Below are 115343 nucleotides of genomic sequence, written 5' to 3'. Positions count from 1 at the left end.
AGACTTCTGAGAAGTTGTAGCTAAGCTTTCTTTCATTCAACCACTGATAAATGGAAAAACAAAGGACATACTAAGATTATCTTTTTTAGTGGGAGGATATTAAGATGAGTACAAATGAGAATATCTTATCTATCTTCGCCTTAGGTGGCTTGAATGAAATCGGAAAAAACATGTATGCAATCGAATATGCAGATGATATTGTGATTATCGATTGTGGCAATAAGTTTCCCGATGAGAGTTTATTAGGAATTGATTTGATCATTCCTGATCTGTCTTACTTAATCGAAAATAAAGATAGGGTAAAGGCGTTACTTGTTACACATGGTCATGAAGATCATATCGGAGGAATCCCGTTCTTCTTGAAAAAATTAAATGTACCTGTTTATGCAACACGCTTCACACTAGGATTAATTGAACTCAAATTAAAAGAACATAAAATTTTAAGAGAAAGCAAACTGGTAGAAATCAACGCAAGCTCGAAATTGGAATTTGGGAACATAAGTGTGGAATTTTTCAAAGTGACTCATAGTATTCCTGATTGCTTAGGCATCGTCTTTCACACACCAGAGGGGAATATTGTACATACCGGTGACTTTAAGTTTGATTTAACTCCTGAGAAAAGTGATGAGCGTTCAGATATTCATAGGATTGCTGAAATCGGTAATGAGGGAGTCCTGCTCCTATTGTCCGAGAGTACAAATGCCGAACGTCCCGGCTTAACCCCATCTGAACAAATGGTCGCGGATCATGTGGAGGCAGCTTTCATAAAAGCGGAACGAAAGATTATTATTTCTACCTTTGCTTCCAATGTTAGTCGTGTTCAACAGGTTATAAATGCCGCCTATAAAACCAATCGAAAACTTGCGTTGCTCGGGAGAAGTATGGTGAATGTAGTAGATATTGCGATGAAACGAGGGTACTTAACCGTTCCGGATGGAATGTTAATCGACCAAAATGAAATAAATGAACTGCCTCCTGAAAAGGTCGCTATTTTATGCACGGGAAGCCAAGGGGAACCACTGGCTGCACTTGCCCGTTTGTCGACAGGAAATTTTCGCGGTGTCGAAGTATTGCCAAAAGATACGGTGATTCTTGCAGCCGGCCCAATCCCTGGGAATGAAAAAGGGATAACAAGTATTGTAGATAATTTTTATGCAATAGGAGCTAGGGTGATTTATGGATCAGGAAGTACATCTGGTATGCATGTTTCCGGTCATGGGTATCAAGAAGATTTAAAATTAATGCTGACATTGATGAAACCAAAATACTTTATCCCGATTCATGGTGAACTTAGAATGCTGCACCATCACCGTTTATTAGCTGAATCCGTTGGCGTCGAACAAGGAAACACATTTATTATTAATAATGGCGATGTTGTTGATATTGAAAATGGTGTACCGCGCCAAACCCGCCAAATACCTGTTGGCAACACATATGTTGACGGTGGAGATGTTGGGAATGTAGGAGATTTTGTGCTGCGAGACCGTAAACAGTTTGCAGAGGACGGCATGCTCATCGTCGTTTTAACGATAAGCAAAGCAGACGGAAAACTGCTTTCCGAACCAGAAACAATTTCTCGTGGATTTATGGACGGTGGTTTCTCAGAACTCCGAAAAAAAGTGAATCAACTTACTACCAAAACGGTGAATGAGCTACAAGCAGAAAACCGCAACGAACGAAAAGTAATGAAAAGAGAGCTGAAAAAATCCATTCAGCAACATGTATTCAACCAATTGAAGAAAAAACCAATGGTTGTTCCAATTATTATTGAAATATAAGGGGATAGTTACCGGGGGTGGAGCCACGGTGGGATTCGGGTAACCAAAGAGTTGGAAAGGTAACCGAGGGAGGAACCGTGACGAGGTTCGGGTAACAAAAACTTCGGAAAGGTTACCGAGAAGGGATCGAGGAAGAGAAACGGGTAACCAAAACCCTAGAATAGTTACCGTTTTAGGATTCTCGACGCGATCAGGGTAACCAAAACCCCGGAAAGGTTACCGAAGGAGGAACTGTGACGCGATTCGGGTAATCAAAGCTCCGGAAAGGTTACCGAGAAGGGCTCCGGGAAGAGAAACGGGTAACCAAAGCCCTGGAAAGGTTACCGAGAAGGGAATCGCGACTGGATCCGGGTAACTAAAGCCCTGGAATAGTTACCGAGAGAGGATTCGTGACGAGAATCGGGTAACCAAAACCCTAGAAAGGTTACCGAGAAGGGCTCCGCGCCGAGATCCGGGTAACCAAAGTCCAGGAATAGTTACCGAAGTAGGATCTGTGACGAGATCCGGGTAACTAAAGCCCCTGAAAGGTTACCGAGAGAGGATTCGTGACGAGAATCGGGTAACCAAAACCCTAGAAAGGTTACCGAGAAGGGCTCTGCGCCGAGATCCGGGTAACCAAAGTCCAGGAATAGTTACCGAAGTAGGATCTGTGACGCGATCCGGGTAACTAAAGCCCCTGAAAGGTTACTGAAAGAGGATTCGTGACGAGAATCGGGTAACCAAAACCCTAGAAAGGTTACCGAGAAGGGCTCCGCGCCGAGATTCGGGTAACCAAAGCCAAGGAATAGTTACCGAAGTAGGATCTGTGACGAGATTTGGGTAATCAAAGTCCAGGAATAGTTACCGAAGTAGGCTCTGTGATGAGATCCGGGTAACCAAAGCCCGGGATAGGTTACCCAAATAGGGTCCCTAGCCCCAACCCGGTAATCATTGCTCCCGAATAGTTCCCCCAAAAAACCAAAAAGGGTAACAAAACTCTTATTGCGTGTTTTTGTTTTTTCTAACATAATGGGCCGATCTACCGTAACCTTGGAGAGTATAGTTTTCAGAAAGGATTCTGCGAATCATTTTTTTTGAGTGGATGATTTCACACCATTCGTGAATGCCAGTAGTGGTAATTTTACGATTGGGAAACAGCAATTGGAATTCGTCAATGCTACGTAAGATTGCCGTTTCAGTGTCCTCTTTTATTCCACATTTTTCACAAGCTAACGATTGAAGGCTTAGAGCTTTCATAAAAGACGTACACTTAGTACACGTTATGCCCTTTTTCAACTGTTCAAATGTGTATTCGGGAATATGATGAAAGGTAGTTTCCTCTATATGAAGGGATAGGAGCTTTTTTGCAATGTTTTCATGTCTATCGCTTACTTTCAATGATTTTGCCTTAAGATCATCAATAAAATGTTTAAGCTGTGGGTGGAAAATAATAGGTGCTTTCATAGGAGCTTGATATAGAAAGAAATGGGGGTTAACAAAAACGAGATATGCTTTGATAGGAAGTTGAAAACCGAGAGATTGCAATAGTCGTCGAAGCAGAGATTCACTTCTTTTTAATTGGAGAAGTGGATTTTTAATTTCCTTACCTGATAGTAAGTACCAATTATCGTCTTTAAAATAATGATCTCTCTCATTGTTTTTTATTTCAAATAAATAAATTTCCTCTTTTGCAATCACTAGTGAGTCGATTTGAAAAGTAGTATTTTGATATTCAAAAAGTAGATCTGGAATGATGATGAGGCAATCAGAAGAATTTCCTATCATCGCATCAAATTTTTTCTCCCCTTCAAATCCTTTTTCAAGATAATGATAATTATTCTTGTCCTTTGCTGATAAAGAAGTTCTCGAGTTTAACAGTTTTAACATCTTAAATTCAGTCGGTTCTTTACGGATTTTAATGATATTTCCCTCCATCCTCTTAATCATTTAATATAATCATATGGAATATTCCCTTTATTCACAATAGAAAATAGTATTTAAATTTTATAAAACTAACCTTTGCATGTCAGAAAATGATGATACGATTTGTATTATAAGTAAATCCGCTTTAAACGATTGGGGGGATGAAACTTTGCATGAGAAGGATATGTTAGAGGGACTAAGGAATAAAGAGATCAACGCCTTACATTTTTTGATTGAAAAATATAGTCGTTTAATTTATAAGGTAATCCATTCCGTTCTACACAATCAACATGATAAGCATGTAATTGATGAAGTAGTAAATGACGTATTTATGATGGTTTGGGAGAATGCGGATCGTTTTGATGAAAGTCGAGGGCATTTTCAATCAGGGTTAATAGCGATTGCGAAGTATAAAGCGATTGATTATAAACGGAAAAATAAGGGGTCCTGTCAGCATTTTAAAAAAATCGTACGCTTTACCTGATCTTATAAAAAAGTCGATTTCCTTTACGTTCAGGATCAATCGACTTTTATTGGGGCGACGGAACAACATCCTGGTCAGATGGTATGAGAATGCAGCTGGGTGTTTCGTCACTTCATGCAGATTGAAACCCACATTATGGAACTGGAAAAGGAGAAACCGAGGCAAATAGCCCCATATTGACTTACTAGTATCCCAAACAGTGCTAAATCACTAACTGCATCGATATCAATTGGAAAAATAAAAAAAATTTCATGTAAACATTGGAATCTGACCCGGTAAAAAAATCAAAAAGTGAACCGCTTCTCGGTGTTCAACTTTATTTAAAGTGGATATAAAGAGAGGAAGGGTTAGATGAAGGATACTAGCTATAAAGAATTGCTTAAATATCATAATTATTTATTTGTATTGGTTCTAAACATGTTGTCGGGATTTGGTTTCGTTATATTTCAAGTTGTACTTTATTGGCTAGCATATAAAATGTCAGATTCGACTTTACAAGCTGCCATTGTCGTTCAAAGTAGTGCGGTTCCGTATTTATTGTTTGGTCTCATTGGGGGTGTGTATGCGGATAACTGGAACAAGAAAAAAATCATTATTTGGAATCAAGTTGGCACTGGATTCATTTTGTTTACCATTCTTATTTCTTATATGCTTCATATTGAATCTATTTGGTATATAGCAGTAGCATCGTTTCTAATCGTTACGTTTCGCTGCTTCTACAGCCCTGCGATCAGAAGTCTTGTATCAATCACACTGCCAGAGTCGTTATGGCTAAAAGGGAATTCTATTTTTCAATTAATTCTTCAGTTATCAAGGTCGCTAGCCCCTGTTATTGGGGGTATTTTAATAGCATTTTTTTCAATGGAATGGATATTCTTTTTCATTTGCATTTTATCTCTCATCCCACTCGTATTTGTGATATCTTTGAAAGTAGAGCGGGAGAAAAACTCTAAAAAAATTCGTGTTTTAAAGGAATTGCAAGAGATGTTCACGTTATTACAGATAAAAAGAATGATGTTTCTGTCTATTGTCTCATTTGGCGTTGTATTGCTATTTTTTACTGGTATGGAACGTCTCGGACTCCCTATTATTTCCGACCAACAGTGGCAAATGGGAGCGAAAGGATTTTCGTTGATTCTGACACTTTTTGCGGCTGGAAATGCAACTGGAGCTATTCTATTAGGAAAATTGGAAATAAAATCGAATTATCCGCAATTTATCATGGTTGGTTGCATCCTTTGGGGATTTGGCTTAATGGGTGTCGGACTTTCACCAACCATTTTGATTGCAGCAATTATCGCATTATTCACTGGAGTAGCGGAAGCCTTTATAGACCTTCCCATGGTGTTAATGATTCAGAAATATACACCCGAAGAACAGCTGGGAAAAGTGTTTAGTGCATTATCAACGATCGCTTTTATTGGCGAAGCGGGAGCTAGCTTATTGGCAGCGTTTATGATTGATTGGACGGGAATTCATTTTAGTTTTGTGATCATGGCTATTTCGATATTGCTCATATGCAGCCTTTCTCTATTTTTTATGCTCATTTTTCGAAAGGAGAAAGTAGGAGAAAAACATGAATGAGTTGTTGATAACTATAAATCGTAATTCTCCAGAGCCTTTATACGTTCAAATTTACAAAGGCATCAAAAAAGAAATTATAGAAGGAAACATACTAACGAATACGTCACTGCCTTCTATTAGAAAAATGTCAGAGCAATTGCAGGTCAATAAGACCACACTTGAAGCAGCGTATGACCAGCTTATTATAGAAGGGTTAATTGAAAGCAAGCCACGAAGCGGACATTACGTCAAAGAGATAGATATAGGGTATTTTAATACACATGAAGGCAATGAAGTCTTAACAGTAGAAAAAAAGGTTGAGACTAATTATAAATATGATTTTAATATAGATCATATCGATGTAGAAAATTTTCCAATATCAACGTGGAGAAGACTAACAAATGAAGTCTTGAGTTATGGAACGAATCATATTTTTAATACAGGAAATTCACAAGGTGAGCTTGGGTTAAGAAGGGAAATTGCATCGTATGTCAGGAATTCAAGAGGGGTTCGTTGTTCTGAGGAGCAAATTATTATTGGGTCACATTCGCAAATTTTACTTTGGATGATTTGCAATCTTATTGGTCTTCGCGGAAAGACAGTTGCAGTTGGCGAGCCAGGATATCCTCACGCTACCAATATCTTTGAAAGCTTTGAATGCAACATTGCACCAACTGTCATTGAAGGTGATGGGATGAATGAAGAAGATTTGAAAAGGTCAGGAGCAAGTCTTGTATACACTTCGCCTTCTTTTCAATTCCCGTTTGGCAACATTATGAAAATTCAAAAGCGGATTCATTTACTTAAATGGGCAGTTCAGCACAACGCTTATATCGTTGAAGACGATTACTTGTCAGAGTATCGGTACTCAGGCGAGTTAATCCCTTCTTTGCAAAATTTGGATCAACACGAACGTGTCATTTATATGGGCACCTTCCATGGCACAATACTCCCAGCCATAAATATAGGTTATATCGTTTTGCCAAAGCATTTACTTGCAAAATACCATCATAGTCAATTTGAATTACAGCAAACAACATCGAGAATCGCACAAAAAACACTTGAATTATTCATGAGGGACGGGCACTGGGAACAACATCGATTCCGGATGAAAGAAATATATAAGAAAAAATACAAGGTTACCTTAAAAACGATTAAAAAGTGTTTCAAAGAAAAAGCGATCGTGCTAAAAGGCCAAACGGGTCTACATATTGTGATGCAGGTAATCATCAATCAAAGTGAGCAAGTTTTACTTCAAAAGGCAAGGGATGCGAACATTCATCTATATAGTTTAAGTGATTATTGGTACAGAAAAGAGAACAACCCATTTAAGCATCCCGTCTTTTTAATTGGTTTTGGAGGAATGTCGATTGATCAAATCGAAAAGGGGATCTCGGTCCTTTACAACACTTGGTTCAATTAGAAAGGGTGCCTGTCACATAGCTTGAGTTGCACCAGAAGTAATCACAATTTGATCTGGATGACAGTCAACACCTCTCGTTTTCAGTAAATAATGTGATAAAACATGTCTTAATTCCGGACGACCCTCAGGAAAATCATATCCAAACGCTGAAGGAGATGTCTCGCTCCATGTAGTATAGGATAACTTTGCCCATGTCTTACGTGGGAACAAATCCAATGCTGGTATTCCTGAACGAGACTTTAATGAAATTTCTTCAGAAACAAGATCGGAAATATTTGATTTTTTATTACTTACTCTTTATTTGGTTAGCTTATATAGTATTGAAAGAACTGATGGGGTTTTAATCATAATTATAAATGGACGCTTTTTCACAAAAGGAAAGCGTCTATTGTTTTTAAACATGTAAAATATATTAACATTGATTGAGTACTATTCAATCATTATCAAGGTCACGGTCAAGAAATGAACTCTTTTTATGTTCCTTTATCCCTAATTTCTCTTTTATTTCAGCTAATTCTCTGACAATAATTTGAGTATTTAACCAGGCTGCAATGGAAGCAAAAACAGCCACAATAATAGCAATAATAAATATAGTATTCATGATCAAATTTCAGTCACCTCACCTACTATCTCTGTCTACCAATCTTACCATGGGTTCCCACTTAAAATCCTCTCACTTTGTTAAAGTTCATAAAGGTAATTCTCTCGTGTGCGAAGAAGAACTAGTTTGATAAAACATCTGTATAAAAAATTCTTGTAACTTGATAGATATAGAATACTTTGTAAAATGTAATAAGATCCGAGAGAGGTAACCCGGTAACTATAAATCTCGAGAAGGAAGCAGTAATGCAACCCCGGTAATCAAAGATCCGGAAAGGTAACCGAGAGAGGATTCGGTGCCAGATCCGGTTAATCAAAACCCAGTAAAGGTAACCGAAAGAGGCTCCAAGTGGCGATCCAGGTAATCAAAGTCGTGTAATAGTAACCGAAAGAGGCCCCAATTCGTGATCCAGGTAACTAAAACCCTATAAAGGTTACCGAAGAGGAGGCACTGACGAGAGTAGGGTAACCAAAACCCAGTAAAGGTAACCGAGAAAGGCTCCACGCCGCGATTCGGGTAACCAAAGCCTAGTAAAGGTAACCGAAAGAGGCGCCAATTCGTGATTCGGGTAACCAAAGGTGTGTAAAGGTTACCGAGGGAGGGATCAATTCGTGATCCGGGTAACCAAAGCCGTATAATAGTTACCGAGAAGGAAGCCCTGACGAGAGTAGGGTAACCAAAACCCAGTAAAGGTAACCGAGAAAGGCTTCACGCCGCGATCCAGGTAACCAAAGCCGTATAATAGTTACCGAGAAGGAAGCCCTGACGAGAGTGGGGTAACCGAAACCCAGTAAAGGTTACCGAATGAGGCTCCACGCCACGATCCAGGTAACCAAACCCTGTAATGATTGCCGAGAACACAACCTAAACACAACCCCGCTAATCATAGATCCAATATAGTTACACCAATCATCCCCACCGCGAGCAGCAATTCACTTTTTACGTTCCGTCAGCAAATGAATAAAGTTTTCAGCGGCACTTGAAAGATAGTGATTTTTCAACCAGATGAGGCCGGTGGAGGTGTTGAAATTGTCGTCCACAATTTTAGTCGCTTGGATATGGTTGTTTTTATTTAGCTTAATGACGGTTTCCGTAACAATCGATGCACCGAAATCAGCAGCGACTTGGTCTAATAAAAGCGAGATGTCTGAGCATTCGGAGACAATCTGCGGATGGAGCTGATTTCTGGAGAAGGCCTCCAAAATCAAATAATGTACACCCAATCCTTCTGTACTAGGTAAAATGAGTGGGAAATTTACCACTTCTTCAAGTGTCACTTCCTGCTTGAATGTCTTCTGATTTGTTGATGTAATCAAGTAAAAGGGCTCTGTATTAAGATGAAAAACGGTGAAGTCATCTAACTCAAGCGGTAATCGGATGATTGCCAATTCGACTGACCGATCCCTTACTAACTTACACAGATGAGAGGATTCATTCTGTTGAATTTTATAGGTCACCTTTGGATATAGTTGTTGGAAATCTTGCAGAATAGTAGATAAACCAACATAGGAAAAGGTGTTAATTCCTAGGGTTAGTCTTCCATTTACACCATTTCCCACTTCTTTTACTTCCATTTTTGCCTCTTCCATTAATTGAGTGACCTGTAAGGCATACTTATATAAGGCTTTGCCAGCCTCAGTGACTTCTAAATATTTTCCGCTGCGTTCCACTAATTTAGATCCGAGCTCTTCCTCCATAGCTTTTAAATGTTGACTTAAAGGAGGTTGGGAAATATGGAGTCTTACTGCAGCAGCTGAAATTTTCCTTTCCTCTACAATCGCAATAAAATAACGCAGCTGTCTAATATCCACTTCATAAAACACTCCTTCTATTATATGAAAAACTTAAGTAAAATTAATTTTTTTTATATTTTTAATATAGTTATTCCCATGTTAGCATATTTGTATAGGAGGAAAAAGGATAATGAGAGATTATCGATTCTTAGTTCTTTTAATGGTAGTTTTACTTGCAGCCTGTCAGTCGATACCCGATTCCCCACAAAGTCAACCGAAAAAAACGGTGTTGAAAAAGGAGGAGATTACATTGAATCAGCAACTCATTGCTTCAGCTGAGAAGGGGGAAACAGAAAAAGTTCTTAGTTTGCTAGAAGACGGTGCAGAGATTAATGCAACCGATGAGCGTGGGCGTACCCCTGTAGTGGCAGCAACTTATAACAATCACATTGAAACGGTTAAGGCACTGATTCAAAAGAAGGCGGATATCAATATTCGTGACAATCAGTTAAATAATGTGCTTCTTTATGCTGGAGCAGAAGGCATGCTTGACATTGTAAAGCTGGCATTAGAGGCTGGAGCGGATACAAAACTGACGAATCGATATGGCGGGACGGCTCTTATCCCTGCTTCTGAACGGGGGCATGTTGATGTGGTGGAGGAGCTACTGACTCACTCGGATATTGATGTTAACCATATCAACAATTTGCATTGGACAGCATTATTGGAAGCAGTCATTTTAGGGGATGGCGGCGAAAAACATCAAAAAATTGTACAGCTATTAGTTAAACATGGGGCAGATGTGACGATTGGTGATCGCGAGGGAATAACAGCTTTGGAACATGCTCAAAATAGAGGGTTTCATAAAATAGCAAAGTTATTGCAGGACGTGGAAGCATAGTAAACGAAGTATTCTTAATTTATAGAAAAATATTCATCTAGATAAAAACAGAAAGCTAATTTTGAGGTGATAAAAATGAATTTTGTTAAACATACAATTGATTTAGCACGGAAAAATGTAGAAGAGGGTGGGAGACCATTCGCCACAGTCATCGTACGAGATGGGGAAATAATTGCAGAAAGTCCCAACTTAGTTGCTCAAACACATGATCCGACGGCACACGCTGAAATACTAGCGATTAGAGAAGCATGTAGGAAATTAGAAACTGAGCATCTAGTTGATTGTGATATCTATATTCTAGCAAGCCCATGTCCGATGTGCTTAGGTTCTCTTTACTACTGTAGTCCTAAACAAGTCATCTATATAACAACACGTGAAGATTATGCTCCTTATTATAAGGATGATCGTAAATATTTTGAATTAGAAACCTTCTATGATGAGTACGCCAAACCAATCGAAGAACGTAGATTACCAATGATTCAACAAAAAGATGATGAGAGTATTAAAGTGTATCAACGGTGGAGCGAATTAAATAATAAATAATTGGTCATTGTGATTGGACCGAATAGCGAAGGGGGAAAGAGAATGGCAGCCGTAGAGTTTTGGTTAACAAATGTGAAATTAGAAACAGGTTACTATTTTGAAAATGAAACAGTGACAGGAACAGAAACAGCAGATTTCCATATAAAAGTTGAAGACGGAAAAATAAAGGAAATGATGTTAGCCGAAAAACCATTGGTAACTAATTTACCAATATATGATGCGAATCATTATTTAATGCTTCCATCTTTTAGGGACATGCATATCCATATTGATAAGACATACTATGGTGGTCCATGGAAAGCGCCAAGTATTCCAACAAAGGGGATTATAACTAGACTGGAGGAAGAGCGGGAATTACTTCCTCGTTTATTGCCTGTTGCAAAGGAAAGGGCAGAAAAGCTACTGGATTTACTTTTGCATTCTGGTTCAACCTATGTCCGTACTCATTGTAATATTGATCCTGTCATTGGGTTGAAAAACTTAGAAGCAACCTTACAAGCGGTGGAAACGTTTAAAGGTAAGGCTGATGTTGAAATTGTGGCATTTCCACAGCATGGATTATTGCGAAGCAAGTCTGTATCGCTAGTAAGAGAAGCATTGCGGAACGGGGCCTCCTTAGTTGGTGGGGTAGATCCTGCATCGATTGACGAGAATATTGAAAAATCATTACATACGGTAATGGATCTTGCTGTAGAGGCAAATGCCAATATTGATCTTCATATCCATGATCCGGGACATCTTGGTATTTTTACGTTTAAACGATTGGCCGCTTTGACAGAGGAAGCAGGTTGGCAAGGAAGAGTGACCATTAGTCATGCATTAGCAATCGCCGATATTTCCACTAAAGAAGCAACTGAAATGGCGGAAATCCTCGCACACCAAGGAATTTCAATTACATCGTCTGTTCCAATTGGTAGAACGATTCCAATCCCGCTTTTGCATGAAAAGGGTGTAGATATTTCTCTTGGTGATGATAGTATTACCGATCATTGGTCCCCTTTTGGAAAAGGAGATAGTTTAGAAAAGGCTGGAACCTTTGCTCAGCGTTTTGGTTTAAGTGACGAACGGTCACTTGGACAAACTCTTACTTATATTACAGGGGGCAAAACTCCTTTAAATAAAAGTGGAGAACGGATTTGGCCAAATATTGGTGATGAAGCTGATCTTGTGTTCGTTGATGCAAGCTGTTCAGCTGAGGCAGTTGCTAGGAGAGCGAAGAGAATCGCCGTTTTAAATAAAGGTAATCTCGTTGCTGGTGAACTTTCAACTTTGAAATAGAAAGGAATGATGATGAATGAGTTCGACTTTTTGGCTAACCAATGTCCGATTAGAAAGCGGGTACGATGTCGACCAAGGTATCATAACAGGGACAAAAACAGAATGTAATCATCTATTAATCAAAGAAGGGAAAATTGCAAAAATCCTTCCTTCAACTGAAGCGATAACAGACAATTTGCCGAAAAAAGATGTGAAGCAGCAATTGGTATTGCCTTCATTTATCGAAAAGCATTGTCACCTAGATAAAACATTGCTTAGTGATCGTTGGCGAGCAGTCACACCAGTAAAAAATATTTTTGAACGATTAGAAATTGAAAAAACTACACTTCCAAACTTGGAAACGACTACTCAAGAACGTGCAGAATCCTTATTGAATATCTACCAGCAGTCTGGAGTAACGCATGTGCGCACACATGTAGATATATATCCTGAGGTGGGGTTGAAAAATTTAGAAGAGGTTCAGAAGGCCTTGCAATCGTTTGAAGGCAAGCTCAGCTATGAAATTGTTGCATTTCCACAGCATGGTCTGCTGCGAACAAAGGCAAAAGACTTAGTTCGGGAAGCGGTTCGACAAGGAGCAAGCTTAGTCGGTGGTGTAGATCCCGCGACGGTTGATGGTGATATTGAAGCCTCTTTACAAGAAATGGTGGAGATCGCTGTTGAAGGCAATGCGGGAATCGACTTGCATTTGCACGATGCGGATCATTTAGGTATCTTTACGATGAAAAGATTGGCCCAATTAACGAAAGAGGCTGGATTACAAGGGAAAGTATCGATAAGTCATGCATTTGGACTTGGGGATATTTCAGCCGCTCAGGCAGAAGCGATGGCCGACATCTTAGCTGATGCAGGGATCACGATTATTACGAGTGTCCCACTCGGGAGAAAGTTTCCTCCTGTTCAATTATTGCATAGGAAAGGGGTAGAGGTTGCTGTCGGATGTGATAATATATTCGATGTCTGGTCCCCATTTGGAAATGGAGATATTTTAGAACGAGCAAGCCGTCTAGCTAAAATCTCAGGATGGGTAAATGAACAATCCTTAGCCCAAACACTTTCTTTTATCACTGGTGGAAAAACACCGCTTAATGATCAAGGAGAACAAATTTGGCCGAAAGTAGGAGACGATGCCGATCTAGTCGTCGTTGATGCTACATGTTCCGCTGAAACCATTGCGAGACGATCGAAGCGAGTAGCAACGATATTCCAAGGAGAAATCGTATCCGGAACTTTGTGATAAAGGAAGATTAACGATTTGAGTGAAAATCTGAAGATGATATCATCTTCAGTTTTTTTTAGGATGGCACAACAAAGACTTTATGCAGGACAAAAACTAAATATGAGGATATTGTTAAAGAAGAGGTGGAAATACCATTGTTCGTATATGGGCTGTTAGGAAATACCATTAATGACGTGGTATAATAATTGTACAGCTATACGGCAGGGTGGCAGTGGCAATCCCCAATGAAAGGGGGTGCTGCTGTTGATTACTATAAAAGACGCACTAGAGCTTATGATTGCATTCGCTTCTTTAATCGTCGCAGTGATCATGGTTACACAAAAAAAGTAACCCACCCTCGCCTGGCAAAGTGAGATAGTGAGTTACTTTTATTTCTTACATTCTTACACGATGCCACTGCACTTCTTGCAGTATGCTGTGCGAAAGGTACTGGTTGCAGCCAGTGCCTTTTTTATTATTTTTATTTATACTTATATTATACCTATTTTTAAAAAGATTAACAATAATGACTACGAACCTTCATGGTTTTTAAATGAAATCGTATCCGGAACTTTGTGATAAAGGAAGATTAACCATTCGGATAAAAAGCTGAAGATGGAAAATTATAAAGGGAAATATAAGAATCTTTCATTTTTTTTTCAAACTCTTCTATAAATCTTGTAATAAAATACGTTATATACCACAGGTGTTTCGTGATAATAAAGTTGTTTAAAATTAAAATGTATTAGTTATGCTACAAACGGGCCATTTTGTTGCAAGGGATAGGGCTGAGACATAGTAAAATAAAACCAAAAACCAATTGTAAACACACTATCGATTTTTGGTTTTATTGTGTTTAAAGACTCATAGGCCAAGATTTAATACTCGTGGAAAGAATTATATAAGCATGACCTCCTTAGCAAGCATTTTACATGTAATTTACATAAACCTATTTCACCTTACAGATACTCGAGAAGTGTTGGAATTGGATATTTGGGATATAAGGGTTTTAAATGAAAAATATAACATTGAATATAATAAATCCAAAACAGTGTATACACTCGATTTTACCGCAATTAAAAACAAAAGTATCAGTGAGCAAGTCAAAAAGTATTTCAAGCAAGGTTATTAAGTATGGGGTACTGCAACAAACTATCTTTAGATAAATATTGTTAATCAATATTCCAATCAAAATCTCCTTAAAAATAATATTCTGATTATAAAAAATAATTAGTTAACCACTTGACATTGGAGTCAACTCAAATGTTATTCTGGATTCATGGAAAAACTTTATTCTATACAAGAGGTTTCGCAGATACTTGGGATGTCCAAAGATACACTTCGGTATTATGACCGGATTGGGATCGTCTCGCCGTTTCGGAAAGATAATCGGTACCGCAGGTATTCGAGGGATGACCTGATAGACTTGATGAATATTCAGATCATGCAGTATGCGGACTTTACTCTTGATGAAATCAAGGGGAAATTGGGTTTCCGCAAGATGGACATTATTGATTCCGCTTACTGCGAAGAGGTTGCTTCATTCCTTGAAGCTAAGAATGCAGAAATGCGCAAGAAGATTAATCATCTGGAAAAGGTCAGTGAGCTGCTCAATTTAGCAGCTGAAACGTTAAGGAATTTTAATAACGAAAGCGATCAAGGCTTGGCAGAATTCGTACGCGAACTTTACAAGGATATCCGGGGGAATGAACCGGGAATTTCTAAGGAGGGTTGTGATTATCATCAAGATTAGGAATTTTTATTTTCTAATTACAGGCGTTCTTGCAATGCTATCTGCCGTTACGCATGCATGGAACGGACATTCCTCTGTGCTACCGGCGCTCGACATGAGGGCGATGTCTATGGATACCCAGACAGTATTCACGTATGTTTGGCACATTATAACGGCGGAAAATCTGGTCTTCGGCATCGCATTTATTTGCATGTCATTCCAAAGAGGGCAATCGAAGATCCGTTTTGCCGCATGGATGATTGCGGCGATCCTGATCGTCCGACTGATGGTCATTCTTGGTGTAACGGCATTACTTGACAAATCCGCTCTTACGGATACGTTTATAGATTCGATTGCCATCGTAATCTTTGTTGCCTTGATCATACTAGGCACAACAATGAAGAAAAAACATGCCGCTGGTTATCACTAAAGTAAAAGAGATGTCCGAAAGTGGCTTTAATATGAAGTCACGATGTTGTAAAAAAGATGCGATACTTTACCCCTTTGGATAACTCATGCCTAAAGGGTGTTTTTTGTTTTGATTTCAAAAATAATAAAATGAGGAATGAACCTTGAGCGATGAAAGGAGAATACAAAAAGGAACATAAATTCCTTAAGTGAGAATAACGATGCAGGTTTGATTGAAGAAGGAGATAAGGAATAAGTATTGAAATATATTTATATAGAATGGTTATAGGGGGGAAATAATTGATTACATTTGCACCAATAATGATTTTGCTTATATATCTTTTGATTTTTGGTTTTATAGCCTATTTTTTAATCAACGTATTGCAATTCATGAGAAGGAAGAACCACAATGATGGATTACTTCTTCAAAAGATTGATGAACTCTCCAAAAAAATAGACGAACTGAAAAAGAATGAATAATTTAATAACACTTTACAGCAATCAGGCGCTTTTCTTTAACAAGAAGGCGTTTAATTGCGTGTATGACAGATTTAAGCTTTTGCTTTACATGTAAAGCTCTATCAAAGCTAAAATAATATATTGGGTACAACTTTAATGTTTTCACCTTGGGTAAACCCCCTTAATTCCATTAAAAAGAATCGCTCGTATGATATGATCAAACCAAAAATATCTGGCTAACCATATAATCGAACGGGGCAGTAGCCCAATAAGAAATAGAATAAAAGAATTTAAAAATTCCTACCCTCACTTTTTCTAATAAAGAGTGAGGAATTTTCTTTTCAAAATACTCTTCAACACCCTGAAAATAAGTTCTGAACACTACAAAAATGGCAACCTACAGAAGATTTAGCTTATTCTATACCTCACTATGAAATCATCCATTTCAATTTTTTTTACCGTTCCTCTAAACAGTATCATTTTTTGACATGATTAGAAGTTATTCTATAACCATCAAGTGATGGAGAAAAGTCATTTGAAAAATTTAAAAAAGAGGATGGTTTTGAAGATGACAAATTATACGCTAGAAGAAAAAGAAAGCTTTACCGTTACGGGTTTTGGAACAGAGCTTAAGAGCGATTATACAGACTTTGCTGGTATTAATAAGGAAAAATCAGACTTTTGGCAGACTGTCAGTCAAGATGGAACGCTTGACACTTTAAAAGCAGTAGCCACCAATGATTACATTTTTGCGGTGAACGAAGCAGTGAACAATAAGATGATGTATTATGCTGGCGTCATGACAGAGGATTCGGTTCCAGAAGCTTCAAGAGTGATCCAATTTCCTAAGGGGGAATACCTAGTTGTAAAAGGGGAGGGAAGGACAGCTGAAGAATTGAATAATATGCTTGTTGGCATTGCCTTTGGTCAGGTCTTGCCGGAAGCAAAGAACTTTGCCTATGTTGGTGGGCCAAATGCAACGGTTGAGATGGGGCAGCAAAACGGTTTAGTTATTGGAGAAATGTGGATTCCTGTTGTTAGGAAATAAAAGATAAAAGGAGAGATGGAAATGTCTTATACCGTTGATTTTAAAAATGTGTCTACCGTTGGTTTAGAGTCTTCACCTGTCGCAGAAACGCTTGCTGGTTTACGTGCGAATGAAGCCCGTTACTTTATGAACAAATATAAGCATGAATTTACGGTTGTACCAGGAAGTGAAAGCCAGGAGACCCTTGATTATGTGAACCGAATTTTGAAAGAAGAACGTGATATTGAGTTTGCGGCTAAACCATTAGAAACATCGCGTTTTCAAGTAGAAAATATCCAATTTACTTACGTCATTTATGAGGATGGTCTTGTCCTAAATATCATGTACACGGTAAATGATCCTAAGAAGCGGGCCGTTGGTTTTAAGCTTTCTGAGGGGATGGAGGTACCAAAGGAGTTAGAAGGGAAATTTAAGTTTGCTAGGCAGAAGTCTAAATTAGCTGGAACAATTCGAGGTTCGTTTTTTGTGATCAAAGGAGAATATTAAGGAAGGCATCAGTCGAGTAGGAAGAATCTAGAATTTTTGTATTAAATCATCCAATATCATCATTGAACTTAGTGAAAGCTATTTTCTCTATAGGTAAAAAATTGCTTTCACTAGCTTGCAAACCCAAGGGATGCGGCTATTTTCCTTAGTTACTTCTACTCTGCTAATGGGGGGTATCCCCTTTTCTACACTATCTGAAGAGTGAATGATAACTATAGATTGATCATGTCAAATTGAAGAATAGCTTTGCAAAATAGGAAAAGACGGGTAAGAACAAATGGTATTTCATTTTAAAATCAATGATTAAAGGAAGGGATCAAAGGATGAAAACAAAAGGAAAAATGATTGCTTATTGGACAGTTACTTCACTACTTGTATTTGCTATTATGTTAAGTGGTATTGGGCAACTCATGCAATTTGGGGGGAACATCGAGTTAGTGACGAATCTTGGTTACCCATTATACATTTTGACCATTCTCGGGATATGGAAAGTACTCGGAGCCATCGCTCTCCTCATGCCTGGTTTTCCTCGGCTGAAAGAATGGGCTCACGCTGGTATCTTTTTTTTAATGACAGGTGCGGCTCTATCACATGTGTTAGCTAATGATTATGGTGATTACGGTTTTAATATTATTCTTCCTCTTTCATATGCTGCACTCAACATCGCTTCATGGCTACTGAGACCACAAAATCGAATGTTAGGAAGTTTGCCTGGAAATACTGAGAAACGTGCAAAAATGCAAGGTTTAGCATTCAAAAAAATTAATGCATAGAGAGTATTATCGATTTAAAATTGAGTGAATACGCCACTGCATGATTTGGCATCTTAAACATTGAAGGATAAATCAATATAACAGCTTGGTACTCCTATATCTCATTTCATATCGAAGTAAAGGAAATATTCATGTTAGTATAAACGGTGAAAAAATAATTTTGTGAAGATTTTCACTAAAAAATGGTGGCGTTAATTAATATGGATTAACGCCTTTTTATTGAGGGTAATAAGCGAAAGGGAAGAGCCCCAAAATAGTTGGTCTGTTGATACTTTTTGAACCGGGAACTATTAATCAGTAGAAAACTATTTTGCCATTTTTGTAGACAAGACCGGAAACTTCAATTAGCGATGTTAGCTACTCCCTCTCATCTTGTGTGGTTTTTAACAATTCAATTCTTCATTCCACTAAGCAATGAAATATTTCATCTACTTCATTCGAAGATTCCACCAAGAATCTCAAAGGCCCCTTGTACAAAAACAGCCTCCCTAAAATTCGCTTGACACTTCTTGTGTATGAACCATATAATACATACAGCGAGTGTATTAACTATATAATACACATATGAATGAACCAATACTACATCCAGAGAAGATCATTTAATAAACTTAATCAGTTTATGATTAGGTAGGACGTTCCATCGTTTTGTAAGATGTAAATCCATATATATAATCAAAGGAGAACAACAAAAATGATGAGTGCTAAATTAAGAAAACTTATCTTTGCAGGAACCATTCTATATACCATTCTAATTCTATATTTTCTTTTTCTGGCTTTTAATAGATTAGAACATGCAACCAATTATGGATATGAATTCTTGTTAATTCCTGAATATCCACCACTTACCTTTCCAAGACTATCTTTTGGATGGATATACGATTTTGGAAATATTGCTGCTTTTATTCCTTTCGGAGTTTCCATTCCCCTCTTATATCGTGTAAGTTTTAAGAAGTTCATATCTATATTTATCTTGGTTATTCTCGTCCTGGAAACTCTACAGTCCTTAACTTTTCTTGGTACCTTTGATGTAGATGATGTAATTTCTAATACATTAGGTGCAGCGATAGGGTTTTGTGCCTATAAAGTAGGATTTTCTTCAAAAGTTACTTTAAAAAAACTCATGCTTTCAATTTTATCTATAGGTGTATTTCTCATTGGAATAATGGTCATCTCTGAAACGATCAACTTTGCTTTAAAGAAAAGAGAAAGCCCCATTCAAGCATTAAATGATGTGAAAGAAATGACAGGAAATCTACCTATGATTGAAAATCTTCAAAGTTTCACTGTTGCAGGAAAAATAATCGAGCCTAAAATGAACGTGTATACCAGTAAAGGTAAAAATAGCACCAAATATATCTATATGTTGGGAAACAAAAAGGATGTAACATTGTATTCCTATTTCGGATTTTCAGATAATGACGATCACAAAGGAGAAGTGACTATAATCGCGGACGGAAACGTGAGAGCTCAATATGATGGGGAAAATTTCAAAACAGAAGTTACGCTAATCATACCATTTGAAAAGGTAAATAAGATTACGATTATCGTTTCCGGAAACGCTAAACTGTGGGATGTAGGTTTCAGTGAAATGAAGCATTGGTGGGAATAAAGGGGAAATCTACTAAAAATTATATTTTGTAATATTTTCAAACAACTATAATTGTAGAGCAATACAGATAAATATAATTAAACGGATTTAAATCATATACTCGGTTAGTCTGACGGTTTTTCTTTTATGCCTTAGCTAATAGTAATAAACTTTGTTCAGATATAAACTCTGTTTTTCAAACCAAGCCATCTAGAATTTTCAATTAGTATAGGAGCTGGAATGGGTTCTTTATTTGTAGCTATTGCTATAATACGAAAGAAAAATTTCAAAAGGAGCAAATGTATAACAGAACAATAATAGAAGCATGCTGTATTTTCAGCATGCTTCTATTTAGTCGAATTATAAATAGCATTTGATCAGGAATAATCACACGAATAGAAATAGCTCTGTTTAATAGAATTAAGGCAAACTCTTAAACTTGTTAACCACATAAAAAATCCTCCATTCACCATTTTTATAAACAACTCTTTTATCCTCTTTGAGTTTTATTGATTAATATACAGAATACTAGAACCCACTAGAGTAAAGTTGAAACAATAAATTGTTTGGTAAGAAACCCCTTTTGTTTTTTTCTTTTTTTACCCATCTTAAATGGCTAAAATTGTTTAATAAAAATGAATTATTGGATTAAATAGATTATTTATTTAATATTGAATATAAAAAAATGTTTGACATACTAAAAAATTTTTTTTAGTATGTATAATATAAATTTAGTTTTTAGATAGGAGTAGTTTTGCTTGGAGAATATAAAAGATGAACTACCTTTTTTGACATCACTAGTTAAAGGGATTTCAAATCAATTTGGGGAGTCTTGTGAGGTTGTCCTCCTTGATCTTACACAATATGAAGAATATGGAAGTGGTTTAATTGTTTATATTGAGAATGGGCATGTAACCGGAAGAAAGGTTGGGGACACAGGTACAAATTTAGGGCTGGAGGTGCTTCGAGGAACTGAAATTGACGGAGATAAACATAATTATTTAACAAAAACTAAAGATGGTAGGATGCTAAAATCAACGACGATGTACATACGAAATAATGAAAACGTTCCTATAGGTTGTATTTGTATTAACTTTGATATTTCAGACCTAATGATGTCGGAAGCTGCCATTAAAAAATTTATTAATTTGGATGGTCTAAAAACGGATGTTAATGAAGTTTTTGTTAATAACGTAAATGATGTATTAGAAGTGTTAATTCAAGAAGCACAAGATTATGTGGGAAAACCTGTTGCACATATGAGTAAAGAAGACAAAATGAAAGGCATTGAGTACTTAGACAAGAAAGGTGCATTTCTTATAAAGAAGTCAGGTGATAAGGTTTGTGAACACTATGCCATTTCCAAATATACACTCTATAACTATTTAGATACTATTCGAGGAATTGTTCAAAAGTAAATGATCACAAAAAAACAGAGGGGATGTTTATTATGAAACAAGTAATTAAAACAGATTTAGCACCGATTCCAGGGGGGCATTTTTCACAAGGTATAAAAGTGAATAACAGAGTATATGTAGCAGGACAAACACCTATTAATGCTGAGACAGGGGAAATGCCTGCTACCATTGAAGAACAGACTAGGCAAGCATTAATGAATATAAAACATGTATTAGCTGCTGCTGGAGCAAAACTAGAAGATGTAATTAAGATTAATACTTACTTAACAGATTTAAATGATTTTGATAAATACAATGAGGTTTACAAAGAGTTTTTTAAGGATCCACTACCAGTGAGGACAACTTGTGGTGTTAATTTAAAAGGTATCCCTATTGAAATAGACGCGATTGCGGAAATAGATGAATAACCAATTAATCTATTAATAATTAACAGATTAGGTCGGTAATATTCTTTCATGCGAATATAAGGGAATATTACCTCCTTAGCTTATATTTTGAAATTAGATATTCCTTTACAAAATATTAAAACCTAGATAGGGGTGGAATAGTAATATGCGATTAGAGGGGAAAGTAGCTGTAATAACTGGGGCAGGTCCAGGAAATGGTATAGGTAGGGCGATTGCACTTGCGTTCTCAAAAGAAGGAGCAAAACTCTCTCTTAATTATCTTGAGGGAAATAATAATGATAAAGCAACGTTCTATGCAGAATTAAAAGATTATGAAACTAGCGTGTGTGTTGTTGAAGGTGATATTTCTAAAGAGGATACAGCTAAAGAATTGATAGAAACAACATTAGAGAAATATGGAAGAATTGATATTCTAGTAAATAATGCAGGGATATCTACTCCAGCATTACTAAAAGATATGACTGTATCTAACTGGGACCGCATGATAGAGGTGAATTTAAGAAGTGTCTTTCTTACAACTAGATTTGCGCTGCCTTCCATGATCTCACAAAGATTTGGGAGAATAATTAATATTTCCTCCCAAGTAGCTCAAAAGGGAAGTATAGAGCATTGTCATTATGCGGCTGCAAAGGCAGGAATAATTGGCTTCACTAAATCTCTTGCAATGGAAGTTGGGGAATATGGAATTACTGCCAATTGTATTGCACCGGGTCCAATAATGACCCAATTAATGAATGAAGTTAGTGATAACTGGAGAAGTAAAAAAATGAAGGAATTGGTTATACCAAGGTTTGGTAACCCCGATGAGGTAGCCCCTACAGCAGTATTCTTAGCTTCAAGTCCTGATGGTAATCTTTATACAGGACAAACATTAGGTCCGAATTGTGGTGACGTAATGCTTTAATCGTTGAAATTCAAAAAAGTATCCTGTTTTTCTATTTTCTAATTGCTATTTTTTTTATTTATCATAGTCAGTTAATTCCTAATATTAAGTCACCTGTACTTAGCTTTTTATATATCTTTCACTTTTGAAGGGAGAAAAAGTTAATGAGGACAAATAAGAATGGTGTTTTAAAGATTAAACCAGATCCCTCTCTATATAATTCTGATTTAGCTCCATTGTCGGGTGCAAATAAAAATTGGACTTGGTGGTCATACAGTGCAATCTGGATGGGCATTGTACATAATCTAGTTGCTTGGCAAGTGTCTGCGCATTTAATGGCGGTTGGTTTGAGTTTTTGGCAAGCGTTTACATGTGTTTTATTAGCCTACGGAATAGCATTTATAGCAATCCTATTTAACAGTTATTCAGGATCAAAGTATGGGGTACCCTTTCCAGTTTTAATTAGAGCTGCTTTTGGTACAAAAGGAGCCCATCTTCCAGTATTTATTCGAGCAATCCTGGGTGTATTCTGGTTTGGTGTTCATATGTATTTGGGGAGTATGGCGGTAAATGCAATTTTGGGTGCTTCCTTCTCTTTTTGGGAAGGCTTGGGTGAGTACAGGATATTAGGAATGGGCTTGAATAATTTTATTGCCTATGTAATTACCTGGTTACTCCATGCCTATATTATTACTCATGATATTGAAAGGGTAAGAAAATTTGAGAATTGGGCTGGACCTCTAGTAATGATTGTTGGTTTAGGATTGGTTTGGTGGGCAATCGATAAAGGAAATGGTCTTGGAAACTTAGTTTCAATTCCAAGTACTGTCTCAGGAACAGAGTTTTGGATTACCTTCTTTTTAGGAATGTCTGCATTACTCGGAACAGTTGCAACTCTTATATTAAATATATCAGATTTAACAAGATTCTCGAGAAGTCAAAAAGATCATATGATCGGTCAAGGTATAGGGATGCCCTTAATGTTTATCATTTTTTCCTGTATGGCATTATTGACCACTGCAGGTACAATGATTGCTTTTGATAAACCAATTACAAATCCAATAGATGTATTAACGCAGTTCAATCATCCTTTTGTTGTAATTCTTGGAGCAGTTTCTATACTAATGTCCACACTTTCAGTTAATGTCGGAACAAACGGAGTTGCGGTTGGTTATGATTTGACTAGTTTAATGCCGAAAAAACTTAATTTCAGTAGATCAGCACTAATTGCAATTATCATTGGTGCCTTATCAGCTCCTTGGTTATGGTATGAAGAAGGAGGAGGCTTTGACCTTGTAATGGGGGCAGTTGGGGCTACGATGGGACCTGTTCTCGGAGTAATGCTTGTCGACTTCTTCTTCATTCGAGGTAAGACCTATGATTTGGATAGTTTATTTACACACAATGGTAAATATGGTGGCTGGAATAAACATGCAGTAATATCATTTGCCATTGGTGTTGTTGCAGCTTTTATCGGGTTAATTATTCCATCACTTAGTGTTTTATATAGTTTTAATTGGTTTATAGGTGTAGGAATCGCTGGAATCTCTTATCTATTACTAATGTGGTCAAAGCGCGGTTCAGATTCTAATACTGATACTAATATGGTAGAGGAGCAAATTGTAAATGATAAATAAACAAAGATTACATGAACGAATTGAGTCTCTTGCAGAAATAGGAAAAACAGCTGATGGGGGAGTTACACGTATAGCATTTACAGATGAATACAAAAAGGGATTGGATTTAATAACAGCCTGGATGCAGCAAGCTGGAATGCGAGTAAGGATGGATCAGGCAGGAAATCTGATTGGCATATTGGAAGCTCCTTCTTCAGAGCTTCCAGCAGTAGCAATCGGTTCTCATATAGACTCGGTAGGAAATGGAGGTAAATATGATGGAACAGTTGGAGTGATTGCTGGTATTGAGGTAGCGCAACATATCTATGAAGAAAATATTTCTATTAAACGTCCACTAGAAGTGATTGCCTTCTGTGAAGAAGAGGGATCCCGTTTTCAGTCTGGAGGAGTTTATGGAAGTAGAGCAATGGCTGGTAAAATAACTTCCGATGATTTAGCTGTTAAAGATAAAGAGGGGGTAACCCGATACGAAGTTATGAAGCAATTTGGTTTGGATCCAGAAAGAATTCAAGAAGCTGAAAGAGATAGCAGTGAAATTTCACTTTACTTAGAAATGCATATAGAACAGGGACCTATTTTAGCTAAAAAAGATATTCCCGTTGGAATCATTACTGGTATAACAGGGTTGTCACTTACTGAAATCGTATTTGAAGGTGAATCAAACCATGTGGGTGCAACTCCTATGGATATGCGCAATGATGCCTTATTGGGTGCTTGTGAAGCTGCGCTAGCTGTTGAGAAAATAGTTAACAAATACGGTGGAACAGCTGTAGGCACCGCAGCAACCATGGACGTTTTGCCAAGTCAGGTTAACATTATTCCAGGAATCGTATCGACTGTCGTAGATGTTCGAGATGTTGATCTTATTAGGAGAGAAAATATTTTAAAGGACTTAGAGAAAAAAGTAAAAGAAATATGTGAGAATAGAGGATTAAACTATCAATTTATTACTAAATTAAAAGCTAATCCAGCGATGTCTGCAGACCATGTATTAGAGAGAATGAGAATCGAGAGTAAACAATTAGGGATTAAGACTTTTGAAATGCCAAGTGGAGGCGGACATGATGCACAACTAATAGCAGAATTTACTGATATGGGAATGATTTTTGTTCGATCTGAAAATGGTAGTCATAATCCAAAGGAATATGCTTCTCCTGAAGATATAACAAGCGGAACTGAATTACTAGCAAACGTTGCGTTACATTATCTGAAATGTTAGTGGAGATGATTTAATGAGTACAATAGTAAAAAACGGATTTATAGTGTCACCTACGGATACTTTTAAGGCGGACATAGAAATAGAAAATGGTACTATTGTTAAAATATCTAGTAATATTATTCCTTCTGATCAAGATCATGTGATCAATGCTGAGGATCAATACGTGCTTCCAGGTGGCATTGATCCCCATTCACATTTAGCAATTTCAGGAACAGTCGATGACTTTGCAAGTGGGACAAAGGCAGCTGCATCTGGTGGTATCACTTCTATAATTAATTTTACGGACCCAAAACCCGACCAAATCTCATTTTTGGAAGATTTAAATGAATGGAAGAAAAAAGCTGAGAATTCAATCATCGATTATGGTTTTCATTCTATTATTAATAGATGTGATAATGCGGTATTAGACGAGATTTCTAGATTACCAGAAAACGGAGTAACCTCTATTAAACTGTTTATGGCGTATAGAGGGACTAACATGGTCGATGACATGCAAATGTATCACCTAATGAAAAGAGCTGCTGAAGTCGGGATGATTACAAATGTCCATGCTGAAAATGGAGATATTATTGATTTACTTATAGAAGAAGAACTAAGAAAAGGAAATACAGATCCAATCTATCATGCTTATACTCGCCCATCACAACTAGAAGCCGAAGCAACAAATAGAGCATTGTCCATTGCAGAAATTTTAAACGCTCCTATTTATATTGTCCATGTTTCAAGTAAAGAAGCATTAGAAGAGGTACACAGGGCAAAAGAGCGTGGTGTTAAAGTTTATGGGGAAACATGCCCACATTATTTAGTCCTTGATGAAGAATATTTAAAATTGAACAAGCAAGATGCAGTAAAATACATTTGTTCTCCACCTCTACGTTCTAAAAATGATCAACAAGCTTTATGGGGAGGAATCCAATCAAGCGATATATCCGTTGTCGGTTCTGATCATGCCTCCCACCCATATAAAAATGGGAAAATTCTTGGTATGGAAGACTTCACCAAGGCTCCGAATGGATTACCGGGTATAGAAGATATGTATCGGTTACTCTATCATTTTGGAGTACATGAAAAAAGAATTTCTCTTCAAAAGTTTGTTGAAGTTTCTAGTTTTAATGCAGCAAAGATATTTGGTTTATATCCTAAAAAAGGAATCATTCAAGTAGGAAGCGATGCCGATATAGTAATACTGGATCCGAACAGAACTAGTGTAATATCTAAGCAAACTCAATTTCAAAGCACCGAGTACAATGTTTATGAAGGATTTGAAATTAGAGGGAAAATTACACATGTGTTATCAAGAGGAGAAGTAATTGTAAAAGAGAATGTCGTTTTGGGGAAACCAGGGCGTGGAAAATTTCTACATCGAAATAAACATATAGGAATGTAATTGAACATCTTAAACAACTAAGGGTGGTTAAAATTGAATGTCCTAATTACTGGAAGCTCTGGATTAATCGGTAAACATTTAATCTCTCTTTTTATAGAAAAAAATATAAATGTTATTGGATATGACAGGAGTCCTTCAAATTCAAATGCATATGGATATATATTCGAACAAGGAGAATTAGAAGACTTTCCTCGTTTAGCAGCAGTGTTAAAAAAGCATAAAGTTGATTCAATCATTCATAGCGGGGGAATATCTCATCCAATCGTGGGGAGTCATTCACCGAATAAAGTCATTCAAACGAATATAGTTGGAACGAATAATGTGTATGAAGCAGCTAGACTATTTGGAATTAAAAAGATTATATATTTAAGTTCCGGTGCTGTTTATGGCAAAAATAAATCTATTTCATTACAAGAAGAAGAAAAACCCACACCTACATCTATTTATGGAGTAACTAAGATAACTGGTGAATACCTTGCCCAAACGTTCACAAAACAATTTGGATTAGAGATCACAATTTTAAGACTCCCATTTGTTTATGGACCGGGACGCAGTATGCCCGATCCTATCAATTATCTTGTTCAAAAGGCTAAGAATGGTGAAGAGATAGCCATGGAAGGAATAGAACAACAACTGGAGTTTATATATGTTAAAGATGCGGTAAGAGCTATTTGGTTAGCATTAAACTCTGAAAATATTGGAGGGGAGATTTTTAACATAGGGAGTGGGCAGTTAACCTCTATAAGAGAAATAATTACAATTGTTCAAGAGATATTTCCTCATGTGACGATTGAACAAATAGATGCACAAATGGAATATGATGAGATGGGGCCACTTGATTGCTCTAAAGCAAAGAGATTGCTAGGTTTTGAACCCATTTATACTTTAAAAAATGGCATACTCGAATATGCAAATTGGGATGATGCGTAAATCATAGTCATAATCATTACTTCACTTAGGGGCTCTTTCAACTTTAGTTGGGAGTCCTTCATTTTTCCTCGTGGTTGTATTCGTTAACAATGATTGAAAGGAGTCTATGAAATGGATGTTATAACAATAGGTGAAAGTATGGTTTTATTTACACCTAAAGAAGAAGGTCCCCTTCGTTATGTGAGTGAATTTAAAAAGACAATGGGTGGAGCAGAGTCTAATGTTGCTATAGCATTAGCTAGACTTGGTCATTCAGTTGGTTGGGTCAGCAAATTAGGTGATGATGAATTTGGATTATTTATTAGAAATTTTATCCGTGGGGAAGGGGTAGACACTTCCCAGGTTATATTTGATGATCACTTGCCTACGGCGGTTTTTTTTAAAGAAAAGAGGTCTCAGTTAGATCCAAATATTTATTACTATCGGAAAGGATCAGCTTTTAGTTCTATTCAATTTGAAGATTTGGACACAGGTTATTTATCACAGGCAAAGTTTATACATCTGACTGGGATTACTCCAGCTTTAAGTCATTCATCGAAAGAAACATTGTTAAGAGTTGTGGAATTTGCACACTCAAATGAACAAACACTAGTTTTTGACCCTAATATACGTTTAAAGCTTTGGACTTCTAATGAAGCAAAAGAAACGTTATTGGAAATTTCGAAAAACTGCCATATTGTTATGCCGGGTATAGAGGAAGGAGTATTAATGACTGGTGAAACATCACCAGAAAATATCGCTAAATCCTTACTTAATAATAAAACAAAAGTAGTTATTGTAAAACTGGGCGAAAAGGGGGCATATTTTGCTACTCAAGAAGAAAATGCCTATGTCCCTGCATATAGGGTAGATCATATTGTTGATACTGCTGGTGCAGGAGATGGATTTGCAGCGGGGGTTTTATCAGGTCTGATAAGAGGTTGGGATTATTATCAGTCGGTAAGATTTGGGAATAAAATCGGCAGTTTTGCTTTAGGTGTTCTGGGTGATATGGAAGGTTATCCTTATTGGAATCAAGTGAGTTCTGAGAATAAAAAAAGTCAAATATTACGTTAAAAGGAGTTGCTTAAACATGTTACCTAAAGTGAAGCTGTTAGCTCAACTAGTTGAAAGTGGTGTTGTTGCAGTAATTCGAAAAGTTCCAGAGGACAAAATTGAATCGTTAGTTAGCAGTTTAATAAATGGTGGAATTAACGCTTTAGAAATTACCGTAGATTCACCTAATGGATTTACTATCATTAAAAATCTTACCTCTAAATTTAATCATCAAGCAATAATTGGAGCGGGTACTGTCTTGGATAGTTCTTCCGCCAAATTGGCTATTAATAATGGAGCAGATTTTATAGTGAGTCCCTGTTTAAATATCGAGGTAATAAGAACCACATTGAGATATGGAAAAATCTCAATTCCCGGAATAATGACGCCAACAGAGGCATTAACAGCAATAGAAAATGGAGCAGATATAGTTAAAGTATTTCCAGCCGATTCTGTAGGTCTAGGATTTATTAAAAATTTAAAAGGTCCTTTATCACAGATACCTATAATGACCACAGGTGGAATTGATTTGAATAATGTCTCCAATTATATAGAAGAGGGAGCAGTGGCTGTAGGAATAGGTGGAAATTTAATAAATAAACAACTAATATCAAATGGAGATTTTCAAGAGATTGAAGAGATTGCAAGAAAGTATGTAAATGTCGTAGCACTAGCGCGTGGGGGAAAATAATCTATTAGAGAGGGATATAGGGAGTTTGTTTACAATAGGAAGTAAAAGAAAAGTCCTCCGAAATGAGGGTTTTTCTTATTGGAAATTAGAAAAGAATAGATTATTGATTAATCAATTTAATACACCTCACCGTTTTGCCATTTGCTTGATAAGAGCTATAATGTGTTCCCTAATAATGAATTTCCCAATGGGACATGGTGGGACACTGTACCTGACCCCGTGTCCCACCTGTGTGAAACCTAAAGCATCTGTTAAACGTATTATCAATAATACATAGTTCTATGTGGATTCAATCATAGATGTTTTGCTAGTTTCCTTGAAACACAGTAAAGAGTAGAAAGTAGGGGGATCAATGATCATTAATAAGGCAGTAAATAATCAATTTTATTCGGTTATTTCACATGTGAAAAATACTTCTACGATGTTAGATTGTTCAGGTTCAAGTGTGATGATCATTCATCAGGATCAGATTGTGGCGGAGGAATATTGGGGGAGTCATTCTACAACACGTCATGCACGTCCGATTCAAGAGGATTCACAATTTCATGTGGCATCTGTGCGGAAAAGTTATATTGGTTTTGCTGTAGCCTATGCTGTCCAGAATGGGTATATTAAATCGATTGATGATGCGGTAACTACCTATTTAAAAGACATCAATCATGAACTTTTAGGAGAAACAACAATTCGACATTTACTCACCCACACACATGGTTTGACGACGAATGATGGGAAAATCCTAAGAGAATTTGCTCCGGGACAAAGCTGGGCCTATCGCGATATTAATATTGATTTTCTAACACAAATTGTAAAAATTACATCGGGGAAAACGGTCGCTCAGATCTTAGATGAGCAGGTATTTACCCCATTAGGCTTTAAGGAAACGGGATGGTATGACGAACCGAAGGAGCAGTTAGTGGAGGTCATGAGACAAGCAAATGATAAATTTTGGTCGACAAGTAAGGGAACGGATGGAGATCAAAAGAATATGTATGTCTCCACGAGAGAGCTTGCTTATTGGGGATATGTACATTTGAAACAAGGGTTCATTAATGGAAAACAAGTCGTACCAGCGGATATTCTAAAGCTTGCTACTACGCTCCAAAGTCCAATATTACTCGATAAGGATCTTCCTCAAAACGGATTTTTATGGTTTGTGAAGGATTTGCCTGCTGCGAAAACAGAAATTGGCCTTCTTGTACCAAAGGACTCTTATCAAATATTAGGTTATACGAATGTAGCATTATTAGTCATTCCAGAACATGATGTAGTGGCCGTTCGAATGTTTAATCGTTTCGGTTCAACACCGACCTATGATTATTTATCTGACATTCGAGCATTTGGCGATACGGTGATGGGCTGTTTATAGAAGCTTCAAATAATATGAGATTACAAGTGAGGTACGGTTAATACGATGAATACATATGAATATAAAACGATTAAAATTGAGAGTAAAGGATTTTTCAAAACGACCATGGAAAATGATCAATTATTGAATGAATATGGTGCAGAAGGATGGAAAATCGTTTCATCGTTTGCGGAGCAAATTAATGGTATTACCAGTGCTGTCTATTATACATTCATGAGAGAAAAAGAGGCCAATTAAGTCGGGTTCTTTTTTGCGGTATAAAAAAATCATATAAAAGGAGAGTTATTCACGTAAAATAACTCTCCTTTTTGTATATCCTAATCAAAATAAAACAAATCCTCGAATTTCTTATCCAGTGCAATACATAGGATTAATGCCAACTTTGCTGTAGGACTGAATTGACCAGTTTCGATGGCACTAATCGTTTGCCGAGAAACACCGACCAGTTTAGCTAAATCTCCTTGGGATAGGCTTTTTTCTGCTCTGGCAACTTTTAATCTATTCTTTAATATTAACTTTTCATCCATTCGTTTAAATCACACCAATCACATAGGCTGTGGCGAATCCAATTGTTGCGACTGCTCCCACAATCGCATTAATAAGGAAGAATTTTTTATTTGGTATTCTTTTATATTTATAAAATGATATGACTGTAAGATTGGCTGTCAAAATAGAAAGCATATCTGTTATGGGTTGATTCATAAACATTTTGAAGAAGAGATAGATAAATACTACTACAAGTATCCCTATCATTCCTTGATAAGCAGAATCATCATCTATTTTCCGTTCTCTCTCGTCCATATTTTCATTTTCAAGTCGGCTTTTCATTAAAATTTCCTCTTTTTTCAATTATAGCAACTCCTTTCCTTATATAAGGAGAATATCATATACATTTCCATATGTAAAGAAAACTTGTCATTTTATATATAAAACTTTACACGATTTCTATAAAACTTGTCGATTATAATAAGAAAAACCGAATGTAAAAGAATTACATTCGGTTTTTATCTGTTATCTATTATTAAATGCGTAATAATTCTATTTCCGCATTTTCAAACGAACCATCTCTACGACAATCGATCTTCCTATTTTGCTGAAGTGTTTGTTTTCCCTTATGAAGGCAAATCTGTATTCATTTCCTGCAGTTGTTGTTTTTGATTCAATTTCCGATAAATAAGCGCAAGCATCATTGCTGGAACGGTACAAACAATCATCCCGATAAAGGCGTATCTTGGCTCGATTTCATATAAATAGCCACCGAAGATCGTAAATACGGCAGTACTCCAGCTTAGAGCAAGAGCGGAATAAATCCCTTGTGCCTTCGGAATCTGTTCATGTGGAATATTCTTGATTAAGTATTTCATAAATGCATAATGACCCATCGCAAATGAGCAGGCATGCAATGTTTGCGCAAGACAGAAGACAATCACATTTGGAAAGGCAAATAGTAATATCCAGCGGATGGTTGAACCGAGTGCAGCCAAGGCCAGTAAGGAGCCCACTGAAAACTTATGAAAAGCTTTATCTGCTCTTGAAAAGAAAATAATTTCTGCGATAACCGCGATATTAATAATGACACCAATTAAATATTTTGGTGCATGAAGTTCCTGTAAATAAATATAGCCATAATTATAATAAGATGCATGGGCAGCTTGTAATAAAATAACGACTAAAAGTACTAAAGCAAAATGTTTAATCGTAAATAATTTCAGCATGCCACCTTGTTTCGTTTTGTCCACTTTTGGTTTTTCTGTTAGCACGTCAGGTGCACGCAATAAGCTGAGATATACTAACACCATTGTTCCAAGTAACATCATCCATAAAATCACTTGATCCCCAAGTGCCCCAGTAAAGACAGTTAAAATCAAGCCTGCTATGACAAAACCAATCGATCCCCAAGAACGACTCTTTCCATAATGTTTCAATTGATTATGTTGAACAAGAATCCCTGCTGCACTATCTAATGCAGGCATCAGTGCAGGGTAACAAAAATGGAAGAGTAGGGTGATCACTAGTAAACTTGTAAAGGAATTGGCTGGTATATAACATAGAATTGAAATCAATGTTGCAATCCCCATTCCATTTAATAAGGTTTTACTACTAAATTTCCCTGATAAATAAGGAAATGCTAGTAGAGTAGAAAGGCCTCTTGCTAACAGTCCCAGGCTCATAATCAAGCTGGCTTGTGATACTGTCATCCCTTTGGCATTAATCAACCAACCTGTCCAGTAAGGTAGAAAAATCCCCCATGTCATAAAGAAAGTAAAAAACTGTCGACTCATCCAGCGTTGTATATTCATTCTCTTTCCCTCCGTTGATTGCATGATATCATGAAGAACCGTACAATAATGTGAGAAATCTCATATTTTAGAGGTGGATCATGGAAATTTATAAACAGGAAAAAAGACAGCATTATATTGAAACCTATTCGATTGCCCATCTATTTTCTTTTCCCATTGCTGAATATATACAAGTCCATGAATATAAGCGTGGCGAATGGATTATTAAAGAAGGAACACGTCCTGATTATTTATTTTATGTCATTGAGGGAAAAGCAAAAATTTATGTAACCCATCAAAATGGCAAGACTTCCTTACTTAATTTTATCAATGTCCATGATTTTATTGGGGAAATGGAGCTTTTAAATGAGGTGTACTATTCAAAAGGAATTCAAACCTCTACAACTACCATTTGCTTTGCCATTCCTTTTCAAAGCTGTCGCACAAAGCTATTAGAAGATGTGACTTTTCTTCGCGAACTTTCTATGTTTTTAAGTGCAAAGGCAACCCGAATCGCGGCAAAGTATTCACATAGCCTCGCTTTTCCATTGGAAAATCGGCTGGCAGATTTCATTTTGCAAACGGCAGATCATGATGTATATAAGGAAAAGCATGTGACTGTATGTGATTTTTTAGGCGTATCCTATCGCCATTTATTGTATGTTTTTGCACAATTTTGTGAGAAAGGATTTTTAAAAAAGGAAGGAACGAGCTACCGGATAAAACGGCAGGATGAACTAAGTAGACTTGCTGAAATGCTAAAAAATGAGTAGAAATAGGATAAAAAATAGCCTAGGTCACATGAATAGGACATAGGCGAAAGTGAAGAGGGATTAAATAATCGTATAATATGGTTCATAGCGCGGGTTTGTATAATAAGGTGGTCTATTGCCAATCATCGGCAGTAACCATGAGTGATCCATATAGTGCATTGTGACTTTCTCATTCGATTGATTGATTAAAAGATCCTTTACTTGCATATGAAATTCAAATTGCAATGGTTTCGCCTCCTTTTTTTATACGTATGATTTTTAGAATGGTTTTGAGCAAGTCTTTTCTCGAGGTACTAGACATGCACATGTATATTAGCCTATTCATACTGTATCGAAGAAGAAATTCATGTAGGAGGTTGTCAATTTGAATCAGGAAGAAAAGCCAAATGAGGAGAGAAATCAACAGGAAATTGATGGAAAACTCGCAGAAATGAGAGCATTACAGCAATGGTTTAAAGAGAATCAAATTACTCATCCATACCCCTTGTATCCGAATTATGGGAAAATCACTCGCTATGAAGAGGTACCATTGAGTAATCCTGAACAACGTCAGCTTCGTCAGCCTGGTCTCGAGGATCTTATGGTGCCAAAACCAATTATTGAGAATCCTAATTACAAAGGCAGCGGTAAATTGAAGGGGAAGGTAGCTCTAATTACTGGAGGGGATAGTGGAATCGGAGCGGCAGCAGCCATCGCCTTTGCAAAAGAAGGGGCAAACGTCGCTATTGCATACTTAGAAGAACATGAGGATGCGAATCGAACACGAGCAAGAATTGAACAATTAGGTCAGCAATGTTTACTTTTACCAGGAGATGTGAAAGAAAAAGCGCATTGTGTAGAAATCGTCGAGAAAACAGTTCAGACCTTTGGCGGGCTCGATATTCTTTGTAATAATGTTGGGATTCAATTTCAACAAAATCATTTATTGGATATTACAGATGAACAGTTTGATGAGACCTTTAAAGTAAATTTCTACTCGCATTTTTATACAACTAAAGCTGCTCTGCCACATCTTAAGCCTGGAAGTTCAATTATTGGTACAACTTCTGTCGTCACTTATGCTGGCGAACCACTTTTAATCGATTATTCCGCGACAAAAGGAGCAATTGTCGGCTGGACACGATCCCTTGCGAAAAGTCTTGCTGATCAAGGAATACGGGTCAACGCGGTTGCGCCGGGGAGAATTTGGACACCTCTAATTCCTGCAAGCTTCTCATCGGATATGAACGCTTTACACGGGAATAATCTGTTCAAACGGATCGGTCAGCCATTCGAATTAGCTCCAACCTATGTATATCTTGCCTCAGATGACTCACGTTTGGTGACGGGGCAGGTGCTGCATGTTGATGGTGGGGAATCGACTCATTCATAAATAGGATGTTAAAATTATTGGAATTTTGTTATAATTAATTGGAAAAGAACTGTAGAAAAAGTCCTTTTTGAAGGGCTTATTTTTTTAACTAGAATGGGAGGAGGAATAAAATTGGATTGGAAAAAATATGCTATTATTGTTCCACCGGCTGTTCTTCTAACAATTATTTTAGCCTTTAGTTTACCTCTTGGTTTGAAGCCGTACACACTTGCTATCCCTTTGATCTCTTGGGGAATTTATTATACTTGGATTCACATGGAGAAGCAGAGAAAAAGTGAGGATACTGGAGGTAAATAAAATAGATAATATATTTTTTTAAAAGCATATCATGTACTTTTTTAAGTCTCATTCTTTATTCACTCGAGACTTATTTTTATGTGTTTTTGTTTACAGAATTTCCATCACCTTTGTCCTAATTTCTTTTTATAATGGAAGAACGCTGATCCAAAAGTAGATGGAATCAGCGTTTTTAGCTCCTATTCTAAAGGTATCTTGATCTCTTGTTCTTTTAATACTTTTAGTTTAGGAGGGATACGTGTTACTATGGTCAATGGTTCATTTTTATCTATTGCATTAAACTCTTGTACATACTTATTTTGCTTGATTCGTTCTGGGTATCCTTTCTTTTCACTTGTTAAGTTAGTCCCTGCTTTATCTTCCAACCATAAACCGTTGTTTTGGAAATGGCCGTCATACGGAAAATCACTTACTACTTCGAAGAATAATAATGTTTTATCATCAGAGTATTTTACATCTGTAATTATAATTTTGCCCATTTCACCCTGATCCAGTGTTATTGGTAAATGATCTAGATGTAAGGATTCTTTAATCCATTCCGGTTCTTTATTTGTAATTGGAAAAAGATAGGGACTAATCGTTAGATATTTCGAACGCTCCTCTAAAGGTGAAAAGCGATATTCCATATGCATCACGAATTTTCCATCCTTATCATTACCTGAACCAGACGCGCTCAATTGGGTAAGTGATTCCCCTTTATCATTTAATAAATTAAATTGTAGGAGACTATTATCAATCATTTGTGGATCTTCTCCTGTGGGTATCGTCCGATCAATTGATACTTTTATTCCTGCAGGGCCAAGTTTAATCGTTTTCACCGTTATTTTTGTATATTTATATTCTTTCGTTTGATTTGATTTAATTGTTTTTACTTTTTCTTTAGATTTGGTTACTGGTATTTCAAAATTCCAATTGCCTTTTACCTCGCCAATATTGTGCAACCTCATTCCTAAATTAAATGAATCTGGTAGATCATCCATTCCTTCAATATTAATGACCCCTGCGTATTGATTACTTGATATAAATTCCCCACTTCGATTATCTGCAAAATTGACCTTTTCTCCGTTAACCTTTAATTCAAATTCTCCAAGCTCATCTCTTTTCTCAGGGAATTCTTGTATATAGCTTATTGACAAGCGTGTGCCATCAAAAAAGATATCTTTTAAGGTTATACTTATATTTTGATCTGTAACTGTCTTTTCGATTTTCTCAGATAAGCCTTTTTTGCTTGCAATGTTAAGTCCTTTATCACCTATAAATTCAAATACAGAATTTAATACAGGAATAGATGAGAGTACCTTCGCCATAGCTGGTGAGACAAAAGCAGAACTAATAAGTAAACAAATGGAAAATACAGCAATTCCAATGAAAGGGTATATTTTTTTAATTTTCTTTTTTTGCTTCTGTTGTGCTTTTTTTATAGCAGCATCAATTGTTAGATTAAGCTTATCATGAGGGACGTTAATTTCATCAATCGAGTCTTTTATATTTGGAATATGATTATTCATTAATGCATTCCTCCTTTAGCAGGACCTTCAATTGGTTGATTGCTCGATGAATATTGGTTTTCACCGTTCCTTCAGGGCATTCCAGAAATTCAGAAATTTGTTTAACTGATAGATCTTTATAGTATCTAAGAATAAGAACGGTCTTATATTTTTCATTCATCTGATGAATAGCGTGGAGTAAATCTAATTTATCAGAGGAATCTAATTTCTGAGTGGATTCAATTTTCTCTAGTGTGTCCTGCTCAATTGGGATGATTTTATTTTTATACTTGATGTAATCTAAAGCTGTATTGATTAAAATTCTTGTAATCCATGTTGGGAAATAGGAAGGTTCTTTTACTTTATTAATTGAAATATAAGCTTTATAAATTGTTTCTTGAACAATGTCCAAGGCATCATTTTCATTTTTTACATAAGTGAAAGCTATTCGATACAGTTTTTCTTTTTCTTTATGAATAAGATTTAAAAATGCTTGTTCATCGCCTTTTTGTGCCTTTTTTACTAAATTGAACTGAAACATATTCACACTCCTTTCCTTCATTCATTAGTTAGACTGACCGCTCTGTCATTTCGTTTCAAAGAAAACCGCAAAAATAAGTTATTGCCTTTGCTTTTATACTTTGCTTCTATTTATGAATGAAAAAAATATATAATTTAACAAAGGAACATAAAAAAGTTTTTGATAACTAATGAAATTTTTGCAAACGAATTATAAATGTTTTGTGAACATCATACCTTTCCATTAATTAGGTATTTACAACAGCATTTTAGAGGTGTTATGTTATTGCTTGTCGACCGAAAGTAAAACTGAAATAAGGTGGGATTTTCTAATGGCACTCCTTGAAGAAATGAGTACGTTAACCACAACAAATACTGAATTCATTTGGAAGAAAAATAAAATAGTAATTGAGAATGGTTATTTAACAACAAGTGGTGTGATAAATAATATCCGTGTTCCAATGAACGCGATTGAGACCGTTGTATGGTCTATAAATCCTGCGAAGCCGACGCTTTCCCCTTGTTTAAAAATTATTGGTAAAGGGATTGTACTTGCTGAAATTCAAATTGGAATTGATATTATCAATGATGTTCAAGATTGGATTTTAACAAAAAGTAACGGTTAAGGAAATGACATTCGTGTACTTCACGAATAGCAAGAGGCTGTCTCAATTGAACGTGTTAGTCACTTTCGAGACAGCCTCTGATGGAAGCATGAGGTTATTTATTCTTCCTTATGATTTATTTTCTTTTTTACTCGTCGCCATATAATATAACTAATGCCTCCTATAAGTGCTAAGATGGCAAGAATTGGAATATTCCCAATGATCAGGATAAATAAGCCTGAAAAGAAAGCAGCGATATAATTAATACTGTTCATAAATTGCTTTTTCGTTTGATCCCATGTATTTTGTTTATCATTATCAAATCCTGGAACGACGACTGTTTTCTCGAATAAATTAATCGTAACAGTAGATAAGCTTGTTTGATTTTCTAAATACTTCATTTGACCTTGTATCGTTTCGATTTCCTCTTGAACTTTAGCTAATTCATTTGAGATTTCCAATAATGTTTTGGTATCCTTCGCCTCATTCATAAATGCGGTCAAACGTTTTTCCACTAATTGCTTTGCTTTTAATCGTGATGTTAAATCTACATATTCCTCGGTTACATCCTGGCCAGAAATGTTTTGATTCTCTGTTTTTACTCCGAGCTTTTTTACATTATTTAAAAAGGAATGAAATTGTTCCTGGGGGATTCTAATGGTTAAAGAGCTATCTTTTCGTTCCTCGGTGTTTTGACTCATATTTTGTTCAACAATATACCCACCCAATTGTTTCACCATTTGCGTAATTTGTTCCTGTACTTGAGTTATTTTTTTTACTTCCATATCAAGATTGGCGTTATAAATGACCATCCGTGATTGTGAACTGGCATTAGCTTGCTTATCTTCCGTCGTTTCTTCAATTTTGCCCTCCTCTGTAGAATGATTGAGGGCCATTTTTTCAGAGGACTCATATTTTGCTGAGTCACTACTCTTGGATGATTCACTATTACTACTACATGCAGCTAAAAAAATCATTGCTAAGAAAAGTAGAACCATTCCCTTCCATAGCCGTTTCATCTTATCACATCCTTATAAAATACTGATTCGTTAATTGATTTGACGTATAGATGACAAATAAGTTACATATATGAAATCCCAAAAATTTGGAGTGATAAGTTTCATTTCATTCCCTGCTTTGCTATTCTGTTAATAATAAATATGGGAAGGAATGGATAAATGAACAAAAAACTCATTACTTTCATTTCAATCGTATCAGTCATTTCAGCGTTTATTTGTCTATTAGGAATTGGTTGGGTATTGCAGGATCAATGGTCTGAAGCGAAAAACATCGACACGGCCAATCAACTCCCAACGAAAAGCGTTCCGGAAGCAAAAGATAATCAGCATCTAAATATCACCGCATTAGGAGATTCCTTAACAAGGGGAACAGGGGATCCAGAAGGCAAAGGATATATTGGGTATATGATTGATGAATTGAAGGAGAAAACCAAGCAAAAAATTCTTCTTACTAATAGTGCGATCAAAGGCCAAACTTCCTCACAACTCCTGAACCAACTTGGGCAAACTGAAATTCAACGTCAAATTAAGAATGCAGATCTTATCCTATTGACTATAGGTGGAAATGACCTTTTTCAAGGGGGAGAGGTATTATTAGAATTAAATGGCGAAATGGATGTGCAATCGGAAAAGCCCTATCTCAAAAATCTAAAACAACTCTATACTAAGCTACGTTCATTAAATAAACATGCGACGATTTTTCATATAGGTCTATATAATCCATTTATTGAGATGGAGGAATCAAAGCAAACTTCTGAGTATGTCCGACAGTGGAATTTTGCTAGTGCGGAATTGGCGGCCAATTATCAAAAAATTGTGTATGTACCAACATTTGATCTTTTTGAATTGAATGTCAATGATTATTTATTTAGCGATAAATTTCATCCCAATGCAGCGGGCTATCAATTAATAGGTGAACGAGTTGCCAGCTTGATTAACTTTAGTGAGGGGAAATCAAAATGAAACAGGTTCCTGCCCTTCAAGTGAAGGATTTACGTAAAACGATAGGAAAGAAAGCGATTATTAAAGGTTTAAGCTTTGATGTATGGCCTGGCGAGGTGTTTGGTTTCCTCGGTCCAAATGGAGCAGGTAAGACAACGACTATTCGTATGTTAGTCGGTTTAATTAAGCCTACTTCCGGATCGATCTATATTTCTGGAAGGAATGTTCAATCAGATTTTAAGCATGCGATGAAAAACTTAGGCTGCATTGTTGAAAATCCTGAATTGTATCCCTATTTATCTGGTTGGGAAAACCTCGAATATTTTGCAAGAATGGACCCTTCGATTCCAATCGAACGTTTACATAAGGTAACAGAGATGGTGGGGTTAACCAATCGAATTCATGATAGGGTGAAAACCTATTCCCTTGGAATGCGCCAACGATTAGGGATTGCTCAAGCTTTACTTGGAAATCCTAAATTATTAATTTTGGACGAGCCAACGAATGGGCTAGATCCAGCTGGGATTAGGGAGATGAGAGAATTCATTCGCTTTCTTGCCGAAGAAGAGGGACTAAGTGTCCTCGTATCCTCCCATTTATTGAGTGAAATTCAATTATTATGTGATCGGGTAGCAATTATTACAAGTGGAGAAATTATCCGAATTGATACCGTAGAAGCACTGCTTTCGGAAAAGGAACGGGTCATTTGGAAGGTAGAACCACGTGAGAGAGCTAAAATGCTACTAGAGGAAGAGACAACCGTGAAGGAAGGAAGCGAGGATCAATTAGTTACTCCCCTGAACGAAGAGAAAATTGCTGATTGGAATCGAAAGCTGGTCGAGGCAGGGGTTCAAGTAATGGAAATGAAAACAGTCCTTCCTGCTTTGGAGGATCTATTCCTAGAATTGACGGGAGGAAATTCGATTGATTAATTTAATTTTCAATGAGCAATTAAAGCTTTTTCGTAAAAAACGTCTCTTCGTGATTATTTTAATTGTTGCGTGTCTCGTCCCGATTTTTACCTATGCACAATATAAAGATGTAAAAACGACACAAAAAAAGATGGGTACCAGCGATTGGCGGGTTCAACTGCAGCAAGAAATCGTGGATATCCAAAATCGTCTTACTTCAAGTAGACTTCCAGAGGATTATGAAAAGTATTTTAAAATTAGACTGGCTCAGCAACAATATTATCTGGATCACAATATAAATCCCAATGCACCAGGGGCACCATCCTTTATGCGTGTTTTTGTAGATAATGCGATTGGTCTTCTGCTTCCATTATTAGTTATGGTTATTGCTGCTGATTTAGTTTCTTCTGAAGCAAGCGGGGGGACGATTAAATTACTGCTGACACGGCCAGTGAAACGATGGCAAATCTTATTGAGTAAATATATTGCGTTAATTTATTCTATCTCCTTTATCATTCTTTGTGTGGCACTCCTTACCTATCTTATGTCAGGAGTGGTCTTTGGCTATAGTGGCTGGAACATGCCGATGTTAACAGGATTTTCTACAAACGGTTCCGAGTTGATGACCACAAATGTCCATACCATCCCGCAATGGAAATATATCATTATGGAATTTGGTTTAGCATGGTTTGTCAGTATTGTTGTTGGCAGCTTAACCTTTATGTTATCCGTTCTTTTACGGAGCACAGCGGCCGTAATGGGGATTATGTTATCTGCACTTATTGCCGGGGCAATCTTAGTTAATATGGTTTCATCATGGGAAAGTGCGAAATATTTATTTATGGTTAATCTTCAATTAACGAATTATGTAAATGGTTCAAGTCCACCAATCGAGGGGATGACATTAGGGTTTTCCATGGTTGTTTTATTAGTATGGTTGATCCTATCATTAATTACTTCATTTGTTGTTTTTACGAAAAGAGATGTATATTAGTATAGTGAAAAAACATAATGTAGATTGGATGAAAAAATGAAAAAAGAACTGACTATTAAAGTGAAATCGAAATTTGTGAATAAATACAAAAGTGGCTATCCCTTAATTATGAAGGACGCCTTAATCAATCAAAATGGATTGGATGAAGAAGGAACGATCATTAAGCTTGTGGACGAAAAGAACAGGTTTATTGCCAAAGGGTATTATGGTAGACAAAATAAAGGGTATGGTTGGATTCTGAGTCAAAAAGAAAATGCCCAGTTTGATCAGCGCTTTTTCGAAAACAAGCTGAAAATGGCCATTCAGAGAAGAGAGGCGTATTATAACAGCTCCGACACAACCGCTTTCCGAGTATTTAATGGGGAAGGGGATGGCATAGGCGGAATAACGATTGAAAATTTTGATGGGTATTATTTAATCAATTGGTATAGCAAAGGGATCTACCAATTTCGTGAAGAAATCATCCAATCACTAACGAATTTAGTTGACTATAAAGGAATTTATCAAAAGAAAAGATTCGATACGAAGGGAAAATATATTGAAGAGGATGATTTTGTAACCGGTGAACGAGGACAATTTCCAATTCTCGTTAAGGAAAATGGTGTTCAATTTGCCATCTATTTAAATGAGAGCGCCATGGTCGGTGTCTTTTTAGATCAAAGAGAGGTAAGGAAAACCATTCGAGATAAGTATGCTAAAGGGAAAAAAGTATTAAATACCTTCTCCTATACAGGTGCTTTTTCGGTCTTTGCTGCATTAGGTGGAGCCACAAAGACGACAAGTGTCGACTTAGCCAATCGCAGCTTAAATAAAACCATCGAACAATTTAGTATTAATGAAATTGATTATGAGGCACAAGATATCATTGTAGAAGATGTCTTTAACTATTTTAAATACGCCGTAAGAAAGCAGCTCTCATTTGATATGGTCATCCTTGATCCACCAAGCTTTGCTCGATCAAAGAAATATGTATTTAGTGCGGAAAAAGATTATAAGAACCTGTTAAAAGAGGCGATTGCGATCACAGAAGATCATGGAATTATTGTTGCTTCTACCAATTGCAGCACCTTCGGAATGGGCAAATTTAAAGGATTTATTGACACAGCCTTTAAAGAATCAGGAAAGAAATATAAATTGATGGAGGAATTCTCCCTTCCTGATGATTTCCGAACAATCAAGGAATTCCCAGAAGGAGATTATCTTAAAGTGGTATTTATTAAAAAGCTTCCTTAATTAGGCTTAAAGAAGAAAGGCGGTTTATTAGGTGGGAAATCACTTAGTAGACCGCCTTCTTTCTATGTGAACTTCAGTTATTAGTACATATTTATTGTCTACAGTATCTTGAAAGAAAATCACCATTTTCAGTTTCCTCACGTTGGCCATGCTCCACCAATAAAAGAAACAATTTTCTATGTAAATCCTTATATGAACTTTTTTCTTTCACATGAAAATACACAATAGAGCATTGGTATGCAAATTGTTTCTTTTTAGGAGGTATAGAAGCTTTGTTTTAAAAAACAAAAAAATGAAATTAAATGAAAAAAATATTGTAAAAATGATAATAAAAGTATTAATATGAAAATAAATAATATTAAATTATAAAAATATTAAAAGAATTAATACATAGAAGGGATGCGGGATTGATGAATTTTAAAGGATACGATAAAAACTTTAGCCTGGTCGACAAAGTAGCGATAGTTACGGGTGGTGCAAATGGAATTGGAAAAGCTGTTTCGGAATTATATTTAGAAAAAGGGGCAAAAGTTGCTGTTTTTGATTTGAATCCCAATGTGGAGAAAATTGCAAGGGAAATGAGTACACAACATGCAATTGGTGTGCAATGTGATGTTACGGAAAATGAAAGTATGGAAAGTGCGATTCAGAAGGTAAAAGATCATTTTAAAAAGATTGATATTTTAGTTAACTGTGCAGGTATCGCATTACTAGATGATGCGGAAAACATATCTGATGAATACTGGCAAAAAACAATCGATCTTAATTTAACAGGTTCATTTAAAATGTGTCAAAAAGTTGGTAGGGTAATGATCGAGCAAGATAGTGGAGGAAAGATTATCAATCTAGCATCTCAAGCAGCTCTTATTGCATTAGACAATCATGTCGCATATGCAGCAAGTAAGGCGGGAATTATAGGGATGACTAAAGTTCTCGCTTATGAATGGGCACAATATAACATTAATGTTAATGCGATTTCACCAACTGTAATATTAACTGAATTAGGGAAAAAAGCCTGGGCTGGTGAGAAAGGAGAAAAAGCAAAAAAAGAAATCCCTCTCGGACGTTTCGGATATCCTGAGGAAGTTGCTGCCATTGCCTTATTTTTGGCAAGTGATGCAACAAATTTAATTACAGGAGAAAATATTGTTATAGACGGAGGTAATACGATTAAATAGTATGAGTTAGTAAAATGGCTGCTAGCTAGACTAGCAGTCATTTTTTTTAAAAGGTTTACAAGTTTAAACATTAAAATTAAAAGATATTACTTAAAGATTGTAATGAAATTTAATCTGCAACAACGATTTCTATATTGTATGCTTCTAATTTTTTTGAAAAATCTTCACTGACTGGTTTATCAGTTATTAATTTATCAATTTGATTTAATTTAGCTAATACAGCACTTGAAGATTTCTCAATTTTGGATGAATCAACAATAGCAATTACTTTTGCTGCACGTTTCACTATTTCTTTTTTTAGTTCTACTTCATACAAATTAAAATCTTCTAATCCTTTTTCTGCAGTAAATCCATTTGCAGAGGTAAACATAATATCGATATTAATATTATCTAAAATATTGATACCTAATGTTCCTTCAATGGAAGTGGATTTTGCTGTTACTACGCCACCGATAACAATTACCGTTATATCCGGGTTATCCTTAAGCTCTAGTGCTGCTTGAAGCCCAGTAGTGACAATAGTTAAGCGAATGGGTTTATGTTTAATAAAACGCGCTAATTCTAATGCTGTCGAGCTTGCATCAAGCAAAATACATTGCTTTTCTTCTATTAATTCAAACGCTTTTTCTGCGATTTTTATTTTTTCTTGTTTATTTTTCTTTTCACGTACCGAAAAACTAGTTTCATTCTCTATTTCTTCATTAAGGACAGCACCGCCATGCGTTCTAGCTAATAGCCCGTCTTTCTCCATCTTACTAAGATCTGTTCGTAAGGTTGCCTCAGAAACCCCTATGTCATTGGCTAATTCCTTTACTGATATTCTTTTTTTATCACGTAGAATTTCAATGATTTTGCTTCTTCTTTCATAAGCAAACATTTTCATAACCATGCTTTTTCTCCTTACTATATAGTACTATTATTAATCTTATTTCATTTATAATTTTTTAGCAATAATTATTCTATTTCTTTCATTTGTTGTCGTTTTTCGTGCGATAAACACATATAAATAATTAAAAATGAAAAATATTGATAATCTTATTGACAAAACACAAGAAAACGATAAAATAATAATAAATATTGAAAACGATTTCAAAAAAGGGGTACATCTTTAAGGAAATTAATATACAAGTAATCGTTTTTAAGTAGATTTGTTAATTTTATAGATACAAAAGTATGAAGAAAATAGAAAAGGAGAATTGAAAAATGACTAAAACAGTTGAAATGGATCATGTACAATCACAAGCTGTTCCTGAAACAATGAAGGCGGTAGTTGCATATGCACCAGAAGATTATAGATTTGAAGTAGTTCAAACTCCTGTACTAGAAAATGATAAGGAAATAATTATTAAAGTTGAAGCATGTGGAATTTGTGCGGGAGATGTGAAAGCTTATTATGGAGCTCCGAGTTTTTGGGGAGATGATAAGCAACCAGCTTATATCAAAGCCCCTATGATTCCTGGTCACGAATTTATTGGAAGAATTGTTCAAAAGGGTGATGCTGTAACCGATTTTGAAATTGGTGATCGTGTTATCTCGGAGCAAATAGTTCCTTGTTGGGAATGCCGTTTCTGCAAGAGAGGTCAATATTGGATGTGTGAAAAACATGATCTTTATGGCTTCCAAAATAATGTCAATGGTGGAATGGCTGAATATATGAAATTTACAAAAGAAGCAATTAATTTTAAAGTCCCTGAGGAGTTACCGATTGAAAAAGCTATATTAATAGAGCCTTATGCATGTAGCCTTCATGCTGTTCAACGTGCGCAAGTCCAACTAGGGGATGTCGTCGTATTGTCGGGTGCTGGAACATTAGGATTAGGTATGATTGGCGCACTGAAAAAATCTGGACCTGCCAAGTTAGTGGTATTGGATTTAAAAGAAGATCGTTTAGAGCTTGCAAAACAGTTTGGAGCGGATATTGTTCTGAACCCAAGTAAGGTAGATGTTGTAAAAGAAATTAAAGAAATGACGGATGGATACGGCTGTGATATCTATATTGAAGCAACAGGTCATCCTAAATCAGTAGAGCAAGGGCTTCATGCAATCAGAAAGCTTGGTCGATTTATTGAATTTAGCGTCTTTGGTGAACCAGTCACAGTTGATTGGAGCATTATTAGTGATCGCAAGGAGTTAGATTTACTAGGCTCCCATTTAGGACCTTACTGCTATCCTTTAGTTATAGAAGGAATTTCAAACGGAGATTTTCCAACAGAAGGTGTAGTTACTCACCAATTAAGCCTAGAAGAATATCAAAAAGGATTTGAACTGATGAAAAAAGGTGATAAATCCTTAAAAATCATATTAAAACCGTAATCCTCGAAAACAAAGGGAAGGGATGGGAGTATATGTCGGATTTAACTAAAGGGAATAGTTTTTTGGATAAGGTAGGAATGCCTTCACATTTAATTTGGGGCTATGTTGGTGTTCTTATCTTTATGATGGGAGATGGCTTAGAGTTAGCATGGATTAGTCCTTATCTCGTTGACCAAGGTATGACCGTTCAGCAAACGGCATTACTTACAACTGCTTATGGTGTAACGATTGCAATCGCCGCATGGTTTTCAGGGGTCTTGGTTGAGGCGATTGGACCGAGAAGAACAATGCTGATAGGGACAGTTCTATATATTATCGGTCAAATTCTATTTGTCGGAATTGCTATACCACAGCTTCATTATGGATTGATGATTCCTACCTATGCATTAAGAGGGTTTGGTTATCCTTTATTTGCTTATTCATTTCTAGTTTGGATTACATATCGAACACCTCAACATCAATTAGGGAAAGCCGTTGGATGGTTCTGGTTTGTTTTTACTGGTGGATTAAGTGTACTTGGATCCTATTTCTCAAGTTGGTCCATAAAAGCAGTTGGCTATATTCCAACACTATGGTTTGCTATTGTTTGGGTAGCTTTAGGGGCATTTTTGGCGATTGTTGTGAATCGCGATAAAATAAGCATAGAAGAAAAGATCAATCAAACCTCAAAGGGTTCTAAATACAAAGAATTATTAAATGGAATTACCATTGTTAAAAGAGAACCTAAAGTTGGGATTGCAGGGATTGTGCGTGTAATCAATCAAGCATCACAATACGCATTTCCATTATTTTTACCACTTTATTTACAAGATCAAGGTATTAGTATTACCGTGTGGTTAAATATTTGGGGAACGATTTTTATTTCAAATATTGCTTTTAATCTCATCTTTGGTTTTGTTGGTGACAAGTTTGGCTGGAGAAATACAGTTACTTGGTTTGGTGCAGTAGGATGTGGTGTTTTCACCTTAATGTTATTTTACACCCCACAACTATTTTCAGGAAATGTGTTTTTAGTTGGTATGATCGGTATGCTATGGGGTGCTTGCTTAGCAGGTTTTGTTCCACTTTCAGCTTTAACACCTTCTCTAGTTGGTGAAGGAGATAAAGGGGCAGCAATGTCTATCTTAAATCTTGGTGCTGGATTATGTGTGTTTGTAGGTCCTGCATTAGTTGCTCTTTTCTTTGACGCAGTCAATACCAAAGGAATTATTTGGATACTGAGTGGTTTATATTTAATAGCTGCAATATTAACTAGATTTTTAAAGCTTCCTGAAGAAAAGAAAGAAAATATGGAGCAAGTAACAAAAGAATCAATTGTTTAATAAATCTATGATTTAGTAGAAAAAAGGCAAATAAACGTTCTTTTGGGATAGCGTTTACATGCTATGTTAAGATGGTATCATTCATCAAAAAAAACCTAAAAGGAGTAAAAATAAGAATGAAAAAACTTATTAATAATCCAAATAATGTTGTTGAAGAAATGATTGAAGGATATGTTAAGGCTCATTCAGATTATATCTGTCAATTACCTGAAAATAAAAGAGCTCTAGTTACTAATAGAAAAACGAGAGATGGAAAGGTTGGCATCTTAATCGGTGGAGGATCAGGACATGAACCAGGTTTTATGGGGTATGTAGGTGAAGGAATGGCCGATGGTGTTGCAGTTGGTAATATCTTTGCTTCACCTTCACCTGACCCAATCTTGGCAGTCACCAAAGCAATTGATAAAGGGGCAGGAGTGGTTTATTTATATGGAAATTACGCCGGTGATGTGATGAATTTTGGAATGGCTGCAGAAATGGCGGATTTAGAGGAAGATATTCAAGTAGGAGTGGCTTTAGCATCAGATGATGTTGCATCCGCACCAAAAGAGGAAAAAGAAAAACGACGTGGGATTGCAGGTGAATTTTTTATCTATAAAGTTGCTGGAGCAGCGGCAGACTTTGGTTATAATTTAGAAGAAGTTGTACGAATTGCAAAAAAAGCGAATGAAAATACACGTTCCATGGGAGTGGGGCTGACTCCTTGTTCCTTACCTCAAACTGGGAAACCCAGCTTTGAAATTGGGGAAAATGAAATGGAAATTGGATTAGGACATCACGGAGAGCCAGGAATTGAAAAAGGTCCACTTGAAACCGCGGATAAAGTTGCAGAACGTCTAGTAAATGATATTTTATCAGATATTGAGATTAATAAAGGTGACCAAGTGGCTGTTCTTGTAAATGGTCTAGGATCTACACCAAGAATGGAACTATATATTGTATATAGAAAAGTTGAACAGATGTTAAGTGAAAAAGGAATTGGAATTTATCGTTCATATGTAGGAGATTACATTACTTCACTTGAAATGGGTGGCTGTTCAGTAACTTTATTAAAGCTTGATGATGAGTTGAAAAAAACAATTGATCATCCTGTTGACTGCCCAATGTTTGTGCAACGTTAGGAGTGAAACTATGAGAATTTCAGCGAAAGAATTAATAGAATATTTTAAAATTGTGGTTGTGACAATGGAAAGAGAAAAGGATTATCTTTGTGAGCTTGACCGTAAGCTAGGCGATGGCGATCATGGGGTAACGATGTCAATTGGTTGGCAAGCAGTAAATGAAAAGTTGGAAAATGAGTTAGCAGATGAGGAAGACTGTTCAAAAATAAGTTTAGTCGTTGGAAAAACTTTTCTAAGTGCTGTGGGGTCATCGGTTGGCCCCTTGTATGCAACAGGGTTCTTGAGAGGTGCTAAGGCTGTTAAAAATAAAACTGTTCTTAATCATCAGGATTTAGCAGAATATTGGATTGCTTTTGCTAAAGGAATTAAAGAGCGTGGCCAAGCAGAAGTGGGAGATAAAACAATGGTGGATACCCTTGAACCATTCGTACAAGTGTTGGAAGCTAAATTTAAACAAACTCAGGATTTATTAAGCTCTTTTGCAGAAGCTGTTTCCAAAGCTAAAGAAGGGATGAAATCTACAAAAGAACTTGTTTCTAAAAGGGGACGTTCTAGCCGACTGGGAAATAGATCTGTTGGTGCACAAGATCCTGGTGCAACATCAGCTTATTTGATTTTATCAACTTTTCTGGGTTATATTGAAGATCTTTCTTCAAAAGCAAGTTAAGAGTAATCGGAATGAATGGAAATTAAAAAAATAATAAGGAATCAGAGAGAATTATTTTCTGATTTCTTTTTTTTACTCAAAATAAAAATAAATGAAAAATAATAAAAATAAACGAAAATAAAAGTTGAAAAACAATAATTAGTGTATTAAAATGAAAGCGTGATTAATAGGAGGAATCGGTTGTATGAAAATCGGAATCGGTAGTGATCATAATGGCTATGAGTTTAAAGAGGCGATTAAACAGTTTTTAGAGGGATCAGAACATGAAATTGTGGACTATGGTTGTCATTCTTGTGAAGCAGTTGACTATCCGGATGTTGCGTTTGAAGTTTCACAGGCAATTAGTGAGCAAAAGATTGACCGTGGAATATTAATTTGTGGTACAGGTATTGGCGTATGTATTGCAGCAAATAAATATCCTGGTATCCGAGCAGCACTAGCTCATGATGTGTATTCAGCAGAAAGAGCGCAATTAAGTAATAATGCACAAATTATTACGATGGGTGCTCAAATCATTGGGGTAGAAGTTGGAAAAAAAGTTGTTAATGCCTATATACATTCGAATTGGGCTGAAGGATCAAAGCGAAAAGTGGATAAAATTATTGCAAAAGAGCAACAATTTATAAACCAAAATTATAAGGATGTTGTAGATGGAGTAAAGTGTGATTGTTAAAACTAAAGGGGTGGTATTATGCATTCTTTGTTATTAGATTTTCTCAAAGTAACAGAAGAGGCTGCTATTTCAGCAATCCCATGGATTGGTAGTGGAGATAAAATTGCAGCTGATGGAGCTGCTACAAATACGATGAGACAGCGTTTAAATCAAATGATGATGCATGGAACAATTGTTATTGGTGAAGGAGAAATTGATGAGGCTCCGATGCTGTATATTGGTGAAACAGTTGGTAAAGGAGCTGGACCTGAAATTGATATCGCTGTTGATCCAATAGAGGGAACGACCCCAACAGTAAATGGACAAAGTAATGCGATAACAGTCATTGCAGCTGGACCTAAAGGATCATTGCTTCATGCACCAGATATGTATATGAAAAAGCTGGTAGTAGGGCCAAAAGCAAAAGGACAAATAGATATTGAAGCACCGCTGCAAGATAATTTAAATGCAGTTGCAAAAGCGAATGAGAAAAAAATAACTGAATTAAACATTCTTGTTCAGGATAGACCTAGACACCAGGAAATGATTGATGAAATTAGAAAGATTGGCGCAAAAGTACATCTGTTTCGTGATGGAGACGTAATTTACACTGCAGGCGCCTGTTTACAAGAGTTAAATATTGATATGTTTTTAGGCATCGGCGGAGCTCCAGAAGGAGTACTAGGAGCAGTAGCCGTTCAATGTTTAGGTGGTGAAATGCAGGCAAAGTTGTTACCACGTAGTGAGGTAGAAGTTAAAAGATGTATAGAGATGGGGTTAACTAATCCGGAGATACCGCTCAGACATGAACAAATCGTTCGTTCCAATGATTGTATGTTTGTTGCTACAGGGATCACAGATAATCTATTTTTAAATGGGATAAAAAAAGAAAAAGGAAAATATATCACCCATTCTATTTTAATGCACGGAAAAGATAGGCAACTAAGATATATAGAAAGTCGTTATGATGCTCCTGTTTCAGAAGTGATTTGATACATTAATAGGGAGGAATTAAATTGGAATTTTTCTTAGACACAGCCAATATTGATGAGATCAAACGTATTATTCGTTTGGGGCTAGTAGATGGTATCACAACGAATCCAACCATTATAGCGAAGGAAAATAGAGATTTTGAAGAAGTAATTAAAGAGATTTGTAGTCTAGTAGCTGGTCCTGTTAGTGCAGAAGTGATAGGACTTACAGTATCAGAGATGGTAAAAGAGGCACGGGAAGTAGCAACATGGGCCCCGAATGTTGTTGTAAAAATTCCAATGACAGAAGCAGGAATAGAGGCAGTGCATATTTTATCAAAAGAAGGAATTAAAACAAATGTAACGTTAATCTTCTCTGTTGCACAAGGATTAATGGCAGCAAAGGCGGGGGCAACATACATCAGTCCATTTGTAGGAAGAATCGATGATATGGGTGAAGATGGCATTGTTTTAATTCAAAAGTTAAAACAGGCTTTAAATAACTATCATTATGAATCTAAGATAATAACAGCAAGTATACGAACAATCGGTCATTTAGAAAAAGCAGCCATCGCTGGAGCTGATATTGCTACTATTCCTGGTACACTTTTACCAAAGTTATGGGAACACCCTTTGACAGATAAAGGAATCAAACAATTTCTTGATGATTGGAAAAAGGTTCCGAAGAAAAATCAAGCATTAGACGAAGGGGGACTGTAAAAATTGGTCACAACTGCTACTTCAATCGAACAACTATCAATTAATACTATTCGTACATTGGCAATTGACGCAATTGAAAAAGCAAATTCAGGTCATCCAGGTTTACCAATGGGTGCTGCCCCGATGGCTTATACTTTATGGACGGAATTTTTGAAACATAATCCAACACATTCGAAATGGTTTAATCGCGATCGATTTGTTTTGTCTGCGGGGCATGGATCAATGCTGTTATATAGTTTACTTCATTTATCTGGTTATCAAGTGACATTAGATGACTTAAAGAATTTCCGTCAATGGGGTTCTAATACTCCAGGCCATCCAGAAGTACATCATACCGATGGAGTTGAAACTACGACAGGACCTCTTGGTCAAGGAATTGCTACAGCAGTTGGGATGGCAATAGCTGAAGTTCATTTAGCTGCTATGTTCAATAAGAAGTCTTATCCTATAATTGATCACTATACCTACGCACTAGTAGGCGACGGGGATTTAATGGAAGGAATTTCACATGAAACGGCTTCACTTGCGGGACATCTTGGATTAGGAAAATTAATTGTGTTATATGATTCAAATGATATCTCACTCGATGGTGATTTGAATATGTCCTTCTCAGAAGATATTGATCAACGCTTTCAAGCCTATGGGTGGCAAGTATTGCGTGTTGAAGATGGTAATGATGTCCTAGCTTTAAAAGAAGCCATAAAGGAAGCAAAGCAAAATATTGACCAACCAACATTAATTGAAGTGAAAACGATTATTGGTTATGGTTCACCGAATAAATCCAATTCATCCGCTTCTCATGGAGCCCCACTCGGAGAAAATGAAGTAAATTTAACTAAACAATATTATGATTGGCCGTATGAGCCTTTCCATGTACCTGAAGAAGTTTATGAAGATTTTAACCAAAAGGTGATCAAAAAAGGAGTACAAGAAGAAGAAGAGTGGAATAAGCTTTTTTCGGAATATAAGGAAGCCTATCCGAAAGATGCGAATGAATTAGAAATAGCAATCAATGGGGAGCTACCTTCAAACTGGAATAAAAACCTTCCTTTATATAGCCCTGGAGAAACTCTAGCTACTCGTGATTCCTCTGGGCAAGTATTAAATGCAATTGCAAAGGCGTTTCCAAAGAATTTTATTGGTGGAAGTGCAGATTTAGCTGGCTCAAATAAAACGACAATAACAAACAGTACTGATTTTTCACGTATGAACTATCAAGGGAAAAACATTTGGTTTGGTGTTAGAGAATTTGCCATGGCGGCAGCATTAAATGGGATGGCACTGCATGGTGGATTAAAAGTATTCGGGGGAACATTTTTCGTTTTTAGCGATTATTTGCGCCCCGCTATTAGATTATCTGCTCTAATGAAATTACCTGTTACATATGTTCTGACTCATGATTCAATCGCAGTAGGAGAAGATGGTCCAACACATGAACCAGTTGAGCACTTAGCATCATTTCGCTGTATGCCTGGCTTAAGTTTAATACGTCCTGCCGACGCAAATGAAACGCAAGCTGCATGGAGATTAGCCATTGAATCAACTAATAAACCAACATTGTTAGTTTTAACGAGACAAGGGCTACCTACATTAGAAGAAACAAAGGAAAATGCGTATGAGGGTGTACAAAAAGGAGCCTATATTGTGAAAGAAAGTGAAAAAGAAATTCCGGATGCATTGATTCTTGCAACCGGATCTGAGGTACAGCTGGCTATTCGAGCACAACAAGAATTACGTAATAAGGAGATAGACGTTCGTATTATTAGTATGCCATCATGGGATCGCTTTGAGGAGCAGGATCAAACCTATAAAGACCAGGTACTTTCTCCAAAAGTAAAAAAAAGATTAGCAATTGAAATGGGATCTTCCTTTGGATGGGAACGTTATGTAGGAGACGAAGGAAAAATACTAGGAATCAATACATTTGGTGCCTCAGGAAATGGTGATAAGTTAATAGAAGAATTTGGATTTACCGTAAGCAATGTAGTAAAGATGGTTGAAGAACTAGTATAAGTATTTGGAGTTGGTAAACTGCATCTCTATATGAGAGGTGCAGTTTTTTTAGTAACAATGAATAATTTATCAAAACGATTAAGATAAATACCGATTATTTAAGTGATTAATGATATTACTTTACTATATAATCTTTCTGCCTCATTCCCCGCTCTCATTTGAAGAGCAGTTATATCTGTAAGTAATTTGATGGAGTGATTGTCTATATTATTATCTGACTCTATGATAGAGCTTGATGCCAGTTTCATAAGCTTTGGTACTTCCCAATTGCTTGCGCAAAGCAAATGATGTACAAAATCCGTATCTAGGTAATACAATTTCTCCTTTCCAACCAGTATCCTGAAGTCCTTCAATATAGTTGGTAAATAAGAGGTCTTGAAAATATTCTGCTTTTTCGATCGGAATATCTTTTTGGCTTAAGGCAATTCCAAAGAATTTCCCCAAATCCTCTCCTAATCCCGAAATACTTAAAAACTGCCAATCTATTAAGGTTAAACCTCTATGTATGAATATGTTCTGTTTACTTAAATCTTGGTGTGCAAGAACACGAGGTAATTTACTAATTGTATGAAGATGCTTATGTATATTTTCATTTAAGAGTAGATAAGAATGATAGATGTTTCGAAGAGTAGCAAATCCTTGAATGGTTGGATAATAGGTTGTTGGATTAATCGAATACTTTTTACAACTATACACCCAAGAACGTAACCAAATACGGCATATCCATGAATATTCAGGAAGTGTTTTACTAGAAAAATATGCTCCATTAAACATCCCTATATGTCGTGCAATAAAAGCGAGATTTTCTTCAGACCAAATATTGTTATTCTCTTCTTTTATATCTTCCATCCAAATCCAAATAGAACCATTCGCTTTTTCCTCAACTTTATAGCATTGAGAGGTATAAATAAAATCAGGAAGATGGGATAACAATTGTGACTGGTTAACCAATGCCTCTCTTTTCCAATAGTTATGATGTTGCGGATCATCTTTATCTGAATGCTCAGTTCTTATTATCTTTAGAATGAGTGACCAAGGGATACTGCTTCCTTGATCATTGAATGTCCCATAAATACGAAAAATACCTTCCGTTGTAAAATTAAGTGAAACAGATTGAATCGATTCAATTTCCAATCATGCAGGTTATTAACTTGTTTATTTATCATTTGTGAAACACATTCATGTAGTGTATGTAAGTTTAGCGCTGATTGAATTTCTGAAAATAATTGGCTCATTAGGCACCTCGATATTAAAAAGTTCGAATGTATACCTTCTTCTATGATTTTGATTATTTTTCCTTCACTTAATTATTAATTTATGAGGGGATAAAAAAGTGCATTAATCCTTACGAGATTAATGCACCCTATCATTAACATATAGACAATATCATTTCCCCTGTCGATAAAACGCAACCGTAGCTTCGGCCATCCTAAGAATCTGATGGTGCAGTTCTTTAGGTTCAATCACTTTCATTTGATCGGCGAATCCTAATATATATCCTTTAGCATCCTCTTCAGTATGGAAGGAAAGCTCGACAGGGATCCATCCATTTTCATTTTTATTGTTCATCTTTATAAGTTGAACGAACCGATCTGTAAATTGTAGCCTTGGTAGGATCGCTGATGTAACTTCTACCACTACAGTATATGTTGGTAAGTTTTCAACAAAAGCCTTTGTTGAGGTTTTCCAGTAATGGGCAAGATCAAAATCCGTTGGTCTTTTAAATTTTTCGTTAATAGGCATAGCAGCTTTTATTCGTGAAACCCTATAGTTTCGAATTTCATTATTTTCTTTAGCGGCTATAAAGTACCAGCGACTTCCCTTGGCAACAAGCCCTAAAGGATGGACAATTCGTTCGTTTGTAATTCCGTCTGCACGTTCATATTCCATCAATAATTTATTTTCTTCCCATATCGCTTTTTTCAGGACTTCGAAGGTCACCATTTTTTCCTTCCGTTCTCGCCATGTACTTGTATCAATATGAATGCGGTTCCATATGTCTTGAGCATTTTTCCGATAACTTTCTGGAAGTGAGGCGAGTAGTTTATTTCTCGCTTCCTCTGAAGTGCGATGTAAACCGAGATCTTCGAGAAATTGATGCGAAGGAGAAAGAAATAATGCGCGAATTTCTGCTTCCTTTAGCCCTGTTAAATTTGTTCGATAGCCCTCTAGTAATGACCATCCACCATTTTTTCCTCGTTCTGCAAACACCGGTATTCCTGTACTGCTTAAGGCTTCCATATCGCGATAGATGGTTCGCTCCGAAACCTCTAATTTCTCAGATAGTTCTTTAGCTGTCATTTGCCCATGCGTTTGTAAGAGCAAAAGAATGGATATTAAGCGGTCTCCTCTCATCCAACTCACCTTTTTTTAAGATTTATTATGTTTTATTTAAGGAAATATGACAAAGGTTGTCAAGAATGAACCTTTATAATGAGGACATCTAGTTATGAAAGGAATGGGAAATATGAATAATTTAAAAGGAAAAGTTGCACTTGTAACGGGAGGCAGTAGGGGAGCTGGACGAGGGATTGCAATTGAATTAGGAAAGGCTGGAGCAACAGTGTATGTGACAGGGCGTAGTACGCAAGGTAATTCGACAAATGCATGGCCAGGAACCATTGATGACACAGTTTCAGAAATAGAGGCTCATGGGGGAACAGGAATCGCGATTCGCTGTGATCATACAAATGATACGGAAACTGAATCAGTCATTAACCAAATACGCAAGGAACAAGGGAATTTAGATATTTTGATTAATAATGTATGGGGAGCACATGATCTTGGGGTAGATGCTAAGCCTTTTTGGGAGCTACCGTTGAAACATTGGGATACGATGTTTACTGCTGGTGTGCGTGCACAGTTAGCCACTAATCATTTCGCCATCCCATTGCTCCGTGAGAATCGACAAGCCCTTATCGTCCACACTACATTTTGGGACGATCATAAATATACGGGACAGTTTTATTACGATTTAGCTAAAAATTCATTAGTTCGCATGGCTTATGGACTGTCAATAGAATTAAAACAAGACAATATTGCTGTTCTCGCAGTCTCACCTGGATTCATGAGAACAGAGCTTGTGTTAAAGCATCATCATGTAGCTGAGGAAAATTGGCAGGAATCTGAGGAATTAAAGGATTCAGAAACCCCTCATTATATTGGCCGTGCAATTACCCATTTAGCTAGTGATACCAATGTAATAGAAAAGAGCGGAAACGTATATAGAGTGGGAGATTTAGCAAAGGAATATAATTTTACAGATATCGACGGTCGCTTTATCCCGCCATTTAGATTATAGAAGGTACTCGTTTTATATAACATAAAGGGAATCGCTTTAAATGTGGGCGTTTCCCTTATTCATTTTGTTCTACCAATGGTTTTCTGTTTTTTGTTTAAAACAATGACACCGATTATTGAAAGGATTAAAAGAATCGTTCCTAAAATGAAAAAGATTAGCGATAAAACATGCCTTTCTCCCCAATGATTGTATGCTTGTAAATAACTGTTAAGGATCGTAAGGAAAGAGATTGTTAGATAGAATTTGGATGTATTTTTAAACAAGTGAAAAACTCTCTTCTTACATAATTTTACCATAAATAAACATTCGGTCATTGTGATTATTGCGAAAAATTATCTTGACCTTCAAGTTACTTTAACGTTTATCTTAAAGAAAGGGAGGATTAATCATGGAGGAATTAATGACAATACAAGCATTCTCTGAAAGGACAGGAATCTCTAAAAGTGCTTTACGTTACTATGAAACGCAGCATTTATTATCACCTAAAAGAAAACTTGAAAATGGATATCGCTATTATTCGGAAGACCAGATTGAAGTGGTCAAGTTTATTTCTAGCTTAAGGCTAGTTGGAATTTCTATAAAGGAAATTCAGCTTTATATTAGTGGGGATGAGGAAAATCGCCAACAAATGATGACGAGGTGGATTCAGTCATTAAAGCAAAAGCAGGATTTACTAAACGTCAGTCTACGCTATTTAGAAGGCCAACATGAAAATGAAGCTGTTTATTTAATAGAAAGAAAGGAAGAAATCATTGTTTGGTTTGGTGCAGAATCAGAGGTTGGTCAGTTTGGCACACATTTTCGAGAAAGAGGCAAAGAACTATCAAAGAATAATATACGATTCAAAAGTGGCTATCTTCGTTATTTATCAGGGATGAATTCCATTAAGGCAGAAATTGGCTTTGGTTTATCAAAAGCGATCAGTCTATCTGCTTTGCCTGAAGGGGCACAAATTGAACATATGCCACCCTGTCTTTGTATTGCTCAAAGCTTTAACTCATCGATTTCACAAATTAAAGAGGGGTATAGAAATTTAATCAGATTTGCAGTTGACCATAACTGGGTACCAACAGGTCCCGTTTTAGAATGGTATCGAGGTGAAGAGCTAAACGATCTTGATTTAATTATGCCAGTTACAAAATTTAAAGGAGGATAAAGCATGAATGATCCAAAGGAGTTAGTCGTTAAAGTTGTAGAGCTAACGGGGAGTAACTATCAAATAGGGGGCTTACAGGCGGAGCAATTGAGGCAGGAATCAAACTGGAATGGACCATATCAAAACATGGAGAAAAATCCGGACTTCAATTGTTTCCAGGCAAGGGAAAAGTTAAATAAAGTACACCCAAACATACTTGAAGAAATATACGGATTGGCCGATGGACTGGGTATCGATAGAAATACAGCAATAGAATGGTATAGTGGCTATAATGTCATATTTCCTGAGATGGGTTGTACTACATTAGTATCTGATTCCTTTTACGTCCGTAATTATGATTTCAGTGATCAATTGTACGATGCGCGGCTTGTCCTAATGAATCCTATTAAAGGGTATGCAAGTATAGGCTTTAGTCAACAAATCATTGGCCGATTAGACGGTATGAATGAAAAAGGGCTTGTGATAGGCTTGCATTTTGTTAATCAAATGTATAAAGAAGAAGGATTTATCGCTACAACCATCGTTCGAATGATATTAGACCAATGCGCAACAACTGATGAAGCGATTCAATTAATCAAAGATATTCCGCATGGATATTGTTACAACTATTCGATTACAGATAAACAGGGGAAAAGTGCAATTGTTGAGGCTTCACCACAGAAACAAATAGTGAAGTATGCTACCCCTCTGATTTGTACGAATCATTTTGAGTCAGAAGCATTGAAAGAAAAAAATAGGGAGACCATCCAAGGTTCACTTGATCGAAAAGATTACCTACTAAAATTAATTAAACAGAGGTTAACGCCTTTATCAGCCTACCATTCTTTTAACGGTAACCATTCAAAATTATTTTTCCATCATTATAAAGAATATTTTGGAACACTGCATACCGTTGTTTATTTACCAAACAAATTAGAGGTAATCTTAGGAATTGGGTACGATTCCGATCCACTGACAATCTCTTTAAAGGATTGGTTGGCCGGAAAAACAGTGGTTCCTAAAGCAATAAAAGGGAATATTTATACAAATTAATCGTGTTATTTTAGTTTGCAGTAGGATTTTCTTCATGAAGGACGAAGCTAATAAATGTTAGGCCAATCTCGGTTAAAAAGAGTAGGAAAATTCCGAAACCATTTCTATTCTTAATCGTCTAATTGAAAAGAGATAAAAATGAGGTGGGGAAATTTTGATTGAGGAAATAAATGAGGAGTCCGATTTTTTGACCTCTTTAATGTTTACGTATGGAGAGGAGATAAAGAGATTAGTTTATTCTTATTTAAAGGATTGGGCGCTAACAGAGGATGTTACGCAAGATGTATTTTTCACCATCTATTTAAAGTTGGATTCCTTTCAAGGAAACTCGGATATAAAGACATGGATATATCGAATTGCGATTAATAAATGTAAGGATATGCTTAAATCTTGGAAGTATAAAAAACTCTTTTTAACAACACAATTCTTCACATTAATTGAAACAAAAACTCCTGAATTTTATTTGATCAATGGTCAGCAGAAGGATAAGGTTGTTCAAGCCATCTTTGATTTGCCCATCAAATATCGAGAAGTAATCATTTTGTACTATTATAAGGATTTAAAAATAAATGAAATTAGTAGCTTAATTGGCCTCTCTCCCTCAGGTGTAAAAACAAGATTATTAAGGGCAAAGAAAACATTAGAAAAGGACTTAGGAGGGCTGTGGGATGAGAAGTGAAGAATTAAAAGAGCAAATTGACAAATATATAAGTACTGAATCAGTCTTTACAGAAAAAGATCGGGTTCAAGTGTATCAAAAAATCCAAAGGAATAACAAGCCAAGCAAAAAGATTAGGTTGTTGCCCGCTTTTACGATTTTACTGTTTATTAGTTTCGGCGCAATTAGTTTCTCTTTGATGAATCATGAGTCTCCACGCGTTGCGATGGAAGAAAAAAAAGAACCCCCAGTTATCAAGGAGGAATTTCCTTTATCTAATGAAGAAAATAATGCTTATCAATTGTTTCTTAAGGATTTGAATGAGGTTCATTTAAAAGATTTGAGTCCGATTAGTATTGCGAAGCTATATGTAAAAGCTGAAATTGACCAACAATATGACGCCGTCTATGCATTATATACAGACCGTAAAGAACATATCCAATGGACAAAAGAAGAAGACCGTGCCATACCTGAAGAAGATCGAGGTACGAAGGAAACTCTTATAAAAAAATTTAAAAACATTGGAAAAGGAACATTTATACAAACGAGTGATGATCAAGGATATATCTCCTTCCAAGGCCCAGATGGTGAACTTGGCTTTCAAATGATTAAAGATGACGATGGAATCTGGAATGTTGCTTTTCAGCCTATACAATAACAAAAGAAGGGTAAATAGCGGACTGTGAGTCCGTTATTTTAATGAAGAATCGGTATATTCCTCCTTAAGGGTAACAACCGGTTTCTTAGGTTCCCGTGCCCAGGCAAACTCCCCCTCCAGGGTAATTAATCAGTCTCTTTAGTTCCCGTGCCCAGGTAAACTCCCCCTCCAGGGTAATTAATCGGTCACTTAAGTTCCCGAACCCAAGCAAACTCCCCCTCCAGCGTAATTAATCTCTCTCTTAGGTTACCTTGCCCAGACAAATTTCACCTTGCCGGTAACCAACCGCTGCATCAAAATGGTTAAATCCTTTCTAATTGTCGAACCCCTTTACTGGTAGGAGCAAATCCATATACATTACCCAAGCACCAGCAACAAAAAAAATATATCGAATTGGAATATGATTTGATAAGTAACCACCAATAATTATGGTTACTGTATCATAAAGGATGATATACTTAGTAAACTAAGGAGTTCATCCGTGCGCGAAAATCTGAATTAACCAGTGTGATCACCAGAGTACCGAAGACATTGATTGGAACATTCAAAAAATGATTTGAAAGCTAAATAAAATAAAGGCAAATAGTAAATGATGACCAGTAAATAGAGGATCATGCAGCCAGCCAAGAAATGTTTTACAAGACATACAAATAAAAAGCAAAGATTATACTTATTAATATTCAAACATTGGAAATCTTATTTTCTTGACCCATCAGTAAACTTAGTATAAACTTGCTTTACATTATAATGATTCTAATTTAAAAGAGGAGAAAGCAATGATTTCATCAGAAGTTAAACATCTTCTTATCGATAAAATGAAACTAATTTCACTTTCAGATAAAAATATTTGCTTAGTTGGACCGATTAATCTTCCTGTTCAGCTGGAAGAGCAGGTTGTCCATTTTAAGTGGTATACATGGCTCGCTGTAGAAGAACATGTATCAAAGGATGAAATTTTAGATTCCTTACCTAATTTGGATTTAGCATCCATGCAACAATGTTCAGTCCTTGTTTACGGTGATATCCAAGATGCTGAAAAAGCGTTAGTGCGCATGCACAGTATTTGCCATACAGGTGATATATTCGGTAGTAAACGATGTGATTGCGGGTATCAATTACGAACATCCATGCAAATGATTGTAGAAAATGGCAGTGGTGCATTATTCTATCTTGCGAATCATGAAGGAAGAGGGATTGGATTATTCTCTAAATCCTTTGCTTACTTATTGCAGCAAGAAGGTTATGATACGGTTGAGGCAAATCTTGCACTTGGATTTACAGATGATAGCCGTTCATATGATGAGGCGATTTCAGTATTACAATCCCTTCGTTCCAAACCAGTGACCTTAATTACTAATAATCCTAAGAAACTTGCTGCACTAAAGGAATCTGGACTTTTAGCTGATGAACATATCCCATTATGGGGAGATAAATCGGAATACAATGAGTTTTATTTAGAAACAAAGGTTAATAAATCAGGCCATATACCTGAAAAGGAACCGATCGGAAGATAAGTGGTTTTATAGGGAGGGGGGAAACTACCCTTCCTTTAAGACTAATGTAAAATATGTACTTTCAATAATTTTTTATAAAAACCCTTGAAAAATGTTGTAGAAATTTGTATAATAAAAAAGTCGATTAGAGATATAAAATATATTTCATATTGCGGGTGTAGTTTAGTGGTAAAACTACAGCCTTCCAAGCTGTTGTCGTGGGTTCGATTCCCATCACCCGCTCCATACATAATTTTTTGAATAACGCAGTGTTTCGTTTTCCAAGAAGAACGGGGTATTGCGTTTTTTTATTTGTTTACTACAAAGGAAGGAGGAGCGTACATGAATATCTCTCAGCTGAAGCAAGAAATCATTTCATATAGTAATGTGATTGGGATTGATAAAATAGGTTTTACCACTGCAGACACCTTTACTGAAATGAAAAATCGATTAATTCGACAACAAGAGCTCGGGTATCAATCGGGATTTGAAGAAAAAGATATTGAAAAACGTGTAAATCCTTCCTTGATTTTTGATCAACCAAAATCAATTATTGCGATTGCTCTTGCTTATCCTTCAAAGATGTCTGAGTCACCACAAGGGAAAAAAGGGGACAGACGTGGCATTTTTTGTCGAGCGTCTTGGGGCGTCGATTATCATACCATTTTACGAGAAAAGTTGAAGCAATTAGAGGAATTTATTTTGGAAAAGGTACCAGAGGCCAGATTTAAATCAATGGTTGATACGGGTGAGTTAGTTGATCGTGCAGTAGCACAAAGAGCAGGGATTGGCTGGAGCGGGAAAAATTGCTCCATTATTACTCCGGAGTTCGGTTCCTATGTGTACTTGGGAGAAATGATCACCAATCTTCCATTTGAGCCTGATGAACCGATGGAAGATCAGTGCGGATCCTGTAATAAATGTATTGATGTCTGTCCAACGGGTGCTTTAGTCCAAGGAGGACAGCTAAATGCACAGCGCTGCATCGCATTTTTAACACAAACGAAGGGATTTCTTGAAGAAGAATTTCGCGATAAATTAGGTAATCGTATCTATGGATGTGATACCTGTCAGACAATATGTCCTAAAAATAAAGGAATGGATTTTCATTTTCATGAAGAGATGGAACCAGATCCCGAGTTAGCCAAACCAAGATTAACCCCATTATTAACGATTAGTAATCGTGAGTTTAAGGATAATTTTGGGGAAATGTCTGGCTCATGGAGAGGGAAAAAGCCAATTCAGAGAAATGCCATTATTGCATTAGCCCATTTTAAAGAACAATCCTCGGTTCCAGAACTTATTCAGGTACTAAATGAGGATCCTCGTCCTGTTATACGTGGCACAGCCGCATGGGCATTGGGGAAAATTGGTGGAGAGGATGCTTCGATGGCATTAGAGCATTCAAATGAAAAAGAAACAGACCCGGATGTTTTGGATGAAATTGAAAAAGCAATTCGTAAAACAAAAGGCGAAGTATAACAATAAATAGTAGCATATAAAAACGCTTGGAAAGGTGTGACCCCTAAAATAACATTAAAGGGGCAATACCAAACTCCAAGTGTTTTTTTGTTATACAATATCAGACGCTTATCCTCGCTTTTTTAAAAAACTAAAAAACAACAAAAGAAACATAATAACAAGCATAGTATAAAACGATACAGAGTGATACCAAACATTCTTGAAATCCACCCAAAAGTTCGTTCCACCTTGATCTGGCGGTGAAGTAGAATAAGATGCTACTTCAAAAAAGAAAATTCCAAGGGAAAACAAGAATATTGGAAGAAGTAAAATCCATACCATTAATTTGAATTTCATAAAAAGCCCCCTTTTTAAGTGGGAATTTTTTAAAACTGTCATTATATTTCAATTTATTTTCTATTTTTATCATGTTACTTCAAGAAAATGGAATTACATAGTATAACTATACTTTGCTTTTTTTGTTTTGAAAAGGCTCCTCTTTCATATGTATTAATTAGAGGAGGGAAGCAAATGAAGGATCAAATCAAAGCGCACGTAAAATGGCAGGTTGAGGCCTATGTGAAAAGTAAAAAGGACCATGAAAATGAAAATATAATAAAGAAGATCGAATCGTTTCAAAATAGGAATGCAGAAATTGTAAAGGTTATGGCAAATACAACGATAACGGATAGAAAACAGGAAGATGATCACACGTATGTCCATTATGATGTTCACATGCAATATTTAATTAAACAGAAAGACAAGATGTATATGGAGGAGAAGCTGGAACATCACCTAGCCTCTTTTTATAAGGATAAACTATATGAAAGCCGAGAGATAAATCAGGAAGACATCATTTTGAACCAGCGACAAATAGAAGCTGAATTAGAGGAAAATGATGATATGCCAAGGATTTCCTACCGATATGATCGTTTGAAAGCCGTTCAATATGCAGAAAAATGGTGGAATTCATATAATCCTGCATACAAAAAATTTGAAGTGGACTGTACGAATTATATTTCTCAATGTCTTCATGCAGGAGGCGCACCGATGCGTGGATATCCGAATAAAAGCAAAGGCTGGTGGATGAGGAGTAATAATTGGAGCTATAGCTGGAGTGTGGCTAATTCTTTACGAATCTATCTTGCTTCATCGAAAGTCGGTTTACAGGCACGAGAAGTCGGGTCTCCACATGAATTAATGCTTGGTGATGTGATTTGTTACGACTTCCAAGGAGATGGCCGTTTTGATCATAATACCATTGTAACCGGTAAAGACGCTTTGGGCATGCCTCTCGTAAATGCCCATACATCGAATAGTCGGATGCGCTACTGGGCATATGAGGATTCCACAGCGTACACACCAAATATTCAATATAAATTTTTTACCATTGTAGATAACCCTTAATCAAAATGAACTTATGCTATAATGGATAAGGTTATAGTTCAATAATGAGGTGAAACAATCGTGGCAATACATGTCGTACTTTATCAACCAGAAATCCCAGCAAATACAGGGAATATTGCGCGAACATGCGCAGCAACGGATACGAAACTACATTTAATCAAACCTCTTGGTTTTTCAACAGATGATAAAATGCTTAAACGTGCCGGTCTTGATTACTGGCATCATGTAAATATTACTTATTATGACTCATTGGATGAGTTTTTTAGTAAAAATGAAAATGGGGAATTCTTCTACATTGAAACCTTTGGCGAGAAACCACATTCTGCTTTTGATTATAGTGATGTGAATAAAGAATATTATTTTATGTTCGGTAAGGAAACGACGGGGTTGCCAAAGGATTTGCTAGTTAATAATAAGGATCATTTTTTACGAATTCCAATGAATGATAATGTTCGTTCATTAAATCTATCGAATACTGCTGCCATCTTAGTGTATGAGGCATTAAGACAACAAGGCTATCCTCATTTAAAATAATAAAAAAATCTTCCAAACAGGAAGATTTTTTTATTTGGCTTCAATTATTTATTTGTTCCTGGCTTATCATCATATCCAGCAGTAAAAATAGCTGCTAAAAATGCAATTGAAACAGCTATAATAACCCAAGTTCCCATAGTTATGTAAGCCTCCTTCAAAATTATTGCAGTACTAATTTTTATTATAGCCCAATTTATATTTTATGTGAACATCCCTCCTTTGTTTTTCATGAACAACTAATGGTAAATCATCGAATTCATATTTTTCCCAGGAATGCATTTCTTGTTTTTATATCATGTTCCAAAAGGTTTGAGCATAAAGTATATTAATCGTCCTTCAACAAGTGACAAGGGGAGGTACTCATGGATATTTTAAAAAAACTAGAACATTACCGAGAAGAAGAGGAAAAGCTTCGTTGGGAAGGTACTTTTGGAGAATATTTGGAATTATTGAAAGAGAAGCCTTGGGTTGCACAGTCGGCACATTCCCGTGTTTACAATATGATAAAAGATGCAGGAATAGAAGAAGTAGATGGGAAGAAAAAATATCAGTTTTTCAGTAATCAACTATTCGGTTTGGAGGCAGCCCTTGAAAAATTAGTTGAAGAATATTTTCACCCTTCAGCCAAACGCTTAGATGTCCGTAAGCGTGTTTTATTATTAATGGGTCCTGTTAGTGGCGGGAAATCAACTTTAGTGACGATGTTAAAAAGAGGTCTCGAGGCATATACACGTACTGAAAATGGAGCGATTTATGCGATAAAAGGCTGTCCAATGCATGAGGATCCTTTACATCTGATCCCTAATCATTTACGCGATGATTTTTACAAAGAATATGGTATACGTGTCGAAGGGAATCTTTCGCCATTAAACATGTTGAGGCTTGAGGAAGAATACGGTGGACGAATAGAAGATGTCATCGTTCAACGAATCTTTTTCTCTGAAGATCGCCGCGTAGGGATTGGAACATTCAGCCCATCTGATCCGAAATCACAGGATATCGCTGATTTAACTGGAAGTATTGATTTTTCAACGATTGCTGAATATGGTTCGGAATCTGACCCACGTGCCTATCGATTCGATGGTGAATTAAATAAAGCGAACCGTGGTTTGATGGAATTCCAAGAAATGCTAAAATGCGATGAAAAATTCCTTTGGCATTTACTTTCCCTGACACAGGAAGGAAATTTTAAAGCTGGAAGGTTTGCATTGATTAGTGCGGATGAACTGATCGTCGCACATACGAACGAAACGGAGTATCGTTCATTTATATCAAATAAAAAAAATGAGGCGCTACATTCACGGATCATTGTAATGCCTGTTCCGTATAACTTAAAAGTTTCTCAAGAAGAAAAAATCTATGAAAAGATGATCAATGAAAGTGATGTGGCAGAGGTTCATATTGCTCCTCATACATTGAAAATTGCGGCGATGTTCTCGATCCTCACTCGGTTAAAGGAACCAAAAAGAGGGGACATCGATCTAATTAAGAAAATGAGATTATATGATGGAGAAAGTGTGGAAGGATTTAATTCTGCCGATATCGATGAATTGAAAAAAGAATTTCAGGAAGAAGGTATGAGTGGAATTGATCCAAGATATGTCATTAATCGCATATCTTCAACGATCATTAGGAAGGAAGTATCTTCTATCAATGCGCTGGATGTTCTTCGTTCATTAAAAGAAGGCCTAGATCAGCACCCATCTATCACTTCTGAACTGAAAGAAAAATATTTAAACTTTATTTCCTTGGCAAGAAAGGAATACGATGAGATTGCCAAAAAAGAAGTACAAAAAGCATTTGTCTATTCCTATGAAGAGTCAGCCAAAACATTAATGGATAATTATTTAGATAATGTCGAAGCTTATTGTAATAAAGCAAAGCTTCATGATCCTTTAACAGGAGAAGAAATAAACCCAGATGAAAAGTTAATGAGATCAATTGAAGAACAAATTGGAATATCTGAAAATGCTAAAAAAGCATTTCGCGAAGAAATTCTTATCCGGATTTCAGCATATGCCCGTAAAGGAAGACGCTTTGACTATAATTCACATGATCGCCTACGTGAAGCCATTCAAAAGAAGCTATTTGCTGATTTAAAGGATGTAGTTAAAATTACAACATCCTCGAAAACTCCAGATGAACAGCAATTGAAAAAGATTAACGAAGTGGTTGCTCGTCTTATTGATGAACATGGCTATAATTCGACTTCAGCGAATGAGCTATTACGATATGTTGGTAGCTTGTTAAATCGATAATCCAATTGAAAAATCTTCCCCCTCCGTATAGAGGGGGATTTTTTTATGCAAATGGAAGATGGTGAATTCAAAATAATCCCTTTTGCATAGGACTAAAGCCTTAAAAATATTTTTTGGAAGCAATTTTCTTGGAAAAATTGAAAGATTGTTGGAAAACAATAGCGAATTTTGTCGATATAGAGAGTGTAGTTGATAAAATCTTTCGATTAATTAAATAGGGGGGAGTAAATTTGTTTAGGAAGTTTTCACTAAAAGGAAAAATGTCATTGTTCATCTCCGTGATTGTTTTAATTATGTTTGCGATAACAACGACATTAAATATTTTTGAGCTGTCAACTCAATTAAAAAATGACTTAAAAAAGGAGCTTAAAAGTGTTGGGATTTTGACGACAAATTCTATCGATCGTGAGGATATCCAATATTTAACTACAAATAGTAGTGGAAGTGACGAAATTTTTAAGAAAACACAAGAAAAACTTGATGACATTATGGAAAAACAAGGGGTTATGAGCTGGAGCTATATTTGGAAAATGAATGGTGACAGTGTGGTTCCAATTGCTTTTACAAAAAATCTGGATGAAATTTATAAAGCTGGCGAAGATTTCACTGACTTAGCAGATATTCATTTGAAAGCAGCAACAAAAGCCATGGAAACCAATCAACCGGTTGTGACGAAAATCTTTGATGACCCATTCGGTACTTGGGAAACGGTTTTTACCCCAATTGTTGATGAAAATAATAATCCAATTGCTGTGTTGGGCGTAGATTATTCAGCCGATTATATTAATAATATTATTCAAAAATCACTGATTAAAGAAATTGCTATTGCGATTATCGGAATTATCATACTTATCATCGTTATTTACTTCTCTATCCGCAAATTATTAAAACCGCTTGATAAAGTTATTTCAGTGGCAAATAACGTAGCAGAAGGAAATCTTTCTGACAGTAATCTAGACTTAAATCGAAAAGATGAAATCGGTGTTCTTTCGAATTCGATTCAATCGATGATCGATAGTTTAAGAAACCTTATTCATAATATTAAATTGACTTCGGAACATCTTGCTGCATCATCTGAGGAGCTCTCTGCAACTGCATCAGAAGGGTATCATTTCTCTAAAAAAGTTTCAGATGAACTTAAGGATGTCGTGAGTAGTACAAATAATACCTTACTGATTATGGAAGAAAGTGCACAGGCTATGACGGAATCGTCCGATGGCATTTATAAAATTGCTCAATCCTCATCTGTCGTGTCAGAGGTTTCACAAGAGACATTACAGCAAGCTGAAGAAGGAAATAAAGCAATCAAAAATGTAGTCGATCAAATGGAGAAAATCAATAATTCTGTCACTCATCTTTCTCATGCCATTAAACAGCTTGGAGTAAGTTCAGGGGAAATTGGTAGCATCGTCAATATCATTACTGAGATTGCCGATCAAACGAATTTACTTGCTTTGAATGCAGCAATCGAAGCTGCTCGTGCAGGTGAACATGGAAGAGGATTTGCCGTAGTTGCCGAAGAGGTTCGGAAGCTAGCAGAGCAATCAGCACAATCAGCTCAACAAATTCATGAGTTAATCAATGAAATACAGAAGGATTCGGAAAGCTCGATTTCGGTTATGGAGCAAGGAAAAGAAGATGTTCAATACGGAATTGAATTGACGAAAGAAGCAGGAAATTCCTTCGAAGAAATTTTGGTATCGACTAGAAATGTAGCCAGTCAAATACAAGAGGTTTCCGCAGCATCTGAACAGGTTTCGGCGACAACAGAAGAAGTATCTGCATCTGTAGAACAGCTAAAAGAATATACAGTTACCTCAGCCGATAATTTAGGAAATGTCTCAATATCCAGTGAAGAGCAAGCAGCTTCTATTGAAGAAATCAGTAGAGCCACTCATTCACTAAGCGAAAAAGCAGAGGAACTTCAGCAGTTAGTTAGCAGTTTTAAACTATAAGGAAGTTTAGCTTTAGTAAAAGGCAGTTTTTGCATCTTTGAAAGCTTTACTTAAAAAGCAACAATTTTTAGAAAAGAGCCTAGTAAAAAGGGGAGTTAGCAGTGAGATTACAGGGAAAGAATGTCCTTATAACAGGATCGAGTAAAGGGATCGGGAGAGCGATTGCTCTTGAAATGGCAAAAAACGGAGCAAATGTATTAATTAATCACTTTAATGATGCGGCAAATGCTTTACAGGTACAACAGGAAGCTGAGAGCTATGGTGGAAAAGTATTTGTTTTTGAGGCAGATGTATCATCATCTGAAAAGGTGGAAGAAATGTTCCGATTTTTTGATGAAAAGCTTGGGTCGATCGACATTTTAGTAAATAATGCCGGAATTGCAGAAGGCGTTCCTTTTACAGAAATGACGGATGGACAATGGGATCGAATGATTAAAGTTCATTTATATGGATATTTCCATAATGCAAGGGCGGCAGCTCAACGAATGAAAAAGAAAAATTCAGGGAAGATCATTAATATTTCATCTGATTTAGGAAGCTTAGGATGTGAAGAATTTGTCCATTACTCTGCAGCAAAAGGCGGAATTAATGCTTTTACAAAAGCTTTAGCGAGAGAGCTGGCTCCTGACATTCTTGTCAATGCTGTTGCCCCAAGTGGTACATGGACGGACATATTAAAAGATTTTGGTGACAACTATCCTGAAGAGGAAGCATCAAAATATCCATTAAAACGTCTAGCCCAACCAGAAGAAATCGCGAAAAGTGTGTTGTTTTTAGCAAGTGAGGATGCAAATTTCTATACTGGGCAAATCATTAGTCCCAATGGCGGAATCGTTATGAACGGATAATCTACATGATTAGAGTGGAAGGGTGTCTATAAAAGGGAGCCTAACTTCTTTCATATAGACCCCCGTCGGTTACTAAAATAATTAGGAGTTTATGTATGATAAATATCATTGTTTTTCTATTATATTTAATCTTTATTTACTATATAGGATTTAAAGGATATCAAAGAATTAAAACGGCAGAAGATTTAATTGTAGCAGGATGGAGTATGCCGATGTTTGTTGTAACTGGAAGCTTAATAGCGGCCTTGCTTGCGGCTCCATTCTTTTTTGCTGCAGTAGGATCTGGTTATACTACAGGTGGTTTTGAAGGTACAGCGACGATGGCAGGCCTGGGTACATGTATGATTCTTGGCGCCTTAATATGGACAAAACCATTAAGACGTCTTAAAGGCTGGACGATTGCGGATTATTATGGATTACGTTATAACAGCAAAAAATTAGGCGCCTTTACTGGGATTGTTATGTCAGTAGCATTCGGCTTTTTTAATGCTGGTGCATTAACAGTGGGCGGAACCTATATCATCCAATCCATTTTTTCTATTGATTTTTTACCAGCTGCACTCATATTTGTCTTTTTAACAGTTCTTTATTCAGTTATTGGTGGACTATGGGCGGTTGCCTATACAGAAATTGTTCAAGGCTTTTTTGCGATTGTTGGAATACTTGGGATCGCAATCGTTGTCTTTTTCCAATATGATAATTTTACATTTAACCCTGAATGGTGGAATGTAAATGAATTATTCCAAAAAGGTGGCGCTGGTTTCTGGTCCCTTTATTTAGTACTAGCATTAGGAGATATTCCTGCTGCAGATTTAGGGCAACGGGTGGCGGCAGCAAAAAATCCACGAATTGCTTATAAAAGTATGATCATTGCAGGAATCGTTGTTGTACTCATTAGTTGGATTCCTGGAATGCTAGGTGAAGCGTTCCGTCATGTTTTTCCACATAGTGATAATCCTGAAATGTTGATGCTTGCATTTGCGGAAGGCTACTTCCCTCCAGTCGTATCTGCCATATTTTTGACGGCTATGGCTGCAATGGGGATGTCTACGCTGGCGGCGTGTTACGTAGCTACTTCAGGAATTATAACGAAAAATATTTATTTGGACTTTATTAATAAAAACCCAAATCCAAAAACATTATTGCGCTTCTCAAGAGGAGCCATCGTTTTAAGCTCTTTACTTGGGTTAACATTAGCATTAGGCTTTCAAAAGGTTATTGATTTAGCCTATTTAGCATGGGATATTGTTTTTGTTACGATATTCTGGCCAATCGTGCTGGGGCCATTCACAAAAAGAGTAAGTACACCAGCGGTTTGGACAAGTATTTTAGTAGGTCTCATCTACTATGTTCTGACATCTATTTTCGGTGTACCTGGACCTGAGAGTCATTCAGAAGGATTCCTTGGATTACTATCAGACCTTTGGAAAATGCCAGGCTTTTCTGGTGTCGTCATTTCAGGTATTACGATTGCGATTGTAAGCTTGATCATTCCACCTACGAAGGACGTTGTAGAAATGCATCGTATTGAACGCGACAAGTCTCGAGATGATGGAGAGGTAAGCGAGCAAGAAGCACATATTGCTGGATAGGTAGACCGATAAAAATAGAATAGCATGATTGACAAGACCCCTAAGATAACAGTTTTTCTTAGGGGTATTCTTTTAAGCTTTTTGCTCAAATTTTGTTCATGTTTTCACTAAAAATAGGTTGAAACCGACAAGCTCTTAGATTCAACTGAGATGCAAACTTTATAGGATCGTTGACCCCTTTAAATGGAAAAGCCAGCAGTAGAGCTTTGACAAAAGCCTTTAAAAAATCAAAAAAAATTTAGCCAGTGCATGGCCGATGAATAAAGGAGATGAATGAAAAAGGCTTGTCCAATGTTTTAGGTGTTTCCATTATTCTGATTATTTTATTGTAAATAATTTCGATTTTTTGCATAGTATAGAGTAATCCAAATTTATCTCTCTATTTCTACACACAGCCAACATATTGTATGTAGGGAAAATGAATTTGGTGCATGGTTTAAAAAAATTGCAGGAGGGGAAACGAGATGACTGAGTCAGAACACCAACAGTTTGTTATTTCAAGTGAAGATTGGTCCCTCCACCGAAAAGGACATGATGATCAAAAACGGCATCAAGAAAAAGTCCAGGAAGCCATTCGTAATAACTTACCCGATCTGATAACCGAAGAAAGCATCATTATGTCAGATGGCCGTGATGTGGTCAAAATTCCGATCCGATCATTGGATGAATACAAAATCCGTTATAATTATGATAAGAATAAACATGTCGGCCAGGGTGATGGCGAAAGTAAGGTGGGTGACGTTGTTGCACGCGATGGCGCGCCACAAAAGGGACCCGGAAAAGGCGATGGCGCAGGGGATCAGCCAGGGGATGACTATTATGAAGCTGAAGTATCATTAATGGAATTGGAGGAAGCATTATTTAAGCAATTAGAATTGCCAAACCTTCAAAGAAAAGAGCAGGATTTAAATACGATCGAGGATATTGAATTTAATGATGTACGAAAAACAGGATTAATGGGAAATATCGATAAGAAACGAACGATGATGACAGCCTTCAAGAGGAATGCAATAAGCGGAAAACCTAGTTTCCACCCGATTTATCAAGAGGATCTAAAATTTAGAACATGGAATGAAATTCAAAAACCAGAATCAAAGGCCGTTGTCCTTGCAATGATGGATACGAGCGGCTCGATGGGAGTATGGGAAAAATACATGACTCGCAGCTTCTTTTTCTGGATGACGCGCTTTTTACGTACGAAGTATGAGACAGTCGATATTGAATTTATTGCTCACCACACAGAAGCTAAGGTAGTATCCGAAGAAGATTTTTTCTCCAAAGGTGAAAGTGGAGGTACTATTTGTTCATCTGCCTATCGGAAAGCCATTAGTCTCATTGATGAAAAATATGAACCATCCCGCTACAATATTTATCCGTTCCACTTTTCAGACGGTGATAATTTAACCTCTGATAATCCACGCTGTATCAAACTAGTTGAAGAGCTAATGAAGGTTTCGAATATGTTCGGCTACGGTGAGGTGAATCAATACAACCGCCACTCAACATTAATGACCGCCTATAAAAATATTAAGAATGAAAAATTCCGTTATTATATTCTAAAGCAAAAATCAGACGTATTTCATGCGATGAAGAGCTTTTTTACGAAGGAACAAGAGGAAAAGGTTTTTAGTTAATTTTCAACTGCTCTCCAATGCAAATTGGGGAGTTGTTTTATTGCCTGTTATAATGAACATAAAATTATCAAGTAGTTAATCGTTTATGTTTGTCATGCACGAACAAATAAATATAGAATTTATTCAACTATCCATTGGGTATTTTAGCTGCTTTTTTAGATGTAAATGTAAGTTATGGTCTACATTGACAATTTACAAACGTAGTGCCGCTACAATCTTCCCCTGTTCGGGAATCCACATATTTATAACCTGTTGCAGGTGCTTCCGCACATTTACTAATATTAAGATAACAAAATGTTCTTTTAATCGTTGATGAGCATATTAAATATGCTGGAGAAATACCCATCAATTTTGAAAATAGCTTGGACATGAAATCACCTCATATAGAAATTTAGGTTACCCAATGGATAGTTGAGTAAATTTTACATTATACGACTGATCTAGTTAGAAACGTTTTCATTTGAAGTGGGATGGGTGTTCTTAAAAGTATTTTTCGATTTTTATCTATATAGATAAAAGAGGGTAAAAACGAAATCTCGAACGTTTCAAATAGCTCGGCGTTACCCTGTAAAACTATGAAATTCTCATTATACAAATCTATAATTTTGTTTAACTGGTTTTTATCACTTTCACCACAAATTACGGCAAAATTTTGGTTTAGCCCTTTCATTTCAATCATAAATTCTTCTAAATAGGACTCACAATAACCACATTGCGAATCGATAAAGGCAAGTGTTATTCCATTATCTAAAATATCGTTTAATGTATAACTTTTTTGATTGATAGAGGGTAGTTTAAAGTTTGGTGCAATAATTAATGAGTTCTCAAAAGTGTTTTCATGCGGATTTTCTTGTTGTATCATCTTTTCTTTAGTTTTCTTGGGAAATAACATGACAAAGCAAATGATGAACATAATGATTGATAAAAGAACTAAGCTAATCAAAATGAAAGAAATCAAAATGATACCTCCAGCTTCAAGTGTTATAAATGATGATCGATATGTAAGGGATTCTTATGATGAGAACAATTATAAAAATTTTCGAAGAAATCAATAGTCTAGATCACAACTGAAAATGGTATATAAAATTTATTCAACTATCCATTGATCCATTTAATGTTTGATATTAACTATGTTTTTAGGAAAAAGAACGATTACGGTCTACATTGACAGTTTGCAAAGTAAGTAGGACTACAATCTTCACCAGTTCGGGAATCGACATATTTATAACCCGTAGCAGGTGCCTCTGCACATTGATTAATATTTAGGTAACAAAATGTTTTTTTGACAGTTACGGAGCAAATTGGATAGGCGGAAGTTCCCATTAATTTTGAAAAAAATTTTGACATACGATCACCTCATATAGAATTATTAGAGATCAATGGATAGTTGATCAAATTTTACATTGCACTTCTAATCTTGTTAGAAGTGTATTTTTTTATGTCATTGGTGTCTTTCGTGTGATTTAGGACCTTTTCAATTAAGAAAAGAAGAAGGTGAAATCAGGGTTATAAATTTTTCTACTGTCTTCTATAAGCAGTTAAATTTAGGATTTTCTTTAGTGAAAACTAAGTGTAGTAGTTGGAAAGATTTATTTTAGAGATTTTTTAATTAAAGACATTTTTCAATGTTTTCGTTTGCATATGAAGTAATCATTCTAGAAGTGTGATTAAGACATTTGAAGAAAAAATCCAGAAAAATTTTCTGATGATTCATAGGAGTATCTGAAGGAGTATTATAGGTTGAGCATAATACTAGAGATAGAAAAATATTAACTTATTTTCTAGTTTTTGGACAATTAACAATTACTATGTTATTATTTATTCTAAATAATGTCAATATACAGAATATTAAGAGGGGGAAATAATAGTTTGCAAATTTTTCTTGGACTGTTTAAGGGGATTGGATTTTCATACAAATTAGTCTGGGTAAATAATAAGTCGTATTTATTTTTTATGGCATTTATTAAAGTAATTACAGGATTAATACCTGTTACACTTATCTATTTGACTCAAAAATTGATTAATGAAGTGGTTGGTCTTTTTTCTAAAGAGAGTTCATATAGCAGTGTATTTTTCTTATTTTCCTTACAAATTGGTATTATTCTTTTTTCTTATTTTTTACAATATTTATCAATCATCAATGAAAAAAAAGTAACTATTGTAATTGGAAAAATTATCAATATATCTATTTTCGAAAAAATTAATAAAATTTCCTTTATTAACTTTGAAAAACCTGCAACTTATAACAAAATTCAAAGATTGAGTAGTAATCAATCAAGTGTCTTGAATGTAGTAGAAGAATCATCAAGTCTTATAAGAGACTTAATTACGGTGTCTTCGATCCTATTTTTTTTAATCGCACAGCACTGGGCATTTATACTCATTCTTTTTGTTGGTATTCTTCCTCTATTTTTTATTGAGATGAGTTATGGCAATAAAAGATTTGAACTGGCAAAATTTTTAACTCCATTTGGAAGACTTGAATCGTATATAGCAGGTTTGCTAAATAACCGAGATTCACTCAAGGAAATTAAATTGTTTGGAACTGGGAAATATCTTATTAGCAAATGGGAAGAAAATTATCAGTTATTTGCAAAGAATGAACTTTCCCTGCTGAAAAAACAGGGGATTTTGACTTTAGTAGCGCAATTTTTATTAATCACTACCTATGCACTATCAGGAATACTAGTACTCCTCCTAATCTCTTCAGGGAAATTACTTGTTGGAAGTTTTGTATCCGTTTTGCAAGCCGTGCAAAATATTCAAGAATCTTTAAGTAATATCTCAAGAAATATAGCAAAAATCTATGAGAGTAGTTTGTTTATTGAAGAGTATCGCGAGTTTATGGAAATTGAGGAGTTTAATGAAGGTCATCATGGATCTATCATTAATCATATTGAAGCCATTCAAATAAGAGATTTAGCTTTTACTTATCCAGATGAATTGAAACCTGCTATTCAAAATATTTCTATAGATATTCCATTGGGAAAGAAAATTGCCATTATCGGTGAAAATGGTTCTGGAAAAACAACATTAACTAAATGTATTTCAGGATTATATGAAGTAAGTACAGGAATGATTTCAATAAATGGAATGGATATGAATCATATTAATAAAAACTCTTTTCATAAAAAAATCTCTATCCTTTTTCAGGATTATGAAAAATACAATTTTACTGTTAAGGAGAACATAGGATTTGGAAATATAGATAACATCGAGAATGCTGAAGAAATTCAATTGGCAGCTATTCGGACAGGTATTCATTCGAAGGTGGAAAAGTTTTCAAAACAGTATGAAACGATATTAGGAAGGCTTTTTGATGGAGGACTTGAACTCTCAGGAGGTCAATGGCAGAAATTAGCTTTATCAAGATCATTATTTAGGGAAACAGATCTAATTATTTTAGATGAACCGACTTCAAGTTTAGACCCAATCTCTGAAATTGAAATATTACAGCAATTATTTAAACAAACTCCAGATAAATCAATGATTTTTATCACTCATAGACTTGGAACAGCGTATTTGGCCGACGAAATCCTTGTTATGAAAAACGGTGAAATTATTGAGCGTGGCAGTCATTCAGATTTATTAAGTCATAGAGGACAGTATTACGAAATGTACACATCGCAATCACAACTTTATGAGAAGGAAGGTTTGGTTTTGTGAGTTACATAGTCTACATGATTCAAGTCATTCTAGCATTCCTATTTATAACAACCGCATTTGATAAATTAAAAAACTGGAATAAACACAAAATATCTATTTCTCAATATAAACTCTTACCTAAAAGTTTAATCACTTATTCTTTGTTTTTTATGGTTTGTTTAGAATTGATGATTGCCATTCTATTTTACTTTTTTTCGGTCAATATATTTAGTATTTCGCTATTAACTATAACCATATTAATTTATACTTCTGCCGTTGTCATCAATCTGATCAGGGGGAATACGGATATAAATTGTGGTTGTGGAAGTTTTTTAGAGAATCAAGAGCTAAATTACGGAATAGTGATTAGAAATATTTTTATTTTAGGATTTGCATTTATTCCTTTTTTCTATGATTCACCAATAATCATTCATTTCTTTTTCAAACTGTTTTTTAGTCTATGTTCAGTTAATGTACTGATATTTATTGCAATAATAAAGGAAACGAGATTGTTGGTAGTTCATTCAAAGAAAATATATAAAGTGATTGAATGATAGGAGGAATCAACTTGTCCACAATTTATAATATCTCATTGATTACGCTCATTATACTTTCCTTAGGACAACTAGTATTAATTTTTTTCCTTGCTAGATATATAGGAGCATTTATCCGTAAAATCGAAAGTGTTAATGGCATAAAAATTGGTACACTTCAACTTGATCAAATTGCTCCTGCTTTTAGAGAATATAATCATAGGGGAGAGAAAGTAATATCAACTGAATTATTTAGTAATCATCGTACATTATTGCTATTTATTAATACGAATTGTCCAACTTGTAAAACATTATTACCCGAGTTAAGAAATATAAAACGACATTACGATATTAACTTAGTTTTAGTAAATACGGATGAACAGCATGAGGATAGTCTCATAGTCAACCATGTTAGTGAAGACATGATTTATTTGCGCTCAAATAAATTGATGAGGCTCTATTCGATTACAACGGTACCTTACGGAATATTAATAAATGAAGATAAGAAAATAGAGCAAATAAGTGAGATGAAAAATAGCAATAGTCTTTGGAATTTGCTATTAAATGTAGATAGAAAAGTATCGTGATTTTAAGGTTAATGATACTTTTAAAGAAGTAGAAGTTTTACTTGATAAATAGTGTAGAACCGTATCATAAGTATATAAGGTTTTTCCGAAAAAAAATTACAGCACCTTCTAAACGGATGGAGAAGGGCTGTTTTATTATTTGAATGACTTTGTAGCAGGATGTATCTTCATATCGAGTCTTCAACATATGTATCCACAGAGTAATCGAATTACAATTTTTAGAAAATGGGCTTAAAAAACAAAAAGCATGAAATTAGCCGAGTGATGCTGAATAAAGGGTAACATTAACTATTTCAAATAACTCTTCATCCCTCTCGTTTCATCGTTACAGATTTGTTCAGTTTACTTGCTAGATCATTGGATGCATTATTCATATATTGTAATACAAGATTATACACATCGGATGAAACCGTTGCTAATCCTGGTGCCATATTTTCAATTAAATCATTTTGTTGATCCTCGGAAAGAGATTCATAAAAAAGTCCAGCTTGTGTAAAATCATCCTGTTTTTCAAGGTCAGATCGTTGAAGAATACCTTCAACCAATCGACCATTACCGCTAGTAACTAAATCACCTGGCCACCAATCTGCTTGGTAGTTTACTGGGACATTTCGGAAATCTGAACCTATACGATTACGTTGAGAATCCCAGTAAACATTGGCACGTCCTTGTAACATTTTATCATCGGATAATTCAACACCATTCAGTAAATTCGATGGTGAAAAGGCCGCTTTTTCAACTTGCTCCATGTAGTTATCTGGATTTTTGTTTAACACCATGCGACCGACAGGATGAAACGGAAATTGTTGCTGATCCCAAATCTTCGTAGCGTCTAATGGATCGTATGGAAGTCCTGCAGCTTTATCTGGATCAATCACTTGGACATACAATCCATATTCTACTTGTTCTCCTTTTTCAATCGCATTATATAAATCCTGCCCAGCAATATCAGGATTTTCCCCTGCTAATTTCACTGCTTCATCATTCCGAATGTACTGCTGACCTGCCAGTGGTGACCAAGTATACTTAACATAATGTCGCTTTCCTTCAGCATTTTTCCAAACATACGTGTTGACACTATAACCAGGTAAATGACGAAGACTTTTAACTGTACCTAGATTAGAGTAAACAAGAAGTGTAAATAATAACGACTCAGGTGCCCTTGCAACAAAATTCCAGTAACGGCTTGGATCTATTAAGTTGCTTTTTGGTGAAGGAAGAAATGCCTTAATTGCTTCAGGGAAACGAATGGTATCACGTACAGAAAATACTGGAATGTGGTTACATATAAGATCAAAAATGCCCTCATCTGTATAAAATTTTGTGGAAAAGCCCCGTACATTTCTTGATGTATCAGGTGTGCCTTTTGTGCTGACGGCAAGTGAGAACCGTACAAATACTGGAACCCTTGTTCCTGGCTGTTGTAAAAATGAAAGGGATGTATAATTTGACATAGAATATAACGTTTCAAATTGACCAAAAGCACCCCATCCCTTAACGTGCACGGGTCTTTCTTTCATCTTTTCATGTATAAATGTTTGTAATGTTTCATGTTCAATATTATCTTGTTTTAATATTGGTCCCCGTTTACCCACAGTTTGAGAGTGGAGTTTAGCTGGAAGGTCTATATTCCATTGATAGCTACTTCCTGGTGCTTGTTTTTGCTGAGGATGATTCTGTTCTGGATAGTTTTCTCGCGGATTTGTATCGTGATTATCCATACATTCTCCTCCAATCATTTTAGTCTAATTTCAATGAATTATATGGGAGAATGTCGATACTTAGACCAATGAACATTAAGCGGGGGGCCGCAAAGATTCATCTCGCTGAACCGTACCATAAGTAAATGAGTTCATTCATTTATTGAATTTTCCTTAGTAAGTGGAATAGCGGAAAGGAGTCTTCCGGTGTGCTTTTCTATAATTGATTATTTATCTAAGAAAGCATCTAAAGTTTTATTATAACGATTTAAATAGGTTCTCAATTTTTCTACCAGTTGGGAGTTTTTATTTTTGGATGGTAAGCAAGAGGGTTAATTGATTTTCATGCATAAAAATAACCAATTTATTTTTTTTAAAACAAAATGTTTGATTTATTAAATTTTAGCGATATAATAAGCACTAATTAAATAGTATCCTTCGGGGCAGGGTGAAATTCCCTACCGGCGGTGATGAAACAGTCATGTTTCTTAGTCCGTGACCCGGTTAACATTTGTTAAACGGTGGATCTGGTGCAACTCCAGAGCCGACAGTTATAGTCTGGATGGGAGAAGGAAAAAAGAAATTGGGTAAGTTCGAACAGTCTTTCCCTTTCTTTGTTGTTGATTGGAAAATAAGGTTTTTTTTGTTGCGGGCAAAACCTTTATTTTGCTATACATAAATAAGGATAGGAAAGGTTTCATATATACCTTTATTTTTCTATTCTCATTTTTAAACCCTGAAGAATCATTCTTCAGGGTTTTTTATTTGTCCCGTTGTATGACATCAAATACTTTTTGTAAGGAGAATGTAGAATGAATGATCATTATTATATGAAACTCGCCCTTAACCTTGCAATGAGTACAAATGGACAAACGACACCAAATCCTGCAGTAGGTGCGGTGATCGTGAAAAATAATCAAATTGTGGGAATGGGTGCCCACTTGAAGGCGGGGGAGCCGCATGCTGAGGTACATGCGATTCGCATGGCAGGGGATCATGCGAAAGGGGCTACGATGTATGTCACTTTAGAGCCTTGTTGTCATTTTGGTAAAACTCCACCTTGTGCAGATTTAGTGATTAAATCTGGAGTGAAAAGGGTGGTCATCGCAATGGCTGATCCGAATCCAAAGATTTCAGGTAAAGGGATTGAGCGGCTTCAAGATGCAGGGTTACAGGTTGAAGTTGGCGTGTTAAGCGAAGATGCGAGCCAAATCAATCAGGTGTTCACACATTTTATTCAAACAGGACTACCTTTTGTCACCTTGAAGTCAGCAATTAGTCTGGATGGAAAAATAGCTACAGAAGAAGGCAAAAGCAAGTGGATCACAAGCAGTGAGGCGCGGGAGGATGTGCATTATTTTAGGCATACTCATGATGCCATACTTGTTGGGGTTAACACGATTATCAAAGATAATCCGAGTTTAACAACAAGGCAAGCAGGCGGAGGAAAAAGTCCTGTCAGGTTTATTTTAGATACAAATTTACGGACTCCGATTGATTCGAAAATTGTTTCTGATGGACTGGTAGAAACATGGATTGTCACTGGTTCAAATGTAAAAAAAGAAAAGATGGATTTATATAAAAATAGAAATGTTCATTTTCTCCAGATGGATTCTCCGAAGATAGAGATAAAGACTTTGCTCAAAGAGATGGCAACGATGGGCATAACCTCTCTATTCGTTGAAGGAGGAGCCGAAGTCCTTGGTAGCTTCCTAAAGGAGCGGGCATTTCAACAAGTGATTACGTATATTGCACCTAAACTAATTGGTGGCCGAATGGCGCCCACTTCATTTGCTGGCGAGGGAATATCTGAAATACATGAGGCGTTGGAACTAGAGATTAATGAAGTGAAGAAAATAGGTAGTAATATCCGAATCATCTCAAAAGCTATGTAAGGAGGTGGCAACAGTTGTTTACAGGAATTATTGAGGAAATAGGAATGATTAGGAGCATCAGAAAATCGGGTCATGCGATGAAATTAGAGATCATGGCTAAAAAGATAATAGAGGATATGCATAACGGAGATAGTATTTCTGTCAATGGGGTCTGTTTAACGGTGACAACGTATACGCAGGACAGCTTCCATCTGGATGTAATGCCCGAAACGTTTCAGTCGACCAGCTTAGTAGGGCTGAAGCAAGGTTCGAAGGTGAATTTGGAACGTGCCATGGCTGCTAATGGTAGATTTGGGGGTCATTTCGTCTCAGGACATGTAGATGGAACAGGAATGATTAAGCGAATCTGGCAAGCGGATAATGCTCGCTATTATGAGATTGAAACAACTAAAGAACGATTGAAATACATCATTCATAAAGGATCTGTTGCCATTGACGGAACAAGCCTTACTGTATTTGAAATACACGATCAATCCTTTGTTATTTCTTTAATCCCTCACACCTTATCAGAAACGATTTTGTCTGAAAAGAAAATGGGAGATGTGGTGAATATTGAGTGCGATATGCTAGGCAAGTATATGGAGCATTTCCTTCATTTTCGTGATTCGAACCATTCTAGAAAAACAATGATTACGAATGAAATGTTAAAAGAAAATGGGTTTATATAAGGAGGAGAAACCATGTTTGATTCCATTGAAGAAGCATTAGATGAGCTAAGGGCAGGAAAAGTGATCATCGTTTGTGATGATGAGGATCGGGAAAATGAAGGAGACTTTGTCGCTCTAGCTGAAAAGGCAACTCCTGATGTGATTAACTTTATGATTACACAGGGTAAAGGACTAGTTTGTGTTCCAGTCGATGAAAAAATAGCTAATCGCCTTGAATTAGCACCGATGACTGTAGAGAATACAGATCATTTTGGTACTGCCTTTACTATCAGTGTTGATCACAACTCTACAATTACTGGGATTTCTGCATATGAACGATCAACGACGATTAGAGAGCTTAGTAACAGTACCTCGGTGTCTAGCGATTTTAAACGTCCTGGCCATATCTTTCCATTAATTGCGAAGGAAGGCGGCGTTTTAACAAGACCGGGACATACGGAAGCAGCTGTTGATTTTGCAAAGCTCGCAGGTGCTTCACCAGCTGGAGTTATTTGTGAGGTTATAAATGAAGATGGCACAATGGCAAGGGTCCAGGAATTGCGTAAGATAGCGGATGAATTTCAATTGAAATTGGTGACGATTCACGACCTGATTCGTTATCGAAAAGAAATAGAAAGCAATATCCGCGTAAAATAAACAACATTAGGAGGAATAAAAATGAGCTATACATTTGAAGGGAATTTAGTAGGAACAGGATTGAAAGTTGGTATTGTAGTAGGAAGATTTAATGAATTTATCACAGGTAAATTATTAGGGGGTGCTATAGACGCATTAAAAAGACATGGGGTGGATGAAGAAGATATTCAAATCGCATGGGTGCCAGGTGCATTTGAAATTCCATTCATTGCACAAAAAATGGCTAAATCAAATAAATATGATGCGATCATCACTCTCGGAACGGTAATAAGAGGATCAACCCCACACTTTGATTATGTTTGTAATGAAGCAGCCAAAGGCATAGCAGCCATTTCATTAAATACAGGAATCCCAGTCATATTCGGTGTCTTAACAACAGATACAATCGAACAAGCCATCGAACGAGCTGGAACAAAAGCAGGAAACAAAGGCTGGGACGCAGCCGTCTCCGCCATCGAAATGGCAAACCTATCTAAAATAGTAGAATAACCATTTAAGGGGGTCAGACCCCACATGAAATATTGTGATTAGATCAAGCTTTTCGAATCTAAACATTGTATTTTGGGGTCAGACCCCCTTTTTTAAATTTAGAAATTGCTAAAAGTGATTATTTAGTTGAAGTAGACTATTATTGGTGCGTAAAAGAACAAGAATAGCCTCGTCATAGGTTGACCCAATTTTTGAACCGGTTTATTCTAATCAATCAAACTGATTATCAATCAAAAGATTTTAATTGTTAAACTATAAATTTATAGCCTGTCTATCAATAAAAGTCGAAAATTGTAACTTCTTTGTCACCATTTATTCCCTGGTAAATTTTATACTCTATATAACAAATATATTACATCAGGGGGGACGGTGCATAAAGATGAAGAAGAAGTTGAATAGGAGAGGGAAAATTAGTTTAATTGGTTTGGTTATGCTAGTTTCTTTCGTAATAATCGGTTTTAAGATTCATAGTCAACAAGTTTCAGATCCAACAGCAAAAGCAGCAGAAGTCGTCGCAAAGTCTCAATCTCAAAAAGAGGATTCAGTCGAAGAAGAGCATAAACGAGTAAAAAAGGTCGAAAAAAGTCAAAAGGCAAATCAACCAGTTGAAAAAGAGCAAGTGAAAAAGCAGGAGAAAGAAATAGTAAATACGAAGACAGAACAAGAAAAGAAAGAATCGACTACTCAAGAGCAAAAACAAGTAGCGAAGAATCCGGAAAAAGAGAAGAAACAAGAAGAAGCAGATACTTCATCGAAAAACGAAACGTCCTCCGCATCCGTTGATAAAAAGAATAATATAATCAATCCAACTCTCCCATTAGTAAAACCTTCTGAAGGTAAAGTGGTGTATTTAACATTTGATGATGGTCCCTCAAATAGAATGGGAGATTTAATGAATATATTAGATCAATATCAAGCAGAAGCTACATTCTTTTGGTTAGAACCAAATATGAGGAGATTTCCTACAGAGGTACAAGATGCCATTCAACGAGGGTTCTCAATCGGTCTACATGGTGTTACACATGATGTGAAGAAAATATATGTATCTAAGGATACAGTAGTTAGTGAAATGGTTACAGCGAATCAAACTTTAGAAAAACTAGCCGGGATCACTACTCATCTTATCAGAACACCTTACGGAAGCCATCCATATATGAAGCCAGAATATAAAACAGCAGTACATAATCAAGGCTTTATTTTATGGGATTGGAATGTAGACAGTAGAGATTGGAAGTATCGGGATAGCCGATATGTCAATGATGTCATTCAACAAGTTGAAAACTTAGTGGCAAAGAATATCCCTCCTGTTATTCTTATGCATGACCGCACGGAGACGATTAATCACTTGCCTGAACTATTAAACTACTTGAAAAATCAAGGATATACCTTTAAGAAACTTGAACAAGAGAATATGCCTGTTCAGTTTTAGCAGGTTAAAAACAATATATGTAACAGATAGAATGATCTCCATTTCATCATGGATCATTCTTTTTTTTTTGATTGGCTTTTTCTCAAACATTGTTGTTTAAATAAAGTTTGAATCAATAAGCGCTATCCGAAGCGAGCGGTAGATTACCGTAAAAGGTGAAAATGTGTGTGCAAGGTAACGGAAGGGAACGATAGATTACCGTAAAGTGTAAAAAAGCGAGTGCAAGGTAACGAAAGTGAGCGATAGATTACCGTGAAGAAGAAAAATGCTTGTTAAAGGTAACGAAAGCGAATAATAGATTACCATGAAGAAGAAAAAAGCGAGTGCAAGTTAAAGAAAGGGATCGAATGATTACCATAAAGGGTGAAAATGTGTGCAAGGTAACAAAAGTGAGCGATAGGTTACCGTAAAGGGTAAAAAAGCGAGTGCAGGGTAACGAAAGGGAACGAAAGATTACCGTGAAGAAGAAAAAAGCGTGCCCAAGGTAACCAAAGCGAGTGATAGATTACCGTGAAAGATGAAAATATCGTTTCATATAGCTCCCCCTTTCATTTCACGGGTATAAGAGTTGAAAACTCCAACTCCATTAGACCTCTCTAATCCTATATGGGGTGTAAAACATGCAGTTGGGCTTTGACGAAAACAGCCTTTTGCTAAAATCACTTTTGATATTCCGATAGAAAACCACTAAGTACTGTGTCGTAAAATTGGAGTAGATGCATGTTAAATGTTTATGGTAAAATTTATACTTATATATTTGAAGGTTCATATGATTGAAAGGGGAAGGAGGAGATGAATATGGAAAAGGAACTTATCTATTCACCATCGATGGCTAAGTCACGCAGATTATGGATTGCTTTTGTATTAGGTGCCCTTTCTGCCTTCGGTCCACTATCGATAGATATGTATTTACCAGCATTGCCTAAGCTCACCGAAGAACTACATACGAATACATCGGTTGCACAGCTTAGTTTAACTGCTTGCCTCATCGGGTTGGCGCTTGGTCAGCTTTTAGTTGGTCCTTTAAGTGATGTTCGTGGACGAAAGAAGCCGCTATTAATCGCACTTATTTTATATTCTGTAGCATCTATTCTTTGCGCTTACAGTACATCAATCTGGATGCTCATTTTCTTACGTTTTATTCAAGGGGCAACTGGCGCAGCCGGAATTGTTATTTCTCGAGCGTCGGTAAGAGATATGTATTCTGGCACCGAACTAACGAAATTTTTCGCTTTATTAATGCTTGTTAATGGGGCTGCTCCAATTCTGGCACCGATTGCTGGAGGACAGCTGCTTCATTTTGTTACGTGGCGTGGAGTCTTTTTTGTTCTTTTTGTCATCGGAATTTTAATGTGGTTAGCGGTTTCCTTTGGATTAAAAGAAACATTACCACGTGAAAGGCGATCACCAGGAGGATTAAAACAAACATTCTCCACTTTTCATCTAATCATAACTGATCGACAGTTTATGGGCTACTCCTTCTCACAAGGGCTTGTATCCGCAGCAATGTTTGGATATATTTCTGGATCACCATTTGTTTTACAAGATATATTTGGTGTTTCACCGCAAATGTTTAGTGTAATTTTTGCGATTAATGGTGTGGGAATTATTATTGCTTCTCAATTGACTGGCCGCTTAGCTGGCAGAGTTTCAGAGCTAAAGCTGTTTATTATCGGGATTAGCTTATGTGCAATTGGTGGTGTCATCTTACTACTTGTTGTTCTTCTCGATGCTGGGTTATATGCGGTTATTCCATCATTGTTTATTGTTGTGTCCAGTGTGGGGATGGTTGGTACAACATCCTTTTCATTAGCTATGCAAAATCAAAGTGAAACTGCTGGAAGTGCCTCGGCAATACTCGGTTTATTACCTTTTATTCTTGGAGCGATTGTTGCACCACTTGTAGGACTAGGTGGAAGCCATACCGCAGTGCCAATGGCCATTGTGATAGCAGGATGTGGAATAGGAGCGGTACTCGTCTATCTCTTCCTCAATAACAAAAAATAATGATTACTATTTTAGAGACAAAGTTCGATATAGGGAGCTTTGTCCTTTTTTATGAATATCGATAGCCATTGGCTAGTATTTCTCTCCTTATGATAGATGGTAAACACTCGCTAAGTTTCGTAAATATTGCCTGGTGACCAATTCACATCTATACTCTTTTGGAAAAATAGTCCACCTTTTCCTATTCAAACATCTCAATAAAATATTTAGCGCTTTTCGTTAAATAACGGTCCTTGCTCCAGATTAATGCAGATTCAGCCATGATCTCGGTATCACTTATAGACAGAACCCGTATATTGGTAGTTTGAAAGGATAGTAGTGAGTATTTAGGGATAATTGTTGCCCCGACTCCTTTCGAAACGAGGGAGAGAATCATTGTCACATCAGGGCATTCACAAACAATATTTGGCTCAAAGCCATGTCTTCTACATTCATTTAAAATTAATTCATATTGTCCTAAGCCTTTAATTCGATGCAAGAGTAGTAATGGAATGTCTTTTAGAAGACTCATAGAAATGGATGCCTGCTCTATATTGACCCATTCTTTAGGAAAAACAGCGACATAAGGATCCTTTGATAAATGTCGATAGGAAAAATCACTTAATTCCATCGGTAAGCGGATCACACCTAAATCGATTTCATTATTTTTTATATGCTCACCAATGACAAATGAATCTCCTTCTCTTAAATGAATCTTGACGAGTGGATATTTTTTTAGGAAGGCTTGTATTCTTTCAGGAAAGTATGAAAAGCATGATTTTGATGCTCCTAGGGCAAGAACTCCTCTTAATCCCTCTTCCGTTTCCTTTACCTCATTAATCGTGTTTTCCAGTTGTTGAATCAGCTTTTGTGCTTGTTGATATAGGACTTTTCCGGGATTCGTAAGCTCCAATATTTTCCCGTTTCGTTCGAATAATTTGACTCCTAATTCCTCCTCTAAAAGTTTTAATTGGTGACTTAAAGGAGGTTGGGACATATGGAGTTTCTTGGCTGCGCGAGTGATTTGCCCTTCTTCGACGATGGTTGAAAAATATTGTAATTGGCGAATATCCATTCTAGGCCTCCTTACATTCATTTTGCCGAGCATTCCTCATCTAAGAAGAAAGGAAGAACTGATGCATATTATTTTTGTATGAAAAACAAATATTTTAAATATTTTAAATATATTTTAACACATGTTACATTCGATATGTAAGTGCTTTCATTTTAAAAGGCTCTATTCTCAAACATTGTTGCTGTTTAAGTAAGAAAATCGCTACACGATTCATTTCACTGTGAAAGGAATGGCGATCTCCACATGTACTGCTGAATCCTTAATTGGTATAAAAGCAACAATCGATCTGAAAACAGCCTTTAAAAAAACATGAAATGATAAGGAGTGTGTATAAATGACAATGCTTGATGATGCAAAACAAAAACTTAGAGGATCCATAGCGCCGATCGTTACCCCTTTTCATCATGATTATACAATTGATTTTTCTTCCTTTGAAAATCTTATAGATTGGCATATTGCTAGTGGCACACATGCTATTTCAGTTACAGGAACAACAGGTGAACCAAGTTCATTGACCATTGAAGAGCGGGTTCGTGTAATGGAAACGGCTAAAAAGAAAATAAATGGCAGAGTTCCCTTTGCACCAGGTACAGGCTCAACCAATCATCAAGAAACCCTATATTTAACGAAAACAGCACAGGAAATGGGTGCGGATGCAGCCCTTGTGATTGTCCCCTACTATAATAAGCCATCACAACATGCCCTATATAAGCATTTTAAAGCAGTGGCAGACTCAGTAGATATACCGATCATTGTGTATAACATCCCCGGAAGAACAGCAACGAATCTCCATGTCGATACACTTGCCAGACTTAGTGAAGATTGTCCGAATATCATCGGTGTAAAAGAATCGAATAAAGACTTTGAACATGTCAATCGTGTGTTATTGAAATGCGGTCGGGATTTTCTCCTTTACTCCGGTATTGAATTACTTTGTTATCCGATGCTGGCAATTGGCGGAGCAGGTCATATTAGTGCAACAGCCAATGTGGTTCCGAAAAAAATAGCAGATTTGTACAACACATGGAAGGCTGGTGAAATAGATAAAGCTTTAGATCTTCATTTTGATTTAATGGAACTAAATGATGTTCTTTTTAAGGATACGAACCCAGCCCCACTTAAAGCAGCACTTGGAATGATGGGGAAAATCGAACCGGTATTACGGATGCCGATGGATTTGCCAACTCAGGAGCTACAAAATGAAATTCGTAAAATTTTAAAACAGCATGTAGCGTTATCTGATGAGATAACTACAAATTAAGTGCCTAAGGAAGGTGTGAATGTTTCCATGAAAGATATTCAATTATATATAAATGGCGAATTTGTAAATGCGACATCGGGAAAAACCTTTGAAAATATCAATCCTTTTACAAATGAAATCATTAACCATGTGGCAGAAGGAGATGTTGCAGATGTTGAAAAAGCAGTTGCAGCGGCGAACCGTGCATTTCATGGGGAATGGGGTCAGTTAAAGGTTAGTGAGCGTCTGAAATATATCCATAAAATTGCCGACCTTATTGATCAACATATAGAAGAGATTGCTCCTTTAGAATCCTTGGATACAGGACTTCCAATCAGCCAAACAAAAAATATGGTAGCACGAGCTGCACAGAACTTTCGTTTTTATGCGGAAATGGTATCGAACCGTTTAGTTGGTGAGGCGTACCAGGTAGATGGAGAATTTATTAATTATACCATTCATAAGCCGGTTGGTGTTGCCGGTCTAATTACACCATGGAATGCACCGTTCATGCTTGAAACATGGAAAATTGCACCGGCATTAGCAACGGGAAATACGGTTGTATTAAAGCCTGGTGAATGGTCACCAATAACAGCCAATCGTTTGGCCGAAATCATTGATAAGGCAGAGCTTCCGAAAGGGGTATTCAATGTTGTTCATGGTTTTGGAGAAACTGCGGGTGCCGGACTTGTTGCCCATCCTGATGTGAAGCTGATTTCATTTACCGGGGAAACAACCACTGGCTCAGAAATTATCAAAAACGGTGCAGATACATTGAAGCGTGTATCCGCAGAACTAGGTGGGAAATCACCGATTATTGTTTTTGATGATGCCGATTTCGAACGGGCACTAGATGCGGCAACATGGGGGATCTTTTCCTTCAATGGTGAGAGATGTACAGCAAATTCAAGATTATTTATTCAGGAATCAATCTATGAAAAATTTGTTGATGCATTAAAAGAAAGAATTCCAAATATAGTGGTCGGCGATCCATTGGATCCGCAAACCGAAGTAGGGCCGCTTATTCATGTCGAGCATTTTAATAATGTAAAGAAATATTTACAAATCGCAAAAGAAGAAGGAGCAGAGCTGTACAGTGGTGAGGTTCCTTCGGAGTTTGAAAAAGGTAATTTCGTCCCTCCAACATTGCTTCTCAATGTTAAAAATCAGATGAAGGTTGCCCAAGAGGAAATTTTCGGGCCTGTGATGGCGGTGATGAAATTTAAGGATGAAGAAGAAGTCATCAAGCTTGCCAATGATACAAAATACGGTTTGGCAGGTTATGTTTGGACGAATGATTTAAAGCGAGGACACCGTGTGGCTCAAGCCGTTGATGCAGGTATGCTCTGGATTAACTCACAAAATGTACGTGATCTGAGGATTCCATTTGGCGGAAGTAAATATAGTGGAATGGGACGCGAAGGTGGACATTATGCCTTTGACTTTTATACAGAAACACAGGTTATACATGTCGCTTTAAGTGACCATCATATTCCACAATTCGGAAAAAAGAAATCATAAAGGAGGAATGATATATGCCAGCAAAAACAGGAAAGCAATATATCGAACGTTTACAAAAAGCAAATAACAATGTTTATATACATGGAGAAAGGGTGAAGGATGTAACGGCGCACCCAGCCTTTAAAAATGTCATCCAATCGATGGCGAAGCTATATGATCTTCAATATGAAAAGGCCGATAAAATGCTTTATACCTCTCCTAGCAGTGGGGAACAAGTAGGAATGACCTTCCTGCAACCAAAAAGTATTGATGATTTAATCGCTAGACGTGAAGCAATAACAGAGTGGGCAAAGGTATCAGGAGGAATGATGGGACGTTCCCCAGACTATTTAAATGCTGAAGTGATGGCAATGGGAGCAGCCTATGATTTCTTTTCCGAAGGGGATCCAAACCTTGTAGAAAATGCGAAAAATTATTATGAATATGCTAGAGAAAATGATATTAGCTTAACACATACATTAATCCACCCACAAGTAAATCGTGCCAAGGCACAGCACGAGCAAAAGGATGCCAATGTGGCACTACATCTAGTAGAGAAAAATAAAGATGGAATTATTGTGGATGGAATCCGACTTCTTGCGACACAAGGTGGAATCACCGATGAGATTCTCGTTTTCCCTTCTACAGTAAAAAAAGCAGGAGAGTTAGATGATCCTTATTCGCTTGCCTTTGCCATTCCAAATAATACTCCTGGTCTAAAATTTATTAGCCGAGAGTCATTTGATTACGGTAAAAATCAATGGGATCATCCGCTTTCCTCACGTTTTGAAGAAGGGGATGCGATCGTTTCCTTCGAAAATGTGTTTGTTCCATGGGATCGTGTATTCGTGTGTGGAAATTCTTCAATATGTAATCGGACGTTTAGGGAAACGAATGCAGTTGTCCATATGGCTCATCAAGTAGTAGCAAAGAACATTGTGAAAACGGAGTTCTTGTTAGGCCTAGCACTTTCAGTCATGGATGCAATTGGGATTGATCAATTTCAGCATGTACAGGATAAAGGAACAGAAATCATGCTTACCCTCGAAACGATGCGCAGTCATCTTTATCGTGCAGAACACAATGCAAAGCTTGATAAATGGGGAATCATGACGCCGGATTATGCTGCCTTAGATGCAGCACGGAATTGGTATCCACGAGTATATCCTCGTCTCGTAGAGATTTTACGAATATTGGGGGCTTCCGGTTTGATGGGGATTCCGACACAAGCAGATTTTCAAAATGAAGATATTGGTCAGTTAATCCATCGAGGACTACAAGGAAAAAATTTAGAAGGATATGAACGTGTACAACTGTTCCGCTTAGCATGGGATATGACAATGAGTGCATTTGGTAACAGACAAATGCATTATGAATACTACTTCTTTGGTGATCCGATTCGGATGGGAATGACGTATTTTGAAGGGTACGAAAAAGAGTCCTATAAAGAAATTATTAAGGAATTTTTAGGGCAAGTCGATTCTGGGAAATCTAGCTTTTTAAGTGTGTGAAGAGGGGGTATATGGGGTGGATTTTAATATTATTCGTGCGGCAAGAGCCATACTGAATGTCACAAATCTAGAAGAATCAAGGCGCTTTTATGTAAATGCCCTTGGCTTTGTTGAAACGGAAAGTGACGACGAGACAATTTATTTACGTGGACTCGAAGAACATATCCATCATAGTCTAGTACTGAAAAAGAGTGATGAACCAAGTGTAGAGGTCATTAGTTATAAAGTATATTCGGAAGCAGATCTTGATTCATTAGACCGTTTTTTCAATGAAAAAGGGTTCCCAACAAAATGGGTGGAAGCGGGAACACAAAAGGCTTTGGGAAGAGCATTGCGAGTTCAGGATATTTCTGGTCTTCCGATTGAGTTTTTCGCAACAATGGACACGGTGGACCGTTATCTTCAACGCTATGATTTATATAGAGGGGCTAAGGTTCAACGAATCGACCATTTTAATTGTGCAGTAAGAGATGTAGAGAAAGCATACAATTTTTATATAGATGAACTAGGATTTTCTTGTTCAGAGTATACAACCGCAGACGATGAAAAAATATGGGCTGCATGGCTACACCGGAAGCCAACTGTCCATGATGTGGCCTTTATGAACGGAGTGGGCCCACGTTTACATCATATTGGTTTTTGGTTAAGTGATCCAATGAGTGTGATTCATACGTGTGATGTTCTTGCATCACTTGGGTATGGAGCAAATATTGAAAGAGGACCAGGTAGACACGGTTTATCGAATGCGTTTTTCCTTTATTTACGTGATCCTGATGGTCATCGCATTGAATTATACAATGGGGATTATTTAACAAGTGACCCTGATTTTAAACCAGTGAAATGGGATCTGGATGACCCGATGCGCCAAACCTTCTGGGGACACGCAGCGCCTGATTGCTGGTTTAATGAAGCATCAAATGTTCTTGATGTGCATACAGGAAAGCTTGTCACAACAAGTGATCCACTATTAGAGAAGAAAAAACCGACAATTATCATCTAGGTGGTGGGAATTTGAAAAACATAAAATATAAGCTTCTAGGTAGGCAGCAGCTCCAGGAATTCAATCTAGAGAATCAGGATCCATTGCAAAAGGACAATACTCCACCATTCGATGTTCCAGTAACTGGAATGATTTATGGAGCACTGCTTAATTATAAGGGAGAAGTTGAAGCGATTAGTGATACATTGCATCAGGAGCCATATAAGGCTCCACCAAAAGCACCGATTTTATATATTAAACCTGAAAACACAAAGATTGCTCATAAAATGCCTATTCCCCTTCCTGCAAATGTTGCGGAATTACAAGTAGGTGCAGCACTCGGGATTGTGATTGGCCGAACGGCTTCAAAAGTGAGCATTGAAGAAGCTTTTGATTATATTGATGGTTACACCATTGTAAATGATATTAGTATTCCACATGAGAGTGTCTATCGTCCGGCAATTAGTCAAAAGGCAAGAGATGGATTTTGTCCGGTTGGTCCTTATATTGTTGAAAAGCATTCATCGATTCAACCAGATCGTCTTAAGATTCAAGTGTTTATTAATAATGAACTTTGCCAGGAAAATACAACCGCTAATTTGATTCGTCCTGTTGCACAGTTACTATCAGAAATGACGAGTTTTATGACACTTGACCCAGGTGATGTCGTATTAGTAGGTGTTCCGGAACATCCGCCATTGGTGAAGGCTGGTGACCACATCAGCATTGAAATTGAGCAAATTGGCGTATTGGAAAATCAAGTAGTAAGGGAAGAAGAGTTAAGATTGGGGGTGAGCCCTTGAAAACAGCTAGAGTTGCCTATAAGGGTAGGGTCTATGAGGCTGTAGAAAAGGATGGGAAATTACATTTAAACGATCATCGTCTTATTTCTATGGATGAAGTAGTGTGGTTACCCCCTGTTATCCCTCGAACCATTTTTGCGTTAGGGCTTAATTATGCCGATCATGCCCAAGAACTAGATTTTAACGCACCGAGCGAACCGTTAGTATTTTTAAAAGGACCCAATACATTGATTGGACATCAAGGTCAAACAAAACGACCTAAAGATGTAGACTTTATGCACTATGAATGTGAGTTAGTTGTTGTGATTGGAAAGGTTGCTCGGAATGTAACAAGTGAAGAGGCGTATCAATATGTAAAGGGCTATACCATTGCAAATGATTATGCCATCCGTGATTACTTAGAAAATTACTATCGTCCAAATTTACGCGTAAAAAATCGTGATACGTGCACACCAATCGGTCCATGGTTAGTAGATGCAGAGGATATTAAAGATCCTATGAATCTTACTTTACGTACCTATGTAAATGGTGAATTGACTCAAGAAGGTTCAACGAGTCAAATGATCTTTAGTATTCCATTTTTAATCGAGTATTTGAGTAGCTTTATGACGCTAAGCCCTGGAGATATGATTCTAACTGGAACCCCAAAGGGAGCAGTCAACACAAAGATTGGTGATGAAGTCATTACAGAAATTGAAGGAATTGGGCGTCTACTAAGCACAATTGTGGAGGACGATGGATATTAGGAGGAATGTGTGTGCCGCATATTATTGTAGAATATACGGATAACATAAGAGAAGAAGCTAGAATAGCAGAGCTTTTACACAAAATGAATCAGGTATTAATCTCTAGAGGCGATGTTTTTCCGATTGGAGGGATCCGCTCAAGAGCTATTGAATTACATGATTATGTTGTAGCGGACGGTAAGCATGATGATGCATTTGTACACACATGCTTAAAGATAGGGGCAGGTAGATCAGTTGAGGATAAGAAATCAACCTGTGATGAGCTCTTTGATGTAATGACATCCCATTTTTCTGCAATTTATGAAAAGAGATATCTTGCGTTGTCATTAGAGCTTATTGAATTCAGTGAAGCAGGAACATATAAGCTAAATAATATTCATACAAGGTATAAAAAGTAAGCATAAGAAGGAGGGAAAGAGATGGATGATCGACTATTTCGCAATGCAATGGGGAAATTTGCAACAGGTGTAACGGTCATTACAACAGCAGTCAATGGTGATGTCCACGGAATGACTGCCAATGCATTTATGTCTGTTTCACTGAATCCGAAGCTTATTCTCATATCCATTGGAAATCGGGCAAATATGAAGAATTTAATTGATCAATCAAAGAAATTTGCCGTAAATATATTAGCCAAAGAACAAAAAGATGCTTCGCAATATTTTGCGGGGCAGCTAAATGACCGAAGAGAAATCGAATTTCGCTGGAATAATGATATACCCATTCTTCCTAACTCAATCACAAATATCGTTTGTGACCTATACGCGTCTTACCCAGCAGGTGACCACACACTCTATATCGGAGAAGTCAAGGACATCGTCATGAACGAAGGCAAACCACTCACATTCTATGAAGGCACTTACGCTTCAATCAGTTAAGGGGTCTAGTTAAGGGGTCTGACCCCACTTTGTCATTTCTAGAACGAATAAAGCTTATTCGTACTGGATTTTGCATTGTGGGGTCTGACCCCCCTTTTTGCTTTACAAGAAAGTATAAGAACAGGTCCTTGGTTAATTATAAGTAGGAGAATGTGAATTGAGGATGGTTTGAATGCGAAATATATTTCAACTTTACATAACAGATTTGAAGCGGATTGTAACCAATTGGGCGGCGTTGATTATTATTCTTGCGCTTATTGCCTTACCTTCTTTATATGCATGGTTTAATATTCAAGCCTCCTGGGACCCGTATGGAAATACGAAAGGAATTCCTGTGGCGATAACGAATGAGGATGTTGGTACGAAATTACAGGGTCAAAAGGTAAATGTAGGAGATTTAATCGTTCAATCCTTGAAAAAAAATAAAAAATTAGGCTGGACCTTTGTTGATAAGAAGAAAGCCTTAGATATGGTCAAACACGGTGATGCCTATGCGAGTATTCTTATTCCAAAAGATTTCTCGAAAAAAATGACCTCTATTCTGGAAGAAAACCCTGAAAAACCGGTTATTACTTATACTGTAAATGAAAAAATAAATGCAATTGCTCCCAAAATAACATCTACAGGTGCGACAGGTATCGTTCAGCAAATAAGTGAAGAATTCATTAAGACGGTCAGTAAAACGATATTTTCCATATTTAATGAATTGGGCATTGAGCTTGAAAAAGATCTTCCAGATATTAAAAACATGAAAAATCTTATATTTCGCTTAGAGAATGATATTCCGAGAATTAATCAAATCGTTAATACGGCACTAAATGATATAAATACAGCTGGAGAGCTAGAATCGAAGGTGCGAAACAACCTGCCAATCATTAAAAATGTCGCGAATAAAGGGGTACAATTGACCAATGAATTGAGCGATTTTATCAATAAAAATAAGGAAGCGGTTCAGAACATTATTCCGATCATAAAAGGGAATATTGATCAACTGAGGGAACTTGCAGACACAAAATCTCAAATCCAATCGATTTTGCAAAATTACCAAAACAATCCTGACGAAGCCAATGCTGCTTTATCAGAAATAAATACTAGATTAAATCGAGGGGTCGTTGTCATTGATTACACCACTGGGCTTTTAGAAAAATTGAACGCTCAGTCTGATCAAAAACGCCTATCCATATTTATCAATCAATTAACAAAATTAAAAAGCGAACTCCAATCTGAAATCGCCTTAAATAATCAAATCATTACTTCAAAAACAGTGGCTGATAATGTAAAAAAACGTCTAGATGACGTATCTAATCTAGCTTCTTCTAAAATTGCAGATATACATGCAAATTTCGAGAGTCAATATGTTCCTGCCATTCGAAGGACAATGGACGATGGAATGGTTGTATTAGAAGGTACAAAAAAAGTGTTGACCGATGCACAGAATAGTATGCCTGATGTTGAACGAATACTGCAGGACGCATCGAAAGGAATTTCAACAGGAAAGCAAACGATTGTGAAGCTGAAGAAAGATCTTCCAGCAGTTGAAAAGAAAATAAGGGAGATTGCCCATCGAATTCGAGAATTTGATAAAAAGGCAGATATCAATGAGATTATTCGTTTCTTAAAACATAATGTCAATAAGGAAAGTGAGTTTTTAAAGAATCCGATTTTACTGAAAGAGCATAAGCTTTTCCCTATCCCTAACTATGGATCAGGCATGACTCCTTTTTTTACTACCCTTTCATTATGGGTAGGAGCAATGCTCTTGATTTCGTTATTAACGGTGGAGGTCGAGAATGATCAATTAAAAAGCTATCAAGTATATTTTGGACGCTTATTTACATTTTTAACGATTGCTATTCTTCAGTCCTTGATTGCAACTTTAGGGGATATGTATTTACTTCATACCTATGTAGCGGACAAGCCTTGGTTTGTACTTTTTGGCGTTGTCAATAGCATTATATTTATGGTAATGGTGTATACCTTTGTTTCAGTTTTTGGAAATGTTGGGAAGGCTCTTGGGATTGTACTTCTTGTTTTACAGATTTCGGGTTCTGGAGGAACCTTTCCGATACAAGTTGCACCAAGGTTTTTTCAACTGATTAATCCTTATCTACCCTTTACCTATTCCATTAGTTTGATGAGGGAGGCAACTGGGGGGATCTTGTGGGATATCGTTCAGAAGGATGTAATCATCCTGTCGATCTTTTTAATTGTTTCTGTTTTTATCGGTGTTACGTTGAAAAAATTCATTAATCAAGCAAGTGAAAAAATGATAAAAAAGGTAAAAGAAAGTGGTTTAATCCATTAAGTGCGTATATGAAATAAATAAAATCCGCATATTTACAAATATGCAAATAGGATGTTATATTCATCTCAGTGAAATAAATTTTTTGACATAGTAATTTATGGTTGCTATCGGAAAGAATAACCAATGCATAAATTGGATGAAACCCAGTGTTTTAAGCTTATTTTAGTTTTTGTTCCAATAAATAAGCAATTATGAAATTTTCCAATTTTGTTTTTTCTAAATATTTTATTGACGATTTAATTGTTTTTTAATTATGATAATTATACTGAAATAATATTTAACCTGCTAGGGGGAAAAACAAATGGATGCAGCGGTGAACAAACAACTTGAATCCAAGCAATCAAAAAAGCACCCACCTGGATTATACTTGTTATTCATGACAGAGATGTGGGAACGTTTTAGTTATTATGGAATGAGAGCAATTCTTGTTTTATATTTAACCAAATCACTTGTTAATGGTGGTTTAGGAATGAATGAAAGTACAGCCCTTGCATTATATGGATTTTTTACAGGTGCTGTTTATTTTACACCATTAATTGGTGGATGGTTATCTGATAGATTTTTAGGGCAAAGACGTGCTGTTACTATCGGTGGAATCATCATGGCAATCGGAAATATTGTTCTTTTTGCCCATCAAAGCTATGGAGCAGTATACACAGGATTAATTTTATTAATCGTCGGTAATGGATTTTTTAAACCGAATATTTCAACCATTGTCGGTGAGCTGTATGATCCAAAAGATAAACGTCGTGATGCGGCATTTACAATTTTCTATATGGGGATTAATGTAGGAGCATTCTTCTCTCCATTAATCATCGGATTTATTACTGATAAGTGGTTCGCGGTACATGCGAATGGCGTCATTGAATATGGCTATAAATATGGATTCCTTGCTTCAGCTATCGGAATGATTATTGGTCAAATTTTATTTAATTCTTTAGGAAATCGTTTCTTAGGCGATATCGGTAAAAAGCCTGTTGGTAAACCACAAGTTTCTTCAGTCGGAGCAGTTGAAAAACAAAAATTAACGAAAACTGAAAAAAGTAGAATGAAGGTTATCTTTATTTTAGCTGCATTTGTTGTCTTCTTCTGGGCAGGGTTTGAACAAGCTGGTGGAGCATTAAGTATTTATACAGATAAATTTGTGGATCGTACACTATTTGGTTGGGAAATACCAACATCATGGTTCCAATCGGTTAACCCGTTATTTATTGTTTTATTAGCACCACTTGTATCGCTTCTTTGGGTAAAATTATCGAATCGTAAGCGTGGGGATCTTCCAGTTCCTACAAAAATGGCGTTCGGTATGATGCTATTAGGAATTGGGTATATCATTTTAATATTTGCTATTATGCAAACCGGAAGTAATGAGCATCATATTACGACTAAGGCGAATATCTTATTCATTGTATTTACTTATCTTTTCCATACCATTGGTGAATTGTTCTTATCACCTGTAGGGTTATCTTTTGTAAGTAAGTATGCACCAATTAAATTTGCCTCTTTACTAATGGCAGTTTGGATGGCAAGTTCATTCGTTGCAAACATTATTGCAGGTCAATTAGGTTCATTTACAAGTAAGTTGGGCTATCTTGAAGTGTTTTCTGTCATTGGAATTGTCGTAATTATTTTAGGACTTATTCTTCTTTCAGTTTCCAGAAAACTTGTGAAAATGTTAGCTGACGACCAAACAATAGAAAAGACCAATCAAGAAAATGAAGAAGATATCGCAGATGGAGTATTAAGACCAAACTAAATAAAAAGAGTGCGGTTGAGAGATATAATCCATCCATTTACAACCGAATTAGTGTAAAATCAATTCGCAATAGAAAAAAGCAATGGAATTCGTTCCATTGCTTTTTTCAATATTAGTGATAGGTTCGTAAAAGCTTTACCTGCTATTTAATTTGGCATTCTCTATAAGAACCGCTAGAATCCTTTATTGGGAGTAAAAGCCTGTCGTTGGGCTTTTACAAAAGCAACAAACAATACGAAAACAGCGTTTAATTTTGAATAACTAAGTCAGCTTGAGCCAATGGAGTTTCAACCTCTAGATAATAATCTTCGGCTTTCCAGTATCTATTTTGAAATTTTTCAATATTGCTTTTGGTGGCTTCACTTTCACGATTGAATCTCATATCTCTCGGACTATCTAAATAAACGATCATATCGTAAAAATTTCTCCAATCTTTTCTTTGTAAAAATACTCCTTCGATAATGATTACACAAGTTTCAGGTATCTCAGTTATCTCCAATCTTTGAGTATCGGAGCCATCGTCATAAGTAAGTAATTGCAATTCATTCGATTTCTTTAGTTTTTGAAATAGATTTTCTTTTAACCACTTAACATCCCATTGTAAATAATAATACTCATACCATTCTTGGTAATCAGTGTTGTACCGCCTATTTTTCTCGACAATGTAATCGTCTATATGAAAAAGGCAAACTGAAATATTTTTTTCTTGAAGATGCTGTACAACTTTTTTTTGTCAGTGTCGTTTTCCCGGAACGGCTTAGACCGTCTACTCCAAGAACGATTCTTTGACCTTGTTCAAGTTTAGGAATTTTATTAACTATATGTAGTATTTTATGCTCCAACTATTTCACACTCCCACTATATACATATCATATTTTTGGGTTTGAAAATAGCTCTTCATCTATTACCTACAATCAAAAAAGAAGCCTAAACGTATTCTAAATTGGTTATAAATGCCCCATAGCACACGTTTTCACCCCTATTTCGGAGTATGACTGTTAGCTGACTGACTATCGTTCATTTCAATGTGAATGATACTACCAATATATCTGTTAAATTAGAATAAATCCTTATATATCGACAAATAAAAAACAATCGGTTCATTTGCGAATTGGATCGTTAATTCCCTTGCTATTTAAATATTTTCTACAATTGAAACGAACTCGTTACGAATCTGCACTCTTTTTTTTACACACTCATTTCAGACTATAGAGAAATTTCAGAAAACCAATTGACTTTGTAAAATTGATTCGTTATTCTGAATATATATGACGAAATTATGTATCTACGCTAATATTACGTCATATAATGAAATGGAATAATCTATATCATTTATTTGTGTTAAAGGGGGTTCCTTATGATTGAATCTGCAGATCGATCAATGATCCAGCATCAGCAGCTTCTTGATTTAAAAAACACGATTAAGAAAGTATACCATCAAGTGCCCTTCTACCAAGAAAAGTTTCTTGAACATCATATAGCACCCCACGATATTCAAACATTAGAAGACATTCGAAAACTTCCGTTTACAACGAAGAAAGACCTCCGTGATCAATACCCATTTGGACTATTTGCAGTTAAACAAGACGAATTAATAAGACTTCATGCTTCAAGTGGTACGAGTGGGAAACCTACAGTCGTTGGTTATACCAAACAAGATATTGCTGATTGGTCCTCTATAGTAGCTAGGGCGATTGAAACCGCAGGGGGAAGGCCAGGGGATATTCTTCAAAATGCCTATGGATACGGCTTGTTTACTGGAGGTTTAGGTTTGCATTATGGTGGAGAGGAATTAGGAGTTGTGGTGATCCCGATATCAGGTGGGAATACAGAAAGACAAATTAATCTCATCGAGGACCTTAAACCGACCATTATTTGTTCGACCCCATCCTATGCCTTAAATATTGGGGAGAAAATGCGTGAACTAGGATTGAACCCACGTAAATCCTCTTTAAAAATAGGAATATTTGGAGCGGAGCCATGGTCTGAAGAAATGCGAAGCAAGCTTGAAGAATTATTCGATATTAGAGCTTGTGATATCTATGGTTTAAGCGAAGTCGTTGGTCCTGGTGTTGCGATAGAATGCTATGAGGCACAAAATGGACTACATATTGCAGAGGATCACTTTTTTGTCGAAGTGATTAATCCAGAAACACTTGAGCCAGTGCCTGAAGGGGAAGAGGGGGAATTAGTTTTTACTAGCTTAAAAAAGGAAGCGCTTCCAATTATCCGCTATCGTTCGGGAGATATCGCATCGATTACAACGGAAAAATGCATTTGCGGTCGTACATCGGCACGAATGTCACGCATTAAGGGGAGAATTGACGATATGCTAATACTCCGAGGAGTAAATGTCTTTCCGTCAGAAATTGAACATCATTTAATTCAAATAAAAGAAATCGTACCACATTATCAAATATATCTTCATAGAATATCCTCATTAGATGAAGCACATCTTCACGTAGAAATTAAAGAAGAGATTTACAAAGAAGTTTCCCAGAATCTCGAACATCCAATGATTAAAACACTTCAAGCAGAAATTTATAGAAAACTAAAATCCAATTGTTTAGTATCCATGAAAATCATTATTCATCCCCCTAAACATATTCCAAGATCTGAGGGGAAAGCGATTCGAATTGTAGACCAACGCTTACAAAAGCAAAATAGTTAGTTGAATTCAAACGAATGTACGATTTATGGTGGGTAAAAAAGAGCGTCTAATTAGATTTATCTTCAAGAAAGGAGATCATTATGAGTTTTGTTGATCTAAAACAAATGACAGATGAAGAAAAGCATGAGCAATTCATGGAAAGAATTAATCGCGGTGAGAAAATCGAAGCGGATGATTGGATGCCGGATGATTATCGAATGGTCTTAATTAAATTAATCTCCATGCATGGAATTAGTGAAATTATGGGAGCGTTGCCTGAAAAGGAATGGGTGCCTAAAGCCCCTTCATTAAGGAAGAAGCTTGGCATCATGGCGAAGGTACAGGACGAGATGGGGCATGGGCAATTGCTGCTTCGGGTCGTCGAGGATCTACTGGAGCCACTAGGGAAAAATCGCGCAGATATTATGGAAGACCTCTTCACCGGACGATTAAAGTTTCACAATGTATTTCATATGGAGGCACCAACATGGGCGGATGCTGGAATGATAGCCTGGCTTGTTGACGGTGCAGCAATTATGACACAGACAAATATGCTGCAAGCATCCTACGGTCCATACGCTAGAGCGTTGCATAGAATCTGTGCCGAGGAAGTCTTCCATGCTCAACACGGTGAGTCTATTATTATGGCATTAGCCGAAGGAACAGAGCTGCAAAGAAAAATGCTCCAGGAATCGTTAAATCGCTGGTGGGATTCACTACTCATGTTTTTTGGGCCAGCAACAGCACAAACTACCGGCTCATCGAAACAGGATTTAACCATTAAATATAAAATTCGTTCGAAAACAAATGAACAACTGCGCCAAGACTTTTTTTCAAAATATGTGCCGCGGGTACTTGCACTAGGTTTAAAACTTCCAGATGAGACAATGTACTACGACAAAGAAAAAGAAGAGTGGGTGTATCAGCAGCCTGACTGGAATGAATTTAAAAAGATCATTTCCAATAATGGTCCAAAATCAGCAGAACGATTGCAGCTTCGGAAAATTGCCTATGAGAATAATGCATGGGTTCGTGAAGCATTGTAAGGGGTGGTAAAAATGACAGAATCAAAGGATTTTTATGAAGTATATGAAGTGTTTAGCAGGAGAACATTTAAATCGGATATGCAGCATCAATTTAGTTTGCTTGCTCCCAATCAGGAAATGGCATTTGTTATGGCACAAGAAAATTTTATGAGAAGGGAGCCAGCAGTGGATATTTGGGTAGTAAAGCGGTCCGATATTCGTAAATTAATGCCGGAAGAACGAGCATCCCTTTCGAGAATAGATAATAAGGACTATCGTTTAACGAAAGGATATGGCTATCTAAAAAAGAAATGGCGTCAGTATGAACAACAGGTATTAGATGAGAAAGAAATTATGTCTTGGGGAGGAGTGCAACGTGGGTCAACTGAACGTAAATGAAAATCAAGAATACAAACAGTTAGTAATCGAGCTTTTATATCAACTTGCTGATGATGATTTTATCCTTGCGTTTCGTGGTTCGGAATGGCTTGGTTTAGCTCCTCATATTGAAGAAGATATCGCCTATGCATCGATTAATCAAGATACGATGGGGCATGCAGTGATGTACTATGAACTATTAGAAGCCCTTGGTGAAGGACCAGCTGATCTTCTTGCACATGGTCGGAAAGCAGAGCATCGAAAAAACGCAATTTTATTAGAAATGGCGAATGGTACAGGAACCTATTTAGAAAATCCTAAATACGATTGGGCTTTTGCCGTTGTTCGTCATTATTTCTATGATATTTATAAAAAATTAAAACTTGAATCTTTAAAGCAATCAAGCTATGAACCTTTAGCACAAGCAGCGACGAAAATGAAAATGGAGCAATACTATCATATCATGCATTGGAAGGTTTGGTTTAACCAGCTTTGTTTAAGTGGTGGGGAAGCAAAAACAAGAATGCATGCAGCTATACAGCAGGTTTGGAATGAATTTGCTGGAGTGCTGACCTATGGAAAACACAGTCTCCAAATGTCCCAATATGGGCTCATTGAAGAAGAGAGTCTTTTCAAGAAACGCTGGGAGGAAGAAATGCGAAGGGTTTTTAAAGAAGTAGCCATTTCCTATCCTGGAGATCCGAAAATGCAAAAAGGGAATGGAAGGGAAGGAGTGCATACGGACGATTTAATTCAAGCTCTTGCAACATTAAGTGAAGTGTATCACCTTGATCCACAAGCAACTTGGTAGGAGAGTGACTGAGATTGAATGAATTACTGATGAAAATAGAACATTGCTTACGCACCGTTAAGGACCCTGAAATTCCATCGGTAAGTGTCATGGACTTGGGGATGATTGAAGAGATAAATGTATCAGATGATTCCATTGTGCACATTAAGGCACTGCCAACCTTTCTCGGTTGCCCTGCCTTAGAAATCATTAAAAAAAATATGATCGACGCTGTTTCAGCTATCGATGCTGTTAGCGATGTAAAGGTAGAATTTATTTACCATCCACCCTGGACATCTGATCGGGTGACCGATGATGGAAAGGAAAAGCTAAAGCAATTTGGGATTGCTCCACCACCAGAATTTGATGCCCAAAATCATGAATGGAAAGTGGAATGCCCTTATTGCGGATCTCATTATACGACTATGGAGAATTTATTTGGACCAACTGCATGTCGTAGCATTTTATATTGTAAATCATGCAAAAACCCATTTGAAGCAATGAAACCAATATCAAATTTAATGTAACTGGAAGGAGTAATGACCATGTATAAAATGATCGCTTTATTTAAGAAACCAGAGGACACAGCAAGCTTTGATGACTATTATTTCAACACACATATGCCGCTAACGAATAAAATTCCTGGCCTAGAAAAGGTAGAGATAACAAAGATGTCAGGTTCAAGTCCCTATTATTTGATGTGTGTGATGTATTACGCAAGTAAGGAAGCCTTTAAGGAAGCATCAAAAACTCCTGAATCGAAGGCATCGGGAAAAGATGTGATGGAATTTGCCGGTGACTTAGTTACATTCATGTTTGGTGAAGATGTGAATGACTAATTATGAATATATTCAGGTAGACCAAGAGGAAAGCATAGGTATTATCCGTTTAAACCGTCCAAAGGTTTTAAATGCGCTAAACCGAAAAATGGTATCTGAGATTGTTCAATCCATGCGAGAAATGGATGGTAATGATAGCGTTCGGGTCATCGTTTTATATGGAAATGGAAAGTCGTTCGCTGCTGGAGCAGATATTACTGAAATGGCTCAAGATGATTCGATCCATCTTGAATTATTAAATCAATTTGCCGAGTGGGATGATCTAGCACATATAAAAAAGCCAATAATCGGTGCCGTTCATGGCTTTGCTTTAGGTGGAGGCTTCGAGTTAGCACTTGTATGTGATTTGCTATTTGCTTCGGAGGATGCGAAATTCGGCTTTCCAGAAATTAATTTAGCCGTTATGCCAGGTGCTGGTGGAACTCAGCGGCTAACAAAATTAATGGGGAAAACAAAGGCATTAGAATGGCTTTGGTCTGGAGAAATGATGACAGCAGAAACAGCTGAGGCATGGGGAATCATTAATCGCCGCTATCCACAGGAAATTTTGGTTGAAGAAACGTTGAAATATGCTAGGAATTTAGCAAATAAACCAGCATTGTCCGTTCGATTTATTAAAGAAGCCGTTTATAAAGCTGTTGATTATTCCTTATATGAGGGGATGCAATATGAACGGAAAAATTTCTCACTATTATTCTCTTCCGATGATCAAAAAGAAGGAATGAAGGCATTTGTTGAAAAAAGAAAACCTAATTTCAAAGGGCGCTAGGGGGGGATCAAATGTACGAAACGATTGAATTTGAAGTAAAAAATCATGTCGCATGGGTAACATTAAATCGGCCAGAAAAGCTGAATGCATTTAATGAACAGATGAAAATAGAGATAAAGGAGTCCTTAAAAAAGGTAGCAGCAGATCCAGATGTTCGTTGTATCGTCATTACTGGAAATGGAAGGGCATTTTGTTCGGGTCAGGATTTACAATCGGTCAATGAAGATACGGATTATGGAGAGCATTTAAGAAAATATTATAATCCGATGATTCAACAAATGGCGGCCATTGAAAAACCAATTATTGCGGCAATTAATGGCACTGCTGCCGGAGCAGGTCTAAGTCTTGCGCTTGCCTGCGATTTTCGACTAGCACATGAAAAATCAAGCTTTATCGAAGCCTTTATTCACGTAGGCTTAGTTCCTGACTCCGGAAACATGTACTATCTTCCGAGAATTGTTGGCCATGCAAAAGCATTAGAATTGGCTATATTAGGAGAGAAGATTTCCGCAGCAGAAGCGAAGGATATAGGCTTGGTTACACAGGTCATTCCCCATGAGAAGTGGAATGAAGATGTGACAGCCTTTGCTGAAAAATTAGCTCATATGCCAACAAAGGCAATCGGTTTAATAAAACGCTATTTTAATCAAAGCTGGGATTCTAATTTGCAGGAAGTATTAGGAAAAGAAGCATATGCACAAAAAATAGCAGGCAGCTCATATGATCACCGAGAGGGAATAGCCGCATTCTTAGAAAAAAGGAAACCTCTTTTTCTAGGAAAATAGGATGTGGGGATGATGAAATTGGTACAAAATATTGTGGTAATCGGTTCAGGAGTGATGGGCAGAGGGATTGCCTATGTTGCAGCAGTATCAGGCTTTTCGGTTCAGTTATGTGATATCAATGAACAATCATTAATTTCAGCTAAAGAAGAAATCGCAAAAATATTTCATAAAGGGATAGAGCGCAATAAAATAACCGAGGAAGAAAAGAACGCGGCGGAGGAAAGGTTACATTATACAAATAATATGGATCAATCAGTTAGCCATGCCGATTTAATTATTGAGGCCGTTCCGGAAAAAATAGAAATAAAGAAAAGTATATTTGAAGCGATTGATCGATTGGCTCCAGCCCACTGTCTGTTCGCTACTAATACATCTACGATGAGCCCAACAGAAATAGGCTCTTTTACCAATCGACCACAAAAAGTCATCGCGATGCATTTTTTTAATCCGGTCCACAAGATGCCATTAGTGGAAATCATTAAAGGGCTAGAAACGGATGAGCATACGGTGAATGTCATTCAAGAGACCGCCAAAAGAATGAAAAAAGAAACAGTGGTTGTTAATGAGTTTCCAGGCTTCGTCACTAGTAGAATCAGTGCTTTGGTAGGAAATGAGGCCTTTTATATGTTACAGGAGGGGATTGGATCACCGGAAGATATTGATAAAGCGATCAAATTAGGTCTGAACTATCCAATGGGTCCATTCGAATTGGGAGATTTAGTCGGATTGGATACAAGGTTAAATAATCTTCAATATCTACATAAAACATTAGGCGAAAAATATCGACCTGCTCCTCTTCTCGTACAATATGTAAAAGCTGGGCGATTGGGAAGAAAGACAGGAAAGGGTGTATATGATTACACATCTAGGGGTGATTCCTAATGAATAATGTCGTGATTATAGATGCGGTAAGAACGCCGATAGGTAGATATAAAGGAGCATTAAAAAATGTTAGACCAGATGATCTCGGCGCCATTGTAATAAAAGCATTAATAGAAAGAAACCCATTACTTCCCACCTCAGAAATTGAAGAGGTCGTTTTAGGGAATGCCAATCAAGCGGGGGAGGATAATCGCAATGTAGCAAGAATGGCTACCTTACTTGCGGGTTTACCAGTGGAGACTGCAGCAACGACCATTAATCGCCTCTGTGGATCGGGGCTTGATGCTGTAAATTATGCAGCCCGGGCGATCGCAATGGGCGAGGGTGAGATTTATATAGCTGGTGGGACAGAAAGTATGACTAGAGCTCCTCTTGTCACGGCAAAACCAAATGCTGAGTTTCCAAGAGGGAATATGGAATTATTCGATACAACCATTGGCTGGCGTTTTATCAATCCGAAATTGCAAGAAATGTATGGAACAGACTCCATGCCTGAAACGGCTGAAAATGTGGCAAAGCGATTTTCTATTACAAGAGAAGAGCAGGATCAATTTGCCTTTCAAAGTCAAATGAAGGCAAAAAAAGCAATGGAGCTCGGATTGTTTTGCGAGGAAATTATCCCTGTTTCGGTAGTGGATCGAAAGGGCAATGTGACCATTGTTGATACCGATGAACACCCGAGAGCAAATACCACGTTGGAAGGATTAGCAAAATTAAAGCCTATCTTTCCGGAAGGTACGGTAACTGCAGGAAATGCATCGGGAATTAATGATGGGGCTTCGGCTTTATTATTAATGAGTGAAAAAAAGGCCATGCAGCTCGGCTTAACCCCATTAGTAAAGTATAAAGCATCAGCGGTAGCTGGATTAGAACCGGCTGTTATGGGCTTAGGACCGATACATGCAACGAAAAAACTATTAAAGCGCATTGGTATGACAACAAAGGATATTGGTTTAGTGGAAATCAATGAAGCCTTTGCTTCCCAATCACTTGAATGTATAAAACAATTAGAGCTTGATCCTAATATAGTCAATGTAAATGGTGGTGCGATTGCATTTGGCCATCCATTAGGCGCTAGTGGTGCAAGAATTTTAACGACATTAATTTATGAAATGAAACGAAAAAGAACTGAGGTCGGTTTAGCAACAATGTGTATTGGTGTTGGCCAAGGCATTGCTACAATTATCGAGAATATCTGAGGATTGTCTACGCTTCGGCCTCTAAAAAAAGGTAGGTACTTCTAATGAAGGGCAACTTGAATACACGTTCAATGATCTTCACCATCTTTGGAGATTATATACGACATTATGGCAATGAAATATGGATAGGAAGCCTTATTCAGTTATTAAAAGAATTTGGTCATAATGAGCAATCAGTTAGAGCAGCAATGTCAAGAATGAATAAACAGGGCTGGGTAGAGGCGCGAAAAATAGGCAATAAAAGCTATTATTATTTGACCCCTCGTGGTGACGATCGTATGGATGAGGCAGCCACCCGAATTTATAAATTAAAGCAAGAGAAATGGAATGGGAAATGGACGATGCTCACGTATTCGATTCCCGAGGATAAGCGCTCGATACGAGATGAGCTAAGAAAGGAACTCGTGTGGAGTGGCTTTGGACCAATCGCTAATAGCTGTTGGATTTCCCCGAACCCATTAATCAAACAGGTGCATTCACTTGTTGATAAATATGACATTAGCAATTATGTACATGTATTTATAACGGAGTATAAAGGTCCGCATGAAAACCAAAGGCTTATCCAGGAATGCTGGGATATTGAGGAAATCAATGCCCAATATAAACGATTTATTGATCGTTATCACCCAAAATATGAGACGGTCAAAAAACGAATTCAAACTGGTAATATGTCCCCCGCTGATTGTTTCGTAGAACGGACAAAGCTTGTCCATGAATATCGAAAATTTTTATTTATCGATCCTGGTTTACCTGAAGAACTGCTTCCAAAAAAATGGCTAGGAAATCAAGCAGCACTGCTGTTTTCTGATTATCATAAGGAACTGGCTGTACCTGCAGGCCAATTTTTTGAATCTATCTTCAAAAAGGAAAATCAACTACATCGTAAAAATAAATCATTTGATATTTTACAGCATCCATTAATTCTAGAAGAATCGGGGGAACGATTATGAATCGACTAACAAAAAAACTGGGAATTGAACTTCCAGTCATTCAAGGCGGAATGGGCAATATTAGTAATGCTGAACTAGCAGCGGCGATTTCAAATGCGGGTGGTCTGGGCACCATTGGAGTAGGTACAATGAATCCAGATGAAGTAGAAAAACTGATTCAGAGAATTCAAAACTTAACAAAGAAGCCCTTTGCTCTGAATCTCCCCATTAATGTGAATCCAAATATTCGGGAAATGCTAGACCTAGTCTGGAAATATTCAATACCGATTATCTCTTTATCTGCAGGAAATCCAGCTCCCTACATCCAGTTATTGCATTCACACGATGTGACGGTGATGGTAGTAACAGGGTCTGTCAAGCATGCGGTGAAGGCAGAGCAAGCAGGAGCAGATGTCATTGTTGCAGAAGGGTATGAGGCAGCAGGAATTAATTCCCCATTTGAAACAACCACCCTAACACTGATCCCCCAAGTGGTGGACGCTGTAACTATTCCTGTCGTTGCTGCAGGAGGTATTGCTGATGGGCGCGGATTACTGGCTGCTTTGTCCCTAGGTGCTGAAGGAGTACAAATGGGGACTCGATTTATAGCTACAAAGGAAGCTCCTTTTTCTAACAAGTATAAACGCAAGATCATCGAAGCAGAGGATCATAGTACTTTTATCATTGGTCGCAATCACGGGAAGATACGCAGAGTATTAAAAGGGAATTATGCTATAAACCTATTGAGTGCGGAAATTGAACTTTCAGATGACCAATTCAATGAGGCAACAAGTGAAAAGTATCATCTAATTGGAGCCCTTGAAGGTGATGAGAATCATGGTTTTATGAATAGCGGACAAATTGCTGGGCTGATTCATCATGAACCTACGGTGGCTGAACTCCTTGAAGAAATGATGGATGATTGTCGAAAAAGATTGAAAAACATAGGAAATCTACTGGAGGATTAAGCAGGAACAAAGTCCTTTCATGCAGAAATATCATGGGAGGATCGATTTGTGTAGAAATTTTGGAATATTAGAACTTTTAGAATTACAAAATTTTCACAAGATCCTTCATGAAGAAAATAGAAAGGAGGATAAGGAAGAAACACTGCAACAATCTTTGATAATGAACTTATTTCATAGGGGGAAATGGAATGAAAATTAGTTGGAAAAAGAGTGCGATGATTTTGTTCAGTGCCTTTTTATTAGCTTCCTGCGGTGCTCAAGGTGAAAAGAAAACGACTGGTGGGGAAGGAGCAAGTGGAGATTCCGAAAAAACAGAGAAAACGTATAAAATTGGTGTAACCCAATATGTCGAGCATCCTTCATTAGATGCAGCATTTGAAGGCTTTAAAAAGGCAATTGAAGAATCAGGATTAAAAGTTGAATATGATACACAAAATGCTCAAGCAGATAATAGCTTGAACACAACCATTGCAAATAATTTAGTAAGCTCCAATGTTGATCTCATCTTTGCTAATGCAACGCCAAGTGCTCAGGCAGTAGCAAGTGCCACAAAAGATATTCCTATCATTTTTACTTCAGTGACAGACCCAGTAGGTGCTGAGCTAATTACATCTATGGATCAGCCTGGCGCAAATGTTACAGGAACGATTGATACCCATCCAGATGCAATTCCAAACACACTAAAGTTTATGAAAGAACAACTAAATATGAAAAAAATCGGCATGGTCTTCAATTCCGGTGAACAAAATTCACGTGCCCAAGTAGATATCGTTAAAAAACTGGCCGAAGAACAAGGTGTAAAGATTGAAGAAGCTCCAGTTGCGACCTCAGCAGATGTAAAGCAAGCAACAGAATCATTAGTAGGAAAAGTTGATGGCTACTATATTATTACAGATAACACGGTTGTATCTGCCTTAGAATCCGTCATCTCTGTTGCGAATGATAATAAGCTGCCTGTTATGGTCGGAGAATTTGACAGTGTCAAACGTGGTGGACTAGGTGCATACGGCTTTGAATATTTCGATATTGGCTATGAAGCCGGGCAAATGGCTGTGAAAATCTTAAAAGATGGAAAGAAACCATCAGAACTACCGGCACAGCCACCACAAAATTTAAAACTAGTCATTAATAAAAAAGCGGCAGAAGCAGCTGGCATCGAAATCAAGGATGAGTGGGGCGCGGAATTTAGCGAGTAATTAGGAGATGGTTCAATGTTAACACAAATATTTGGTTCAATATTTGGTTCAGTGGAGCAAGGAATCATCTATGCCATCATGGCACTTGGAGTGTATCTTTCATTCCGAGTGCTTGATTTTCCAGACCTAACGGTAGATGGAAGCTTTGTTACAGGAAGTTCTGTGGCAGCGACGATGATTGTTTTAGGGTATAATCCGGTTCTTGCTACTATTGCTGCCGTTGGGGCAGGGTTTATTGCAGGATGCATCACAGGAATTTTACATACAAAGGGTAAAATTAATCCATTATTGTCTGGAATCTTGATGATGATTGCTCTCTATTCTATCAATCTACGAATAATGGGAATGTCTTCAGAAACATCTGTAGGTAGACCAAATATCCCCTTATTAAATTCAGAAACGATTATGACAAAGTTTACGCAATTTTGGCAGCAGCTAGGGATCGACCAGTGGTTAAATCAACTGCTTAGTTATACTGGTATTCAATACTTGCCGAAAACCTGGGGAATCGTAGTATTGATGATTATTGTTACTTTTATTATTAAATGGATTCTTGATCGTTTTTTACAAACAGAAGTTGGCCTTGCATTAAGGGCAACTGGTGATAATCAGCGAATGATCAGAAGCTTTTCAGCGAATACCGATTCTTTAATCATTCTTGGATTGGGGATATCGAATGCATTCGTTGCTTTATCTGGTGCTCTTATTGCCCAGTATGGGAAATTTTCTGATGTTAATTTAGGGATTGGGATGATTATTATCGGTCTTGCTTCCGTTATTATTGGTGAAGCAATTTTTGGAACAAAGACCGTTTTTCGAACGACTTTAGCCGTTATTATTGGGGCCATTATCTATCGGGTCATTCTCGGATTAGCTCTAAGAATCAAAATACTAGATACAGGGGACATGAAATTAATTACCGCCATTATTGTTACGCTTGCCTTAGTAATCCCTAAAATTCTTGAAAGACAAAGAGAAAAGCGACGCAAGGCAAGGAGATTTTCAGAGAAGCTCACGCATACTGCTGGGAAAAAGGAGGGAGATCAAATTGCTCCGCCTAGAACAGATTAATAAGGTTTTTAATGAAGCAACTCCAGATGAAAAAGTCGCGTTAGATCAAATTAATTTAACCCTAGAAAAAGGGGATTTTGTCACTGTTATTGGGAGTAATGGTGCGGGGAAATCAACATTAATGAATATGATTTCTGGTGTCCTAACTCCTGATATAGGAACGGTCAAAATTGATAATAAAGATGTAACGAGATTACCAGAATATAAGCGCTCAAAACTAATTGGTCGGGTATTCCAAGATCCGATGGCTGGAACAGCACCAACGATGACGATTGAGGAAAATCTTGCCATGGCTTATTCACGAAACAAATCACGTTCGCTTAGAAAAGGAGTTGATAAAAAACGAAGGGAGTTTTTTAAAGAATCATTAAAATCCTTGCATCTTAATTTAGAGAACCGCTTAAATGCGAAGGTTGGACTTTTGTCTGGGGGAGAACGTCAAGCTCTATCTTTATTAATGGCGACGTTTACTCAGCCTTCTATTCTACTTTTAGATGAACATACAGCTGCCCTTGATCCTTCACGTGCAAAATTAATCACAGATCTTACGAAGGAATTAGTTAAAAAGGATCAATTGACCACACTAATGGTTACCCATAATATGCAACAGGCCCTTGATCTAGGGAATCGCTTAATCATGATGGATAAAGGGCAAATCATTCTTGAAGTAAGGGAGGAAGAGAAAAAGGACTTGACCATCGAACAATTATTAAAGGAATTCCAGAAAATTCGTGGTGAAAGTATCATGAGTGACAGAACACTTTTATCAATCGATTAACTAATTATTAAAGGCTGTTAGTAAAAGCCCAACTGCTGGCTTTTACACCCAATAAAGGGATTAGCGGTGATTATGGATTTTGTAGCTCTTTTTCTTAAAGAAATAAAAGGTGTAGCGGATACAACCGAAATTTATTAGCTAAAACTTTCGTTTAATAGCAACGATGTTTGAGAAAAGAGCTTTATTGTAGAACGACTAAGAGGAGGGATGAAATGAAGGCTGGAATGGAAGTAGGCCAGACGGCAACCATTGAATTCGAGGTGACACCAGATATGTTTGCTGGATTTGAGGGTAATGTAGTTCATCGAGCATATTCAACGGTCTCAATGGTTTACCATATGGAATGGGCTTCAAGGCAAATCATCCTTCCCTTTCTGGAGGAGCATGAGGAAGGGATGGGGGGAGCGGTAAGTATCAAGCATATCGCTCCTACAACAGATGGAACAAAGGTTAGGG

General features: G+C 36.7%; 110 protein-coding genes, 1 tRNA gene, 4 pseudogenes and 1 riboswitch (1 of these 116 running past the window's edge). Of the genes and pseudogenes, 94 read left to right on the top strand and 21 right to left on the bottom strand.

All coding sequences use genetic code 11. From position 1 onward, the window contains the following. Nucleotides 1–104: 104 nt before the first annotated feature. Nucleotides 105–1778, top strand: a complete 1674-nt coding sequence (locus tag NST63_RS19875; RefSeq protein ID WP_341043505.1) for a ribonuclease J — start codon at nucleotides 105–107, stop codon at nucleotides 1776–1778. Nucleotides 1779–2756: 978 nt separating this feature from the next. On the opposite strand, the gene NST63_RS19870 is transcribed toward NST63_RS19875, so the two are convergent. Then, nucleotides 2757–3704, bottom strand: coding sequence for an NERD domain-containing protein (locus NST63_RS19870; RefSeq protein WP_341043504.1), 948 nt, complete (start codon nucleotides 3702–3704; stop codon nucleotides 2757–2759). A 145-nt stretch (nucleotides 3705–3849) separates the two neighbouring features. Between NST63_RS19870 and NST63_RS19865 the strand changes: the two genes are divergently transcribed. From NST63_RS19865 to pdxR, 3 genes are all read left to right on the top strand, one after another. Beyond that, on the top strand, nucleotides 3850–4164 hold the full coding sequence (locus tag NST63_RS19865; protein WP_341043503.1) for a sigma factor: 315 nt from the start codon (nucleotides 3850–3852) through the stop codon (nucleotides 4162–4164). 351 nt (nucleotides 4165–4515) lie between these two features. Beyond that, complete coding sequence (locus NST63_RS19860) at nucleotides 4516–5748, top strand: MFS transporter (protein WP_341043502.1); 1233 nt, start codon at nucleotides 4516–4518, stop codon at nucleotides 5746–5748. Then, nucleotides 5741–7150: a MocR-like pyridoxine biosynthesis transcription factor PdxR gene (pdxR, locus tag NST63_RS19855; protein WP_341043500.1), complete on the top strand. Its 1410-nt coding sequence runs from the start codon at nucleotides 5741–5743 to the stop codon at nucleotides 7148–7150. Before NST63_RS19860 ends, pdxR begins: the two co-directional genes overlap by 8 nt. A 15-nt stretch (nucleotides 7151–7165) precedes the next feature. Here pdxR and NST63_RS19850 read toward each other — a convergent pair. The 3 genes and pseudogenes from NST63_RS19850 to NST63_RS19840 all read right to left on the bottom strand — a co-directional run. Continuing rightward, a pseudogene (locus tag NST63_RS19850) lies at nucleotides 7166–7387 on the bottom strand (PLP-dependent aminotransferase family protein); the annotation flags it as partial. 196 nt (nucleotides 7388–7583) lie between these two features. Beyond that, on the bottom strand, nucleotides 7584–7757 hold the full coding sequence (locus NST63_RS19845; RefSeq protein WP_158022225.1) for a hypothetical protein: 174 nt from the start codon (nucleotides 7755–7757) through the stop codon (nucleotides 7584–7586). Nucleotides 7758–8683: 926 nt separating this feature from the next. Continuing rightward, a complete protein-coding gene (locus NST63_RS19840; RefSeq protein WP_341043498.1) occupies nucleotides 8684–9562 on the bottom strand; it encodes a LysR family transcriptional regulator in 879 nt (292 codons plus the stop codon). 232 nt (nucleotides 9563–9794) lie between these two features. Between NST63_RS19840 and NST63_RS19835 the strand changes: the two genes are divergently transcribed. The 23 genes from NST63_RS19835 (at nucleotide 9795) to NST63_RS19725 (ending at nucleotide 31129) form a co-directional block, all read left to right on the top strand. Next, nucleotides 9795–10385: an ankyrin repeat domain-containing protein gene (locus NST63_RS19835; RefSeq protein WP_212945942.1), complete on the top strand. Its 591-nt coding sequence runs from the start codon at nucleotides 9795–9797 to the stop codon at nucleotides 10383–10385. A 75-nt stretch (nucleotides 10386–10460) separates the two neighbouring features. Then, the gene (locus NST63_RS19830; protein WP_212945848.1) at nucleotides 10461–10928 is read left to right on the top strand and encodes a nucleoside deaminase; all 468 of its coding nucleotides are present in this window, start codon (nucleotides 10461–10463) and stop codon (nucleotides 10926–10928) included. Between the two features lie 42 nt (nucleotides 10929–10970). Then, nucleotides 10971–12206: an amidohydrolase family protein gene (locus NST63_RS19825; RefSeq protein WP_341043497.1), complete on the top strand. Its 1236-nt coding sequence runs from the start codon at nucleotides 10971–10973 to the stop codon at nucleotides 12204–12206. Between the two features lie 16 nt (nucleotides 12207–12222). Continuing rightward, nucleotides 12223–13443 (top strand): amidohydrolase, encoded by a 1221-nt coding sequence (locus tag NST63_RS19820; protein WP_341043496.1) that lies wholly within the window; start codon nucleotides 12223–12225, stop codon nucleotides 13441–13443. A gap of 276 nt (nucleotides 13444–13719) precedes the next feature. Next, complete coding sequence (locus NST63_RS19815; RefSeq protein ID WP_235813276.1) at nucleotides 13720–13776, top strand: hypothetical protein; 57 nt, start codon at nucleotides 13720–13722, stop codon at nucleotides 13774–13776. Between the two features lie 928 nt (nucleotides 13777–14704). Next, nucleotides 14705–15178: a MerR family transcriptional regulator gene (locus NST63_RS19810; RefSeq protein ID WP_341043495.1), complete on the top strand. Its 474-nt coding sequence runs from the start codon at nucleotides 14705–14707 to the stop codon at nucleotides 15176–15178. 34 nt (nucleotides 15179–15212) lie between these two features. Next, complete coding sequence (locus NST63_RS19805; protein ID WP_445663898.1) at nucleotides 15213–15587, top strand: hypothetical protein; 375 nt, start codon at nucleotides 15213–15215, stop codon at nucleotides 15585–15587. Between the two features lie 278 nt (nucleotides 15588–15865). Further along, nucleotides 15866–16045 carry a hypothetical protein gene (locus NST63_RS19800; protein ID WP_071976767.1) on the top strand — a complete coding sequence of 60 codons (180 nt, stop codon included), beginning with the start codon at nucleotides 15866–15868 and terminating at the stop codon, nucleotides 16043–16045. Nucleotides 16046–16592: 547 nt separating this feature from the next. Continuing rightward, nucleotides 16593–17072: a GyrI-like domain-containing protein gene (locus NST63_RS19795; RefSeq protein WP_078109766.1), complete on the top strand. Its 480-nt coding sequence runs from the start codon at nucleotides 16593–16595 to the stop codon at nucleotides 17070–17072. A 21-nt stretch (nucleotides 17073–17093) separates the two neighbouring features. Further along, nucleotides 17094–17558: a hypothetical protein gene (locus tag NST63_RS19790; protein WP_058003341.1), complete on the top strand. Its 465-nt coding sequence runs from the start codon at nucleotides 17094–17096 to the stop codon at nucleotides 17556–17558. Between the two features lie 299 nt (nucleotides 17559–17857). Then, on the top strand, nucleotides 17858–18331 hold the full coding sequence (locus NST63_RS19785; protein ID WP_341043493.1) for a DoxX family protein: 474 nt from the start codon (nucleotides 17858–17860) through the stop codon (nucleotides 18329–18331). 691 nt (nucleotides 18332–19022) lie between these two features. Further along, complete coding sequence (locus NST63_RS19780) at nucleotides 19023–19940, top strand: VanZ family protein (protein WP_341043492.1); 918 nt, start codon at nucleotides 19023–19025, stop codon at nucleotides 19938–19940. A 737-nt stretch (nucleotides 19941–20677) separates the two neighbouring features. After that, entirely contained in the window at nucleotides 20678–21337 is a 660-nt protein-coding gene (locus NST63_RS19775) for a PAS domain-containing protein (RefSeq protein ID WP_058003342.1), read from the top strand. Between the two features lie 32 nt (nucleotides 21338–21369). Continuing rightward, nucleotides 21370–21744, top strand: a complete 375-nt coding sequence (locus NST63_RS19770) for a RidA family protein (RefSeq protein ID WP_341043491.1) — start codon at nucleotides 21370–21372, stop codon at nucleotides 21742–21744. Between the two features lie 145 nt (nucleotides 21745–21889). Beyond that, on the top strand, nucleotides 21890–22648 hold the full coding sequence (locus tag NST63_RS19765) for an SDR family NAD(P)-dependent oxidoreductase (protein WP_180213480.1): 759 nt from the start codon (nucleotides 21890–21892) through the stop codon (nucleotides 22646–22648). 143 nt (nucleotides 22649–22791) lie between these two features. Beyond that, complete coding sequence (locus NST63_RS19760) at nucleotides 22792–24264, top strand: cytosine permease (RefSeq protein WP_058003345.1); 1473 nt, start codon at nucleotides 22792–22794, stop codon at nucleotides 24262–24264. Beyond that, nucleotides 24254–25483, top strand: coding sequence for a M20 family metallo-hydrolase (locus NST63_RS19755; RefSeq protein WP_341043490.1), 1230 nt, complete (start codon nucleotides 24254–24256; stop codon nucleotides 25481–25483). Before NST63_RS19760 ends, NST63_RS19755 begins: the two co-directional genes overlap by 11 nt. Nucleotides 25484–25496: 13 nt before the next feature. Continuing rightward, the gene (hydA, locus tag NST63_RS19750; protein ID WP_341043489.1) at nucleotides 25497–26870 is read left to right on the top strand and encodes a dihydropyrimidinase; all 1374 of its coding nucleotides are present in this window, start codon (nucleotides 25497–25499) and stop codon (nucleotides 26868–26870) included. A 33-nt stretch (nucleotides 26871–26903) separates the two neighbouring features. After that, nucleotides 26904–27800, top strand: coding sequence for an NAD-dependent epimerase/dehydratase family protein (locus tag NST63_RS19745; RefSeq protein WP_180213475.1), 897 nt, complete (start codon nucleotides 26904–26906; stop codon nucleotides 27798–27800). A gap of 111 nt (nucleotides 27801–27911) precedes the next feature. Then, nucleotides 27912–28856: a PfkB family carbohydrate kinase gene (locus tag NST63_RS19740; RefSeq protein WP_058003349.1), complete on the top strand. Its 945-nt coding sequence runs from the start codon at nucleotides 27912–27914 to the stop codon at nucleotides 28854–28856. A 16-nt stretch (nucleotides 28857–28872) separates the two neighbouring features. Beyond that, on the top strand, nucleotides 28873–29526 hold the full coding sequence (locus NST63_RS19735; RefSeq protein ID WP_341043488.1) for a bifunctional 4-hydroxy-2-oxoglutarate aldolase/2-dehydro-3-deoxy-phosphogluconate aldolase: 654 nt from the start codon (nucleotides 28873–28875) through the stop codon (nucleotides 29524–29526). 352 nt (nucleotides 29527–29878) lie between these two features. Beyond that, nucleotides 29879–30892: a serine hydrolase domain-containing protein gene (locus tag NST63_RS19730; protein WP_341043487.1), complete on the top strand. Its 1014-nt coding sequence runs from the start codon at nucleotides 29879–29881 to the stop codon at nucleotides 30890–30892. Between the two features lie 45 nt (nucleotides 30893–30937). Further along, nucleotides 30938–31129 (top strand): DUF4177 domain-containing protein, encoded by a 192-nt coding sequence (locus NST63_RS19725; protein WP_341043486.1) that lies wholly within the window; start codon nucleotides 30938–30940, stop codon nucleotides 31127–31129. Between the two features lie 80 nt (nucleotides 31130–31209). Here NST63_RS19725 and NST63_RS19720 read toward each other — a convergent pair whose 3' ends face one another. The 3 genes from NST63_RS19720 to NST63_RS19710 all read right to left on the bottom strand — a co-directional run bounded on the left by NST63_RS19720 (nucleotide 31210) and on the right by NST63_RS19710 (nucleotide 33192). Then, complete coding sequence (locus tag NST63_RS19720; RefSeq protein ID WP_058003352.1) at nucleotides 31210–31419, bottom strand: helix-turn-helix transcriptional regulator; 210 nt, start codon at nucleotides 31417–31419, stop codon at nucleotides 31210–31212. Between the two features lie 4 nt (nucleotides 31420–31423). Then, the gene (locus NST63_RS19715; protein ID WP_341043485.1) at nucleotides 31424–31741 is read right to left on the bottom strand and encodes a DUF6442 family protein; all 318 of its coding nucleotides are present in this window, start codon (nucleotides 31739–31741) and stop codon (nucleotides 31424–31426) included. Nucleotides 31742–32004: 263 nt separating this feature from the next. Beyond that, a complete protein-coding gene (locus tag NST63_RS19710) occupies nucleotides 32005–33192 on the bottom strand; it encodes an MFS transporter (protein WP_341043484.1) in 1188 nt (395 codons plus the stop codon). 80 nt (nucleotides 33193–33272) lie between these two features. On the opposite strand from NST63_RS19710, the gene yeiL reads away from it, so the two are divergent. Further along, on the top strand, nucleotides 33273–33944 hold the full coding sequence (gene yeiL / locus NST63_RS19705) for a transcriptional regulator YeiL (protein ID WP_071976761.1): 672 nt from the start codon (nucleotides 33273–33275) through the stop codon (nucleotides 33942–33944). 60 nt (nucleotides 33945–34004) lie between these two features. On the opposite strand, the gene NST63_RS19700 is transcribed toward yeiL, so the two are convergent. Then, nucleotides 34005–34169: a hypothetical protein gene (locus tag NST63_RS19700; protein WP_169792984.1), complete on the bottom strand. Its 165-nt coding sequence runs from the start codon at nucleotides 34167–34169 to the stop codon at nucleotides 34005–34007. A 205-nt stretch (nucleotides 34170–34374) separates the two neighbouring features. Here NST63_RS19700 and NST63_RS19695 point away from each other — a divergent pair, with 205 nt between their 5' ends. Both NST63_RS19695 and NST63_RS19690 read left to right on the top strand, forming a co-directional pair. Then, a complete protein-coding gene (locus tag NST63_RS19695) occupies nucleotides 34375–35316 on the top strand; it encodes an SDR family oxidoreductase (protein WP_071976793.1) in 942 nt (313 codons plus the stop codon). A gap of 111 nt (nucleotides 35317–35427) precedes the next feature. After that, on the top strand, nucleotides 35428–35613 hold the full coding sequence (locus tag NST63_RS19690; protein ID WP_341043482.1) for a hypothetical protein: 186 nt from the start codon (nucleotides 35428–35430) through the stop codon (nucleotides 35611–35613). Between the two features lie 179 nt (nucleotides 35614–35792). Here the strand turns inward: NST63_RS19690 and NST63_RS19685 are convergent, their stop codons facing one another. Both NST63_RS19685 and NST63_RS19680 read right to left on the bottom strand, forming a co-directional pair. Beyond that, nucleotides 35793–37121 carry a DUF4179 domain-containing protein gene (locus NST63_RS19685; protein WP_341043480.1) on the bottom strand — a complete coding sequence of 443 codons (1329 nt, stop codon included), beginning with the start codon at nucleotides 37119–37121 and terminating at the stop codon, nucleotides 35793–35795. Next, entirely contained in the window at nucleotides 37114–37641 is a 528-nt protein-coding gene (locus tag NST63_RS19680) for a sigma-70 family RNA polymerase sigma factor (RefSeq protein WP_071976758.1), read from the bottom strand. Before NST63_RS19680 ends, NST63_RS19685 begins: the two co-directional genes overlap by 8 nt. A 310-nt stretch (nucleotides 37642–37951) precedes the next feature. Here NST63_RS19680 and NST63_RS19675 point away from each other — a divergent pair, with 310 nt between their 5' ends. Next, complete coding sequence (locus tag NST63_RS19675) at nucleotides 37952–38245, top strand: hypothetical protein (protein WP_341043479.1); 294 nt, start codon at nucleotides 37952–37954, stop codon at nucleotides 38243–38245. 98 nt (nucleotides 38246–38343) lie between these two features. On the opposite strand, the gene NST63_RS19670 is transcribed toward NST63_RS19675, so the two are convergent. Next, nucleotides 38344–39243, bottom strand: a complete 900-nt coding sequence (locus NST63_RS19670) for a DUF4349 domain-containing protein (protein ID WP_341043478.1) — start codon at nucleotides 39241–39243, stop codon at nucleotides 38344–38346. A gap of 159 nt (nucleotides 39244–39402) precedes the next feature. Between NST63_RS19670 and NST63_RS19665 the strand changes: the two genes are divergently transcribed. The 5 genes from NST63_RS19665 to NST63_RS19645 all read left to right on the top strand — a co-directional run bounded on the left by NST63_RS19665 (nucleotide 39403) and on the right by NST63_RS19645 (nucleotide 44501). Beyond that, a complete protein-coding gene (locus tag NST63_RS19665) occupies nucleotides 39403–40206 on the top strand; it encodes an SGNH/GDSL hydrolase family protein (protein ID WP_341043477.1) in 804 nt (267 codons plus the stop codon). Then, nucleotides 40203–41117, top strand: coding sequence for an ABC transporter ATP-binding protein (locus NST63_RS19660; RefSeq protein WP_212945863.1), 915 nt, complete (start codon nucleotides 40203–40205; stop codon nucleotides 41115–41117). Before NST63_RS19665 ends, NST63_RS19660 begins: the two co-directional genes overlap by 4 nt. Next, entirely contained in the window at nucleotides 41110–42090 is a 981-nt protein-coding gene (locus tag NST63_RS19655) for an ABC transporter permease (RefSeq protein ID WP_212945864.1), read from the top strand. Before NST63_RS19660 ends, NST63_RS19655 begins: the two co-directional genes overlap by 8 nt. Nucleotides 42091–42126: 36 nt before the next feature. Then, nucleotides 42127–43323, top strand: coding sequence for a class I SAM-dependent rRNA methyltransferase (locus NST63_RS19650; protein ID WP_212945865.1), 1197 nt, complete (start codon nucleotides 42127–42129; stop codon nucleotides 43321–43323). A gap of 410 nt (nucleotides 43324–43733) precedes the next feature. Further along, nucleotides 43734–44501, top strand: coding sequence for an SDR family oxidoreductase (locus tag NST63_RS19645; protein ID WP_341043475.1), 768 nt, complete (start codon nucleotides 43734–43736; stop codon nucleotides 44499–44501). A 109-nt stretch (nucleotides 44502–44610) separates the two neighbouring features. Here the strand turns inward: NST63_RS19645 and NST63_RS19640 are convergent, their stop codons facing one another. Then, nucleotides 44611–45384 carry a DeoR family transcriptional regulator gene (locus NST63_RS19640; RefSeq protein ID WP_180213508.1) on the bottom strand — a complete coding sequence of 258 codons (774 nt, stop codon included), beginning with the start codon at nucleotides 45382–45384 and terminating at the stop codon, nucleotides 44611–44613. A gap of 320 nt (nucleotides 45385–45704) precedes the next feature. Here NST63_RS19640 and NST63_RS19635 point away from each other — a divergent pair, with 320 nt between their 5' ends. From NST63_RS19635 to tkt, 8 genes are all read left to right on the top strand, one after another. Then, nucleotides 45705–46814, top strand: a complete 1110-nt coding sequence (locus NST63_RS19635; protein WP_341043474.1) for an MDR/zinc-dependent alcohol dehydrogenase-like family protein — start codon at nucleotides 45705–45707, stop codon at nucleotides 46812–46814. Nucleotides 46815–46846: 32 nt separating this feature from the next. Next, nucleotides 46847–48136 (top strand): RbtT/DalT/CsbX family MFS transporter, encoded by a 1290-nt coding sequence (locus tag NST63_RS19630; RefSeq protein WP_180213463.1) that lies wholly within the window; start codon nucleotides 46847–46849, stop codon nucleotides 48134–48136. A 116-nt stretch (nucleotides 48137–48252) separates the two neighbouring features. Next, the gene (locus tag NST63_RS19625) at nucleotides 48253–49257 is read left to right on the top strand and encodes a dihydroxyacetone kinase subunit DhaK (RefSeq protein ID WP_180213462.1); all 1005 of its coding nucleotides are present in this window, start codon (nucleotides 48253–48255) and stop codon (nucleotides 49255–49257) included. Between the two features lie 10 nt (nucleotides 49258–49267). Beyond that, nucleotides 49268–49924 (top strand): dihydroxyacetone kinase subunit DhaL, encoded by a 657-nt coding sequence (gene dhaL / locus NST63_RS19620; protein WP_180213461.1) that lies wholly within the window; start codon nucleotides 49268–49270, stop codon nucleotides 49922–49924. A 184-nt stretch (nucleotides 49925–50108) separates the two neighbouring features. Continuing rightward, nucleotides 50109–50597, top strand: a complete 489-nt coding sequence (gene rpiB, locus NST63_RS19615; protein WP_180213460.1) for a ribose 5-phosphate isomerase B — start codon at nucleotides 50109–50111, stop codon at nucleotides 50595–50597. Between the two features lie 18 nt (nucleotides 50598–50615). After that, nucleotides 50616–51569, top strand: a complete 954-nt coding sequence (glpX, locus tag NST63_RS19610) for a class II fructose-bisphosphatase (RefSeq protein ID WP_180213459.1) — start codon at nucleotides 50616–50618, stop codon at nucleotides 51567–51569. A 23-nt stretch (nucleotides 51570–51592) separates the two neighbouring features. Continuing rightward, nucleotides 51593–52267, top strand: coding sequence for a fructose-6-phosphate aldolase (gene fsa, locus NST63_RS19605; RefSeq protein ID WP_180213458.1), 675 nt, complete (start codon nucleotides 51593–51595; stop codon nucleotides 52265–52267). A gap of 3 nt (nucleotides 52268–52270) precedes the next feature. After that, a complete protein-coding gene (tkt, locus tag NST63_RS19600; protein WP_180213457.1) occupies nucleotides 52271–54280 on the top strand; it encodes a transketolase in 2010 nt (669 codons plus the stop codon). A 210-nt stretch (nucleotides 54281–54490) separates the two neighbouring features. Here the strand turns inward: tkt and NST63_RS19595 are convergent, their stop codons facing one another. Together NST63_RS19595 and NST63_RS19590 are read right to left on the bottom strand one after the other, a co-directional pair. After that, entirely contained in the window at nucleotides 54491–55414 is a 924-nt protein-coding gene (locus tag NST63_RS19595; protein ID WP_341043472.1) for an aminoglycoside phosphotransferase, read from the bottom strand. A 252-nt stretch (nucleotides 55415–55666) separates the two neighbouring features. Then, complete coding sequence (locus NST63_RS19590; RefSeq protein WP_212945946.1) at nucleotides 55667–56635, bottom strand: helix-turn-helix transcriptional regulator; 969 nt, start codon at nucleotides 56633–56635, stop codon at nucleotides 55667–55669. A 112-nt stretch (nucleotides 56636–56747) separates the two neighbouring features. On the opposite strand from NST63_RS19590, the gene NST63_RS19585 reads away from it, so the two are divergent. The 8 genes from NST63_RS19585 (at nucleotide 56748) to queG (ending at nucleotide 64060) form a co-directional block, all read left to right on the top strand. Further along, nucleotides 56748–57581, top strand: coding sequence for an SDR family oxidoreductase (locus NST63_RS19585; RefSeq protein ID WP_341043471.1), 834 nt, complete (start codon nucleotides 56748–56750; stop codon nucleotides 57579–57581). 388 nt (nucleotides 57582–57969) lie between these two features. Beyond that, nucleotides 57970–58737: a MerR family transcriptional regulator gene (locus NST63_RS19580; protein ID WP_341043470.1), complete on the top strand. Its 768-nt coding sequence runs from the start codon at nucleotides 57970–57972 to the stop codon at nucleotides 58735–58737. Between the two features lie 3 nt (nucleotides 58738–58740). Further along, complete coding sequence (locus NST63_RS19575; RefSeq protein WP_341043469.1) at nucleotides 58741–59769, top strand: C45 family peptidase; 1029 nt, start codon at nucleotides 58741–58743, stop codon at nucleotides 59767–59769. A gap of 154 nt (nucleotides 59770–59923) precedes the next feature. Then, nucleotides 59924–60448 carry a sigma-70 family RNA polymerase sigma factor gene (locus NST63_RS19570; protein ID WP_341043468.1) on the top strand — a complete coding sequence of 175 codons (525 nt, stop codon included), beginning with the start codon at nucleotides 59924–59926 and terminating at the stop codon, nucleotides 60446–60448. After that, nucleotides 60438–61085, top strand: a complete 648-nt coding sequence (locus NST63_RS19565; RefSeq protein WP_242598327.1) for a hypothetical protein — start codon at nucleotides 60438–60440, stop codon at nucleotides 61083–61085. The genes NST63_RS19570 and NST63_RS19565 overlap by 11 nt, the downstream gene beginning before the upstream one ends. A gap of 776 nt (nucleotides 61086–61861) precedes the next feature. Next, nucleotides 61862–62599: a GTP cyclohydrolase II gene (locus tag NST63_RS19560; RefSeq protein ID WP_212945871.1), complete on the top strand. Its 738-nt coding sequence runs from the start codon at nucleotides 61862–61864 to the stop codon at nucleotides 62597–62599. Between the two features lie 151 nt (nucleotides 62600–62750). Next, nucleotides 62751–62824 (top strand) — tRNA-Gly (locus NST63_RS19555). Nucleotides 62825–62920: 96 nt separating this feature from the next. Further along, on the top strand, nucleotides 62921–64060 hold the full coding sequence (queG, locus tag NST63_RS19550; protein WP_341043467.1) for a tRNA epoxyqueuosine(34) reductase QueG: 1140 nt from the start codon (nucleotides 62921–62923) through the stop codon (nucleotides 64058–64060). Between the two features lie 108 nt (nucleotides 64061–64168). Here the strand turns inward: queG and NST63_RS19545 are convergent, their stop codons facing one another. Further along, nucleotides 64169–64396 carry a hypothetical protein gene (locus NST63_RS19545; protein WP_341043466.1) on the bottom strand — a complete coding sequence of 76 codons (228 nt, stop codon included), beginning with the start codon at nucleotides 64394–64396 and terminating at the stop codon, nucleotides 64169–64171. A gap of 174 nt (nucleotides 64397–64570) precedes the next feature. Between NST63_RS19545 and NST63_RS19540 the strand changes: the two genes are divergently transcribed. From NST63_RS19540 to yhbH, 7 genes are all read left to right on the top strand, one after another. Then, complete coding sequence (locus NST63_RS19540; protein ID WP_341043464.1) at nucleotides 64571–65446, top strand: amidase domain-containing protein; 876 nt, start codon at nucleotides 64571–64573, stop codon at nucleotides 65444–65446. A gap of 60 nt (nucleotides 65447–65506) precedes the next feature. Then, nucleotides 65507–65980, top strand: a complete 474-nt coding sequence (trmL, locus tag NST63_RS19535) for a tRNA (uridine(34)/cytosine(34)/5-carboxymethylaminomethyluridine(34)-2'-O)-methyltransferase TrmL (protein ID WP_058003377.1) — start codon at nucleotides 65507–65509, stop codon at nucleotides 65978–65980. Between the two features lie 362 nt (nucleotides 65981–66342). Beyond that, on the top strand, nucleotides 66343–68238 hold the full coding sequence (locus NST63_RS19530; protein WP_058003378.1) for a PrkA family serine protein kinase: 1896 nt from the start codon (nucleotides 66343–66345) through the stop codon (nucleotides 68236–68238). Between the two features lie 230 nt (nucleotides 68239–68468). After that, a complete protein-coding gene (locus tag NST63_RS19525) occupies nucleotides 68469–70193 on the top strand; it encodes a methyl-accepting chemotaxis protein (protein WP_242598328.1) in 1725 nt (574 codons plus the stop codon). 101 nt (nucleotides 70194–70294) lie between these two features. Beyond that, nucleotides 70295–71041 (top strand): SDR family NAD(P)-dependent oxidoreductase, encoded by a 747-nt coding sequence (locus NST63_RS19520; protein WP_341043463.1) that lies wholly within the window; start codon nucleotides 70295–70297, stop codon nucleotides 71039–71041. A gap of 95 nt (nucleotides 71042–71136) precedes the next feature. Further along, nucleotides 71137–72633 carry a sodium:solute symporter family protein gene (locus tag NST63_RS19515; protein WP_212945876.1) on the top strand — a complete coding sequence of 499 codons (1497 nt, stop codon included), beginning with the start codon at nucleotides 71137–71139 and terminating at the stop codon, nucleotides 72631–72633. 464 nt (nucleotides 72634–73097) lie between these two features. Next, complete coding sequence (gene yhbH, locus NST63_RS19510) at nucleotides 73098–74267, top strand: sporulation protein YhbH (RefSeq protein ID WP_280616904.1); 1170 nt, start codon at nucleotides 73098–73100, stop codon at nucleotides 74265–74267. Nucleotides 74268–74439: 172 nt separating this feature from the next. Here yhbH and NST63_RS19505 read toward each other — a convergent pair whose 3' ends face one another. The 3 genes from NST63_RS19505 to NST63_RS19495 all read right to left on the bottom strand — a co-directional run bounded on the left by NST63_RS19505 (nucleotide 74440) and on the right by NST63_RS19495 (nucleotide 75614). After that, complete coding sequence (locus tag NST63_RS19505) at nucleotides 74440–74637, bottom strand: hypothetical protein (protein WP_341043462.1); 198 nt, start codon at nucleotides 74635–74637, stop codon at nucleotides 74440–74442. 57 nt (nucleotides 74638–74694) lie between these two features. Beyond that, complete coding sequence (locus NST63_RS19500) at nucleotides 74695–75225, bottom strand: peroxiredoxin family protein (RefSeq protein WP_341043461.1); 531 nt, start codon at nucleotides 75223–75225, stop codon at nucleotides 74695–74697. A 194-nt stretch (nucleotides 75226–75419) separates the two neighbouring features. Beyond that, a complete protein-coding gene (locus tag NST63_RS19495) occupies nucleotides 75420–75614 on the bottom strand; it encodes a hypothetical protein (protein ID WP_212945880.1) in 195 nt (64 codons plus the stop codon). Nucleotides 75615–76136: 522 nt separating this feature from the next. On the opposite strand from NST63_RS19495, the gene NST63_RS19490 reads away from it, so the two are divergent. The 3 genes from NST63_RS19490 to NST63_RS19480 are packed head-to-tail and all read left to right on the top strand — an operon-like array spanning nucleotide 76137 to nucleotide 79032. Next, nucleotides 76137–77933 (top strand): ABC transporter ATP-binding protein, encoded by a 1797-nt coding sequence (locus tag NST63_RS19490; protein ID WP_341043460.1) that lies wholly within the window; start codon nucleotides 76137–76139, stop codon nucleotides 77931–77933. Continuing rightward, complete coding sequence (locus tag NST63_RS19485; protein ID WP_341043459.1) at nucleotides 77930–78466, top strand: MauE/DoxX family redox-associated membrane protein; 537 nt, start codon at nucleotides 77930–77932, stop codon at nucleotides 78464–78466. Before NST63_RS19490 ends, NST63_RS19485 begins: the two co-directional genes overlap by 4 nt. A 14-nt stretch (nucleotides 78467–78480) precedes the next feature. Next, nucleotides 78481–79032 (top strand): thioredoxin-like domain-containing protein, encoded by a 552-nt coding sequence (locus NST63_RS19480; protein WP_169846966.1) that lies wholly within the window; start codon nucleotides 78481–78483, stop codon nucleotides 79030–79032. A gap of 305 nt (nucleotides 79033–79337) precedes the next feature. On the opposite strand, the gene NST63_RS19475 is transcribed toward NST63_RS19480, so the two are convergent. Beyond that, on the bottom strand, nucleotides 79338–80753 hold the full coding sequence (locus NST63_RS19475; protein WP_341043458.1) for a catalase: 1416 nt from the start codon (nucleotides 80751–80753) through the stop codon (nucleotides 79338–79340). 409 nt (nucleotides 80754–81162) lie between these two features. Next, a riboswitch (FMN riboswitch) is annotated at nucleotides 81163–81310 on the top strand. Between the two features lie 234 nt (nucleotides 81311–81544). Between NST63_RS19475 and ribD the strand changes: the two genes are divergently transcribed. The 6 genes and pseudogenes from ribD to NST63_RS19445 all read left to right on the top strand — a co-directional run bounded on the left by ribD (nucleotide 81545) and on the right by NST63_RS19445 (nucleotide 87856). Then, nucleotides 81545–82627: a bifunctional diaminohydroxyphosphoribosylaminopyrimidine deaminase/5-amino-6-(5-phosphoribosylamino)uracil reductase RibD gene (ribD, locus tag NST63_RS19470; protein ID WP_341043457.1), complete on the top strand. Its 1083-nt coding sequence runs from the start codon at nucleotides 81545–81547 to the stop codon at nucleotides 82625–82627. A 14-nt stretch (nucleotides 82628–82641) separates the two neighbouring features. Further along, a complete protein-coding gene (gene ribE / locus NST63_RS19465; RefSeq protein ID WP_212945888.1) occupies nucleotides 82642–83295 on the top strand; it encodes a riboflavin synthase in 654 nt (217 codons plus the stop codon). Between the two features lie 12 nt (nucleotides 83296–83307). Then, nucleotides 83308–83922: pseudogene (gene ribB, locus NST63_RS19460) on the top strand (3,4-dihydroxy-2-butanone-4-phosphate synthase); the annotation flags it as partial. A 30-nt stretch (nucleotides 83923–83952) separates the two neighbouring features. Next, a complete protein-coding gene (gene ribH / locus NST63_RS19455; protein ID WP_212945890.1) occupies nucleotides 83953–84420 on the top strand; it encodes a 6,7-dimethyl-8-ribityllumazine synthase in 468 nt (155 codons plus the stop codon). A 379-nt stretch (nucleotides 84421–84799) separates the two neighbouring features. Next, nucleotides 84800–85849, top strand: a complete 1050-nt coding sequence (locus tag NST63_RS19450) for a polysaccharide deacetylase family protein (RefSeq protein ID WP_341043456.1) — start codon at nucleotides 84800–84802, stop codon at nucleotides 85847–85849. 792 nt (nucleotides 85850–86641) lie between these two features. Next, on the top strand, nucleotides 86642–87856 hold the full coding sequence (locus NST63_RS19445; RefSeq protein WP_341043455.1) for a Bcr/CflA family multidrug efflux MFS transporter: 1215 nt from the start codon (nucleotides 86642–86644) through the stop codon (nucleotides 87854–87856). 181 nt (nucleotides 87857–88037) lie between these two features. Here NST63_RS19445 and NST63_RS19440 read toward each other — a convergent pair whose 3' ends face one another. Continuing rightward, nucleotides 88038–88910 (bottom strand): LysR family transcriptional regulator, encoded by an 873-nt coding sequence (locus tag NST63_RS19440; protein WP_212945893.1) that lies wholly within the window; start codon nucleotides 88908–88910, stop codon nucleotides 88038–88040. A 334-nt stretch (nucleotides 88911–89244) separates the two neighbouring features. Here NST63_RS19440 and hpaI point away from each other — a divergent pair, with 334 nt between their 5' ends. The 10 genes and pseudogenes from hpaI to NST63_RS19390 all read left to right on the top strand — a co-directional run. Continuing rightward, the gene (gene hpaI, locus NST63_RS19435) at nucleotides 89245–90171 is read left to right on the top strand and encodes a 2,4-dihydroxyhept-2-ene-1,7-dioic acid aldolase (protein ID WP_212945894.1); all 927 of its coding nucleotides are present in this window, start codon (nucleotides 89245–89247) and stop codon (nucleotides 90169–90171) included. A 27-nt stretch (nucleotides 90172–90198) separates the two neighbouring features. Next, nucleotides 90199–91671, top strand: coding sequence for a 5-carboxymethyl-2-hydroxymuconate semialdehyde dehydrogenase (hpaE, locus tag NST63_RS19430; protein WP_212945895.1), 1473 nt, complete (start codon nucleotides 90199–90201; stop codon nucleotides 91669–91671). A 14-nt stretch (nucleotides 91672–91685) separates the two neighbouring features. Beyond that, complete coding sequence (gene hpaB / locus NST63_RS19425; RefSeq protein ID WP_341043454.1) at nucleotides 91686–93161, top strand: 4-hydroxyphenylacetate 3-monooxygenase, oxygenase component; 1476 nt, start codon at nucleotides 91686–91688, stop codon at nucleotides 93159–93161. A 16-nt stretch (nucleotides 93162–93177) separates the two neighbouring features. Then, nucleotides 93178–94161, top strand: coding sequence for a 3,4-dihydroxyphenylacetate 2,3-dioxygenase (hpaD, locus tag NST63_RS19420; RefSeq protein ID WP_071976726.1), 984 nt, complete (start codon nucleotides 93178–93180; stop codon nucleotides 94159–94161). A gap of 11 nt (nucleotides 94162–94172) precedes the next feature. Next, nucleotides 94173–94943, top strand: coding sequence for a fumarylacetoacetate hydrolase family protein (locus NST63_RS19415; protein ID WP_341043453.1), 771 nt, complete (start codon nucleotides 94173–94175; stop codon nucleotides 94941–94943). Next, on the top strand, nucleotides 94940–95689 hold the full coding sequence (locus tag NST63_RS19410) for a fumarylacetoacetate hydrolase family protein (RefSeq protein WP_341043452.1): 750 nt from the start codon (nucleotides 94940–94942) through the stop codon (nucleotides 95687–95689). Before NST63_RS19415 ends, NST63_RS19410 begins: the two co-directional genes overlap by 4 nt. 11 nt (nucleotides 95690–95700) lie before the next feature. Next, nucleotides 95701–96087, top strand: coding sequence for a 5-carboxymethyl-2-hydroxymuconate Delta-isomerase (locus tag NST63_RS19405; protein WP_058003399.1), 387 nt, complete (start codon nucleotides 95701–95703; stop codon nucleotides 96085–96087). A gap of 21 nt (nucleotides 96088–96108) precedes the next feature. After that, nucleotides 96109–96567: a flavin reductase family protein gene (locus NST63_RS19400; RefSeq protein ID WP_058003400.1), complete on the top strand. Its 459-nt coding sequence runs from the start codon at nucleotides 96109–96111 to the stop codon at nucleotides 96565–96567. Between the two features lie 172 nt (nucleotides 96568–96739). Next, nucleotides 96740–98872 carry a YhgE/Pip domain-containing protein gene (locus tag NST63_RS19395; protein WP_341043451.1) on the top strand — a complete coding sequence of 711 codons (2133 nt, stop codon included), beginning with the start codon at nucleotides 96740–96742 and terminating at the stop codon, nucleotides 98870–98872. Between the two features lie 301 nt (nucleotides 98873–99173). Next, nucleotides 99174–100550, top strand: a pseudogene (locus tag NST63_RS19390) (peptide MFS transporter); the annotation flags it as partial. 325 nt (nucleotides 100551–100875) lie between these two features. Here the strand turns inward: NST63_RS19390 and NST63_RS19385 are convergent. Next, nucleotides 100876–101458 (bottom strand): annotated as a pseudogene (locus tag NST63_RS19385) (kinase). 527 nt (nucleotides 101459–101985) lie between these two features. Between NST63_RS19385 and NST63_RS19380 the strand changes: the two are divergent. The 16 genes from NST63_RS19380 to NST63_RS19305 all read left to right on the top strand — a co-directional run. Beyond that, nucleotides 101986–103299 (top strand): phenylacetate--CoA ligase family protein, encoded by a 1314-nt coding sequence (locus tag NST63_RS19380; protein WP_212945903.1) that lies wholly within the window; start codon nucleotides 101986–101988, stop codon nucleotides 103297–103299. An 80-nt stretch (nucleotides 103300–103379) separates the two neighbouring features. Further along, nucleotides 103380–104324 (top strand): 1,2-phenylacetyl-CoA epoxidase subunit PaaA, encoded by a 945-nt coding sequence (paaA, locus tag NST63_RS19375; RefSeq protein ID WP_341043450.1) that lies wholly within the window; start codon nucleotides 103380–103382, stop codon nucleotides 104322–104324. A 12-nt stretch (nucleotides 104325–104336) separates the two neighbouring features. After that, nucleotides 104337–104702, top strand: coding sequence for a 1,2-phenylacetyl-CoA epoxidase subunit PaaB (gene paaB, locus NST63_RS19370; protein ID WP_058003404.1), 366 nt, complete (start codon nucleotides 104337–104339; stop codon nucleotides 104700–104702). Continuing rightward, entirely contained in the window at nucleotides 104644–105492 is an 849-nt protein-coding gene (gene paaC, locus NST63_RS19365) for a 1,2-phenylacetyl-CoA epoxidase subunit PaaC (protein WP_436580609.1), read from the top strand. The genes paaB and paaC overlap by 59 nt, the downstream gene beginning before the upstream one ends. Nucleotides 105493–105500: 8 nt before the next feature. Further along, nucleotides 105501–105998: a 1,2-phenylacetyl-CoA epoxidase subunit PaaD gene (paaD, locus tag NST63_RS19360; RefSeq protein WP_436580619.1), complete on the top strand. Its 498-nt coding sequence runs from the start codon at nucleotides 105501–105503 to the stop codon at nucleotides 105996–105998. 18 nt (nucleotides 105999–106016) lie between these two features. Continuing rightward, nucleotides 106017–106310: an EthD family reductase gene (locus tag NST63_RS19355; RefSeq protein ID WP_058003406.1), complete on the top strand. Its 294-nt coding sequence runs from the start codon at nucleotides 106017–106019 to the stop codon at nucleotides 106308–106310. Then, the gene (locus tag NST63_RS19350) at nucleotides 106303–107079 is read left to right on the top strand and encodes an enoyl-CoA hydratase-related protein (protein WP_341043448.1); all 777 of its coding nucleotides are present in this window, start codon (nucleotides 106303–106305) and stop codon (nucleotides 107077–107079) included. Before NST63_RS19355 ends, NST63_RS19350 begins: the two co-directional genes overlap by 8 nt. Before the next feature lie 11 nt (nucleotides 107080–107090). Continuing rightward, nucleotides 107091–107864: an enoyl-CoA hydratase-related protein gene (locus tag NST63_RS19345; RefSeq protein ID WP_341043447.1), complete on the top strand. Its 774-nt coding sequence runs from the start codon at nucleotides 107091–107093 to the stop codon at nucleotides 107862–107864. Between the two features lie 18 nt (nucleotides 107865–107882). Beyond that, the gene (locus NST63_RS19340; protein ID WP_212945950.1) at nucleotides 107883–108746 is read left to right on the top strand and encodes a 3-hydroxyacyl-CoA dehydrogenase; all 864 of its coding nucleotides are present in this window, start codon (nucleotides 107883–107885) and stop codon (nucleotides 108744–108746) included. Next, nucleotides 108746–109945 carry a thiolase family protein gene (locus tag NST63_RS19335; RefSeq protein ID WP_341043446.1) on the top strand — a complete coding sequence of 400 codons (1200 nt, stop codon included), beginning with the start codon at nucleotides 108746–108748 and terminating at the stop codon, nucleotides 109943–109945. Before NST63_RS19340 ends, NST63_RS19335 begins: the two co-directional genes overlap by 1 nt. A gap of 44 nt (nucleotides 109946–109989) precedes the next feature. Next, complete coding sequence (paaX, locus tag NST63_RS19330; RefSeq protein WP_071976716.1) at nucleotides 109990–110895, top strand: phenylacetic acid degradation operon negative regulatory protein PaaX; 906 nt, start codon at nucleotides 109990–109992, stop codon at nucleotides 110893–110895. Beyond that, complete coding sequence (locus tag NST63_RS19325) at nucleotides 110892–111842, top strand: NAD(P)H-dependent flavin oxidoreductase (protein ID WP_341043445.1); 951 nt, start codon at nucleotides 110892–110894, stop codon at nucleotides 111840–111842. Before paaX ends, NST63_RS19325 begins: the two co-directional genes overlap by 4 nt. Nucleotides 111843–112030: 188 nt before the next feature. After that, nucleotides 112031–113038, top strand: a complete 1008-nt coding sequence (locus NST63_RS19320) for an ABC transporter substrate-binding protein (protein WP_212945907.1) — start codon at nucleotides 112031–112033, stop codon at nucleotides 113036–113038. A 27-nt stretch (nucleotides 113039–113065) separates the two neighbouring features. After that, nucleotides 113066–114109, top strand: a complete 1044-nt coding sequence (locus tag NST63_RS19315; protein WP_341044223.1) for an ABC transporter permease — start codon at nucleotides 113066–113068, stop codon at nucleotides 114107–114109. Further along, a complete protein-coding gene (locus NST63_RS19310) occupies nucleotides 114087–114887 on the top strand; it encodes an ABC transporter ATP-binding protein (RefSeq protein WP_212945908.1) in 801 nt (266 codons plus the stop codon). The genes NST63_RS19315 and NST63_RS19310 overlap by 23 nt, the downstream gene beginning before the upstream one ends. A 212-nt stretch (nucleotides 114888–115099) precedes the next feature. Beyond that, nucleotides 115100–115343, top strand: partial view of a thioesterase family protein gene (locus tag NST63_RS19305; RefSeq protein ID WP_058003414.1) — the 5' portion only. Its footprint extends 161 nt past the window's final position; the window shows 244 of its 405 coding nt (coding positions 1–244); it begins with the start codon at nucleotides 115100–115102; the stop codon falls past the right edge of the window.

It is taken from the genome of Heyndrickxia sp. FSL W8-0496, from assembly GCF_038007825.1.
GTDB lineage: Bacteria > Bacillota > Bacilli > Bacillales > Bacillaceae_C > Heyndrickxia > Heyndrickxia oleronia.
Note: the sequence above shows the minus strand (reverse complement) of the source record. Positions and strands in the feature narration are given on the sequence as shown.

Bases quoted from the DNA above. Each gene is read 5' to 3' on its own strand.
- NST63_RS19875 (WP_341043505.1), top strand. From the start codon at position 105: ATGAGTACAAATGAGAATATCTTATCTATCTTCGCCTTAGGTGGCTTG.
- NST63_RS19870 (WP_341043504.1), bottom strand. From the start codon at position 3,704: ATGATTAAGAGGATGGAGGGAAATATCATTAAAATCCGTAAAGAACCG.
- NST63_RS19860 (WP_341043502.1), top strand. From the start codon at position 4,516: ATGAAGGATACTAGCTATAAAGAATTGCTTAAATATCATAATTATTTA.
- pdxR (WP_341043500.1), top strand. From the start codon at position 5,741: ATGAATGAGTTGTTGATAACTATAAATCGTAATTCTCCAGAGCCTTTA.
- NST63_RS19830 (WP_212945848.1), top strand. From the start codon at position 10,461: ATGAATTTTGTTAAACATACAATTGATTTAGCACGGAAAAATGTAGAA.
- NST63_RS19825 (WP_341043497.1), top strand. From the start codon at position 10,971: ATGGCAGCCGTAGAGTTTTGGTTAACAAATGTGAAATTAGAAACAGGT.
- NST63_RS19820 (WP_341043496.1), top strand. From the start codon at position 12,223: ATGAGTTCGACTTTTTGGCTAACCAATGTCCGATTAGAAAGCGGGTAC.
- NST63_RS19810 (WP_341043495.1), top strand. From the start codon at position 14,705: ATGGAAAAACTTTATTCTATACAAGAGGTTTCGCAGATACTTGGGATG.
- NST63_RS19805 (WP_445663898.1), top strand. From the start codon at position 15,213: ATGCTATCTGCCGTTACGCATGCATGGAACGGACATTCCTCTGTGCTA.
- NST63_RS19795 (WP_078109766.1), top strand. From the start codon at position 16,593: ATGACAAATTATACGCTAGAAGAAAAAGAAAGCTTTACCGTTACGGGT.
- NST63_RS19790 (WP_058003341.1), top strand. From the start codon at position 17,094: ATGTCTTATACCGTTGATTTTAAAAATGTGTCTACCGTTGGTTTAGAG.
- NST63_RS19785 (WP_341043493.1), top strand. From the start codon at position 17,858: ATGATTAAAGGAAGGGATCAAAGGATGAAAACAAAAGGAAAAATGATT.
- NST63_RS19780 (WP_341043492.1), top strand. From the start codon at position 19,023: ATGATGAGTGCTAAATTAAGAAAACTTATCTTTGCAGGAACCATTCTA.
- NST63_RS19770 (WP_341043491.1), top strand. From the start codon at position 21,370: ATGAAACAAGTAATTAAAACAGATTTAGCACCGATTCCAGGGGGGCAT.
- NST63_RS19765 (WP_180213480.1), top strand. From the start codon at position 21,890: ATGCGATTAGAGGGGAAAGTAGCTGTAATAACTGGGGCAGGTCCAGGA.
- NST63_RS19760 (WP_058003345.1), top strand. From the start codon at position 22,792: ATGAGGACAAATAAGAATGGTGTTTTAAAGATTAAACCAGATCCCTCT.
- NST63_RS19755 (WP_341043490.1), top strand. From the start codon at position 24,254: ATGATAAATAAACAAAGATTACATGAACGAATTGAGTCTCTTGCAGAA.
- hydA (WP_341043489.1), top strand. From the start codon at position 25,497: ATGAGTACAATAGTAAAAAACGGATTTATAGTGTCACCTACGGATACT.
- NST63_RS19740 (WP_058003349.1), top strand. From the start codon at position 27,912: ATGGATGTTATAACAATAGGTGAAAGTATGGTTTTATTTACACCTAAA.
- NST63_RS19735 (WP_341043488.1), top strand. From the start codon at position 28,873: ATGTTACCTAAAGTGAAGCTGTTAGCTCAACTAGTTGAAAGTGGTGTT.
- NST63_RS19730 (WP_341043487.1), top strand. From the start codon at position 29,879: ATGATCATTAATAAGGCAGTAAATAATCAATTTTATTCGGTTATTTCA.
- NST63_RS19725 (WP_341043486.1), top strand. From the start codon at position 30,938: ATGAATACATATGAATATAAAACGATTAAAATTGAGAGTAAAGGATTT.
- NST63_RS19720 (WP_058003352.1), bottom strand. From the start codon at position 31,419: ATGGATGAAAAGTTAATATTAAAGAATAGATTAAAAGTTGCCAGAGCA.
- NST63_RS19710 (WP_341043484.1), bottom strand. From the start codon at position 33,192: ATGAATATACAACGCTGGATGAGTCGACAGTTTTTTACTTTCTTTATG.
- yeiL (WP_071976761.1), top strand. From the start codon at position 33,273: ATGGAAATTTATAAACAGGAAAAAAGACAGCATTATATTGAAACCTAT.
- NST63_RS19695 (WP_071976793.1), top strand. From the start codon at position 34,375: ATGAGAGCATTACAGCAATGGTTTAAAGAGAATCAAATTACTCATCCA.
- NST63_RS19685 (WP_341043480.1), bottom strand. From the start codon at position 37,121: ATGAATAATCATATTCCAAATATAAAAGACTCGATTGATGAAATTAAC.
- NST63_RS19680 (WP_071976758.1), bottom strand. From the start codon at position 37,641: ATGTTTCAGTTCAATTTAGTAAAAAAGGCACAAAAAGGCGATGAACAA.
- NST63_RS19675 (WP_341043479.1), top strand. From the start codon at position 37,952: ATGGCACTCCTTGAAGAAATGAGTACGTTAACCACAACAAATACTGAA.
- NST63_RS19670 (WP_341043478.1), bottom strand. From the start codon at position 39,243: ATGAAACGGCTATGGAAGGGAATGGTTCTACTTTTCTTAGCAATGATT.
- NST63_RS19665 (WP_341043477.1), top strand. From the start codon at position 39,403: ATGAACAAAAAACTCATTACTTTCATTTCAATCGTATCAGTCATTTCA.
- NST63_RS19660 (WP_212945863.1), top strand. From the start codon at position 40,203: ATGAAACAGGTTCCTGCCCTTCAAGTGAAGGATTTACGTAAAACGATA.
- NST63_RS19650 (WP_212945865.1), top strand. From the start codon at position 42,127: ATGAAAAAAGAACTGACTATTAAAGTGAAATCGAAATTTGTGAATAAA.
- NST63_RS19645 (WP_341043475.1), top strand. From the start codon at position 43,734: ATGAATTTTAAAGGATACGATAAAAACTTTAGCCTGGTCGACAAAGTA.
- NST63_RS19640 (WP_180213508.1), bottom strand. From the start codon at position 45,384: ATGAAAATGTTTGCTTATGAAAGAAGAAGCAAAATCATTGAAATTCTA.
- NST63_RS19635 (WP_341043474.1), top strand. From the start codon at position 45,705: ATGACTAAAACAGTTGAAATGGATCATGTACAATCACAAGCTGTTCCT.
- NST63_RS19630 (WP_180213463.1), top strand. From the start codon at position 46,847: ATGTCGGATTTAACTAAAGGGAATAGTTTTTTGGATAAGGTAGGAATG.
- NST63_RS19625 (WP_180213462.1), top strand. From the start codon at position 48,253: ATGAAAAAACTTATTAATAATCCAAATAATGTTGTTGAAGAAATGATT.
- dhaL (WP_180213461.1), top strand. From the start codon at position 49,268: ATGAGAATTTCAGCGAAAGAATTAATAGAATATTTTAAAATTGTGGTT.
- rpiB (WP_180213460.1), top strand. From the start codon at position 50,109: ATGAAAATCGGAATCGGTAGTGATCATAATGGCTATGAGTTTAAAGAG.
- glpX (WP_180213459.1), top strand. From the start codon at position 50,616: ATGCATTCTTTGTTATTAGATTTTCTCAAAGTAACAGAAGAGGCTGCT.
- NST63_RS19590 (WP_212945946.1), bottom strand. From the start codon at position 56,635: ATGAGAGGAGACCGCTTAATATCCATTCTTTTGCTCTTACAAACGCAT.
- NST63_RS19585 (WP_341043471.1), top strand. From the start codon at position 56,748: ATGAATAATTTAAAAGGAAAAGTTGCACTTGTAACGGGAGGCAGTAGG.
- NST63_RS19580 (WP_341043470.1), top strand. From the start codon at position 57,970: ATGGAGGAATTAATGACAATACAAGCATTCTCTGAAAGGACAGGAATC.
- NST63_RS19575 (WP_341043469.1), top strand. From the start codon at position 58,741: ATGAATGATCCAAAGGAGTTAGTCGTTAAAGTTGTAGAGCTAACGGGG.
- NST63_RS19565 (WP_242598327.1), top strand. From the start codon at position 60,438: ATGAGAAGTGAAGAATTAAAAGAGCAAATTGACAAATATATAAGTACT.
- NST63_RS19560 (WP_212945871.1), top strand. From the start codon at position 61,862: ATGATTTCATCAGAAGTTAAACATCTTCTTATCGATAAAATGAAACTA.
- queG (WP_341043467.1), top strand. From the start codon at position 62,921: ATGAATATCTCTCAGCTGAAGCAAGAAATCATTTCATATAGTAATGTG.
- NST63_RS19545 (WP_341043466.1), bottom strand. From the start codon at position 64,396: ATGAAATTCAAATTAATGGTATGGATTTTACTTCTTCCAATATTCTTG.
- NST63_RS19540 (WP_341043464.1), top strand. From the start codon at position 64,571: ATGAAGGATCAAATCAAAGCGCACGTAAAATGGCAGGTTGAGGCCTAT.
- NST63_RS19530 (WP_058003378.1), top strand. From the start codon at position 66,343: ATGGATATTTTAAAAAAACTAGAACATTACCGAGAAGAAGAGGAAAAG.
- NST63_RS19515 (WP_212945876.1), top strand. From the start codon at position 71,137: ATGATAAATATCATTGTTTTTCTATTATATTTAATCTTTATTTACTAT.
- yhbH (WP_280616904.1), top strand. From the start codon at position 73,098: ATGACTGAGTCAGAACACCAACAGTTTGTTATTTCAAGTGAAGATTGG.
- NST63_RS19505 (WP_341043462.1), bottom strand. From the start codon at position 74,637: ATGTCCAAGCTATTTTCAAAATTGATGGGTATTTCTCCAGCATATTTA.
- NST63_RS19495 (WP_212945880.1), bottom strand. From the start codon at position 75,614: ATGTCAAAATTTTTTTCAAAATTAATGGGAACTTCCGCCTATCCAATT.
- NST63_RS19475 (WP_341043458.1), bottom strand. From the start codon at position 80,753: ATGGATAATCACGATACAAATCCGCGAGAAAACTATCCAGAACAGAAT.
- ribD (WP_341043457.1), top strand. From the start codon at position 81,545: ATGAATGATCATTATTATATGAAACTCGCCCTTAACCTTGCAATGAGT.
- ribH (WP_212945890.1), top strand. From the start codon at position 83,953: ATGAGCTATACATTTGAAGGGAATTTAGTAGGAACAGGATTGAAAGTT.
- NST63_RS19450 (WP_341043456.1), top strand. From the start codon at position 84,800: ATGAAGAAGAAGTTGAATAGGAGAGGGAAAATTAGTTTAATTGGTTTG.
- NST63_RS19445 (WP_341043455.1), top strand. From the start codon at position 86,642: ATGAATATGGAAAAGGAACTTATCTATTCACCATCGATGGCTAAGTCA.
- NST63_RS19440 (WP_212945893.1), bottom strand. From the start codon at position 88,910: ATGGATATTCGCCAATTACAATATTTTTCAACCATCGTCGAAGAAGGG.
- hpaI (WP_212945894.1), top strand. From the start codon at position 89,245: ATGACAATGCTTGATGATGCAAAACAAAAACTTAGAGGATCCATAGCG.
- hpaE (WP_212945895.1), top strand. From the start codon at position 90,199: ATGAAAGATATTCAATTATATATAAATGGCGAATTTGTAAATGCGACA.
- hpaB (WP_341043454.1), top strand. From the start codon at position 91,686: ATGCCAGCAAAAACAGGAAAGCAATATATCGAACGTTTACAAAAAGCA.
- NST63_RS19400 (WP_058003400.1), top strand. From the start codon at position 96,109: ATGGATGATCGACTATTTCGCAATGCAATGGGGAAATTTGCAACAGGT.
- NST63_RS19395 (WP_341043451.1), top strand. From the start codon at position 96,740: ATGCGAAATATATTTCAACTTTACATAACAGATTTGAAGCGGATTGTA.
- NST63_RS19380 (WP_212945903.1), top strand. From the start codon at position 101,986: ATGATTGAATCTGCAGATCGATCAATGATCCAGCATCAGCAGCTTCTT.
- paaA (WP_341043450.1), top strand. From the start codon at position 103,380: ATGAGTTTTGTTGATCTAAAACAAATGACAGATGAAGAAAAGCATGAG.
- paaB (WP_058003404.1), top strand. From the start codon at position 104,337: ATGACAGAATCAAAGGATTTTTATGAAGTATATGAAGTGTTTAGCAGG.
- paaC (WP_436580609.1), top strand. From the start codon at position 104,644: ATGAGAAAGAAATTATGTCTTGGGGAGGAGTGCAACGTGGGTCAACTG.
- NST63_RS19355 (WP_058003406.1), top strand. From the start codon at position 106,017: ATGTATAAAATGATCGCTTTATTTAAGAAACCAGAGGACACAGCAAGC.
- NST63_RS19350 (WP_341043448.1), top strand. From the start codon at position 106,303: ATGACTAATTATGAATATATTCAGGTAGACCAAGAGGAAAGCATAGGT.
- NST63_RS19345 (WP_341043447.1), top strand. From the start codon at position 107,091: ATGTACGAAACGATTGAATTTGAAGTAAAAAATCATGTCGCATGGGTA.
- NST63_RS19335 (WP_341043446.1), top strand. From the start codon at position 108,746: ATGAATAATGTCGTGATTATAGATGCGGTAAGAACGCCGATAGGTAGA.
- paaX (WP_071976716.1), top strand. From the start codon at position 109,990: ATGAAGGGCAACTTGAATACACGTTCAATGATCTTCACCATCTTTGGA.
- NST63_RS19325 (WP_341043445.1), top strand. From the start codon at position 110,892: ATGAATCGACTAACAAAAAAACTGGGAATTGAACTTCCAGTCATTCAA.
- NST63_RS19320 (WP_212945907.1), top strand. From the start codon at position 112,031: ATGAAAATTAGTTGGAAAAAGAGTGCGATGATTTTGTTCAGTGCCTTT.